The sequence below is a fragment of the Rhodococcus sp. MS16 genome (genome assembly GCF_013277795.1).
Taxonomy (GTDB): domain Bacteria; phylum Actinomycetota; class Actinomycetes; order Mycobacteriales; family Mycobacteriaceae; genus Rhodococcus_F; species Rhodococcus_F globerula.
Genome location: NZ_VBTM01000005.1, coordinates 803,037 through 918,379, shown reverse-complemented (window position 1 = coordinate 918,379; position 115,343 = coordinate 803,037). Strand labels below are relative to the sequence as shown.

Here is a 115,343-nt window from a genome sequence, read left to right as displayed (position 1 = left end):
ACCCTACCCTCCCGGGAGGGGAGAGTGTAAATCTGCTCGTCAGGGGCCAGGCTGCCGTGCGAGTATCGAACGATGAGCAAGGGAACCGTCTCGATCTGGAACGGCGAGCAAGGTTGGGGCGTGATCGAATCCGCTGATACCCCTGGCGGCTGCTGGGCCTTCTTCTCCCATATCTGGGCCGATGCGATGCCTGAACTGAAGCCCGGCCATTCGCGGATGATCCGTGGCGGATACAGGGAACTTTTTGTCGGTGAAACCGTCGACTTCACCTGGGAGATCACGCAGCAGGACGGCTACTCCTACCGCGCGATCAGCGTCACGCCGCAGCGGGAGCATCCTCAGTGGACGATCGAGGACACACCTGGCTGAGCGTTACTTCTCGCAGGCGGTTACTTCTCGCAGGCCACGCCGTCGCCGTCGCCGTCGAGGTGGGCACCGTAGCCGGGGTCACCGATACGTACGGGAGCTGCGCCCGCAGCTTTGGCCGCCGCGCAGTTCTTGAACGGCGCGGTCACCGCCGCTGCCGGAGCCGAGGTGACAATCGGCTTGGACGTGACAAGTGGCGGGGATGTGGCGGGCTGCACCGGAGCAGTTCCCGTGCAGTCCTGGAGGATTCCGGCGATGGTGTCGTGTTCGGCCTGGGTCACCCACAATCTGTACGCGGCTTTTACCTCGACCTGCGCAGCGACGTACTGGCAGCGGTATCCCCGGTTGGGCGGCAGCCACGACGAGGCGTCGGAATCGGATTTTTGTTGGTTGGCGGGACCGTCGACGGCTCGCAGGTTGCGTGGGTCGTTGGCGAGGTTGGTGCGCGTCTGCGTGTCGAGTTGTTGAGCGCCCTTCTGCCAGGCGTCGGACAGCGCTACGACGTGGTCGATCTGGACTGCTGACGACGTGTCTTGACCACGGGTGAAGGCAATCGTGGTGTTGGTGTACTGATCCTCGAGCGTTCCGGTCTGCACCGTGCACCGGTTGCCGTCCTTGTACGTGAGGGCAGTCAGGTCGCGGGCCAGGATGTCGTTACGGGTGTCGCAGCCGTTGTGGCCGAACTCGACGTCGACATCGTCGGTCCAGGCCGTGCCGAACAACGCGCGGTCGTATCCGGTTTTGGGGGCGCGTCCCTTGATCGGAATTTGCGCCAACAGTGTGGAAGCGGCGGATACAGCAGCATTGTCGCTCGTGAGCGCCGACGAGCTGGTGGTGACACCGGATCCGATACCTGAACCGAGACTGCCGGTTTCGGCGGCTGACGAGCTGGAACACCCTCCGAGGATCAGTGCGGCAACAAAGCCGATCGAAACAGCAGCTGCGCTGCGCCTGCTGATTGCCGTGCGTGACATGTGTCGAGAGCTCATTTCTGTTTAGAGACGAACTACAAGTATGTCATTCGCGACATTTCGGTCTGAAGCGGACGAAGTGGACCGAAACAGACCGAGCGAACGCACCTTTCGTCGCCTTGGATGCGCCGAGAGGTACGTTCGCTCTGAAACAGGGAGTCGGGCGGAGCGCCGAAGCAACACAAAGGCCCGGAAGTCGGTATCGACTTCCGGGCCTGTGGAACGAGTTGCTCAGATCTCGATCTTGGGAGTCTGCTCACCCAGCTTGTGGCGAGCCGGTGCCAGGTTCGCGCGCGTGCGTTCGAGGACGAGGTACACGAAGAGTGTGGACATTCCGGGCGTCTCGATCACGCGGATGAGATGGTACTGGGTGGTCAGGGTGATCAGGATGTCTTCGAGGGTGTCGGTAATTCCCAGGTTACTCATCGTGCGGAGCTTTGCGCGCACAACTTCGGAGTTTCCGGCACCGGCGTATTCGAGGCTGAAGGACGGGTTTCCGGCCATGCCGAGAACCATGCCGCTGTCGGCGTCGACGACGGCTGCACCTGTGGCGCCGTCGATACGCATCAGTTCGCCGAGGACCTTGTCGATGTTGCTCATTGCTTCTCCTTTGTAGGGCGTGGGATAGGGCGCAGGGGAGCGCTGCGACTCGAGTTGATGCTTCGGCGGCGAAGTCATCGGTACATTCTTCGGCGGGGATTGAGGGCGGGTGGGATCCAGCGCGCGAGGGGTTTGTCCTGCTTGTGAGTTTTGCGAAATAGGTCCGTAATGCGCAGATAGAGACACATTTATTGTTTCGTCCTCACCGATACGATCGGCGGTCAGCCACTCGCCGGCGGAACCGGAAAGGGGTGGCGGAACCACTGTCGGTGGGTCGAGCGGGGGCGGCTGAAGTTGCGGATAAACCGGGGACGTCAGTGGCCGTTTGTACGGGATAGGTTGGCCCTCCGAATCGGATACGTTCGAGAACCACACGGCATACCCTGGGTCTTCGCGATCGAGGCTCGCCTCACGATCGTCGTCTTCTTCTCGGGATCCGCGCTTACGAAAGAGTCCCACAAGCCTCTACCCCTTTTGAGACGAATCTCTTCTACGGTACATCCCGCTCGAATCGAGTAGGAGACTGCGGAAACCCGCCCCTAGTTACCTTGCAGCTACGTAAGAATATCACGGTGTCGCGATCGGGGCCGGGGCTCTGCGGCTCGGCTGCCCAGTCAGCTCTGGCATTCTGAAGAGATGAAGAAAACGATTGTCGGGTTCATCGGAGCCTGTTCATTGATAGCGCTGGTGGCCTGCGGTTCCGACGGCGGGACGCCGACCGAAGTGGGGACTCTGACGTCCACTGCGCCGGCGACCGATACAGATGGCGTTACCGCTACCGAGGGCACCGCGGTAGCGGGGCTTCCGCGCACGTACGAGCAAGCCTGCAACGACGTCCTCAAGTTTCTCGACGGATATCAGCAGGCGATCGACGAATCAGGCGACGACATCGGACTGACCCGTGAGTCGCTGGCGAACGACATGCTGACGTCGATCCAGGCTTACCCGGAATGGTCGACTCTGTCCGCCGACGAGCAGGCCGAGGTAACGCGCGGATTCGACGCAGCGGTCGCCGGAAGCTGCTGAAGGCAACCTTCACACGACCGTCAGAACAGTGACTCCTGAATTGCGACGCCCGGAGAGTCGAAGTTGCCCACCGTGACGGTACGTCCGACCAGTGCCGAGATGTCTGCGACAAAGTGAGGGGATTCCGGGTCGGTATCGGTACGGAACAGTGCCACCGGCCCGGTCAGGCCTTCGAGGTATAGAGAGTGCTCACCCGATTCGAAGGAATGGGGATACATCAGCGCCGGGGTGGCGTCGAAAACGATCTGCGAGCAGGCCGGTGGTGTCCAGACCTCGGGCTGTTCGAAAATCTCGATGCCCTCGATCCCGGATCCGATGTAGGACAACTCTTCTCGGTTCGAGACAATGAACTGTTGCAACTCGTTGCGCAACGCAGCGGTGTCGATTCTGTTTGTCAGTGCCTCGAGTTTGCGGGATGTGCGGATCGCCTGGCTCAGGTGAAACTGCCTCGACACGTCAGCTTCGAGAGTTCGAATGTTGTAACCGTCCGTCGAACCGGCGACGTACAGGGCGGCTGCGGCGCCTTGCTCCGCGACGCGCGGGTACTTACGGAACTGCGACGCCGTCCCCACCTTCATCCGGCCACCGGCGAAGATGTCGATATACAGCCATTGCGGCTGGGTGAGATAGGTGCGCACATTCGGGTGAATGTGCGCACCGTTCACGTGAGCCTGGTGAACGCTTGTGAATCCTTCGCGATTTCTGCACCGGTCACATTGGCGTCCGCTGGTCACCTTCGCGCCCCGATCGCACGGGAGGTAACCGGGTCCGTCGGCCGTCATGTCGCGCCACCCGAGGCACCGCCGTCCCCGGCGCTCGTCCACAGAAAACCGGAATACCGACGTGTGCGTGAAGAACGTGGTGTCGCCGGTTGTGTCGTCGACGAGGCGGATACGAGGAGCTGCCGGATCCGACCATTCGATACCGCGCACGAGCAAGGTCATGATGGAAGTGCCGGTTCCTTTTTTCGGATGTACGAGGAACCACTGATGTTAGTGCGTCGGATATCAGTGCGTCAGCTGCCGGGCAACCCAGGGTAGTAGGTGCCTGCCGACCAACCGCCGTCTACGGCCAGCTCGGCTCCTGACATGTAACTTGCGTCGTCGCTGGCAGCGAAGGCCGTTACCCGGGCCACCTCGTCGGGGAGCCCGATTCGCCGCAGCGGAACCTGACCGTACGGCTTCTGCAGGTCGTCGCCCGTGCGGCCCATCGGGTTGCCCAGCTGGGTATCGACGCCACCGGGATGTACCGAGCAGACGCGGATGCCCGACGGTCCGAGTTCGAGTGCCTGAGTTTTGGTGAGTCCACGGACCGCCCATTTGCTGGCGGTGTAGGCGCTCAGGCCGTTCACTCCGCGCAAGCCGTCGACGGACGAAATGTTGACGATCACGCCACGCGCGGCTTTCTTCATCACGGGAACAACAGTCTTCGCGCCCAGCATTGCGCCGATGACGTTGACGGAGAACAACTTTTCGACGGCAGCGACGTCGATGTCCTCGACAGCGGCAAAGGCAAGCATGCCCGCATTGTTGATCAGGACGTCCACAGTGCCGAACTGGGAAGTCGTGTCTTCGACGAGGCTCACCCAATCGGATTCGCTGCTGACATCAAGATGGTGGAAGACGCCGCCGATATCGGCAGCGACCGCGGCGCCTTTCTCGTCGAGCACGTCGCCGATGACAACCGTCGCGCCTTCCGCTGCGAGGAGTCGGGCGGTTGCTTCTCCCATTCCCTGAGAACCGCCGGTGACGATGGCTACCTTGCCTACAAATCTGTTCATGCACCGATTCTGTGGCGGTAGCGCCGGGTCCGTATCGGGCAGTCCCGCTGGCCGGAAATGTCCCGATGACGTGCGACTGACCTCGGGCCTGCTTGTGATCGCCTAGGCTCGTGGCATGGCTATTGTCTGGACAGTTCCGCGTGGTATCAGCCCCACCCTGCTCGTAGCACCGTTGATCAAGGAGTTTCTCGCCGAGGGCGAAGGCACCCTCGACTCGAGGCTGAGCGCGGTCGGCATTGTGTGTGCCTCGCTCGAGAAGCAGGTCGGTCGCACGTTCACGTCGATCAGTTCGGCGTCGGCAGCCATCTTCTCGGGCGCCGCAGCATCGTCGAGTGTGCCCGATGCGCTCAGGCTCGCGGTGATGCGGACGCTGTCCACCGAGGTGCTCGTCCGTAAGCCGGCTCCGCAACCGTTCTCCGAGAAGGTCGGAAAGCGCTTGGGAGAGTATGTGTTCGCGTTGCGTGACCCGCGTAACAACCAGGTGTTCCATGTCGGCCACGGCACCGGAAACCAGGTATTCGCTTCGGTTTTCGAGGCACTCGGTGAACTCGACAACCTCGAAGGAGCCTCCGGGGCAGCGGATACACCCGGAGTGACCGCTGCAAAAATCTCACGCATTCGTGAGATCTACGACGCCGGTTCGGCAGTCGAGCACTACGTTCTCATCCGCAGCGTATCCGGTGCGGATGCAAGCGGCACGGCAGACGCCGTGGTCAGCGGCATCGTGGAGACGCTGCGGATCAGTGAGGCGGGTGAGAACCTGACCAACCTTGCGGGTGAGGTCACTGACAAGGATCTGCGGGCAACCCGCGTCGAGGAAATCGCCCTCCGCTATTCCGCAGATCCGGCACCGGAATTGCCGACACCCAGTGTGGTGCTGCATGTTCCGGGTTCTGCTCGCGCCGGCGCCACCGCAGAAGAGATCTACGAACTCGCCCGCCAGGAATGGGCGGCCGGCGCCGCAGTGCGTGCCGAAGCCGGGATTCCTGTACTCGTCTTCGCGGACAGCATCATTCGTGGCGCTTTCCGCGCGCAGTCGTGGGAGGTGTCCACTCGTAACGCCGACGGCAGCATGCTGTGGCGCTTCACCGGCGACGTCGACGAGGAGCTGGCGGCCAAGTACGTCGGCACCGAAATCACACCGCACAACGTCGGACTCAAGAAGTGGCCGGTCAGCGGTTGGGTTACCCGACTGACCACCGCTCGCCCCGGTGCGGCGATGCCGGGTCCGCGTAAGAAGTAAGGTCCGCGTAAGAAGTAAGACGAGGTTGGGCTCCGGAGTTTTCGGAGCCCAACTTCGTCTATTTCAGTAGTCCACTGCCGAGGTAGTCGTTTTCCTCGCATCCGGGCGGAATGAGATAGACGGCCGAACCGATCGGCGTTGTCCACTCGTTGAGTGCGTCGAAGTCACTCAGTCGCTGCTGAACGGGCAGATACTGCGCCGCGATGTCCCGCTGGAACGCCGCGAAGATCAGCCCGGAGTTGGACGTTTCCTCGCCTTCCGGTGGGTCGTCGTAGTTGTAGGCACGACGGAAGAACTGCTCTCCCTCGTGCATTCGATGCGAGCGTGCGATGTGTGATCCCGGCGGAATGACCGGGATACCGAACCTGTCGGTAGCGGTGAAATCAGCCTCGTCGAACTCGTCGGTGCCGGTCAACGGAGCGCCGTTCGACAACGTGCGACCCATCGTGAGTTCACGCGCCGGTCGATCCAGTTCGTCCCACGTATCCATTTCCATGCGAATTCTCCGAAGCACCAACGACGTTCCCCCGGCTAACCACGGCTGATCGGCGCCGTCGCTCCATACGAGGGAGTCGAAATCCGTGGTTCCCGGCGCCGGGTTGACGGTACCGTCGACCTGGCCCATGAGGTTACGCATAGTTGTTCCCTCGGGCGCGGTTCCCCGTGCGCTGCGAAACCCTTTCTGCGTCCACCGAATTGAGGTCAGTGAGCGAGCGTTCTTGGTCAGTACCCGTACCGCATGCGCGACGGTGACGGGATCGTCGCTGCAGATCTGAAGGAGAAGATCCGTTGCGCCCCAGCGATCTTCGAGTCGGTCGATCGGGTAGCTCGGTAGCGGAGCGCACCACGCTGGTGCCCGATCCTGTAACCCCAGAGCGGTGAACAGTCCGGGCCCGTAGCCGACGGTGATCGTCAGCCTCGACGGATCAACCGCCAGTTCCTTCTCGGTATCGGCCAGAGCGGGCATTCCCGCAGTGAGGCGAGCAGCGTCGGCTGTCCACATCTTCATGATTCCGATGACGGCGGCCCGGTCGACTCCTGGTCGCAGATCGAAGCCGACAAAGGTGGCGTGTGCTTGCGGCGGGGTGCTGACGCCTCCCTGATGAACGCCATGGAACGGAACGACGGCTTTACCCGGAGACGGTTCATCGGCCTGCGCCAGAGTCGCCGCACCCCACGTTGTTCCCGCGACCGCAAGCGCGGCGGCGCCACCTCCGAGGAGACGCCGCCGGCTCAGTCGCAGGTTGCTGTTCTCAGCCACCGTGATTGGGGTCGTAGTTCTCCTGGTTACCGGAGAAGTCGCGGATCTGGGCTGTGAAGGTGGAACTGGAACCGTCGTCGTAGATCAGGGTGACGTCGGTTTCGGCGCCGGGGAGGAGCGGGCCGGCGAGTTCCATGAACATCAGATGATCGCCGCCTGGCGCAAGGCTGGCGGAACTGTTCGCGGGAACCCGAAAACCACCGTCCTTGGGGCGCATGGTCATTGTCCCGGCGTCTCCGGTCACAACTTCGTGCAGCTCGACGCGAGCGGACGCCGGACTGGTGGCCGAGACGACGCGTACGTCTTTGTCGCTGGAATTAACGAGCTCGGCAAAGGCCGCGCTCATGCCGCCCGGCGCGGCCTTGACCCATTGATCCTCGATCGTGATGGATTGTGCCGCTTCGGTTTCCTTGCCGGACTCCGATGAACAACCGGTCAGCGTCAGGGCTGCTGCCAACGCGGCGGCGGTGAACAGTGTGGTGCGAACAGACATGTGTATCTCCGTAGTTCGAGTATCAGGTGGTTGCGCGGCGTCGGAGTGCCGCGACAGAAAGGTCGATCAGGAGGAATGCGATCAGGCTGAGGCCGAGCAGCGGAACTAACCAGCCGATCAGGGCGGTGCAGGCGATCAGTGCAACAACGCTGATCGGAGCGAGTTTTCGGATGCCACCGCGTGTGGGTGCTCGGCCTACAGCCCACTCGGATCCTCGGATGGGTCGTCGACGCCACCACATGATGTAGCCGCGAATGACGATGCTCGCCAACGCAACGGCGAGTGCGGCGAGCGCGATCTGATTGGCGAGACCGAAGAGAAGTCCCATGTGCAGCTGGATTCCCCAGGCCGAGAGTTTTGCCGCGATAGGCCAATCCGCGAACCACAGCTCGTCGGTGACCTTCTGTGTTGCTCCGTCGATTGCAATGGTGTTGTTGCTCATAACCCAGGGCTGACGCGTCTGGGCGACGGTGAAAGCGGTGTGTGCATCAGCTGGGATCGACACCTCGACGGGGCCGGTGATGCCGCGATACCTGGCGATGCCGAGGACCGCGTCGACCCGTCCGACGTTCGTGTCCGTCAGAGTGCCGGTGGCGATCGGGGCCATGTCGTGACCGTCGTGTCCGCCGGACGGCTGCGCGGGAGCGCCGCCAAGTGTCTTGACCACCGAAGGGGTGGTCCAACTCAGTGCGGTTCTCATGTTGCTGACGTTCTCACCGGCGTATGTCGACCACGTGAGCCCGGTTGCCGAGAGAAACACCAGTGCTACTGCGATCCAGATGCCGACAACTCCGTGCCAGTTCAGGGTTCGGTTACGCCCGGCGGACGTTCGATCCAGGGTGAGCAGACGGGCGTTGCGAGAGGTTCGGTACCGGCGGAACCACAGGTAGACACCGCCGAGGGCAACCACCCACATCCACGACGCGGCCAGCTCGCTGTACAGGCGTCCCGGTTCGCCGAGATGAAGGTTGCGGTGGAGCTGGGAAATCCAGGTTCGGACCGGCAGCGAGCCGCTACTGCCGTACACGGTCAACTCGCCGACCGGTTGAGCGAGCACCGGGTCGACGAATACCGCGAGTCTCTCGGACTCGCCGAGAGACGGATCGGTGAACAGAACTCGGGTGGTTTCTCTGGCGGCAGGAGACGGGCGGACCGCTGAGACCGTCAAGTCCGGGCGGTACTGCTGAGCGGAGCGGATCTGATCGTTCAGTGATGCGAGCTGTCCGGTGCTGTCGGTTTGTAGGTAGTCGCTGTAGACAAATTTCTCGATGGTGGGTGCCACCGCGTAGAGGCCACCGCTCAACGCCGCGATGAGGATGAACGGTCCGATGAGAATTCCGGCGTAGAAATGCAGGCGCAGGATCAGGGGTCTGGCGCCGCCGGCCTTCTTCTTCGGAGGGGAACTGTCGTTGGAAGCGTGCGGCTGCGCGCGCTCCATTTCGGGTGCGGACATGCGTGTACTCGATCCCGCTGTGCGCCTTTCTTAACCGTCGGCGGTTGGTAAAGGCGCACAGCAATGGGGCGCACGGGATTTCGTGCGCAGAAAGGAAAGGGAAAGGGAAAGGGAGTTACACGAATGCCGGCGGGCCGCGCGTGCCCAGACCGGAGGTGAGAAGTTGCCGGAGAACAACTTTGGCGCGGTAGCGAGTGCGGACGGTGAGGGGTGAGTGCTGCGGCGCCCAGGGCCGCAGCAGGACTGCAACGATTGTTGCCACCGTGGACGCCGCAACGACGTAGCCGCGTTCGGCGCCGCGGATCGCCGCCGCGCAGACTCCGACCGCAGCGATATGAGCCGCGAGCATCGGGAGCGACGGAACAACGCCGTGCTGGTGGTCTGAGGCAATGGTCAGTGTTGTGTGGCCGATTGCCTGCCCGGCAGCAAGCATGAGAGCCAAGGCCGCGGTGGGCGAGCGACGAGTATCGATGGACGCAACGACGGCGCCGACGCTCGCGCAGGCGAGGAGCAACAAGACCACCGCACTTTGCGACGGCGCCATGCCTCCGCCGCCGAGTGCGTGGGCGGCGAGGGATACCGCTCCGGACGTGCCGCCGACAAATCCGCCGCGCAACTGCGCGACATCAGCGAGGCGGGAGGTCATAGGTGCAAAGGATACAGGCACCTACTACCACGGTTAGTAGGTGCGCCGAAGTTGGACATTTGTTCGGTTGAGTGCCCGTCTTCTTTGCCCACACATTGCGGCAGGGGATTTCGGATGCGTTCTGGCGCAATACGTACCGGACAACTGGTATTCCGGTTGATTTGCTGGCGGATCGGGAGTTTTGAGGACCAAAGTCATCGAACTGTGTTGTGTAACAAATCGGCCCGCATTTGCGGTATCACCGACGGGCCGATGCGGCCCCGCAGTGATAGCGTCCCGACATGTGATGTCCGAATTGATTCGACCTTGACCTAGGAAAACGGTGCACAGCGATAACAACGGTTCGAATGGTGGATTCAAACAGAACGGTTCCGGAACAGCCGACACGGATGATCTGCTGAGCGGCTCTGACGATACCTACGCGAATTCGGTTCGAACCGTTACCTTTACGCCGCAGTTCGATCTACCGCAGAGCGACGAGGTTCCGGTCAAACCGCTTCCGAGTCAACGGATGCGGCAAGTGCGACGCGACGAGCCGGCCGATTTCCGAACCTCGACGCCACAAGCGATGACCTCCGTCGACGACCTGGACATCATCAAGCGCGCCAAACGTCCGCCCGAACACGGTTTCGGTGCTCTGCTGTTCAAGCTTTCGGGTGGGCGGATCAACACCGGGCAGTCGGCGGTGGAACTCGAACATCAGGCGCTGGTCCGTCGTGCTAATCGGACGGTGCGCGGCGTGTACAAGATCGCCTTCATCTCGCTCAAGGGTGGGGTTGGGAAGACGACGGCGGCAAAGACCGTCGGCTCCACGTTTGCGTCGATCCGTGGTGATCGGATTGTTGCGATCGACGCCAATCCTGATCTCGGTACCCTCGCCGATCGAGAACATCGCGAGCATCACTTGACGGTTCGTGATCTGTTGGCAGACAGTAATATTCGTACGTACAGTGATGTGCGGTACTACACGTCGCAAGGTGACAGCCGGTTGGAAATCCTTGCCAGCGAAGCGGATCCGGAAACATCGGAGTCGTTCAACGAGCAGGACTACCTCGACACGCTACGCATCCTCGAAGTGCACTACAACATTCTCATCACCGACTGTGGCACCGGCATCATGCACTCGGCGATGTACGGAATCCTCGACGAGGCTGACGCCTTGGTAGTAGTCAGTCCGACGGCTCAGGACGGAGCGCGCAGCGCAGCCGCCACGTTGAGCTGGCTGACCAAACACGGTTACGGCGACCTCGTGAGCCGGTCGGTGGTTGCGATCAACGCAACGCGGCCTGGATCGTCGTCGCTCGATCTGGACCAGCTCGAGGAAGTGTTTTCCCAGCGCGGAGTTCGGGCGGTCTGCACCCTCCCGTACGACGACCATCTCGGGGAGGGCGGGCCCATAGATCTGAAGTTGTTGAACAAACGCACTGCGCGTGCCTATCTCGAGTTGGTCGCCGCTATCGCCGACGGCTTCCCGGATTCGCAGGGGCGCCACGCGTCACGGTGACGGAGAACTTCACGGATGCCTCAATATCGCTCCGTATCCGTCTGCGAGAGTAAGGCGTTCGTCTACCTGAATCAGTTCGGCCCCGGTTCGGATCGCTAGATAGGGTAGTAGTCGATTCGCGGGTGCAAAGTGTGAATTACTGGATACTTCCTTGTCATCGGGATCGGTGAAGAGCAGAGTCTCGACCTTGCCCTGTTCCAGCGCATCGAGCACACGGGCAGTGCCGTCGACCGACAGTTCGGTGTCGCGGCCCTGACCGGCCATGAAGCGCTCGGTTTCGGTGTCCATACGCCTCAACCGCTCGGTATCGATGAGTTCGCGTATCGCCTTGGCTACTTCGGTCGGAGAAGAACCTGCTGCACGTGATCCGCGTTCGATCTCCACAGTGCGCAGTGACGCCGGAAGATACTGCGCGAATGCTGTGCGCGACTGAACTTCGCCGATGATCAGCACCAATTGCACCTTGTGTTCGCGGGCCAGTTCGGCGGTGCGAGTTGCGGCTTGGGTCAAGTTCTTTCGCACGTTCTCCTGCGCCAGGGACTGAGTGTCGATATAGCGGTCGGGGCCACCCACTCGAGCTTTGTGTACCGGGAACCCGTCTCCGTCCACGGATTCGCCGTAGACATCTCGCCCGCGCGCATCGCGCACACACAGATCCGCGCCGGTGTGATCGACCTTGGCGAGGACAAACGGCTCGGTGTCGTGTCCGTGTGCAACGAGCGGAATCAGGTAGGGCAATGAACCAACCGTCACGACGGTCGACGCCGTGGGTTCGAGCATTATGTCGTCGACCAGAACGGCATCGGGCGTGATCACCAGTGCGCGTCCGGCCCGGCCGGAAATTCCGTGATGATTGTCCTTCACGCTGTCGAACTGTTCGATCAATGCATCTGGTGCTCCCTGTTTCGACAATTGATTGTGCATCGAACGCCACTCCAACTCGAAGCGCTCACGTGAGTTTTCACGATTGCGGACGTCCTCGAAGTACACCGAGGCAAACGGTCCTTCGCTCGAACCGACCTTCTTCAGTCGCGCAGCATGCATGGCGACTCCTCTCTGTAGTAGTCGTCGAATCTTGTTGCTCGTCTCTTCGCACGCGTACCCGCTCGAGGTTGATTCGACACGAGAGCTGGGTATCCAATGCGATTGGCCGCAGATTCACACGAGAGATTCCAGTGAAGGGAGCAGGTCATGTCGGCCCGGCGCCGTAACGCAGCGATGGATACCGAGAAACGGTGGTCGGATCCGGAGGAGTTCCGCAGGGCGGCGACCTTCACAGGTGTGGTGATCGGGCTCGCGCTTGCGGTTCTGTGTTCGCTGCTGCTGTTCGACCGGTCGTCAGGGCTCGGCACCCTGGCCTTCGCGCCGGCCGCTGTCTTCCTGATCGGTGGGCTGATTGCCTTTGTCCAGACGTATCGGGTGTGGAAACGGGGTGGGGTGTGGCCCATTTGGCAGGGGGCAGGGTGGGGCCTGATGGTGTTGATGCTGATCAGTTCCGGTTTCGGTGCGGGTGCTTATGGCCCGCCGCAATAAACTCCCCATTGGACTCGCACATTTGTTCGATTCTTGCTAGTGTTGCTCCCCGTGGGGATGGTGCAGTGGGAAGCCTGCATCACCCCCACGCCAGAACCCGGTGCCTGGCGCTGACTGCCTTCAGCGTCAGGCACCGCCTTTGGGTTGGCTGGCTTTGGGCGGGTGCGGCACTCGTCAGGAACTAGGTTGCGGCAGAGTGCAATCCGTAACCTTGGGGTTGACGCCGAAGTAGTTCAGGGGCCCCGCCACTACGGTCACGGCGATGGTGCCCACGCCGGCGCAGTTGGATGGAGAGTTGCTGTAGTAGCCTCGCTGGCCGGCCGCGATGGCACCGACAACAAGCCAGATCAAAACGATCAAAGTCACGATCCGTCGCATGGAACCGCTCGATTCCTCAGCTGTGTGGCGCGGGGACTATCGAAATACCCGGTCAGGAGGGGTATGAAACGCAAGTGAGCGGGGTATTCGAAGGTAGAGTGCCGTCACTTCGCGTGTATGTGTGTCGGGCTTGTCGTCGAAAGAGACTGCCATGATTATTCTCGGAATTATCCTGCTGCTGATCGGATTTCTCTTGAATATTCCGATCTTGTGGACGATCGGTGTTGTCCTCTTGGTGATCGGGCTGATCTTGTTCGTGCTGGGCTCGACGGGGCGCGCGGTCGGTGGCCGACGGCACTGGTACTGAGCTGATTTGATCTGATTTGCGCGACTTGATCGATCTTAGCTGGGATATTCGCCAGATCGAGGACAGGCCCCACACCCTGTGGGAGTGCAGGACCTGCCTCCGATTGGTCTTGCCAACATCTCCATGAGCGTCAACGAGTCCCAGCACGCCGGAGCATGCGTCGAAAACAATACGGCGCATCGGACGTGTTTGCCAACGATTTACGGAGAAAATATTTCTGAGTTCATACTTTGGGATTTTGGTCCCTAAAGTGAGGATTGCACCTTACGGGCGCAAGGTTTATCCCCCGATCGCAGTGGAGACTCTACGGCCGAAGCCGGATTTCGACCGGTCGGACGGGAGCCGGTTCGATGGATCTACTGCTCAAAGGGAAGACCGCGATTGTCACCGGTGCCGGCAAGGGCATCGGTCTCGCGATCACCCAGGCATTGGTCGAAGAAGGAGCCCATGTGATCGCGGGTTCACGAACTCGCACGGCAGAAATCGAGAAACTCGAGACCGGCGACGGTGTCACGTTCCTTGCCGTCGACTTGGCGAGTGCGGACGGTCCGCCGGCATTGGCTGCCGCAGCCGCAGAGCGCGGCAGTATCGACATCCTGATCAACAACGTGGGCGCCGTGACGCCGCGGACAGAGGGATTTCTCAGCGTCACGGACGGCGACTGGGATGCGTCGCTGCGCGTGACGTTCATGTCCGCGGTGAGGATGATCCGGGCTGCCCTGCCGTCGATGGCGGTCGGCGGTGGGAGCATCGTGACGGTCAGTTCGGTGAATGCGTTCCTTCCGGACCCAGCGGTGATCGACTACAGCGCGGCAAAAGCCGCTTTGAGTAACCTGTGCAAATCGTTGTCGAAAGAGTTGGCTCCACAAGGTATTCGGGTGAACACCGTGAGCCCAGGACCTGTGCGGACGGCGTTGTGGCTCGGGTCGGGCGGGGTAGCGTCGACGCTCGCCGGGGTCTCCGGACTCAGCGCCCAAGACATTGTGGACAGTGCAGCCGCAGGCTCGGAGACGGGCAGATTCACGTACCCGGAAGAAGTCGCGGATCTGGTGGTGTTTCTTGCCGGAGGCCGCGCTGCAAACATCACAGGCGCGGATTTTGTCATAGACGGAGGCTTGATCAAGACGCTCTGAGTTCGAGCTACTTCGTGGCCGTCAGATAGCCCGAACGTTTCGACAAATCGGCAAGTTCCGGTGGAAGTTCCGGGATCGGTTGGCCGTACTCGTTTGCCAGTTCAAGGGTGTCGCGGCACTGAACCGACCAACCGCGGTCGGTCAACCACTGTTTGGGGTCGGCGCGCTGGTCGTCGTAGAACAATGCGGACAAGTCCAAGCCGCCGAATGGGTCTTTCTTGAAGTACTTTGCTCTGATGTCGGCGAATCGTTTGCCGTCCATTCCGGATGGGAAGTAGTTCAAGGCAAGTCGACTTCCGGGCGAGGAGAGTTCGTCGATTCTTTCGAACAGTGCGTCATGTGCGCTGCCGGGAAGATAGGCCAAAAGTCCCTCTGCCGACCATGCCGATGGCTTGGCGCGATCGAATCCTGACGCTTCGAGAGCGGCGGGCCAGTTTTCTCGCAGATCGACAGCCACCGTGTGACGGTCCGCTTTCGGTTCCGCTCTGTGTTCGGTGAGCACCTGATCTTTGAATTCCAGTACCCGCGGCTGATCGACTTCGAAAACCGCAGTGCCGGTGGGCCAGTTCAGTCGATAGGCCCGTGCATCCAATCCTGCTGCCAGGATGACTGATTGGGCGACTCCTGATCTGGCGGCGTCGAGAAAGAATTCGTCGAAGAATTTACTTCTGATGCCCATGCCAATGCCCATGAATCCGGACAGTGGGAGGTCTTCCAGCGATGACGGGTTGTCCAGTAGCGCGGTGAAGTGTGGTTCGCCCGCGGCCGCGACAAACCACGGCGCGTAGGAATCTTCGATCAGGGCGTGGGGGCGACGTGATTCTATGGCGCGAAATGCGGCCACTCCCAGCGCAGTCAGGCCGACACTGCTGACAATGTCCCAGGTATCGCCGTCGCTGCGCACGTTTTTGATCCTACGCTCGTGGTGGTTCCCAATTCGAGTGTCGGTATTTCTGTTGCAGTTCAAGGGGTTCGGTCTGCTTTGAGATTGCCAGGTGATTGGCAGACTCAGTGGAGGCGGCCGTCAGGGTTCGCGCTTTGACTAGGGAGTGTGGTCCGGGCGCAGTAGACGTAGGCCTAGCGCACAACAATCAGCAAGGAAGGCGATGACGAAGTTGCAACGCCCTGATGCACTCGATGGTCTGGAGGTTGCCGCACGACACGGTGGCGCCGCGTCGAAGGCGAGGCTGTATTGCGCTGTCCGGCCGTTGGCGGTGCGACGTGCTCGCGTCGAACTCGAGCCTCACGCAGCAGAATTAGTAGCCGACGCCGTGTGCCGTTCCGTCGTGAATTCGGTGCCGGGCCGGGCAGCGTCAGATGGTTCGCTCGTGCGTCTGGTGTACTCGACAACTCGTCGATTGATCGACCGAACGGACTCGAAATCCAGGATAGGACTGCCCGCCGATATCGAGGCTCTCCCAGAGCGGCTGCGGGAGGTGTTGATCATGAGGTTGATCGTTGGCCTCGATGTCGACGACACCGCAGTTGTGCTCGGGCGAACACACGCTCAGGTTCTGGTGGAACAACATCGGGCGCTGGCGACGCTGAGCGCCGTTGCCGCGGCCGCAGCGAGTTGAGTTGGATCAGCGAGCCGCGAGCATTCGACGCAGATCCTTACGGCTGGTTTTGCCGACGCCGGTCTCCGGGAATTCTTCGAGTACCTGCACCCGGTCGGGGATCTTCCAACTCGCCAGGCCGCGCTCGCGAACAAAGGCTCGTATCTGGGCTGTTTTCGGCGGACTCGACGGGTCGGCGGCAAGGAGGAAGGCACACGTGCGTTCGCCGAGGTATTCGTCGGGAATGGCAACAACGATCGCGTCGCGTACCGCGGGATGCGCCAGGAGGTGTTCTTCCAGTTCTTCGGCAGATACCTTCTCGCCGCCGCGGTTGATTCGGTCGACCGCACGCCCGCAGACGGTGATGTTGCCGTTCGCATCAACTCGAACCACGTCGCCGGTGCGGTACCACCCGTCGTCGGTGAAGGAACGGGCATTGGCTGCGGGATTGTCGTAGTAGCCGCGAATTGTGTACGGGCCCTTGGTGAGCAGCTGACCTTCGGTGCCCGCGGGTACGTCGTTGTCGTTGTCGTCGACCACCCGGATCTGGTCGAAGGGGGACATGGGGCGGCCCTGCGTGGTGAGGACTACGTCGAGAGGATCTTCGTCGCGGGTGTAACACACCAGACCCTCGGCCATCCCGAACACTTGCTGGAGTCGTGCGCCCAATGCGGGGCCGATGCGGGCTGCCAACTCGTCGGGGCAGCGAGCGCCGCCGACCAGTACGGATGTCAGTGTCGAGAGGTCGTGTGAGTGGCCACGTTCGGCTGTTTCGGTCCACAACCGGGCGAGCGGCGGAACGAGTCCCGTCATGGTCACTCCGGCGCGCTCGATCATCGCGAAGGCCGTGGTGGGACTTGGGGACGGGGTCAACGCCACTGTTCCACCGGCGGCGAGAGCTCCCAGGATTCCCGGCGAGCTCATCGGGAAGTTATGGGCTACCGGCAATGTCGCCAGATAGACCGTCGATGTTGTGACACCACAGATTTCATTGCTGCGCAGCACGCTGTAGAGGTAGTCGTCGTGGGTGCGGGGGATCAGTTTGGGGATGCCGGTGCTGCCGCCGGACAGCTGCAGAAACGCCACGGATCCCGGGTCTGCGGCGGCAAATTCGCGCGGTACGGCGCTCACCGCGTCGAAGTTCACGGTGCCGGCCGGGGCGTCCGATCCGGGATCTGGCAGGCACACAACGGTATTCAAGCTCGGGGTCGATGAAGCGACCTCGAGTGCCAGAGCGCCGTGGTCGAACCCGTCGATGTGGTGCGAGGTGATGACGGCGACGGCGCGTGAGGCGCCGGCCAGTGCTGTCAATTCCGAGGAACGATGCGCGGGGAGGCAGAACACGGGTACTGCGCCGATCCGGAAAAGCGCGAAGACCACGGCGACGAACTCGGCCTGGTTGGGCAGTTGGACCATCACCGGATGCTGTGCGGTGATGCCGAGGTCCGCGAGTCCGGCAGCGAGGGCGTCCACGCGGGCGTCGAGCTCGGCGTACGTCCATGTCTGCTCGGCGTCGACGACTGCGACGGAGTGGGCATGGGCGGCCACGCTCTCGCGCAGAACCTGGTCGAAAGTCTTTCCGGCCCAGATTCCTTCACTGCGGTATCGGGCGGCGTCGTCTGCAGGCCACGGGGTGAAGGAGAGCTGAGGTGGTGACACTTCGGAAAGCATGTCTTCCTTCACTGGTGGTGGCCCGGCGGCGTGAACAATTTCGATAAGGATAGCCTAGGCTCATGGATGTGAAGGGTGTGACTGGGCGATCTGTCGTGATTACCGGTGCCGGCGGCGGTATCGGCGCGGCAACGGCGGCACTGTTCGAAGAGGCCGGAGCCACGGTCGCTCGGTGGGACCTTGCAGCTCCGACGGTACCCGTTGGCGGATTCGCGCTCGCGGTCGACGTGACGGATCGTCAGTCCGTCGAGCAGGCGTTTGCCGCGACAACCGATGCAATCGGAACGGTGTCGGTGCTGGTGCACACTGCGGGCGTGTTGCGGGCGGGTTCTGCGCTGACCGAGGACAACAACGACTGGGATGCGTGCATGGCCGTCAACGCGACGGGAACCATGAACGTCGCCCGCGAAGCGGCTCGCCGCTTTGTCGCTGCCGGTGCTGGCGTGATCACGGCAGTGGGGTCGAACGCGGCATCGACACCGCGCACGAACATGGCTGCCTACGGTGCGTCGAAGGCTGCGGCAACCGCCTACATGCGGAGCCTGGGTCTCGAGATCGCTCCGCACGGAATCCGCTGCAACATTATTTCTCCGGGATCGACGGACACTCCCATGCTTCGCGGAATGTGGGACGGTACAGACCAATCCGCCGGGGTGATTGCCGGTGACGCCGACGCCTATCGCCTCGGGATTCCGCTCGGCCGACTCGCGCAACCGGGTGACATCGCCGCCACGGCGTTGTTCCTCAGCTCGGACGCGGCCAGGCACATCACGATGCACGACCTCCGCGTCGACGGCGGCGCCACGCTCGACATGTGAAGTCCTCATACACAACCGATCGAACCGAATAGGAGCGCCCGATGGCCATTCCCCCCATTGCCGGCTACGTTCTGCCCCGCCGTGACGAGGTATCCGCGGACCGCGTCGACTGGCAACTCGACCCGTCGCGCTGCGCGCTCTTGATCCACGACATGCAGCGTTACTTCATCGATGCCTACAACGCCGGTGAGGAGCCCATCTCCACCGCGACCGCAAACATGGTGGCGATTCGTGACGCGTGTGTTCGGGCCGGGATTCCGGTTGTCTACACGATGCAGCCGGGTGATCAGCATCCGTCCAGGCGAGGCATCCTGGCCGATTTCTGGGGCGAAGGTATGACAACCGGCCGCGATACGGAGGTGATCGACGCGCTCACGCCCGGAGAGTCCGACATCGAGGTGACGAAGTGGCGATACTCGGCATTCCAGCGCACGGATTTGCGTCAGCTCCTCGCCCGTGTCGGCCGCGATCAGTTGATCGTGACCGGCGTGTACGCGCACATGGGCTGCATGCTCAGCGCGGCCGAGGCGTTCATGAGTGACGTCGAGCCGTTCATGGTCTCGGATGCCACAGCAGACTTCTCGCGCGACGAGCATCTGATGGGATTGGAATACGTCGCAAAGCGTTGTGGCCGGGTGTTCACCGCGGCCGACGTACTGGGCGCGATCAGCGTGGACGAATCCGTCGCAGAACTCAGTGGAGTGTAAGACCGTGAACCGCATCATGCTTTCCGGGAAGATTCACCGTGCCACCGTCACGCAGGCGGATCTGCACTACGTCGGATCCGTGACCATCGACCAGGACCTGATGGAAGCTGCCGATCTGCTCGAAGGTGAGCAGGTGCACATCGTCGACATCGACAACGGTGCACGGCTCGAGACCTACGCCATCACCGGCGAACGAGGTTCCGGGGTGATCGGCATCAACGGCGCTGCGGCACATCTGATCTCGCCCGGGCACTTGGTGATCATCATGTCGTACCGCCACGTCGACGACCGTGAGGCGAAGTCGCTGGTACCGCGGGTCGTCCATGTCGATACGAAGAACATGATTGTGGAACTGGGCTCGGACCCGGCGCAGCCGGTGCCTGGAGCCCGGGACCAGCTCGCCTCACGCTGACCCCGGTAGCGGGTCAGGCGTGCTCGCGCCTGCGGTTTTCGAGCGACTCCACAGCTTTGTCGCGCAGCGTCCGAACTCGGGCGAGGGGGCCGTCGCCGACCTGCACCCGCCAGTAGCCCGATGCGTCGAGGAGATCCTTCGTCACGCCGAGTTGTTTTGCCGTCGCGCGCAATTCGCGCACGATGGATGCTTCACCCGCGATCCACATCCAGCCGGCGCCCGTGCTCGGGCCAAGAGTGCGGGCAGCATCCGCCAACAGGCGGGCGTCCGAGATGCCGTCGCGGCGGTGCACCCACGTGACGCCGGGGAGTTCGCGCTGTTCCTCGGCGGGACCGTCGACGAGCACGGCAACGTACAGCGGCACCGAACCGTCGTGTTCCTCGACGTAACGTGCGATCGCCGGTAGCGCAGTCTCGTCGCCGGCAAGCAGCCACCAGTCGGCGCCGATGGGCGGAATGGTCGACACCTTCGGGCCGGCCAGGTGCAGGGTGTCGCCGGGCTGTGCGTTGCGCGCCCAGTTACCGGCAATTCCGTGGCCGTGCAGTACGAAGTCGAGATCCAGTTCGCCGGCCTCGGCGTCGAAGCGGCGCACCGTGTAGGAGCGGGCAACCGGTGCCGGGCGCTTCGGCCAGTGCAGATGACCGTCATGCTGCTCGGGCAGCACCGGTGCTGCGGATCCCTCTTCGGGGAGGAAGATCTTCACGTAGTCGTCGGCACCCTCGGTGCGGAACTCGGCGACGGAGAATTCACCGGACTGGAAGGTTCCCAGTTGCTCGCCTCCGACCGTGATTCGGCGCATGCGCGGTGTGACCTCGACAGTTCGGAGGACCGTCAGCTCTCGCAGGACGATCGGCAGGTCGAGCCGTCGGGACGGGGTGGTAACCGGCATGAGCGAATTCCTCTCGCGAATGGACCTATCTATACCCAGGGTGTCAGACGGCGCCAACTCGCTCTCCAGTAGGGTAGGTAACCCTAACCCCTGGTGCGTTCGAGAGAGCGATCAGGGCTTGCAGGACTGCGAGGAGATCCAGTGGTGTCGAAGAAGCGTCTGGCGTTGACGGCTGCGCAGGCAGGGATGTGGTTCGCGCAACAACTCGACCCGCAGAACCCCACTTTTGTCACCGGTCAATGCATCGAGATTGTCGGCCCGCTCGACCCGTCCGTCCTCGCGCGCGCAGTGGATCGTGTGGTCGCGGAAACCCCGTCGCTCATGGCGAGGTTCGCCGTGGACTCCGGCGAGGTGTATCAGGAACTCGGCGCCTGGGAGTACCCCGGAACCGATGTTGTCGCACGTGAGAGCTTTGAGATCGCACTCACGGAGATGCGTGAACAGCTCCGGATACCCCTCGATCCGAGCGCCGGTCCGGGATGCGCGGTCACTATTTTTACGCTCGGACCGTCGCACCACGCGTTGTTCTTCCGCGTCCACCACACGTTGATCGACGTCTACGGGTACAGCTTGCTCGGCCGCAGGATCGCCGCCGTTCACAATGCCGTGGCGCAGGGCAAGGAACCGCCGACCAGTCGCTTCGACCCACTCGAGGTGATCCTCGACCAGGACGCCGCTCGCGCCGATTCCGACGCTCAGAGCCTCGATCGGGACTTCTGGTCGGCCGAACTGCTCGGAGCCAAGGAATCGGTAAGCCTGTCCCGGATCGGGGGCCCGCCCGCGTCGTCGGTCGCACAGACGCTTCTGTCCCACACCACACTGATCTCCGCAGCATCGGCAGAGCGCATCACTGCCGCCGGACGCGTTGTCGAGGGAAGTTGGGCCGACGTCGTCACGGCCGCAGTGGCGGCGTACCTGGCACGCTCGAATGGCAGCCTCGACGTGACGCTCGGATTCCCGTCGATGAACCGTATGGGCACCGTTGCCGCAAAAGTTCTGACCACCGCCGTCAACGTCCTGCCACTGCGCGTTGCGGTCGACCCGAATTCGAGTCTCATCGACCTGGCTGCGGGCGTCCGCGCTGCGGTCAAGCGCACGACCCCGCACGCCGCGTATCGCTCCGAGGCAATCCACCGGGACCTGCGACTGCCCGCGAGCAGCGCCGGCCCCGTCGGCCCGACGGTCAACATCAAGCCGTTCGGCGACACCCTGCGTTTCGACGGGGCCGGCGCGACAGTCCACTCATTGGCCCGTGGACCCGTGCACGACATCGCCTTCATCGTGCGTCGTCTCGACGAGAGCGGCGAGCTCGAAATCCAGATCGACGCCGACGCTGACCGCTACACGGGTGCGGAGCTCGCGCGCCATGCTTCGGCTCTCACCAGATTGCTCGAATCCGTCACCGCCGAGGGGACTGGCGCTGCGATTGCTCAGGTGTCGCTCCTCGAACCGGAAGCCCTGCAGGTCCTCGCCGAATGGGGCGGACGAGCAGCAGCTTTCGACGACTATTGCCCTGACGTCCTGGACCTGTTCGATGCCCAGGTAGACGAGCGCGGTGACGATCTTGCTCTGGTTGCCGGCGCTGAACGGCTGAGCTATGCCGAATTGGCTGCGCGCGTCGACGCTTTGGCAGCCGAGCTGTCCTTTCGGGGCGCCGGCCCGGAGTCGCTGGTCGCGCTGGCTCTGCCACGATCCGCGTCGGCCGTGGTTGCGCTCCTCGCGGTGCTGCGCTGCGGCGGTGCGTACATTCCGCTCGACCCGCAGTTCCCCTCGTCACGACTCGAGTACATGCTTGACGACGCTCGGCCGGCGATCCTGCTGACCACCGCGGGCTTCACCGATCGGATTTCGGTCCCACAAGGTACTGCCGTCGCAACAATCGCCGGTGGCGAGATCAGTTGGTCGGCAGCAGCATCCAGCGCGGCGAGCGGGGCGCGTGTCGCGCCGGCCAACACCGCCTACGTCATCTATACCTCCGGTTCCACGGGAAACCCCAAGGGAGTGATGCTGGACCGCCGCGCCCTGGCACGGTTTGTCCGCTCGGCCACGGATCTCACGAGTATCGGCGCGCACACGCGGTTGCTCGCCCTGACTACTCTGTCCTTCGACATTGCGGTCCTCGAACTGTTTGTCCCGCTCACCGCGGGCGGATCGGTGATCCTCGCCGACGAGAATCAGGCCAAGGAACCGGCAGTCATTGCGGCACTGGTGAGTTCGGAGTCCGTCACGGCGGTGCAAGCGACTCCCTCGCAGTGGGGGACGGTGCTCGAACACGGCGTAACCGATCTGGCTGCAGTCGACGTCCTGGTGGGCGGTGAAGCCTTGCCCACCCGGACGGCGCAGCAGTTGAGTGAGCTGGCCCGTTCGGTGCAGAACATGTACGGACCCACCGAGGCCACGGTGTGGTGCACCAGCACCCCGGTTTTGCCGAACATCGAATGGACAGGCTCGATCGGCCGACCGTTCGCGGGCACCGCCGCAGTGGTGCTGGATCGCTACCTGCAACCGGTCAATGTTGGCTCGATCGGCGAACTGTACGTTGCGGGAACACAACTCGCGCGCGGCTACCGCGGTCGACCTGACCTGACGGCAACCCGATTTGTGGCCGACCCGTTCGGACGCGGCCGGATGTACCGAACCGGCGACCTGGTGCGGTGGACCGAATCCGGTCAGCTCGAATACCTCGGCCGAGGCGACGATCAGGTGAAGGTGCGTGGGCACCGTATCGAACTCGGCGAGATCGAGACCGTGGCAGGGGAGTTCGACACAGTCGGTGCCTGCGTCGCGGTCGCTCGAAGCGACGGCAGTGGCACCGTTCATCTGGTCGGCTACGTCACGGCCGTGGAGAGCGCTCACGTCGATCTTCCGGCACTGCGAGCATTCATAGCCGATCGTCTACCCGCGTACATGATGCCGTCGGCGATTGTCGTCATGGACGAGTTCCCGCTTACCCCCAACCTCAAGATCGACCGGAAGGCATTGCCGGCGCCGGACTTCGGGGATGCGGACACGGGGCGTTCAGCCGAGACGGCTGCGGAGATCGCACTGTCCGGCATGTTTGCCGACCTGCTGGGGCTCACCGTGGTGGGCGTCGATGCGGACTTCTTCACACTCGGCGGCACGTCGCTCTCCGCGACGAGACTCGTGGCCCGTCTCAAATCCGGACTCGGAGTGGAACTGTCGCTGCGTGACGTCTTCGATACACCGACGGTGGCCGGACTGGCGCTACGGGTGGAATCCGCTGCGCCGGCTCGTCCCGCCATTGTGGCGCACGAGCGGACCGACATTGTGCCGCTGTCGTCGGCGCAGCAGTCGTTGTGGTTCGTTCACCAGACCCAGGGTCCATCCGCTACCTACAACATTCCGTTTGCGCTGCACCTGAACGGCGCAGTGGACGCGACAGCGCTGAAAAATGCGGTTGCGGCAGTTGTCGCCCGGCATCGGGTACTGCGCACGGTTGTCGTCGACATCGACGGTGTGGGGTTCGGTCGGGTACTCGATGCGGAGCCGGAGTTCACCGACAGTGAGGTCTCCGAGGCGGACGTGCAGTCCGCGCTGCTGACCGCGGCCTGTGTGCCGTTCGATCTCGAACACGACATTCCGGTACGGGCTCACCTGGTGCGGTCCGGCACCGACACCGCAGTCCTGCTGTTGGTCATTCACCACATCGCGGGTGACGAGTGGTCGGCCGGACCGATGCTCACCGATCTTGCAGCGGTCTACAACGGGGAGCAGCTGCCGGCCGAGCAGCCTCGAATTCAATACTCGGACTTCGCGATCTGGCAGCGCGAGTGCGCAGAAGATCCTGACCTGAGCGCGTCCACCGACCGGCAGCTCGCGTACTGGCGAGACCTGTTCTCCGGTGCCCCCGAAGAATTGCAGCTGCCGTACGACCGTGCTCGCCCAGCAGTTCCGACGTGGCGCGGCGGCGAGGTCTGGACCCACACCGGCGCAGGCGTGGTGCACGGACTGCGATCGGTGACCGAGAAGTCGGGCTCCACGATGTTCATGCTGGCGCAAGCGGCGGTCGCAGTTCTGCTGTCGAAACTCGGTGCCGGTGAGGACATCACGCTCGGTGCCCCGATTGCAGGCCGGGTGGACGGCAGCCTCGAAGATACCGTCGGATTCTTTGTCACTACGGTGGCGCAGCGGGTCGATCTGACCGGGCGCCCCTCGCTGGCCGAGGTGCTCTCACGCGTGCGACGCGGCGCCCTGGACGGGTTTGCGCACCAGGACGTCGCGTTCGAGCAGGTAGTCGACGCGGTGGGCGTGACACGATCTCTCGCCCGGCATCCCTTGTTCCAGACGATGGTTCAGCATCGCACGCCGCACTCCGTACCCAGCTTCACCGGACTGGCGGTCAGCCCGTCGTACGTTTCCACGGGCACCGCGAAGTTCGACCTGACCTTCGAGTTCGTGGAACTTGCCGACGGACTCGACGTGCGGATCGAGTACGCGGAGGATCTTTTCGATCGGGCGACGGCAGAGACCATCGCGGTTCGCTTGCGCACGGTCCTCGAGCATTTTGCCACGGATACGGGCGCCGGCCTGCAGAGCGTGGACGTGCTGTTGCCGGCCGAACGAAATGCCCAGTCGGTCGAAGGTCACACAACCCGTCTGTTGCCCGAACTGCTGGACGACGCTGAACATGAGTTCGCCGATCACGTGGCCTTGATCTGTGGACCGGACGAGTACACGTACCGGGAGCTGGCTGATCGCTCGAACAGGTTGGCGCGGTTACTGATCCAACGTGGCATCGGCACCGACGTCGTGGTTGCCATCGCCGTCGGACGGAGCATCGAGTGTGTAGTTGCGCTCCGCGCCGTGATTGCCGCCGGCGCGGCGTACCTGCCGATCGATCCGTCGTATCCGCGTGCGCGCATCGAGTACATGCTCGCCGACGCCGATCCGGCGCTCGTGATCGTCGACGCCGATACCGCGCAGTGGATTCGGCCGGACTCGGAGGATGCGACCGTCGCAGAACTCGAGGCCGCCGCTGGCGGGCTTCGCGGCGAACGGGTCGGCAGAGTCGTGTCGCCTGCCGCTGCAGCGTACGTCGTCTATACCTCCGGCTCCACCGGTCAGCCCAAGGGTGTGATGGGAACTGCAGGCGCACTGGCTAATCGCTTGGTCTGGCAGCGTGATCTCGTGCGCGCCGACGGTTGGGCGGATGTTCGGTTGGCAAAGAGTTCGATGAGCTTCATCGACGGCTCCACCGAACTGCTGGCGGGGCTCCTGGCCGGTGCCCGGTTGGTTCTCGCAGATGACGCGGAGTCTCGTGATGCCGGCGCACTCGCAGATCTCATCGACCGGCACGGCGTGCGTCAGCTCACCGCGGTGCCGAGCCTGGCTGCGGCGCTGGCACAGTTCCGAGAAGAATCGGCACACCGGGTCTCGAGTTGGTTCCTCAGTGGTGAACCGCTCACTCGCGCGGTGATCGACTTGTTCGACGAGAAGAACACACGGGTGATCAACTCGTACGGATCCTCGGAGGTTGCCGGTGATGTGACCTTCTGGACGGCAACATCTTCCGCCAACCGAGTGCTGATCGGCGCTCCCGTTCCCGGAGTGGGTGCGCGGATACTCGACGCATACCTGCGCCCGGTGCCGGACGGGGTGACGGGTGAACTGTATGTCGAGGGCATCCAGGTTGCCCGCGGTTACCTCGGCCGACCGGAGTTGACCGCAACTCGGTTTGTCGCGGATCCGATGGGCAGCGGTGGACGGTTGTTCCGCACCGGAGATCTGGTGCGTCGCACTCGGTCCGGCGAACTCGACTTCGTTTCTCGCGCCGACGCTCAGATGAGTCTGCACGGATTCCGGATCGAACCCGGCGAGGTGGAGGCGGCGTTGGCTTCCCATCCATCCGTCGAACGAGCACTGGTTGTTGTGCGCGCGAGCGCGGCTGGGTCGGATCAGCTTGTCGGGTACGCGGTTCGGGCACCAGGCGCCGCCGTGCCGGACGATTCCCAGTTGCGGGCGCATCTTCGGGACCTGCTGCCCGACTACATGATTCCCGCGGTATTCGTCGTTCTCGACGGCCTTCCCGTGCTACCCAACGGCAAGGTAGACCGCGACGCGCTCCCCGCGCCGGTACGCAGCGAGGGACGGCGCGAGGCGGCAACCGAACTGGAGCGGATCTACTGCGAGCTCCTTGCCGAACTCCTCGGCATCACCACCGTCGGCCCCGACGAGGACTTTTTTGCTCTCGGCGGCAACTCGTTGCTCGCCACTCGATTGGCGTCGGCGATCCGCGCCCGCACCGGTCACGACGTGACGATCCGCGAGGTGTTCGACCTCCGTACCCCCGCCGAACTGGCTCGGGCAGCACAGATCGGGAAGGTCAGGCGGCCTGAACTGGTTCGCCGGGATCACGGGGCAATCGTGCCGATGTCTGCCGCGCAGGGACGCCTGTGGTTCCTGTTCCAGCTCGAGGGCCCCAGCTCCACCTACAACATCCCGTACACCATGCATCTGCGGGGTTCAGTGGATCTGGATGCGTTGCGCGGTGCGCTGGCGCACGTTCTGAGCCAACACGAAACACTGCGCACGGTATTCACCGCCGAGTCCGGTGACGGCGAGGCTGGGCACATCGGGTACCAGGTGGTTCGTCCGATCAGCGAGTGCGAACTGCCGTTGGGCGTTCTCGACGTGCTTCCAGCCGAACTGGAGTCGACACTCGCGCGGGAAGCCGCCTACACCTTCGACATCGCGCACGAACTGCCCGTGCGCGCTGTTCTCCTGCGCACCGGCACCGACGACGCGCACCTGATGGTGCTGGTGCATCACATCGCAGCCGACGAATGGTCTGCGCGTCCATTGGTGTCCGATCTGACTCGGGCGTACTCACACCTCGTGTCCGGCGCAGCGGCGATGCCCGAACCACTGCCGGTGCAGTACCGCGACTTCAGCGCGTGGCAACCCGAAGTCCTCGGCGAGGCAAGCGACCCTGAATCCGTGCTGGCCGGTCAGCTCGAGTATTGGACCGGTGTGCTTGCCGGGCAGCCCGAAGAGCTTGCGCTACCCCGTGATCGGGCGCGCCCTGCAGTGTCGACGTACCGGGGATCAGCGGTTGCGTTCGAACTCGAGCCGGAAGTGCGGGCTTCTTTGGCGGCGATCGCCGCGGCCGGTGGGGCAACGATGTTCATGCTCACCCACGCCGCAGTTGCAGTCCTGTTGGCCGAACTCGGTGCCGGGGACGACATCGTTGTCGGTTCACCGGTTGCCGGTCGCTCCGATACCGCGCTCGAAAGGGTGGTGGGCTTTTTTGTCAACACCCTGGTGCTGCGCACCGATTTGTCGGGAGACCCGACCTTCGCGCAGTTCCTGGAGCGAGTTCGCGCCATTGACCTCGATGCCTATGCGCATCAGGATGTTCCGTTCGAGCAGTTGGTCGAGGCGATGGCCCCGGCCCGTTCCCTGTCCCGCCAGCCGCTGTTCCAGATCCTGGTGCAGTACCGCGATGCCGTGGATCGGATCGAGATGGCGGGACTCGACGCGAGTCCGGTATTCCTCGAAACCGGGACGGCCAAATTCGACTTGACGTTCGACCTCGCGGAAACTGCCGACGGCGGGATCCGTGGTCGCATCGAGTACGCCACTGATCTCTTCGATCGGGGCACGGTTGACGCATTTGCCGGGCGATTGGTTCAGGTGCTGCGGCAGTGTGCGGCAAACCCGGAACTGCGGTTGTCCCAGCTTGATTCGATGACACGGACAGACCGGGCGGCGATCGAGTCTGCCGAGTCGGGCCGTATTGTGCCGCTTGACAGTTCGCTGACCTTGCCGGGCATGTTCGCTCGCCAGGTCGCGCTCACACCGGGCGCCGTCGCCATGATCGTCGACGAGAGCGGGGAGTCGCTGACCTACACCGAATTGGATCGGCGAACCGAGCGTCTCGCCGCGACACTTCGTGGTGTGGTCCCGGTCGGTGGCGTTGTCGCCGTCGCGGTACGACGCAGTGCCGCACTGGTAGTCACGCTGCTGGCCATCCACCGCGCCGGTGCCGCCTATCTTCCGCTCGACGACAGCTACCCCGTGGATCGACTCGAGTACATGCTCGCGGACGCACGGCCGTCGTTGTTGGTGGTGGGCCCGGGTAGCGAACCGCTGGACTGCCCCGCTCCGATGCTGGAGGTAGACGAGGGCGGCACTGCAACAACACAATCGGACACGGCTACGGCCGTGGACACGGTTGTACATCCCGACAGCGCCGCGTACCTGCTCTACACGTCCGGATCAACCGGGCGGCCGAAGGGTGTTCTGGTCAGCCATCGTGCCGTGGTCAACCGGCTGTCGTGGATGCAAGACGAGTACCACCTCGGCAGCGACGACCGTGTGTTGCAGAAGACGCCGGCCGGGTTCGACGTGTCCGTGTGGGAGTTCTTCTGGCCCTTGATCACCGGAGCAACATTGGTGGTGGCTGCGCCGGACGGGCATCGCGATCCGCGCTACCTGCGCGACGTCGTCAAGCGACGTTCTGTCACCACAGCACACTTCGTGCCGTCGATGCTGGCTGCTTTCCTCGATCACGTGGCTGTGGAAACGGATCCTCGCCCGAAGTTGTCTCGGGTGCTGTGCAGCGGCGAAGCGCTCACGCCTGATCATCGGGATCGGTTCCACGCGTTGGTCGATGCGGAATTGCACAACTTGTACGGACCCACCGAGGCAGCGGTGGACGTGACGGCGTCGCACATCGTTCCCGCTGTCGACACGAACTGGGTGACAATCGGGCGTCCACTGTGGAATACCCGTGTACTTGTTCTGGACGCCCGGTTGCGGCGCGTTGCACCGGGAGTTGCGGGGGAGTTGTACCTCGGCGGTGTGCAGTTGGCGCGTGGCTACCACGACCGGGCGTCATTGACGTCGGAGCGATTTGTTGCCGATCCGTTCGGAGAGTTCGGCGAAAGGCTGTACCGCACCGGCGATCTGGTGCGGTGGCGCGAGTACGGCGACGCGGGCCTCGCCCTCGAATACCTCGGCCGTACGGACGGTCAGGTCAAGCTGCGTGGACTTCGTGTCGAACTGGGCGAAATCGAGAACGTGCTCACGTCGCATCCGACGCTGGCTCAATGCGCTGTTGTTGCGCGAGGCGGTCAGATCCACGCGTATGTCGTCCCGGTTCCGGATGCGACGATTGTCCCGGCCGAACTTGCCGCTTTTGCGTCGACGCTGCTGCCGGACTACATGGTTCCGACGGCCATGGTTGTGCTCGACACGCTGCCGCTGACGCCGAACGGGAAGCTGGATCGTCGGGCTCTCCCGGAGCCGGTTGCTCCCGACGAGTCGCAGCGGCGAGCGCCGGAGGGTCCTGAAGAGACCGCGATGTGCGAATTGTTCGCCGAGGCTCTGCGCGTCGACGCAGTGGGTGCCGACGACGATTTCTTCATGCTCGGCGGCGACAGCATCATCTCGATTCAGGTGGTGAATGCTGCCGGGCGGCGCGGAATTACGTTCGGTCCGAAGGAAATATTCCAATGGCGCACACCCGCGGCGCTGGCCAAGGTCGTGGATTTCGGCGCGCCAGGCGACGCTGAGACCGCCCACAGCGGGCCGGTGGACCCGAGCGACGTGACGGGTTCGTTGGCATTGACACCGTTGGTGCACCGCGCCCGCGAATCCGGAGTCTCGCCCGCAGGGCTTGGTACCGCGCTGTCTGTCTCGACTCCCGTAGGAACTAGGGCGAGCGACGTCGAGCAAGCCATGTCGGCACTACTGCAAGCGCACGATGCGTTGCGGTTACGACTGACGCGGGTTGCGTCGGTTTTGTGGTCCCTCGAGACGGACGCTGATGTGGCTGCAGTCGTGCAGCATGTCGATTGCAGCGACCTCGGCGATTCCGATCTTGCCGTGCGTGCCGCGGCGGAGGCCACGGCGCTGATTGCCGAACTCGACCTGGAAAACGGCCGGACCGTGATGGCACGCTGGCTCGATGCCGGTGAATCCCGCAGTGGAACCCTGGTTGTTGCCGTGCATGCGTTGGCGGCAGATCCGGCGTCGGTGGCGAAGCTGCGAGCGGATCTCGAAACGATATGGCGTGAGGGCGGCGGCGTGATGTCGCTTCGTCGTCCCGCCGCGACCGCGCACGGGTTTGCGGAGCGATTCAGCGAGTTGGCGCAGGATCCGGCGTTGATGGGTGAACTGACGCACTGGTCGCAGGTTCTGGCACCGGGAGCTGAGTTGCGCCCCGGAGCGCCCGCGATTCTCACGGGTGGCCCGAGGGGGACATATCGGGCGACGCTGGAGGCGCGACTGGAAGGCGATGTGGAAACGGCTGCGCTGGCTGCCCTCATCTACGGGTTGGCGAGGTGGCGAGCCGCGCCGGCCGAGTTGACCGTCGAACTCGAGCGTGACGCTCGCATTGCCGGTTCGGACGAACCGGATCCGTCGGCGACTGTAGGCCCCTTTGCTGTCGGGGTGCCGGTTCGGCTACCGGCATTGCCCGTCTCGGTCACCTCAGAAGATGCGTTGGCGGCAGCGGCGGCCGCTCTGAGCGTCGTACCAGGCGGTATAGGCACGGGCTACGGCAAGTTGCGGTATCTCAATGCGCAAACCGCGCCCGTCTTTGCGATGTGGGGACGGCCGGAAGTGAGTCTCCGGGTGATCCGAGATGTCGAAAGTCCGGGTGTGGGAGATTCCGGCGACGAGCGCCGCGTCGACCCGCGCGTTCTCGATGTGACGGCTTACGTCACCGGCGACGGGCGACTGGTGGAAATCCGGTTCGACTTCGACGCGACTCTCTTCGGTGAAGACGATGCGCTAGCGGTTGCCGCAGCGTTCGGGCAGGTCGAATTGAGTGCCGTTCCATAGTTTGGATAGGCTAACCAGCAGTTGTCCACGCTGGTGAGCCAACAGTGGATCTTGAAGTCTTGGAGAAAAATACAGTGCAGTCGGAATTCCCGGTGACAGCGGCCCAACGCAGCATCTATTTCGGGCACCAGTTGGACTCGGTGGGTCACCTCTACAACACCGGTATCTACACCGAGACACATGGTGAGGTCGATATCGATCGAGTGGTCGAGGCTTGCCGCTCTGTGCTGGATCAGGCCGAGACACTGCATGTGAACTTCGACGTGGATGCTCGCGGCGCTCTGGTGCAGATTGCGCGCGAGAGCCGCGACTTGGACTTGCCCGTCATCGACTTCCGCGCCGAGGCCGACCCGCGAGAGGCATCACTGCGGTGGATGCGCGAGCGGATGGAATCGCCGGTGGACCTGGCGACCGACCTGCTGTTCACCTTTGCCGTGCACCTCATCGACGGTGACACGATGCGGCTGTACCAGCAGTACCACCACATCATCAACGACGGCTACGGCATCGCGCTGGTTCTGAACAAGATCATGCGTGCATACGTCGAGGGCACCGCACCGGATTTGAGCGCAGAATGGGCGCTGGCAAGGTTCGTCGAGACCGATGTCGAATACACCTCCGGCACCACGATCGACGACGATCGCGACTACTGGATTGCCGAGTTGGGCGATCTTCCGACGTCGCCACGGTTGATCACCGTCGACCACCCACCGGCGCCCGGCGTCACGAGTGTGACTCTCACGCTCGACCTCGAACGCCGTCAGCGACTCGAGGAGTACGGCAAGGTACACGGACTGCGCTTGTCCTGGTTGGTGATTGCGCTGCTCGGCGGCTATGTCGCGCGAGCGACCGGCACCACCGACGTAGTGCTGAGCCTGCCAACCACGGCCCGCGGAACGCGTGAATTGCGGGCCGTGCCCGGCATGGTGGCCAGCGTGCTTCCGATGCGTATCGACGTCGGAGAGCAGGCCCGACTCGCGGATATCGCAACGAGCGCCGAGCAGAAGATGTGGAAACTGCTCAAGCACGGCCGTTACCGGGGCGAGGCGATCGGCCGCGAGTTGGCTGCCAGGAACCCGGATTGGCGGCCGCCGGGCATCGGCATCAACATCATGCCCAACTCGACCTCCCGTTTCACCATCGGTCGAGAGTCCAACGTGGAGATGCTTGCGTCCGGGCCGGTCGGTGAACTCGAGTTCATCGTGTTGCTGCACAAGTCGGGCCAACCGATCGAGATCGGGCTTCGCAGTCACCCGGACAATGCGCAGCGCTGCAACGAGATTGCCGACAGTCTCGGAGATTTCATCGACTCGTTCCTCGAGGCAGTCGACGAGTCCGTGTGGTCGTACGACGTCGACGGACTGGACGTCGCGGCTGCGGATCGTCCTCACGACGAGGACGGCGCGGGACCACTGACGTTGCTGCCGAGTCTCGCTGCCCGCCGTGACAACGGACAGCCTGTTGCCGGCACCCTGCGTGAGCACCGTATTACCGCTCCTGCGAATCTGACCCGGGAGCAGTTGGTCGACACGGTCGAGGCGATTGTCACTCATCACCACGGGTTGCGAGCGACTCTTACTGCGCCCGTGCCGGTGTTGTGGATGCTTGCGATAGCCGAACCCGATGCGGTGAAGGTGGATTCGCTGATTGGTGATGATGTTGTTCCGGACCCCGCAACCGGTCGAGGGCTGTGTGTCTCCTGCTCGGCCGATGGCGATCTGATCCTCACTGCCGCAGCAGGTTTGATCGACGACGTGTCCTGGAAGGTCGTCACGGAGGACTTTGCCACCGCGCTCCGGGCGGTGTCCAGGGGGCGCAAGGTTGTGCTGCCGCCCGTGCCCACGTCACTGAAGGCGCACGCCCGACGGTTTGCCGAGGAAGCGATATCGCCGAGCCGTCTGGCCGAGTTGGTCACCTGGACGTCGGTGCTGGCGCCGGGTGCAAATCTTGTGATGGCAACCGACACCGCGGGTGCACCGGCAGCCCGGACGGAGCTGCTGACGCCCGCTGAATTTGACACTGCAACAACGCGAGTGCCGGGCCTGGTCAAGGGTGAACCGGCAGATGTGTGGGCCGCGGCCACCGCGCTCGCAGTGTCCCGTTGGACGAAGCGCGTCGACGGTGCCGGCGAACTCACCGTCGACGTGTGGCGCGACGGTCGTCAACCGTGGGGAGCCGGCGACGATGTCGACCTGAGCCGTACCGTCGGGCCGCTCGGTTACACGTCTCCGATTCGGTTGGTGCTGACCGACGATGCGCACAGCGCTCTACGGTCGGCCAAGGAACGAGCAAGGGCCGCAGGAGGTTCCGGTTGGCCGCTACTGCGCTACGCCAACGTTCAGGCCGGACCTGCATTGGCCGCCTTGCCGAAGCCTCAGGTACTGGTGCGCACGGGCGGTGACCGTATCGGTCGGTACGCCCTCGACATCGCTGTGCATGCCGACAAGTCCGGTGGTGCCACGGTTGAGTTTGCATCCGACTTCGGTGTCGACGACGCGGAATTGGCAACCCTGGCGGGCTTGTGGCGAGATGCGCTGCGCGAGTTGGTGGCGCTGGTGGAAGGTGGTGCGACGTCCGGGCTCACCCCGTCCGATCTGCGTCACATCGCACTCACCCAGAGCGAGATCGAACTCGTCGAATCCGTCAGCGACGTGGTGATCGAAGACATCTGGCCGCTCTCGCCGTTGCAGCGGGGATTGTTCTTCCAGTCGGTGTTCGATTCCGGCCAGGACATCTACACGGCACAGTTCTCACTGGACTTCGGCCATCGCATCGACGTGGCCAGGATGCGCGGCGCTGCAGCCTCGCTTCTGGACGAGAACCCCACGGTCCGAGCTGGATTCACCAACGACGGTCTGGGAGACCCGGTCCAGTTCATCGGAACCGGACTCGAAGTTCCTTTTGTCGAAGCCGACCTGTCGATGCTCTCGCCCGCCGAGCAGAAGACCGGTGCCGAGGAGTTGGCAGCCGCCGACCGCGCACGTCCGTTCGACCTCACCGCACCACCGTTGTGGCGCATGCTGCTCATCCACCTGGGCGACGGCATCGACCGTCTGGTGATCAACCGTGAGTTCATCCTGTGGGACGGCTGGTCGGGCGCACTGTTTGTCGACCAATTGCTGGCCCGTTACGCCGGTGATGCCGTACCAGCCGCCGGCGCTCAGTTCACCGACTATCTGACGTGGCTCGACTCCCGCGACCCAGGCGTTGCAGCGCAGGCGTGGCGACGGAACTTCGAGGGATTCGAGAACCCGACGCTGATCGCAGCCGGCGCCAAGGGCGGCGCCCCGGTGGTGCCTACCCGTATCGAGTCCTACGTGGACGCGGAACTGACTGCGGCACTGCGTGAGCAGGCCAGGCGCAGCGGAGTCACGCTGAACGCGTTGATGAATGCGGTCATGGGACTACTGCTGTCTGCGGAATCGGGCCGCACCGACGTGGTGTTCGGTTCGACAGTGGCGGGTAGGCCGACCGAGATTGCCGGACTCGAGAGTGTGCTCGGCATGTTCCTCAACACGGTGCCCGTGCGAGTGACGTTGGTTCCAGGGGAAACCGTCTCGCAGCTGCTTCGGCGGATGCAGGACGAGTACGTCGAGCGGATGGAATGCGAGTACCTCGGGCTCGGCGAAATTCAGCGTGCCACCGGCCATACCGAACTGTTCGACACCTTGTTCGTGTTGCAGAACTTCAAGAACGCGACCGAGATGGCGGCGCAGTCGGCCCGCCACGACATCGTTGCCGAGGACAGCCTCGACCATACGCATTACCCGCTGGCCGTGGTGGTCTCGCCCGGTGAGCAACTGCACGTCAAGATCGACTACCGTCACGACATCGTGGATGCCACCCGCGCTCACGCCTTGCACGATCGCTTCATCACCTTGCTCGAAACGGTTGCACACGATGGTGACCGGTTGGTCGCAGCCGTTCCTGCCCTCACCCCGACCGAATTGGGGCGTGCGGCGTTGTCCTGGGACGCGCCGCTACCCGCTGTCGAAGACGTCACGATCGCCGAGATGCTCATCGAGCGGGCCGCAACCATTCCGGACGAGGTTGCACTGGTATTCGGTGACGAGCGGGTCACTTATCAGGAACTGGCCGGCCGAGTCGAAGCACTTGCCCGCCAACTGATCATTCGCGGCGGCGGTCCGGAATCGGTAGTAGCGCTTGGCCTCCCGCGCACCGTCGATATGGTGGTTGCACTGTTTGCGGTGCTCCGCGCCGGTGCGGCGTACCTGCCGCTCGAACTCGACCAGCCGGACGATCGCCTCGCGACGGTGATCGAAGACGCCGAGCCGGTCCTGTTCGTGACCAATGCAGCTGCGGCGGCGCGATTGAGCCTCCCCGCTGATCGGTCGATTCTCCTTGGTGGAAGCAATGATTGGGATACCAGCCCGCTGACTGCGGCGGAGCTCGGTGCGTTTGCGCCGGGTCGCGTCGGGCGCCTTGATCACCCCGCCTACGTCATCTACACCTCCGGTTCGACCGGCAAGCCCAAGGGCGTTCTCACCCCGTACCGCGGCCTGACCAACATGCAGCGCAACCATCAGGACAAGATCTTCGAACCGGTTGTGGCTGCCGAGGGTGGGCGTCGACTTCGGGTGGCGCACACCGTCTCCTTCGCCTTCGACATGTCGTGGGAGGAGCTGCTCTGGCTCGTAGAAGGCCACGAGGTGCACATCTGCGACGAGGACCTGCGCCGCGACGCGAATGCCCTGGTCGACTACTGCGACCGGCAGCAGATCGACGTGGTCAACGTGACACCAACCTACGCAACGGCATTGCTGGCCGAGGGCCTGCTCGACCGCGAACCGATCGACGGCAACCGCACCGGGCATCGTCCGCCGCTGGTGCTGCTCGGCGGCGAAGCGGTCCCGGACTCGGTCTGGAACCGCTTGCGCGAGAGCGAGGGAACGCTCGGGTACAACCTGTACGGGCCGACCGAGTACACGATCAACACCCTCGGCGCCGGCACTGACGACAGCGTCACACCCACCGTCGGAACTCCGATTCGTGCGACCAGGGGCTACATCCTCGACGCGTGGCTTCGTCCCGTCGTCGACGGAGTTGCCGGCGAGTTGTACATCGCCGGTGTCGGATTGGCGCGCGGCTACCTGGGGCGCACCGACCTCACCGCCGACCGGTTTGTTGCCGATCCGTTCGGCGGCGACCGCATGTACCGCACCGGCGACTTCGTCCGGTTGCGGCGCGACGGAAACCTCGACTACCTCGGTCGCATCGACGACCAGGTCAAGATTCGTGGTTACCGCGTCGAACTGCACGAGATCGAATCGGCCGTCGAATCACATCCTCTGGCGGCGTCCGCAGCGGTTGTTGCGGTGGAAGACCCGTTGGTCCCCGGTATGAAACGTCTTGCCGGTTACATGGTGACGACGGATGATTCGGACCCGGACATCGCCGCCACTGTGCTCGCGTACCTGCGAGCAAAGCTGCCCGACTACATGGTGCCAAGCACTCTGCAGATCATCGACGCAATCCCCATGACGGTGAACGGCAAACTCGACGCCAAGGCGCTCCCGATGCCGGAGATTCGCACCGGGGCGTCGTCGCGACCGCCGAAGAACGCAACAGAGCAGGCGCTGTGCGACGTCTTCGCAGACCTGCTGGAACTCGATTCGGTTGGTGCCGAGGACGACTTCTTCGAACTTGGTGGGCATTCGATGATCGCGATGCGGGTGGTTTCGCGGGTGCGTGCGGAGTTCGACGTGCAGTTGACGATTCGGGATCTGTTCGAGGCTCGCACGCCGGCGCTGATTGCCGAACTGCTGCCCAGCGCGGCAAGTGCACAACCGTCGATCGTCGTGGGCAACCGGCCCGAGTTCGTGCCGCTGTCTGCAGCGCAGGAACGACTCTGGATGCTCGCGCAGCTTCAGGACGACAGCCTCAGTTACCACTACGCGCACGTGGCCCGGTTGGACGGCGCGCTGGACGAGGCCGCGTTGGCAGCGGCTCTGCAGGACGTGGTGGGGCGTCACGAAAGTTTGCGCACCGTCATCGGAATCGTCGATGGAAATCCGTTCCAGCAGATCGTGGACGTCTCGGATGCGACCCGTCTCGAGATTGTCGGCGCCGATGCGGAGACGGCGCAGGGCTTGGTGATCGAGCGGCTGACGGCCAACTTCGATCTCCGCACCGATGTACCGCTGCGCGTCACGCTGGTGCGGATCACGCCCACCGAATACATCATTGTGTTGGTGCTCCATCACATCGCGACCGACGAATGGTCGGACGCACCGTTGCTCGGTGACCTCACCCGCGCCTACCTGTCCCGGACACAGGGACAGGCTCCGGCATGGGAACCCCTGCCCGTGCAGTACGCGGATTACTCACTGTGGCAACACGATCTACTGTCGGGTGATCTGTCGGATCGCCAGCTCGGATTCTGGCGCGAGAGCCTTGCCGGACTGCCGGACGAGATAGTCCTGCCGACCAACCGACTGCGCCCCGCTCAGCCCACTGGCACTGCAGGCAACGTCCAGATCACCCTGGGCTCCGAAGTCGTGCAGAAACTGCGTGGCATAGCCGACGATCACCGCGGCACGATGTTCATGGTCCTGCACGCGGCTACAGCAGCGGTGCTCTCGCGACTGGGCGGTGGCAACGATATTGCGGTTGGTAGCCCGGTATCCGGTCGCTCGGACAGCGCGCTCGACAACCTGGTCGGGTTTTTTGTCAACACCGTTGTGCTGCGCACCGACCTGTCGGGAGATCCGACGTTCGGCGAGCTGGTGGACCGCACCCGCGACGCCGACCTCAGCGCGATGGACCACCAGGACATCCCGTTCCAGCGGGTGGTCGAGGAGTTGGCACCGCCACGCGTCGAAGGCCGTAATCCGCTGTTCCAGGTGATGGTGAGCTATCTCCAACGCGCCGGAGTTCTTCCGGACTTCCTCGGTGTGCCCACTCGTTGGGAGCAATTGACCAACGTGCGTGCGAAGTTCGATCTCAACGTCACCTTTGTCGACGCGCCGGATACCGGTGAAGTGACCGTCATCGCCGAGTACGCCGAAGACCTTTTCGATCGTGAGCGGGTGGCGATGATCCTGGCCGTCCTGTCGCGATTTGTCGATCAGGTTGCGGCCGCGCCGTCCTCGCGGGTCGGGGCTGTCGAATTGGTGGACGCCGGTGAGCGGGCGCACCGACTCGCGGTGGGCGTCGGACCACGCGCCGCGGTCGAATCCGTGACGATCGGTGACCTTCTCTCGCGGCAGGCGGCGCTGTCGCCGACAGCCACGGCTCTGTCGGCCTTCGGCGAGCAGATCGACTACGCCCAGCTCGAGGCACGCTCGAACCGCTTGGCCCGCTTGCTGATCGAAGACGGTGCCGGTCCCGGCGACGTGGTGGCCGTTGCGGTACCGCGTTCGGCAGATCTCATCGTGGCAATCCACGCGGTCGTGAAATCCGGTGCGGCGTACCTGCCGATCGACACGGGGTTGCCGCCGTCGCGGATCGAGTACATGCTCGATGACGCTTGGCCGGTGCGCGTCCTCGCAACCAGTGCCGTAACCCTGCCAGGTGGTGTTGCCCGGACCGATGTCGACGCACCGGTAGTGCAGGCTCGGTTGCAGGCGCTCAGTGGTGACGCGGTGACCGAGCGTCGTAGCGCCCTGACTGCGGCTCACCCGGTGTATCTCATCTACACCTCCGGTTCCACCGGAAACCCCAAGGGCGTGTTGGTGTCCCACCAGTCCGTGGTCAACCGGTTGGCCTGGGTGCAAGCGGAATCACCCGTGGTGCCAACGGACCGCGTCGTTCTCAAGACACCGACCACCTTCGATGTCTCCGTCTGGGAGTTGTTCTGGCCCAGTGTGAACGGTGCAACCACCGTGATCGCAGGACCGGACACCCACCGGGATCCGGTGGCGCTGGTGCAGTTGCTGCGCGAGAACGACGTGACCATCGCGCACTTCGTTCCGGCCATGCTCGAAGAGGCACTCACCGAGCAGATATCCGCCGTGACATCGTTGCGTCGTGTCGTGTGCAGCGGTGAGGCGCTGCAGAATCGAACCGTCGCACGATTTGCTGCTGCGCTACCAGGCGTGCGACTCGACAATCTGTACGGGCCGACAGAGGCCGCCGTCGAGGTCACCCTGGCAGCAGACCTTGCTCGTGATTTGGAAGTCGACCCCGCCGGATCCTCCTCGATCGGTGGCCCGGGATCGAACGTGGAACTCTACGTTCTGGATTCGAGCCTGCAGCCGACTCCTGCCGGTGTGGCAGGCGAGCTGTACATCGGCGGAGTGCAGGTGGCGTACGGCTACCTGGGCCGGTCCGCGCTCACCGCGGATCGTTTTGTGGCCGATCCGTACGGCGATGCTGGTTCACGGCTGTACCGGACCGGTGACTTGGTTCGTTGGACCGAGAACGGAACCATCGAATTCCTCGGCCGCTTGGACGATCAGGTCAAGATCCGCGGTTTGCGCATCGAACTCGGTGAGGTCGAGACGATCCTCGAGGGACATCCCGACGTGACTCGGGCGGTCGCCGCGGTGCATCGAAACCCCGAGGGAGAGGCCGTACTGGTCGGCTACGTCATGACGGCGGTCGGCGTCGTGGTTGACGCGACGACGTTGCGTAATGCTCTGAGCGGCTCGGTTCCTGATTACCTGATCCCGGCAATCGTGATTCCGGTCGACGAATTTCCGGTCAGCTTCAACGGAAAGCTGGATCGAAAGGCGCTGCCGCGGCCCAGTTTCGAGAGCGCTGTCTCCTCGCGGGAACCGCGGACGGACTTCGAACGCCAGGTGTGCGAGGTGTTCGCGTCGGCGCTCGGCCTGGAAACGGTGGGAATCGACGACGACTTCTTCTCTCTCGGCGGCCACTCGTTGACGGCCATTCGTCTGGTCAATGCATTGCGCAGTGAACTGGGTGTCGAGCTTGCCGTGCGAAGTGTCTTCGAGGCACCAACGGTCGCGCAGTTGGCCGTGCTGGCTGCCGACGCCGGAAGCAGCACTTCGTCGACGCTGGGACGTCGGGAGCGTCCGGAACGGGTGCCGGTCTCGTTTGCCCAGCGGCGGATGTGGATCCTCGACCAGCTGGGCGTCGACGGCGGCGCGTACAACGTGCCGATCTCGTGGCGGGTGCCGGCATCGGTGGATGTTGCCGCGCTGGCGGCGGCAGTCCAGGACGTCGTTCTTCGACACGAAGCGCTCCGCACGGTGTTTCACTCTGCGCACGGCGAGCCGTACCAGGTGGTTGTGCCGGAGAATGCCGTTGACGTGCCGGTGCACCGGCACATGGTGTCGGCCGACGACGTCACCGAAGAAGTTGCGCACGCCTCGCGGTACAGCTTCGACCTCGAACGTGAGATTCCCGTGCGAGTGTCGGTGTTCGAATTCGACAACGCAGGGGAGACACATACCGTCGTCCTGCTGCTGATCCATCACATCGCGACGGACGAATGGTCTACCCGCGCATTGCTGGGTGACCTGATGTCGGCCTATGCGCTGCGCCAGCTCGGCCAGAGCCCGGGCTGGGCGCCGTTGCCGGTTCAGTACGCCGACTACACACTGTGGCAGCAGGAGATTCTCGGAGACCGCGAAGATCCGGAGAGTCTTGCCACTGCGCAGGAGACCTACTGGCGCAAGAACCTTGCGGGCTTGCCGGAAGAATTGTCACTGCCCTTCGACCGGACGCGGCCTGCCCGGACCAGCTACGTCGGCGGCGCTGTGTATCTGGCCTGGGAACCCGAAGTGGTTGTGGGACTGCGAGCGTTGGCCCGTGAGCACAACGTGAGCATGTTCATGCTGGCGCAGGCAGCAGTGGCCGTACTTCTGCACAAGTCCGGTGCGGGCGCGGATATTCCGCTGGGAACCCCGGTTTCCGGACGCGGCGATGCACAACTCGAGGATCTGGTCGGGTTCTTCCTCAACACGGTGGTGTTGCGTACCGATCTGTCGGGTAATCCGACGCTCGCAGAGCTCCTGAACCGAATCCGCGACAGTGATCTCGGTGCTTTCGAGCATCAGGACTTGCCGTTCGAGCAGGTAGTCGACTCGGTGCTGGGCGGCGGCGAGCGGTCGCGGTCGATGCATCCGCTGTTCCAGACCATGATCGTGTACTTGACTGAGCCCAACCCGGCCGAAAGCCTGGGCGCGGCAATGACACCGGAGCCGATCGAGGTGACGACAGCAAAGTTCGACCTGTCGTTCGACTTTGTCGAGTACGCGGGTGCCGACACCGTGGTCGGCATGATCGAGTACAGCTCGGAACTCTTCGACCGCAGCACAGTCCAGCGGTTGGCTGACGGGCTGGCGCAGGTGCTGAAGGAGTTCACGGCGCTGTCCGCCGAGCGCAGGTTGTCCGAGATCGTAGCTGTTCCGGCTGCGGATCAGGAACTGATCGAGGCTGCGTGGGGTGTCAATCCGATTGTGGTGCCGACTCTTACGGCGGCGGATCTGTTCGACACGGCGGTGGCTCGCTACACCGACGAGACAGCATTGCTTTTCGGTGACGTGTCCTGGACCTTCGGAGAACTCGGTGCGCGGGTCAACCGATTGGCACGTGTGCTGATCGGGCATGGCGTCGGCCCCGAGACTGTGGTGGCGCTGATGCTGCCGCGCTCGGCGGAGAGCGTCGTAGCGATCCTTGCGGTACTCACTGCCGGTGGCGCCTATGTCGCGTGTGATCCTGACGCTCCGGCAGGGCGGTTGGACGCGATCTTCGAAACCGTCTCGCCGGCAGTGACTCTGACGGTGGGAGCCTTTGTCGACCGGATTCCTGCCTCGCTGGTGCTGGCGATGGACAGCCTGGAGTTCGATGAGCTGCCCTCAACGCCGGTCACCAACGCGGATCGACTCGCACCACTGCAAGAGGATCATCCGGCATACATCGTGTTCACCTCCGGATCGACCGGTGTACCGAAAGCCGTTGTCGCGCCGCATCGTGGCCTGGTGACGCTGTTCCACAGTCATCGCGCGGACCTGTATGTCCCGACGCAGGAACGGGCGCAGCGAGATCGACTGCGAGTAGGACACGCGTGGTCGTTTGCGTTCGACGCGTCGTGGCAGCCTCAGCTGTGGCTGCTCGACGGCCACGCCCTGTGCGTTGTCGACGAGACGACACAGCGGGATCCGCGTCGCATGGTCGAACAAGCGCGAGAGCAGGAGTGGGACTTCGTCGAAGTGACGCCGTCGCACCTGGCTCAGCTGATCGACAACGGTCTGCTGGACGGGACCCGCGTGCCCGCATCACTGGGCTTCGGCGGCGAGGCCGTCTCGCAGCCGCTGTGGAATCTGTTGCGCGAGAAAGACGGAGTTGAGGCGTACAACCTGTACGGACCGAGTGAGAGTACCGTCGACGCGCTGGTTGCGCGGGTGTCGGACAGCACGTCGCCCGTCGCGGGTCGGCCCGTCGGCAATACGCGTGCTCGTATTCTCGACGAGTGGTTGCGCCCCGTTCCGGTTGGCGTCGAAGGCGAGTTGTACCTGTCGGGCGACGGTGTGGTGCGCGGGTACCTCGGCGCACGCGCACGAACCGCGGAAAGGTTTGTGGCAGACCCATTTGCCGCCGACGGAACCCGGATGTATCGCACGGGCGACCGAGCCAAGTGGACGGCGTCGGGGCACATCCAGTATCGCGGTCGCACCGACGACCAGGTGAAGGTTCGTGGTTACCGCATCGAACCCGCGGAGATCGAGGCCGCGCTGCTCGCTACCGAAGGAATCGGTGCCGCACTGGTATTGGTCCGCGATGATATCGGTGCCCGGGCACTCGTGGCATACGTCGTGGCGGACGGGATCGAACCCGACAACGCGGGCTTGCGGCGGTCCTTGAGCGCGGTGTTGCCGGACTACATGATCCCGTCTGCATTTGTGGTTCTCGACGAGATACCGACGTTGCCGAACGGCAAGATCGATCGAGCGGCCCTGCCGCGTCCGGAGATCGCGCCCATCGGGGAGTATCGCGAACCGGTGACTGAGATCGAGAAGATCCTGTGCCGGGTGGTGGCGGAGCATGTCGGGCTCGATCAGGTGGGACTCGGCGACGACATTTTTGCGCTCGGCTGTGACAGCATCGGCGTGATGGCTGTGATGAGCAGGCTGCGTGAGGCGGGCTGCGAGGTGGAGGCCGCCCAGGTCTTTGCCGCCGGTTCGTTGGGCGAACTGGCAGAAGTACTAGCCCCAACTACGAAGGAAGCGGTATGAACTCTCGATGGAATCGCAGGATCGGTGCAGCGCTGGCCGCGGCAACCGTTCTGCTCGGTGTTACGGCGTGCGGGTCCGATTCAGGTACAACCGACGCCGACAAGCCCACCTCGGCGAGCGCCGACGCCGGCCAGTACCCGGTGACGGTGTCCGGCAAGTTCGGTGAGACGACCATCGAGTCCGCCCCGACCCGCGCGATGCCGCTTTCCCCGCAGGACGCAGACATTCTGCTCTCGCTCGGCGTCACGCCGATCGCGATTCCGGTGGATGCACAGAACCGTGCCGCGACCGGCGGCTCCGGAGTGTGGCCGTGGCAGGTAGAGGCATTCGGCGGAAAGACACCCGAAACCCTCGACATGGAAACGGGTGCCGGATCGATCACCGAGCGGCTGGCTGTGCTCGAGCCCGACATCATTGTCTCCACCGGTTTCTGGGGACTCGACCAGGCTGCGTACGACCAGCTGAGCAAGCAGTTCCCGGTGGTCCACTTCGACACCAAGGCCAACGGCGAGCCGTGGCAGGACTCGACTCGTAAAGTTGCTGCCGCACTCGGTATCCCGGCCAAGGCTGAAGAGGTGATCGCGGCTGCCGAAGCGGATCTGGCCAAGGCACGCGCCGATAACCCGACGATCGCGGGCAAGACGTACAACGCGATCATCGGCGACACCGGCGGCCAATTGTCGGTGCTGGCCTCCGACGAACGCGGTATCGGCCAGTTCCTCACCTCGCTCGGATTGGTCCTGAGCCCGTATGCCACGACGCTTCCCGTCGACGCGGACGGTCGCGGCATCCTGTCCTACGAGAATGTCGGAGACATGAACGCGGACGTGCTGTTTGTCGTCTCACCCACCGGAGATCTGGGCTACCTCACCAAGTTCGAGGGCTGGAACGCGTTGCCTGCCGTGCAGGACGGCGCCGTGGTGTCGCTGGCCCGTAACACCGGTCTGCCCAACGCCGTCGGATTCCCGTCGGCGCTCTCGCTCGGCTGGGCTACCGACCAGGTCATGCCGCTCATCTCCGACGCGGTCGCGAAGGGCGCAGCGGGCTAGCGATGAGCGAACGCGGAGTGCTACTCGACCTACGGCCGTTGCGCGAAAGCGCGCCGTTCCGGAGAGTGTTCATTGCCCGTACCATCTCGATCTTCGGTATCGGGATGCTGATGGTCGGTGTGCCGATCCAGATGTACGCGCTCACGGAATCGTCCTTCATGGTCGGTCTCGTGGCAGCCGTCGAAGGCGGTGCGTCCATCGGCGGCATGGTGGTCGGCGGAATACTTGCCGACAAATACGACCGGAAGACCCTGATTCTGTTTGCGCGCACAGTATCCGGATTGACGTTTGTCGGGTTGGCTCTCAACGCGATGCTCGAGAATCCGTCGACGGTGGCAATCTTTGTGCTTGCCGTTGTCAACGGGCTTATCGGTTCGATCAGTATCGCAGCGCTCTTTGCCGTCATCCCCAGTCTGATCCCCAAGGACCAATTGGTGGGTGTCGGCGCGCTCAACGTGCTCAGTGCGCGGGCGGGCGCCGTGATTTCCCCCGCACTCGGCGGATTGTTGATCGCGGCAACGTCGGTGGCCTGGAACTACTGGGTTGCGGCCGCCGGAACCGTGATCACGATCGTGCTGCTCTCGGGCTTGCCGTCCATGATGCCACCGGGGCACGAGCACGACCACGAGTCCGGGCACGGCGAACCGCCGGTGTCCGTGACGGGCTTCATCTTCGGGCACCGCGTGGTAGGCGGCGTCATGGCAGTTGGTGTGATCGCGATGCTCGGCAGCGGTGTCCTCGTTCTGGTTCCCGGGTTCGTCGACGAACGATTCACGGGTGACTCGCGCGCGGTGGGCATGTTGTACGCGGCCGGCGCCATCGGTGCGGTGCTGGCCACCGTCACCAGCGGTTGGCTTGGCCGCCTTGCACATCCGGGCCGAGTGCTGATGGCGGCACTGGTAGCGGCTTTTGCCGTGCAAGCCCTGGTCGGATTGGCCACAGGACTGGTAGTGGCTGTTCTCCTGCTGGTCGTGGTGGGTGCCGTCACCTCCGTTCAGGAAGTGCTCCGGTATTCGATCATCCAGACCCACACGCCGACAGCACTGCTGGGGCGGGTCAACGGATTGTGGGCGGCACAGGAAGTTGCCGGACTCTCGGTCGGTGCATTGATTGCCGGCGCATTCGGAGCAGCCTTCCTGCCGTCGACGGCTGTTGTCGTTTACAGCCTGACCCTCGGCGGTGTCGCATTACTGTCGACGGTGGTGCTCGGGTCACTACGGCGAGTAACCGGCGGGACCCCAGATCTGCAAACACCAGACCTTGAAACAGAACTCGAAAAGGAACACCGATGACCACTGCATTCACCCGCGAGCGCATCATCTCCGATCTTGCCGAGGTCCTCGATCTCCCCGTTGACGAGTTGACCGAAGACGTGAGCCTGATCGACCTTGGCCTGGATTCGGTGCGGCTGATGTCGTTGGTCGAGCGCTGGCGATTCGAGGGAGCGGCAATCGATTTCGTGGATCTGGCATCGGACCCGCAGGTGGGTGCCTGGCTCGAGGTAATGGGTGCCGAATAACAGCGACGCCGACCCCGAGCCGACCACGAGTTCTGTGACCGGCGGCCGCCGGATAGTTCGGCGGGCGGTATATCTCGCCGGAGCGGCCGCCGTCGGTGTGGCAGCGCTGGGCGTGATTGTTTTCTATGTCGGGCCTGAGTCCAACACGTTGATCATCGCGTCGTCGTTTGTTCCGTTGATGCTCGGTGTCGGTCTGTTGGGTCTGTTCGTACTGGCAGCAACGCGATCATGGCGGACTCTCGCCGTTGGGGTTGCAGTTGTGTTGGCGGGGGCGTTCACCCAGGCGCCGCTGTTTGTCTCGAACACGCCGGACACGGTTGCCGGAGAGGGAATCCGGGTGATGCAGGCGAATATCCGCCTGGGGGAGGCCGATCCGGGTGCGTTGGTGGAGCAGGTTCGCTCGCACTCTATCGACGTACTCACCATTCAGGAACTGACGGACTCAGCGGTGCAGCAGCTGGACACGCATGGTCTCGCTGCATTGCTGCCGTACCGGTTCGTCGAGCCGAAGGACGGCGGCGGTGGTACCGGAATCTACAGTCGCTTCCCGCTCACGGAGCAGGAGTCGTTGGGCCGTTTCGCGATGTCCAATCTCGTCGCAACAGCGGATATCGGTGACGGCCGCAGCGTGACGGTGGCCTCGGTGCACCCGATGCCGCCTTATCCGTCCCCTGCCTGGATGTGGGCGTCGGAGATGGGCAAGTTGAACGGATTGCTGCACGAGCAGGCGGCCGACGGCAAGCCGATGATTGTTGGCGGCGACTTCAATTCGACATACTCGCACAGCCGTTTTCGTGCGATCCTGACCAACGGTTTTACCGATGCCGCGGAGCAGACGGGCGCGGGGTTTGTGATGACTTTCCCCGCCGACACGTGGTATCCGGCGTTGATCGGGATCGACCACATCGTGACGAACAGGGCGACAGTGACGCACTTCGAGCGGATCGAGATCGAGGGTTCGGATCACCATGGTCTGGTGGCGACGGTGACACCCCATTTCGACGGAACCTAGGTTATCCTAACTTTCTGTTGGTGTTTTCTATCGAGAGACCTGAGTGATCGGTGAACCGTAACCCTGCCGGTGTGAGTGTGGTTGTGCCGGTGTATCGGTGCTTGCCGTACGTGGAGAATTGCCTTCGTTCGGTGCTCGAGCAGACTCGTCCGATTACGCAGATCGTTCTGGTGGACGATCGCGGTGGCGACGAGTCCATGGCGCGTGCAGAGTCGTACTTGCGTTCACGTGGTGTCGATTTCACGTCCGTGGTCCACGAGCGCAACGAGGGCTTGGGGCGCGCTCGCAATTCCGGCCTGAGTGCTGTGACCGAGGATCTGGTGTGGTTCCTCGACAGTGACGACGAGGCGGCACCCGATTTTGTCGAGCGACTCGAGTCGGCATTGATCACTGCGTCGGCCGACTTCGCCTGCACCAGAACAACTCGCGTCGACGAATCCGGTCGAGCCATCCAGATCGACGAGGCGCCGTTCGACGCGATGGTGGTGTCTGGCAAGGAGTTTGCGCGACGCCTGATTCTCGGGGACGCAAAAGCCTACGCATGCACCAAACTCTTCCGCCGCGAGTTACTCGGGGAGCGCCCATGGGACGAGGGGCAGGGGTACGAGGACATGGCGCCCGTGTTGCGAATGTCGTTGGCTGCCGAGCGAGTTGCCCTGGTTGAGGAGCCGCTGTATCGGTATCTCTACCGTGAGGGCTCGATCAGTACCTCGCTCACCCCGCGTACGCTGGACTTGTTCAAAGTCGAACGCGACATCGACACTGCACTGGGCGACCATTCTCTGAGCACGACGTGGGGCAATGAGATACGCGCCTTCCGCTACCGCGAGGTGCTGACGTCCGTGGCTCACGTGGCCATGCGCGCCCGCCACGCGTCGCCGACACGGCCCGAACTCTACGACGAAGCGATTACCCGTGTGCGTCGGTCGATTTCGACGGACGACGTGATTCCGTTGGTACGCACCGGTCACCGCCGCGAGGCTGTGTTCGCGGTGATGGTGAAGTACACCCCAGGCCTGTACTCCGCGATTCTGAGACACCGATGAGGGCACCGATGAGCGCACCGCTGGTCACCGTCCTGATCCCCGCCTACAACGCCGGGCCCTACCTGCGCGAGGCGCTGGATTCGGTTCTTACACAGGATTTCCGTGACTTCGAACTACTCGTGATCGACGACGGGTCCACCGACAACACTGGCGCGGTGCTCGCGTCGGTGTCCGATCCGCGACTGCGGGTGGTGCGCCAAGACAACACCGGACTGGTCGGTGCTCTGAACCGAGGTCTCGCGGAAGCGCGGGGGCAGTTCCTCGCGCGGATGGACGCCGACGACAGGATGGGTGTCGGCCGGTTGTCCGCCCAATTGGCAGTGTTGACGGCTGATCCGTCGATAGTGTCGTGCGGTACCGATTACGAACTGTTCGGGGCAATGTTGGGTAGGGTTCGGATGCCGCGTTCGGATGCGGCCTGCCGGCAGAGGTTGCTGCTCGGCAGTTGCCACTGCGGCGCATCGGTCATGATCCGCAAGCCCATCCTGGACCGCAGTGGTCTCGAGTTCCGGACGGAGTTCGCTCACGCGGAGGACTACCGGATGTTCGCGGAACTCTCGGAGTTCGGTCGTCTCGCAAACGTGGCGATGATCGGATACGAGTACCGGATCTACCCCCACCAGGTCAGTGCCGTGCACGGGTCGCAGCAGCGGATTGCGCACCAGCGGATCGCTCGCGAGTACGCGGAGTCGATTGGCGTCCGGCCGCTTTCGGACGAGGCGCTGACTGCGCTGCTGTGGCCGCAGGTACCGCCGGGGCCGTTGCCCGTGGCGGCGGTGCGGGCGTTGGCGGACATCGCGCGCCCGGCTGCCTCTGTGGTGATACGACGCCCGGGCGTCGAGACCGTCCGGTTCACCGGACGAAAAATAGTCGAGACGCTCGCGAAAGTGCGAGCAGCGCACTAGGTTCTTGCAGAATCCAGCACGTCTGGTTCCGGAATATCGAGGTCCTGAATGTTGAGGTGACGGGGGTCGGATTTCGCGACCCCCGGGGTGGCCGAGAAGTCGACGACCGCACGGCGCAGTGGCACCGCGATCACCGCTATGGCGACCAACTGAGCGCTCAGCGTTGCCAGTCCGGCCCCGATCAGGCCTAGCCGGGGAATCAAGACCAGTGCCAGCGACACCGTGGTGACGACGATGACGCACTGGACCGCCAACATGAGCCGGAGTCGTCGCAAGATCTGGGAGAGAAGGAAATAGACCACGACAACAGCTCCGGCTATCGAATCGAGCGCCATCACGAGGACGAGTGTTGTTGCCGCGTGGAAGTAGTCGGGACTGATCACGTACAAAACCAGTGGTCCACCGATCGCCAGCCCCGCAGCAGATACCGCGGTCACCACCGCGAGCATTCGCAACAACCGCCTCAGCAGGGCTTTACGGTCGGCATCGGGCGACGAGGCTTCGACGATGAACGACGAACCGACTCCGCTACGGAGTAATCCCACTGCCGAGCACATGGTCCAGGCCACGTTGAAATAGGCGTTCTGTTCGGCGCCCAACTGCGACACCACGATCAGTGGCAGCACAAGGGGCGTCACCGTGAGCACAAGCGTCATCGTGAAGAAGACGCCCTGGAATGCCCACAGTTCTCGCACCGGTGGCAGGTCTGGCGCGATTGCCTTCCGGCCACGCACACCGGTACGCAGAATGTGAACCAGCGCAACCGCGGTGACGCCGAACGCCAGCACACCCCACGATCCGGTGAGGGCCAGAGTAGATCCCGTGCCCGCCAGTGCGACGATCGGAACGATCTTGAGTACCGACAGTGCAATGTTCTTGGCCGCAACACTCTTCGCCAGCCGCAGACCCGTCAGGATCGGGTCGGTCAGAGCGTAGATCGCCAGTGTCATCACCAACATCGGGAAGGCGACGCGCTCGGTCGTGTTGGTGAAGAGGCGTTCGTTGGTCGGATTGACCAGCAGGAAACCGCAACCGAGAAGAACGGCCACGGCGGCTGTCAGTGCCAGCCCGCCCAGGACCAGACGCGTCGAGGCGCGTCCGGCGACGGGAAGGAAACGTTGGTATGCACCGCCGAGCGACAGGCAAGACACCGAAGCGAGCATGGTTGCCGTGCTGATGACCGCCGACGCGCGACCGACTTCTGCCGTGCTGAAGAAGCGTTCTGCCACTGCCCAATACACGAGGCCGAGTGCACCTGTTGCCACGGACGAGAGCATCAGCGCCGCGGCATTGGACTCGAGTCCAGCGCTCAGGCGACGGGTCGGCAAGCGGCTCATCGGAGAGAATCCGAGTTCACGGCAAAAGCGTCGATCAGCGCCGTCGAGGTCGTGTCGACCTTGCGGGCGAACAGTGCCCGTGACGCACGCAGTGTCGGTTCGTCGTCGATTCCGAGTACCCGCGGGCTCAGCGCAGTGCGATCAGACCAGTCGATGTGATGAAGCGCATGTACCGGGTCGGCGATGAACGTGTCGACGTCGGCGCACTGCTCCACGTCCTGAACGATCCGACGCGCGTGCGGCGCGGCTTTGAGGATCGAATGGAAAACTATCTCGTCGGAACACAGTGTGTGCCGATGGAAGTCGAGCCATCGCGGATGTTCCGCGATGAATCCGGTGACCTGATCCACTGCGCCGGCGGTCAGTGCCCACCACGTTGATCCCTGGTACAGCTCGATAGTCGGATCCACCTTCCGCGGAATGCGCCCGGACAGTCGCGCGCGAAGCGGGGACCTGTCGTCCGGAAAGTGTCGACGGTCCACCAGATGGGCGCGCTGCGCACCGGGGCCGGTCAGTCGCCAGTCAACTCGGATGAACTCGGTGGAACTCTGCCAGGCCGCCAGCACTTCCTCGATCGGCGCGATCATCAGATCGGAACCCGATAGCAAGGCGTACCGCTGATACTCGTTGCGGGAGGATCGCGCGTGCTCGATCAATCGAAGAATCACGTGCACGACGCTCAGCCCGCCCCAGTTCACGGAGCGACGGTCGCGCAGATAGGTCACCCCGTCACTTTCCGGCACTACGGCCTCGAACGATGCGAGATCGGCTTTGGCGTCGATGTGGACATAGACGTCGATAGACGGGTGGCGCAGTGAATCAACGAGTGCGGCAAAGACTTCTGGCTGGTGATGCGCGATGACCAGAACTGCGGCCCGGAAGCTCACTTCAGCGCCTCGCGCACGAGTGCGGCAGTGTGCGCGACATACGGCGGCCGGAGCATGCCGACATGATCGCCGGACACACGCTCCACCGAAACAACGTCGGGTGCAACTCGAGTCCACCACGCGGGGTCATCCGGGTTGTCTTCTGCCATGACAACCGATACTGCGCCGTCCCACGGCTGCAAACGGTGCATAAGCGCGACGCGTCGACCCAGATCGTGGAATAGATCCCACTGCGTCTGCGCCGGGTACTGCCACAGTCCCGCCGTGAGTAACATGGCGCGAGTCTTCCACAGCGTGCGACGATCGGTGGGAGCAGGTTCGGGCGAAGGGATCGACTGTTCACCCGAATCCGGCTCACTGCGAGACAGATCGAGAATTCCCGAACCCAGTGGTCCACTCAGGATCGTGTCGAGGCAGATCACCGCGTTGACGGTTTCGCCCTCGGCTTCGAGTAGACGCGCGACATCCATTGCGATCACACCACCGAGTGAGTGACCGACAAAGGTGTACGGGCCGTGCGGTTGTACCTGGCGGATCTCGCGCAGGTAGCGCTTCGCTGCTGAGCGCACCGTCCAATCGGGGAATCCGCGGCCTTCGAGTCCGTGGGCCTGGAGACCGTGCACCGTCCATTGAGGTCCGAGTTCCCTCGCCAGTGGCAGCAACGCCAGCGCGGTGGAACCTGCTCCGGCAAAGGCGAATAACGGGTCTCCGGTGCCGCCGGTCTGCAACGGCACCAGCACACGGGTGCGCAGCGTCGTACCTGTGGCGGCCTGCTCGAGATGTGCGGAAAACTGGTGCAGGGTGGGGAAGTTGGCCAAGGTTGCCGACGACAGTTCGGCGCCGAACTTCTGGCCGGCACGGGTGAGCATCTGCTGAGTCTGCAGGGAATCGCCCCCGAGAGAGACGAAGTCGTCGTCCCGGCCGATCTGCTCGATCCCGAGGATCTCGGACCACAGTGCTGCCAGTTCGGACTCGACACCCAAGGCGGGGGGAATTACGGCGGGCCTGGGGGAGGGCGCTGGAAGAGCGCCGCGGTCCACCTTGCCGCGTTCGTTGCGCGGTAGCGCCGGAAGCAGCATCAGATTGGCAGGAATCATCCAGTCAGGCAGAGTCTTTCGAAGATCTCGTCGCAAGTCTGCCGCAGACGGCGCGCGGGTAGCGGGATCTACGGCAACGTATCCGACCAGCACGGTGCCTGAGTCTGTTTGCCGAGCCAGCACAACGGCATCTTCGACAGCAGGCAGGCGTCGCAGTGCCGACTCCACTTCCGACGGCTCAACCAAATAGCCGCGCACCTTGACAGCGTCGTCGCTCCGGCCGACCAGGTGCAGCAGTCCGTGCTGGTCGAATCGGCCCAGATCGCCCATCCGGAACGATCGTGTGCCGTCTGCTGCCCGGCCGAACTTCGTGATCTCTGCCGTAGCGGTGCCGTCTCGCTCGACAAAATAACCTTCGGAAAGATAGGGCGATTCGACGACGATTTCGCCGACCTCACCCGGCGCCACATCGGCGCCGTCTGGGCCGAGCAACCGCACCACTTTGTTGGCGGCCACAACGCCGACGGGAAGTACCCGGTCGGGAACGTCGCGGCCAGGGGGGAATTCGTTGAACGCGAGATTGCCGGTCTCGGAGGAACCCGACAGATTGCAGTACGACGCAGTCGGACTGAGCAAGGTGCGGAGCCTGGTCACGTCGTCGCCGTGCACTGCCTCACCGCACGTGGTGACCAAGCGGAGACCGGTCAGTGTGGCGGTGCCGGCGCACACCTTCATGACTGCGCGCAGTAGTGAGGGGGTGGCGTGCAGCGTGGTCAGCATGTGGCTCGAAATCCACTGCGGGACTTCCTCGATACCTACTTCGCGGGGATCGAGAAAATGCAGTTCGCCACCGTTGAGTAGTGCGCTGAACACGACGTCGAGTCCGCCGCCGAAGCTGATCGGCAACGCCATTCCCAGCCGATCGCCCGAACCGATGCCGAGCGTGGCGTGAAAATCCGCCGCCTGGTTGAGCCACAGTCGGTGGCCCTGGCGGACTGCCTTCGGTGTACCGGTGGAACCGGATGTGAAAAGTAGTACTGCGCAGTCGCTCTCGCTGACAGCGGGCAGTGGCTGTTCGGGATGTCGGGGCAATGCAGCCAACTCGGCCGGGGAAATGCGAGCAGCACCCGAGCGCGTGAGAATGTTGTGGCGCCGATCCTCGGGCAGTTGCGAGTCGAGCAGCACCAGCGGATGTCCCGAGAGAAGCACGGAGACAAGCGCGACGACGCAGTCGAGGCTGCAGGTGGTGTCGAGCGCAACGGGGCGTCGATCGCTACCGAGATGACCCACCAAGGCCCGGGCGTGGGCATCTGCAAGCGAGTGGAGCTCCCGATAGCTCAGACTGCTACCGCGGCAGACCACCGCGATGTTGTCAGGCACTGCGGTTGCAACGGATTCGAACCGTTCCCGCACCGAGGACCACGGCACCGGGAACGGTTCGTGTCCACTAGGAGCGAGGAAAGACTCGAATGTCGAAATATCAGACACCGGCAGTTGCTCCGAACGCAGCTGTCACGCCGAGCCTGGGGAAAAGCAGTTCGGCAGTGATTTCGGCCTCGCGGATGAGTGGCCACCCGGACAGGATCCAGATGTCGATGCCCACCCTTTCGCTCATCTCGAGCATGCGCGCGGCCACGTTGTCGGCACTGCCCACGAGGTAATTGCCGGTGCCCTTACCGGCGACGTCGAATGGTGGTTCGGCGCCGGACCACGTGGTCAGTCCGGCAGCCATGTTCGGGGCAAACTCGAGTTCCGATCGGGTGGGCAGGCGGCCGGCTCGCAGAGCGTCGATCCGGGCCTGCACCTGTGCGTCGTCGGAGGTGAGTTCCGCCAACGGCGGGAACCCGAAGCTGGTCAGATTGCGGTCTGCGGTGCTGAGCACCGATTCCGGTGAGGTCTGGGACAGCTGCCATTCGAACCGCTCCCAGGCCTCCTCTTCCGTTTCCCGGACGATGACGCTGGCCAATACTCCGAACTTCAGTTCGCGGCCCTTGTCGGATGCTGCTGCCCTGACCTTCGTGAACAGCGTCGACATCGCTTCAGCCGGGCTCATGAACATGAGGTAGGCGTCGAGAACCTCTGCCGCGTGCGAGATTCCGGCAGGGGAGGCCCCGGTACCCCAGACCGGAACCCCGTCAGGCTGACGGGGTCCGGCGATGGCCGGCTTGTATCGCGGACCGAGCTCGAAGTGCTCACCCGAGAACGCCTGCGCCTCATCGAGATAGAGCCGCTTGAACAGCGGCCAGTACTCCTCGGACACGCCGTAGCGTTCGTCCTTGGAGTGAAATCGTCCGTACCGCGCCAACACCGGATCGGCTCCGTTGACCTGGTTGTAGATCAACCGGCCGCCGGAGTACTGATCGAAGACCTGTGCCTCCTCGGCAAGCAGCGCCGGTGGTTTGACTCCGGGATACTCGGGTACGACAAAGCGCAGCCGTTCGGTATCTGCGACAAGCGAAATCGGCTCGCGGGCCGTTGTCAACGCGCCGTAGTAGCCGAGTCGGTCGAGAGTGCGCGCCTGCTCACGCAGAGCGGAAAACGACGGCTCGAACCGGTGCCGCGGATCCCACGGCACCTCTCCGTCGTTTGCTCCGATGTACCAGAGGATCTCGGGAACGGACATCTTTCCTAGCGCTCGTCGCAGAATTCGGTGATCGGCAGGCCGACGTGGCGCGCCTCGGTGGGAACGTAGCCGAGCAGCTTGTCGCCCGGTTCCAGTTCGGTGACGTTGTTGACGCTGCCACCGGGCCCGAGCAGGCGCACGTGCCAGTCGTCCTGCGCAATGACGTTGACGTTCTTGCCGTTCGGGGCAACTGCGGTGATCGAGATCAGCGGGCGCTTCTCGATCTTGACGCGGCCGATGCGTACTTCGCGAACACTGCCGTCGGAACGGACCGCGAGGATCGGCTGGCCGGCCTGAAGTTCGCTCACGTAGCGCGTGCGGTTGTCCGGAGCGAGGACGTAGGAGTGCACCGCGCCGGCGTTCCAGCGGAAGGGACGCGTCGGCATGTACGGCAGCGGGTGGGTCTCGCTGCAGGAGAGGAACATTCCGGTGGAGAACGAACCGATCAGGCAGCCTTCGTCCTTCTCGAGCAACGAGCAGGTGTCGATGCAGGCACGATCGCCCATGCCGATGTGCTCGACCTTCGTGACGACAAGCTCGGAGAGCTCCATCGACTCGATCTGGTGATCGACGATGCGCGCGATGCGGACGACGTCGTCGGCGCTACGAGGCGCGAGCAGGAGTCCGTCGGAGCCGTGCTCGAGGACCAGCTTCACGATTTCGGCGTCTTCGACGTCGGTAACCGTGGTGACCGTGCGTCCGCCGGAGTTCTCGGCTGCGGCGATGACGATCTCGAGGGGGATCTTGGTCGGGTCGGTGAACGTGAGAAGCGTCCACGGCACCTCACGGACAACCTCGCACGCCAGCTGCAGGGTCGGTGCGTCGGAAACGACAACGTGGACGCCGCGGTCAGGGGTGTGGCCGATGTTGGGGGACAACGCGTCCGCGCGGTCGGCGACCACGACGAGGTCAACTCCGTCGTACGGGAAGTCCTCTGCCAGTGGAGCGTCGACGCTCAGGATGCGGCGCACGGTGGGGGGAAGGCCGTCGAAGGTCTCGATCTTGTCCGAGAGGATGCCGTCGATGCGATGGTGCAATGCGGCTTGCACAATTGCCGGCAGCAAGCTCTGCTCGACCGAACGGACGTCGAGCCAGGCGAAGTGGCCTTCGCGGCTGATCGGTGTCCGTCGACTGTCCGTGCCGGCCCCCGTCGCCGGGAGGATCTGGTCGGTGACGATAGTGCTGTCCATAGTTGGACACGTTCCCTTCGTTGGTTGAACAAGCGCGCGTGCGTGCGAGGTGGTGAAAACTGAAGATCAGGCAATCTCGAGTTCGGACCGGGATGCCGATTCCTGTGGGGAGTGCATCATCCGGGCCAGTGCAGAGGCCACCGCGTACGGATTGCGTGCCTCGAATACATTACGGCCGAAGCTCAACCCGGCAACACCTGAGCTCAGTATCTCGGCGCCGAGCGCGAGTGCGTGCGCGTCGACGTCTTCGAGGGGCGGGCCGCCCGCGACGCAGATGGGCAGCGGGCAGGACTCGGCAACCTCACGCATGGATTCGGGGGTGCCGCTGTAGTCGAGCTTGACCAGGTCTGCACCGAGATCGGTAGCGATAGCCGCCAGGTGCTTCAGTTCCGCCGCGTCCGACGGGAGATCACCACGTAGGGGACCGCGCGCATACATCATGGCCAGCAAGGGAACTCCGAGTGTTTCGCATTCGTGGGAGACCTTGCCGAAATCCTGGAGTTGCTCGCGTTCGGTGGACGATCCGATATTGACGTGCACGCTGACCGCGTCGGCACCGATGCGTAGCGCGTCCTCGACGCCGCCGACAAGAACCTTCGAGTCGAGGTCCATGCTTCGGGTCGTTCCCGCTGAGAGATGGACTATCAATCCCATGCGCGCGAAGTGGGCAGGGTCGACGTGTTTGGCGCGGCCGCGATGGAGAACTACGGCATTGGTTCCGGCCTGCGCAAGAGTGTGGACCAACGAGTTCGCGTGGTCGGCCATGCCGAGTGGACCGACGGTGACCGAATGATCCAGCGGGACGACGAGAGTGCGCCCGGTAGCGTAGTCGCTGATCCGGGAGAGTCGGATGGACTTACCGCCCGAGGACTGCGACTTCGCATAGTTGGGTGATGTGAACACCGAGGTTCTCCAATCGGGCATCGAACGTGCGGCTGACGTTCTCGAGTGCCTCCGCAATATTAGGGTAGGCTACACAAATGGATTCCATCGGGGTAGAGGCAGTACTGCGATCTACACCACAAACACCGTCGGTAGCACCGCAAATGCGTCATATGCGCCGCGACGCCGACGTGATGTCGAGTGCGGAAATGCACTCGTATCTCCGCAGGGTCGCATTGCCCGACGATAGCCTGACGAGTCCCGTCGACGCGTCCTTGTTGCGACGTATCGCCGACGCTCAGTTGTCCCGAATCCCGTTCGAGAATCTCGACATTCACCGCAAACGCCCGGTCGAGGTCTCGGTAGCTGCGATCGAGGAGAAGCTGCTCCGGCGTGAGCGAGGTGGAATCTGCTACGAACTCAACGGCCTGCTCGCCCGCGCTCTCCGCACCGTCGGATTCGACGCACAGTTGGTCGGCGCAGCCGTCGTCACTCCGAACGGGCCGGGGCTTCCACTAGGCCACGTCGCAATCGTTGTCGGCTTCGCAGGCGAGACGTGGTTAGTCGACGTCGGGTTCGGTGGCGACGCGATAGTGCACCAGGTCGACGCCGGCGCAGTCGCCGGATGGGACGTGCGCTTTCCTTCCGGCGCGTCGTACCTGACGGACGCGACCACGAGGCCACTCGCAGATTTCGCGGCAATGGCGTGGTGGCACAGCACCTCCCCGCTGGCCCGCTTCACCGGCGGAATCGTGTGCTCCCTGACCGAGGGCAGTGTGCGAAAGACACTCTCCTGCAGGCCTGACGAGCAGTACCAGCTAGCCGTTACGGACGGGGCGCTACGCAGCGCCCGCGACCTGGACGGCGACGAAGCACTTGCCGTACTGGCCGCGGAGTTCGGCATCCGGTTGCCCGAACTTCCGCGACCGGCTCGATTCTGAAATACCTGATCCGGTAACTGCTGTTATGCCGGATACTGCTGTTATGCCGGATACTGCCAGGGACTGGGGAATGGCAGGCCCAGGTAGACCTCGCCCAGTGCGGACTGCTCGTGCTCCGACTCCACCCACCTGGTCAGGCGAGCGCGTCGCAGCTGCCAATCCAATGGATCTGCGGACAGCGAGTGCAGTGTTTCGGTAAGCATTGCGGAGAAGTGCTGTGCCTTCCAGATACGTGGAAGGCAGGTGCTCGAGTATGCGTCGAGGTGCTCACTGCCGCCGGTCAGGTAAAACGCACCGAGTGCATAGGACAGCGTGACTGCGTCGGACACTGCAAGATTGAGACCCTTTGCGCCGGTGGGGGGAACAATGTGGGCGGCGTCGCCGAGTAGGAAAAGCCTTCCGTGTTGCATGGTTTCGCACACGTACGAGCGCAACGGGGCCAGTGATTTGTCGAAGATCTCGCCGCGCTCGAGTACCGGGAAATCGTCACTGGCGCTGCGGAGTGTCAGCTCGTCCCAGATGCGTTCGTCAGACCAGTCGCCCAGGTCGGTGTCCGCGGGAACCTGCAGGTACTGGCGGGTGATGTTCGGCCCGCGCATGCTGTGCACCGAGATGCCGTTCTCATGCGCGCAGTACATGCCCTCGGGGGTGGTGGGGGTGGTGTGTGCCAGGATGCCCAGCCACGCAACGGGATAGGTCCTCTCGAAATCTCGGACCGAGTCTGCGGGAAGGTGTGCGCGGCTCACCCCGTGAAATCCGTCGCAGCCGGCGACGAAGTCCGCGGTGATCTCGAGCGGTCCCTCTGGTGTCTGGACCTGCAGGCGGGCGCCGTCGGTGGTGGTGTCGATCGAACGTACCGAGGCCTCGAAGAGTAGAGGCTCGCCGCCCCCGACCCGGTCCGTAACGAGGTCGGCAACCAGCTTCTGCTGCGGATAGACGGTGGCGTGGCCGCCGACGAGCCTGGTGAAGTCGAGATGATGTGTGGTTCGGTCGAACCGAACATAGAACCCGTTGTGCACCATGCCTTCGCGAGTGATTCCGTCACCCACGCCGATTTCGTGCATGAGATCGACGGTGGGTTGCTCGAGGATTCCCGCTCGGGTTCGTGTCTCGATGTATGTGCGGTCGTGACGTTCGAGGACGATGGAGGAAATACCCTGTCGGTGAAGCAGAGCGGCGAGAGTCAGTCCGGCGGGTCCGGCACCGATGATCGCAACCTGAGTGTGCACGTGTAAGTTCCTTTGTTTGTCTTCGAGCGTATTCGTTGTTGCAATACCGGATCACCCGCACCTCGGCCACTGGATATTATGTGACTGTCGACACACAAGGCCTTTAGGGCTTTGCTAAGGCTTGCCTATCTTCTACTCTAAGGCATGCAGTTCGACGAACTGCATGACCTCCCGAATCCAGTTCTTGGAGAGGGACATTGTCTGGGTGTGAGCCAGTGGCCAACACATTCTCCAGGCATCGGACTGTCAATATGAGTGGAGACGATCGTCGTGAGTACTTCGATACCGACAGGTGGCCCGGCTGCTGACATCACCGGAGCGACACCGTCCGAACCGGCATCCGGTAAGGGCGGGAACCGTCCGACCGTCTCCGTCATCGTCCCGGCCATGAACGAGGCAAAAAATTTGCCGTTCGTTGCGTCGCGGATGCCTACGGATATCGATCAGATCGTCTTCGTCGACGGACATTCCACTGACGACACCGTAGCTGTGGCCCGTGAATTGTGGCCGGATGCAACATTTGTCGTGCAGACCCGTTCCGGTAAGGGCAACGCCCTGGCCTGTGGATTCGAGGCATCGACCGGCGACATCATCGTCACCATCGACGCCGACGGTTCGACCGACCCCGCTGAGATTCCCTTCTTCGTCGAGGCACTGGTCGGCGGGGCCGACCTCGCCAAGGGAAGCCGATTTGTCGGCCGCGGTGGAAGTTCCGACATCACCGGATTGCGCAACGTCGGTAACAAGGGCCTCAACGGCTTGGTCAACCTCATCTTCCGAACAAAGTTCTCCGATCTCTGCTACGGCTACAACGCCTTCTGGCGCAAGCACATCCCGCTGCTCGAACTGGCGCCGGTCGAGTACCAGCGCGCGCAGTGGGGCGACGGTTTCGAGATCGAAACCGTCATCAACGTCCGTCTTGCGACGAGCGGCCTCAACATCGTCGAGGTCGGCAGCTTCGAGGGTCCCCGGATCCACGGACGCAGCAACCTCAACGCCTACAGCGACGGCATGCGAGTGCTGCGCACCATCGGTCAGGAATGGCAGCACTGGCGCGAGACCAAGACCATCCAGAAGAAGACCGCACAGGCTGACGTTCGCGAACTGACGCTGTGACCGCCCACTCCGGCGACACCGTCGTATCGCCGGAGGCGGCAGTCGCAGGTGACCCCAGCGCTGAGGGGCCCAGTACTGGGGGTTCCAGCACGAACGGACACAGCCTCGAGCGAAACAGTCTGGCGCTCACTGTCTCAGCGCTCTTGACCGGTGTTGTGGGTCTTGTCTACTGGGCGATTCTCGGACGCCTTTACCCGGCGCGTGAGGTAGGTGCTGCCGCGGCGGTGATCACCACGGCAACCATGCTCTCGGCTTTCGGCAACTTCGGTATCGGTGGACTCTTCGAACGCTTCCTCCCGCTTGCCGGGCAGCGCTCCAAGTCGCTTGTCGGGGCGGGGTTTGCCGTCGGTGCGGTGGGCGGCCTTCTCCTGGGCGGCGGATTCCTGCTGCTTGGCCCGACGTCGGAGATGTTCCTCCATCCGTTCGAGTACTGGCTTTTCCCAGTGGTTGTGGTTGTGTTCTCCACGTTTGCCATGCTCGACCACACCGCGGTGGCGTTCCGCGAAGCCGGTTGGGCCGCAGGGAAGAACGTCGCGCACGCGATTGTGAAGCTGGTGCTTGCCGCAGCATTGGCGTTTACCGCTTCACACCTCGCCATCATCTGGACGTGGACGGTCCCGGCGCTGATCGCCGCACTTGTCCTCGGTGTGATGGTTGCCCGGCGGCTGCGCACTCCCGACTACCAGAGCGCGGCGTCGCAGTTGCCACCTCGGCGGGAGATCGGGAACTACCTCGCCGGTTCCTACGGCATCTACGTGGTCAGTGCGCTTGCGCCACTGCTACTCCCCTTGATCGTCGTATCGCGAATGGGTGCCGACGCCAACGCATACTTTGCAATCTCCTGGTCCCTGGTCACTGCCGTACTGGTCTTGATGACCATGCTCATGGGGCCGTATGTTGCCGCATCGGCCGGCAGTGATCCAGCGCGTCTGTACGGTCTGACACTTCGGTTCTTTGCAATACTCGGTGCTGTCGCGTTGAGCGGTGTTCTGCTGTTTGCCGTAATCGCGCCCGTGATGTTGGAGATTGTCGGTAAGCCATACGCGGAGCAGGGAACTCCGCTGCTCCGCCTTGCTGCACTTGCGCTGATTCCCGCGACAATAGTGGCCGCGTACACTGCGGTAGCCCGAGTGCGTCGCCGCTTACGCCTGGCGGTGGCAGTGCAGATCTGCAATGCGGCACTGATTCTCGGACTCAGTCTGGCATTGATCGACGAGCACGGACTTGTCGCGTTGGGCTGGGCGTACATCGTGGCTGAGTCTGTGTCTGCCGTGATCCTTGTTGTGCCACTTACCCGTGCTGTTCTTGTTATGCGGAGTGAATCTCAGTCTGTGAACTGAATGGCATCCGGTGACGGATCGTAGTAACCGGATTTCTGCATCTTCTCCAACTCGTCGAAGTCTGCCGCATACACAGTGACCCAGTCCACCTGTACGGCAACGTTGTCCGGGCGCTGCTCCGAGAAGTCGGAGCACGGTGTCATGCCCCAGTCCTCACGACGTTCACACGCTCCGGCCTCGGCTTGCAGGCCGAGCCACATGGGGACGTCCGGAACCATTGTCTCCGAATGTGCTTCGGCCCAGACTTTGCCGTCGAGCAGGTAGCGGACGATGCCAGGTCCCCACTCGACCCCGACGGTGTGCCACTCGGAGAAATCTCCCCCCGTGGATACACCCTTTTTGTCGTTGGTGCCTTTGTCGTCGACCCAGTGCAGGAAGGCGGACATCTCGTCGCGCGTGCCGCTGACGCTTTCCGCGAAATCGATCTCCGGTGGCCACTTCTCGTTCTGTGGCCAGAGTAGCATGTGGTACGAGATGTCGTCGCTGTTGTCGGCGCGCATTCGGATCTCCCAGCGCCCGTACTGCTGGGTGACCGGATAATTCGACACCCCGCCGGTGATCCATCCCGAATCGGTTCGTTGCGAATTCAGGTTGAGCAGACCGTCGTCGACCTGAACCATCGACGCATCCCACGTGCTGTTCGGATTGCCGCCTGGCTGGCCGCTGTAGGTACCCCAGTCGGAACCGAGATCACAATCGTCGAAATCATCGCTGAAGATCTGCTTCCAACCCTGCAGGTCACCGCGAGGAAGTGACACGCCACCAGGTGCGGATTCCGGCGCGCACGGGTTTTCGACCGGCGAATCGGTCGCGATCGTGCACGAAGTACAGGACGCGATGAGGGCGAGTGCCGCGATAGTTCCGGCAGCGCGCCGCCGTCGACGGCTCATACAGCCATTGCGATCAGTCGCACGAAAGTCAGAGTCGCAGCGGTGATCACACAGACGGCAAGCGCAAGGCTGATCAGTTGGGCGGCGTGTCCGCGGCCGATGCTGCCGGTGGCAGGAACCTCGCGTTCACGCAGGATCACACCGGCGACCAGGAGAACGCCGGCGGCCAGGAAGAAGAAGATCGCAACACTCATGGGGACTCGAATTCGATAGCGGGTGCGTCGACACGGCGCAGGATCGTGATGCTCGGCTTTTCGATCATCGGGACGTAGAGGCCGCTGTCGATGATAGCGGCCAGTTCGGCGTCGAGATACTCCTGCGTCATGCCCTGCTGCAGCAACGCCATTCCGATGCCCTGGCTCGTGACGTACACGTACATGGGGTTACGTGTCAGAGCGCAACCGCTGAGGTCGTTGGCGCAGTCGTAGCTGTCGACGAACATCATTCGCGGCCCGAGCGGGTCCAGCGTCCGTCGCACACCGTTCGTGTGAGACGCGTGGCTCCACGTCATGATCGTCGTAGACGGCGGAACCGCCGCGATGAACTGGTCCGATACCGTGACCTGATCGGTTGTCGACGCTTCGAATGCGGTGTTCAGTCCGCGGTTTGTGGTCAAGAGCAATCCCAGCGAGACCAATGCCAAGGTTGCAGCGGCCGCCCGAACCCCGTAGGACGGTCGTGTCTTGCGCGGCCGCGTGTGATTTGCCGACGAGACCGGGTTGAGTGCTTTACGGATCTGGTTGCCGGCATGCGCGAGGGCGACGGCGGCAAAGGGAGCCAGGACCGGGGAGGCGAGAACGAAGCAACGGATGATCATCTCGCCGCCGTAGCTTTGCAGTAGGACAAGCGAGAACGGCGCTGCGGCAACGGCTCCTGCCACGAGCCAGGTTCGTCGGTGGCGTGAGAGCACCCAACCTGCAAAGGCCACCACCGCGAGTATCCCGGACGCACCCATACGCAGGTACTGCATCTGCTGGTACGTCGGATCTCCGGTGATGCGCTCGCCCACACCGCGGCCCACGGAATTGCCGACCTGCCCAATCTCGCTGAAGATCGACTGGAGGTGGCCGATCCAGAAGTCGGTGGCGCCGTAGCTGAACCATGCCGCGAACACCAGACCCGCTGCCAGCCACATGGTCCGGTAGCGCGTTGCTCCGAACAGTGAGAATGATGCGAGGACCACGATGACCAGGATCGGGGTGATCTGGTGACTGACGGTGGTGGCGACGATGAGGAGCAGCAATACCGCGCCCACCGCGAGTGTGCGGAGTGAATCGAAACCGGGAACGAACCCGGGGGTGCGCCGAGGCGCCGAGACGATGAATCGACCGATCCCGGAACCGATTACCGGAAGCGGTGAGCGTCGAAGCTGCCACAACAGCGTCGCGAGGATGGTGGTGTAGAAGATCGTCGCGACGGCCTGCGGGGCGAAGTAATCCTGCTGGTACCAGTTGAAGAGTTGGTAGATGACCACAGCCAGCCAGGCGAGCCGAACGCGGCCGGTGATGGCAATCGCGATGGCGTACAGCGGAAACGCCAGTAGCGCGCCCATGTACAGCGGCGCCCACAGAAGTAGCACGGTCGCGTCGGGAACATCGGCGACCGTGATCAGATGTGCCCCGGCGGAGAAGAATCCGGCCCAACTGAATCGCGCGTCGATCGAGTTGGGAAGGGTGCCGCTCTGGGCAAGAATGTTGATGAATCCGCGATGCACAAACGCGACCGGCACGGTGGTCTCGCCGGTGGCTACCGGAACGAGCATCGTGGTGTAGAGGATCAGCATGACGGTGTTTGCGGCCATCAACACGTGGTCGATCACGCGTCGACGCAGCGTGTACGCGATTGTGCCGCAGAGCGTTACCAGTCCGAGCACGTAGATCGGCCCGATTTCGGTGACGATGCCGAAGTGGCCCGCCGCCGCGACATCCAACCTTGCGGCCGCGACCACGAACAGGATCAGGGCGATCAGCAGCGCACCGAAACCGTAGGCTCGGCTCCGGTCGACATAGCGCAGGCGCTGGCGTTCGCCGTTCGGCAGTCGGAAGTCAGACGGCACAGTGCGCGAGGCGCCGGCGCAGAGTGCGAGTGCGAGGAGCACCAAGATGAACTGAGTGCGCAGCGGACTCCACCACGAGGCCACCATCGTCAGTTGACTGGCCAGGATGGTGACGGCCAACGACACCGACACGATCAGGGCAGCCGAGAGCGCGCGGCCTGGAATGCGCAGCGCAACAACGACGGGCAGTCCGGGAACCAGGGTCATACCGGCAAGCGCGATCAGCAGGCGGATCGGCGCGGGCACGAAGTCGGCGATGTCGGTTGCCACGGCGAGGTTGAGCACGAACATGGCAACCGCAACTGCCACGCCGATTCTCAGGCAGATACGGGGATTCCACCCGTAGTGGGGGATCGATGCCACGGACTTACCTGGCCGGAGATCGATGATGTCTGTGTCGGTGTCTATTTCGGTGCTCACCGCCCGGCACCGACCCGGCGCGCGTTCAGGTGGCTACGAACGAACAGGACCGGTCCTGCAAGGTAACCCAGGGCTTCGAGGATTCGCAGGTGCAGCGGCCAGTCGGACGGGAAGTCGATGTTCTTCGTGGACGTCGGCGAGATCAGCATGTGGATTCCCCGTGGGATACGCGTGAGGATCGGCCGCGGTGATCCGGACAAGACGAACTTGGTCAACGACGCGGCCATACCGGTGCCGTAGCCGTAACTTTGCACCCGAAGTTCCGGCATGTTGTCACGGTGGTAGTGCCGCACAACGGCGTTCGGATTGTAGGCAATAGACCAACCGTCGAGGAGTGCTGCGCGGAAAGCGTCGAGGTCCTCACCGCCGTGGGTGGGGGTGCCGGTGCCGAGGCGCTCGTCGAATCCGCCGATCGAGTGCAGGGCAGTCGATCGGAACGCCATGTTGTTGCCCGATCCGCACTCGCCCGCTGTGTAGGGGAAGAACGGACCGTGGGGACCGTACTCACCGAGGGTGTCGTCTGTGCCGAGCGCAGTCTCTTCGAGAAGGTTCATCGCCCAGAGCGTTGCTACCTCGCCCTTGTCGAAGACCTTTGCTTCCTCGAACCAGGCTTGCTCCCTGGTGTTGGATTCTGTACCGAGCACTCGGCCGGTCACGACTCCGACTGAACTGGTGTTGTCGGCGTGGAAGCTGGTGACAATGCCCGAGATCCACCCGGGATCGGGGACTGCGTCGTCGTCGGTGAAGGCGACGATGCGGCCCCTGGCGCTCTGATGTCCTTTGTTTCGGGCCGCCGAGACACCGGGGATGGGCTGTTCCAGGATCGACAGGCGGGGGTCGTCGATGTCGGCCAGAATCCGCGCGGCCTCACTTCGGTGGGGACGGTTGTCCACTACCAGCAGTTCGATATTGCGATGATCCTGCGCCAGCACGGTACGCACGGTGTTGAGCAACGAATCGCGACCGACAGTGGGAATCACAACGGTGATCAACTCGTCGGCGGCGACGGGTGCTTCGGCCGGTTTTTCCACTGGCGCTTGTACTTCCGAACTAGTGGTGCGACGGCCTTGGCGAATGGCCGCGGCCGCAGTGGCTGATGCGGTGACAAACAATCCGAGGATCATGACAAGAATCCGGGACACCGCGCTGATGCCGTTGCCCGTTACCGCGCCGCGGAGATAGCGGAGAACCCCGGTGGTCAGAGTACGAATGACAAAACTTCGTTCGGCTGCGAGCCCGGCCTTGCCGCCCACCATGTCGGACAGCACAGCCTTGGAGCGGCCCTCGTGGCGGCAGCGACTGATGAAGTAGCGCAGGGTACTACGGGTGCGGGGAACAAAGTGGTCGACGGCAAACTCCTCGATCCGCACAACCTTGGATCCCGGGAATTGCTGTCGTAGTTCAATTCCCATGAGGGTTTCCTCGCAGCCGGCCGGGACTGTTCCGACGCGGCCCAGACGGTCGGAGAAACCGCCGATCTTCTGCAATTCGGCACGGCGGACAGCCATGGCGGCGCCGATCGGGTTGCGGATCTCGGCGCCGTCGGCGGCAAGCCCGCGGTAGTCGCAGCCCACGACCCAGCCGAACTCGTCCGGGAACCACGATGGCGGGGCTCCTGCTTCCCATTTGGCGTGTACTGCACCGCCGACGGCGATAACGGACGCGTCGGTGAAGGCGCTGCGAACGCTGTCCAGGGCCCCGGGTCGGAGCACCGCGTCGTCGTCGACGAACGCGACCAACTCAGTCCGCGCTGCCGCGACACCGGTGTTGCGGGCGCCGGACAGGCCGCGGGTCGCCGCGTTCGGAATCACGGTGATGCCACTCGGGAAGGCGGAAATCAGATCTGCGCGGAGTGCGTCGTTGTGGTCCACGATCACAATCAGTTCGTCCGAGTCCGGGCGAAGCTGCGTCTGGGCGCTGCGGATGCCGGTGGACAGCTGATCCAGACGGTCGTGGGTGTAGCAGCAGATCAATACGGTGATCCCGGGGACCAGGTGGGTCTGCGCTGTCAAGACGTACTCCGACGGGGTCTAGGCGGGGTGCAACACCACCCCTGGAAGGGCAGCCTTACCTATGTTATCGGACGTCCATGGGCTCGGGGCACATCGGGTCAGTTAACAGAAGACAAATAGGCAATCGGATCGGTGGCAGCGCACTCCAGGGCCGACGTCACCAGGGCCTGCGGAAACACGTTTCCGTGGAACGACGCCGTCGTCGCGAGCGCACCTTCCACGATTGCCCACGTGAGCGTTATGCCCTCTGGGCCGACAGGGTCGTTGTGCGCCGAGTAGAACGGTGACGCGTCGGTGAGCCACGGAACCTGACCTTGTCGCGGCACCGGGCCGATGCTCGAAAACAGCAGCTGGGCCCGGGGATCTCGAGGGCGACTGATCGGATATGCGCCGGAATTGTTGATTCGCAAGCCGATTCGGGTCCGCATCATGTTCAGGGCGAGATTCGCAACGGGCCGGCCCGTTGCCACCGCCTCGGACGTGGCCTCGTGGATGCGGCCGGGCGTCGGGTTCGCCCCCAGATCGAATTCGAGTCCGGAGACGAAGTTTCCCAACGGAACTCGACCTGCCGCAAGGTAGCGTCTGGCATCGAGGGTCACAGTTGCAACGGGATTGATGGTGAGCCCGGCGTCGGCCAGCGCGCGGTGCAGCACCGAAGCGGTCAGGGCATACATCGACACCGACGGAAGGTTCTGGTCTCGCCACGCGCGCAACGACCGAACGGTGTCGGGATCAGTGGTGACCACGGCAGCAGTGCGGGCGGGCGTCCACGGTTCCACCGGCCCGGACTGTGCGGGACGCGGCGTCCGATCGAGTGACCGACGCAGCGCCCAGCCGCGCCGTGGATCCGAACCGTAGGTGCGCAGCGCGGCAGTGGTGATCCCCGAGCGCGAGGCACGCGAGGGTTGCCACACTCGAGGATCGGCGGGGTCGATCATGCCGAGGATGACCTCGTTCATCATGAGCGTCAGAGCGACCTCACCGAGACCGTGGTTGTGGTCGGTGCGGAGATAGTTCCCGGCCACTGTGACGGTTGTGGGGCGGTCCTCTCGTGAGACGTTCGACGCCGTATCGAGCAGGTCCATCGGGGAGGTCGGCGGATCGAGCCGAACTACTTCGGGGGCACACGATTCGGGATCGAATGTCCACCGATTGCCGTGCGCTGACGGTCTGAGTCCGAGGCGTGTGTGTGGCCCTGCTTCGGCCATCGTGCGAAGTCGAGCGGCAATGGTGGCGTCGTCAGGGAGATGTACGGGGCCGATGACGGACGTGATCCGCGTCCGGCTGTGCATCACGTCCAGGTGGCTGACTCGAAGAGATGCTTTGGGGGATGGCGGCATTTTTCAGACGAGCGTCGAGGGTGCTGTATCGGAAGACGGTGCTGTATCGGACGACGGTGCTGTATCGGACGACGCTGTATCAAGTTTCCGGAAGAAGTCGACGGTGCGGGCGATCCCCTCCGACAGTGACGTCAACGGGGTCCATCCCAATTCCGTGCGTGCCAGTGCGGCGTCGAGCGCGGACCGGCGAACATCCCCGAGTCGCGCGGGCATCCACGTGGGTTCTGCCGCGACGCCGGTAGCGTGCGCAAGCAATGCGTGTAGTTCGCGGTCGGACGTCTCCACTCCGGTTCCGATATTGAAGCGTTGTCCCGAGCCCGCGGTGCCCGATGCTGCGATCAGCGCCGTCACCACGTCCTCGACGAAGACGTAGTCCCGCGTATTTCCACCGTCGCCGAACAGGAAAGTGTTTCCGCCGGAAAGCATTTCGCGCGCGAAGATTGCGACGACGCCAGCCTCGCCGTGTGGATCCTGGCGGGGTCCGTACACGTTGGCCGGGGCGATGTGTGAGCAATCCAGACCGTGGAGTTGCCGGAAGCAGTTGAGGTAGTTCTCGGCGCTGATCTTGCTGCATGCGTAGGGCGAGAGCGGGTTGACCGGAGCGTGCTCGGAGACGGGCAGGTGTTCCGGTGATCCGTAGATGGAACCGCCGGACGACATGAACACGATCTTGCGAGCTTGTGCCGCGATCGCCGCAGATCCGATTTTCACAGTGCCGAGGATATTGGCGTCGGCGTCGTTGATCGGGTCGGCGACGCTGTGCCGCACGTCGATTTGCGCTGCGAGATGGAAAACCACTTCGGGAGCGAACGTCTCGAACAGCGGACCGATCTTGTCGTCCCGAATGTCGAGAACTTCGAGGTCGACATCTGCGGTCGCGAGCGCCGCGTCGAGGTTGTCTACCCGGCCGCGGCTCAGGTCGTCTATGACGAGCACTTGGTGACCGTCCTTGCGCAGGCGATCCACAAGCGTCGAGCCGATGAATCCAGCTCCTCCGGTAACCGCGGTGCGCACAGGTTTGCCTTCCCTTACTTTCGATGACTTTTGGGAGTCTAGGCAATCGGGTCCGAAAACGGGAATCTACGCCCATTGGGCTGGTCGAGGCACAGCTTTGTGCCTCGACCAGCTGTCAGGAAATTGTTACGCGCCGTCCCACGCGTGCACTGTCACCCAGTCGACGAGGAAATTGCCGCCGCCAAGAGCCGGGTAGAGGCTGGACTCGAGCTGGAGCTGCCACCGCATCGCGGTATCGGGGATTCCCCGCGTGGACTCGAGCAAGACCTTGTCGTCGAGCATGAATCGAACAACCGACGGGGTCCACTCGATCGTGACAACACGCCAATCCGCGTAGGTAGAGGTGTCGACATCGGAGAGTGCCTGGGAGTTCGCGTCCGCGCCGTCCTCGGCGTAGTGATGGAAACCGTAGATGGGTCCCGTCAGCGGGCCCTCCGGGAAGTTGATCTCGCCTTCTTCCGGCCATCCTTCGGAGTCCGGCCACAGCAGCATCGCCAACCGGTAACCGGTGATCGCCGGATGACTGACCTTGATGCGCGCCGAGTAGCGCCCGTACACCTGGGCCTGGCTGCTGCCGTTGATGACGGGGGACATGTTGGCTCCGGCACGGCGGCCGTCGACGTCGTGGAGGTAGTAGTCGAGTACGCCGTCGTGTGCGCTCACTACTTCGTCTGCGCGGTAAGGGTTCTTGTTGTACGTGTCGAGGTAGCACTCGGGGTACGTCCGCCAGCGTGTGTTCTCGGTTCCGGTGTAGACGATCTTGCCGGGGTTGTTGCACTCGTCGTTTGCGAAGCTACCGATCGGAGCATCGGTCGTGAAGTCGTCGACAAAGATTTCACGCCAACCGGGCAACGCTGCGCGCGGCGCTGCTTGCGTCCCGCTGACGCCACCACCGGACGAGCCGGCCGATCCGGTGAGTTGCGCTTGAGCGGTCGAGGGCAAGAGGATTCCGAGCACAGTCGCGGCGACGAGCGCCGCTGCGGCAGTGCTGCGGCGGCGAGACCGCTGGGTGGGCAAACGCATCTGACTTCTCCAAAGGGTTGAATGAGCGGCACGACGCACGGGTCGAACGACCAGTTTGCCGATCGCAGACCGTGGGTACTTTACTTACTCTTGGTCAGGAATGGGCACCTACCTCGAGCGCCTGCATGTTCTGGGAAATACCGAGACAGCCCCGGCTGCACTCAGAAGACTCTCAGAAACGTTGCGTAGGTTGGGTTTCGGCTCGTTGACGCCTCTGGGATGTTGACGTGACGGATGCTGCGGATATCTCGCAGCGAAAGAATACGAAAGCCGCCGCTACCTCATGGGTAGCGGCGGCTTTCGCACTGTGCCGGTGTCGGTTCAGTGAGCCGCTGCGGGTTCCGCGGGTACGTAGTCGGGAACGTCGCGGGCCGGGTTACGGAACTTCGGCAGGAATGCTGCCAGGAAAAGCGCGATGAGGGCCGATCCCGCGGCCAGGGCCATGATGACGCGGAACGCGTTCTCGGTCGGCAGCGTGGTGTCGCCGAGAGTCATTGTCATCTGAGCCAGGACGACGCCGGCGATTGCGCTGGCAAACGATGTGCCGAGTGCGCGCATCAGGGTGTTCAAGCTGTTGGCCGCTCCGGTTTCCGAGGCGGGAACCGCACCCATGATGAGGGCTGGCATCGCGCCGTAAGCCATGCCCGTTCCTGCGCCGATGATGAGGGCGATCATGACGAGTTGCCAGATGGAGTGCAGCGCGAAGATGCCGATGAGATATCCGATCGCAACGACGACTGCACCGATCATGAGTGTGATCTTGGGGCCGTGGGTGTTGGTGATCTTGGAGGAGACCGGCGCGATGAGCATCATGATGATGCCGGATGGGGCCATGACCAGACCGGCGATGAGCATCGACCCGCCGAGTCCGAAGCCGGTGGCTTCCGGCAGTTGGACAACCTGGGGGAACACCATGCTGGAGGCGAACATCGCGAATCCGAAGACGACGGAAGCGAGATTGGTCAGTAGTACTTGGCGACGCGCTGACACGCGAAGGTTGACCAGTGGCTTCGGGTTGCGCAGTTCCCACCAGGCGAAGATGGCGAATGCGATGACGGCGGCAGCGAGCATCGAGACTGTGAGTCCGCTCGCCCATCCCCAGGAATTGCCCTTGGAAATCGCCAGAAGCAGGGTGATGAGTGCGACCGAGAGTGTGAGGGCTCCGACGAAGTCGAATTTGCCGCCGGTGCGGACCGTCGATTCAGGCACGATGACCAGGATCAGACCCGTCACGATGGCGCCGAGGACTGCCGATGCCCAGAACAGAACGTGCCAGTTGGCGTATTCGGCGATCATAGCTGCGATCGGAAGTCCCAGTGCGCCACCGACTCCCATGGCTGCGCTCATCATCGCGACGGCGCCGGCCAGTTTCTTGGGCGGAAGCACGTCACGCATGATGCTGATACCTAGAGGGATGACACCGGCGGCGAGTCCCTGGAGGACGCGCCCAAAGACGAGTGGGACAACGCTCGAACTCATGGCACCCACAATCGAGCCGACCACCAGAAGTGCCAAGCTGATCAGGAGTAGGCGGCGTTTGCCGAACATGTCGCCCAACCGGCCCATCGTCGGGACGGCAACGGCTGAAGCGAGGAGGGTGGCGGTCACTACCCAGGCTGTGTCCGAGGCGGACGCGTTCAGGTATTCCGGAAGGTGCGGAATGATCGGGATGACCAGCGTTTGCATCAGCGAGACCACGATGCCGGCAAACGCCAGAATTGCTACTACGGCAGTAGTTGACGGCGGTGCGGCTTTACTGGGTTCAGAAGTGGATATCGACATTGGAAAGCTCCATCAGAGAAAAGTAAAGAAGTCTTGAATTAAGTCAACTGATTGAATAAAGTTAAAGCAGCTGACTGACTTCGCGCAAGCGCTGCGAGGTCGATGGTGATCAACGTCTCGGTGCGCACATAGTGCCGAGCACCTGACTTTGGCGGTAGATGTGGCAGCAAGAACTGAAGATGCGATCAGCGATTCGGGTACCCCAGCGGGCTCTCTTCGTTCCGTTGCGACTCGGGAGCGGATACTCGAAGTCGCGGAGCGGTTGTTTGCCGAGCACGGGATCTTTGCCGTCTCGAATCGTCAGGTGAGCGAGGCTGCTGGGCAGGGCAACAACGCCGCCGTCGGATATCACTTCGGCACAAAAATCGATCTACTCCGTGCAATCGTGAACAAACATGCCGCGCCGATCGAGCAGAAGCGCAAGGAGTTGCTGGCCGACGTCAAAGGTTCGACAGATCTCCGTGACTGGATCACGTGTCTGGTTCGAGCGTCCACTGATCATTACAACGAATTGACCGGACCCGCGTGGTATGCGCGGTTCAGTGTTCAGCTGATGGCCGATCCCACGCTGCGGGCCGTTGTCTACGAAGATGTTTCGTCATCGGAGCTCTTGCAAAAGATGCTCGGCGCGCTCGCCGCTTGTCTGCCCGACATGCCGGACGACGTTCGGCGCGCCCGCGGTGAAATGGCGCGGTATGTGATGCTGCACATGTGTGCCGAACGTGAAAGGCTCCTTGCCGGCGACGAATCGGTAGAGGTCTCGAACTGGGATGACTTCACGACAGATATCGTCGACGCGCTCGTCGGGCTCTGGAGTGCGCCGGTGACGCGCTGAAAGTTGTTGTCCCGGATCCGGTTGATCAATGCCCCTGGCTGAGAATCGCTTTCGCCAGAGGTGGCCGTTGTGATCGTTCGTGTCTACGCGTGAAATGTGCCCGAAATATCCCTTGAATCGAATGTTTGTTCGAGTATACTTGTGTCAAGGGTGGGGAGGCCTTGATGACGACGGTTTGTGATTCAACTTTGGTGGGGGATGTTGTTGCCGGTTCGGCTGTGGGTGTGCGCGGCAGGTTGTGGCGGTTACGCCCAGCCGAGGTTCGGGACGTTGCAGTCTGTGTATCTGCGGAAATTCTTCGGTTGGAAGCGATTCGGGTTGCCGCAGTGGATGAGTTGGCGCTCAATCCGGACGAGCAGGTGCTCTGCTACCGCGGTGTGGGGCGCTGGTTGGCGGCGAACACGATGCTGCAGAACGCGGCGGGTAACAAGATCGCCGCTCTCGGTGCCGCGCTGCGAGGGTTTCCGGACATTAATGCTCAATTCGAGGCGGGTGACCTCTCGTTCGATCATGCGGCGATAATCGTGGCATTCTGCGAATCGCCACCAAAAGGTATGCCTGAGAACGCGTTACCGTCCTGCATGGCAACCCTTCTCGCTGCCGCGTCGGGTGTCGAGGCGACCACCATCAAACTGCGGTATGCGATTGCGGTTCTCGAGCGGATATTCGAATCCGACGACACCCCACCCGGTGAGGACGACGACCTCAATGTCTTGCGGATTTCGCCGACGTTGAACGGTCGGGTCGCGATCAAGGGCGATTTCGACGCGTTGACCGGCGAAATGTTGTTGTCGGCGCTCTCGGGTCTGTCGATGCCGAAACCGGCTGCCGACGGAACCCCGGATCAGCGATCGACAGCCAAACGAACCGCCGACGCCTTCACCGAACTGATCCGTCGGTACCTCGACAATGCCATGACCGGTGTTGACGGTGGTCAGCGTCCGCATGTGAATGTGCATATCACCGCGAAAGACCTTGCCGAGCATCGGGAATGCGCCACCACGCGCAGCGATACCGCATCAGGTAGCGATGCCAATTTCGGCGATGCCGAGTTCTACGGCAGTGCATTCGATGACGACGAGCCTGATTTCGAAGATCTTGACGTCGGATACATGCCCTGGATGGGACCACTCAGCGTTAGCCTCACCCGGATGCTCGCCTGCGATTGCATGCTCTCGACCGTGTCGATGGACGGCAATGGCGCACCGTTGGATGCGACTCCACATAAGCGTCTCGTCACAGCAGAACAACGAACGGCGCTGATCGCCCGGGACAAAGGTTGCGCCTTCCCGAACTGCGATGCGGTACCCGCCTGGTGCGACGCCCACCACATAAATCCGTGGTCAACCGGAGGCTTGACGGTGATGGACAACCTCGCCCTCCTCTGCCGGAATCATCACCGATTGATCCACAGCACCAGTGGGTTCCGCGGCATCTGGGAAATCAAAATGGGCGATGATCACAAACCATGGTTCATCCCACCAGTTGCGATCGACCCGAAACAACGACCCCGCCGCTCCACCACCCGCCAAGGCCCGGTCCACCGAGACTGAATCCGGCTGCGCCGGAACTAAATACCGCGCCTAAGCTTCGCATCACCAGTCAAGACGATGCGAAGCCCCCACGCATGTGCCAAGAATCCACTCACGAGTTTAGGGCTGTATGAGCATGGCTACCCCTAAAGCTCAGGATGCCCTACGCGTAGGAGGAGTTTGTGACCGCCGACGGATCCCAACCGCCTCGCCAACCGAGTTCAGCCGATTTTGATGCGCTGTATCGCGGCGACTTCGATGCCTTTGCGCGCAATACGGAGTTGCCTGACGCTGCACAGCGCAACGAACTCGACTTCGACCGAGTGCCATGGGATATCGGCGAAGCTCAACCGGTGGTTCGGAAACTCGAAGCTGACGGCCAGTTAGCGAGCGAAGTCCTTGATATTGGTTGTGGTCTAGGTGAAAACGCTCTGTTTCTTGCCGACCGTGGGTACCAGGTGTGTGCACTCGACGCCTCACCTACGGCGATTGGGATCGCACGCGAACGCGCCGGTCTGCGGGGACTCGAGAAGGCAGTGGATTTTGCTGTTGCCGACGCCATGACACTTGATGGGTACGAGAATCGGTTCACCACTGTTCTCGACAGCGCGCTGTACCACTGCTTCCCGGAAGATCAGCGCCAACCGTATGTCGAGGCAGTACTACGAGCCTGCCGACCCCAAGCCCGGCTTCACCTGGTGTGCTTCTCGGACGAGGTTCCAGAGGAATTTCCTGGTCCTTATCGAATCAGTGAGGACAATCTGCGTCGAACGCTGACCGACGCCGGTTGGATCGTCCGGCACCTCGAACGTGCCACTTACACCACGGCGTTCACCCGCGGAGAGTTTGCGCGCCAAGCTAACTCGCCCTTGGCTGCTATCGTCGAAGGGCTGGGCTTCGATTCCCGCGACAGGCTTCTGGCTCCGGCGTGGCTGGCGACAGCAGAACATCCCTGAAAACTTATTCGTCGGCAAGAAATGGTCCGAGGGGGCCGAGATCGATGTTGAGGTCTTCGGGCGTCAGATCAAAATGCTCGCGGAACTCTCCCATCTTCTCCTCGAGCAACATCAGTGTGGTACCGATGCGTTCGACCTGCGCGTCGGACAGGCCGCCGACATCTTCCGGTGACACTGCTTGTGTTGCAAGCAAATCCGACCGCACCGCGTCGTAGGGGCGGTCGGGGTGTGGTGTGAATTTGCGGCGCCGGTAGATCACGGCAAGGAAGGCCGTACCGGACGGTTGTCTGAGTGGCGTTGACGCATTGCCTCGCGTTTGACCCACACCCATCTACAGAAGAAATCGCCGTAAAGCACTCAAATCGCAACGTGGAAACTGCTATTGACGTCGATGAATCTGCCGTCTAAATTAATCGAATCAAATTCGATTAATGCATGGAGGTGCGGTAGGTGGAGGCCGAACTACTTTTTGTCGGAGGCACGATACGCACGGGGGATTCGGTCCAGACGGTCAGCGACGCGCTCGCTGTGGTCGGCGGTCGCGTGGTTGGACTGGGGGAGCAGGCTCGTGCATTGAAGTCGACGCGAACCGAAGTCATCGATTTGGAGGGTGGGGCACTACTGCCCTCGTTCGGCGACGGCCATGTTCACCCGTTGATGGGTGGCCTGGAAATGCGTGGTGCCAAGATTCGCGACTGCAACAGCATCGATGAGGTCTTGCAGGAGGTGCGTCGCTGGGCGGATGAGAACCCCGACGCCGAGTGCATCTTCGGTGAGGGCGTGTCGCCTACCCTCGCTCCGGGCGGTCGGTTCGATGCTCGCTGGCTCGACAGCGTGGTCGAGGACAGACCCGTCGTCCTGCGCACGATGGACTATCACACCGCGTGGGTCAACAGCGCTGCACTGCGAAGCGCCGGGTTGACGCGCGATACGCCGGATCCGGTCGGCGGAGAGATCGTGCGAACGTCGGACGGTGAGTTGCTCGGGACCCTACGTGAATGGGGAGCGATCAACCCGGTACTGGCATTATTGCCCGCCGTAACCCTCGATGCGGGAGTTGATTCGCTTGCGGCAGCATCGAAAATGCTTGCCGCAGCAGGTATCACCTGGGTGCAGGACGCGTGGACCGAACCAGGCGATGTCGAGATCTGGCTGGCCACCGCTGAAAGTGGGCGCCTGTCCACCCGGGTAAATCTTGCATTCCGAGCGACACCTGAGAGTTGGCAGGGCGACCTGCCGGCGTTTGTCGAAGCCCGGCAGAAGGTCGCAGAACGGGGTGGCGACGCAGTCAAGGCAGGAACGGTGAAGTTCTTTGCCGACGGTGTCATCGAGGCCGGAACGGCAGCGCTCCTCGCGCCGTACACGGATTGCCCGCATTCCCACGGAATCAGCAATTGGACAACCGATGAACTCGGTCGAGCTGCCGCTGAAGTGGACCGGTTAGGTTTTCAGATTCATATCCATGCCATCGGCGATGCAGGTGTACGCATGGCCCTCGATGCAATCGAATACGTCGATCGATGCAACGGCCCGCGTGATCGACGCGCCACTATCGCGCATCTCCAATTGGTTGATGGCAACGACCTGGACCGATTCACGTCATTGGGAGTGATCGCCAACTTTCAGCCGCTATGGGCCCAGCTCGACCCGCTGATGACGGAGCTGACCATTCCGCGGATCGGCGCCGACCGTGGTGACCGCCAATATCGCATCGGAACCCTCGCTGAGCGCGGCGCGCGGGTGGCATTCGGCAGCGATTGGCCCATCACCGCCTTCGAACCGATCAAGGGAATTGCCACTGCGATTCACCGCCAGACGCCGGCTGGTATCCCGAGTGAAGGATGGCTACCTCGCGAACGCGTCGGCCTCGATTGGGCCCTGGCAACATACTCGGCGGGCGTCGCCTATCAGGGATTCGAAGAGGACATGTGGGGTTGCCTTCGGCAGGGAATGCGAGCCGACATGATCCAGCTTCCCGTCGATCCCGGCCAACTTGGCTCCGCCAAGGAGCTCAGCGACTTGGTTGTCTCCCGAACGTGGTTGGGAGGTAGGCAAGTTCACTGAGCGCTGCTTGTCATGGCGCATGCCTGGATCTGCCACAGCTGCTCACGAGTAGGACGCTGGGCGCGCCGATGTCTCGTGCACTTCCTCGAGGAGACGTCGAAAGCCTGACAGCAGAGCCATCCAACCGAGTTCGAAGGCTTGCTCGGCTCTGGCTGGACCCCGCGGCGCCGCAGCAAGCGCCAGAGTCAGAGCGTCGTCGGGTGTTGTCGAGTCCGGTTCGATCATGACTTCCGGTGCCGCTGCATCCAGTGCGGCGCCGAGGAGAAAGTTCTCGGCAGCGGTGATGACCGCCAAGATGTGGTCGTCCGGGAATCCGGCTTTCCTGAGGCCTTCTGCGGGAGCGTAGTAGACCGATAGCGACGTGGGATCACGCACCGTCTCCGTAGCGAGGAGGCGGATCGAGGTGGGGTGTCTACTGAACGCGGATCGATACGATCGAGCCCATGCAGTAAACGCGTCGTCCCAGGTTAGGCGCTCGAATGCCGACCCGTCGATTTCCCGTACGACGCGGTTTCGAACGAGTTCCACCACGGCCGCGCGACCCTTTGCATGGTGATAGATGGATGACACCTGCACATTCAGGTGTTTTGCAAGATCAGGCATTTTGAAGTCGCCGTCACGATCGACGAGCGCGAGCGCTGCCTCCGCAATTCGTTCGCGGTCCAGACGTGCGATGCGCGGTCTTCCCATCGTCCCCCCACCTCTCAAATCGAAGTTCATTCGATTATGCCCTTGTGGCGCCGGTCACAACGATCTACCATAATCGAAACTGATTCGATTAATTCTGGTTGCACCCATATCTGCCTGTTTCGGATAGTCGCCCCCTCGCCCTGACTGGAGAAGTTGCTCATGAAGAAAACTGCACCCGAACCCGCTCTGAAGCTGGAAGGAGGCGTCCTCGGCACCGCCGGCATCGTCTTCTTTGTCGTGGCGGCGGCGGCGCCATTACTGGTGATGGCAGGGGTTGCGCCTCTGGCCTTGAACATTGCCGGCATCGGGGCCCCCGGCGGATACATTTTGGCCGGGCTCGCACTAGGAGTGTTTGCAATCGGCTTCACTGCGATGAGCAAGTACATCCACAATGCAGGCGCCTTCTACGCCTATATCTCCGTCGGGCTCGGCCCTCGGTGGGGCCTGGCCGCAGCGGTGCTTGCGCTGGTGTCGTACAACGCGCTCGAGATCGGAATCTTCGGGGCCCTAGGCTATTTCGCGCAGTCAACCATGGCGGACTTGGTTGGGCTGGATCTGCCGTGGGGAGTGTGGTCCTTAATCGGGGTTGCCTTGGTCTGGTTCCTCGGATCTCGATCGGTACATCTCGGCGCTCGGTTCCTGATCCTGTTGCTGACCGCGGAGACGGGGATTCTGGTGCTGCTCGCAGCCGCCGTTCTTTTTCAAGGCGGCGCCGTGGGAATTGATCTCGACTCCTTTGCGCCGTCTAACGTGTTCAGCCCCGGTCTCGGTGGGGTGCTGACCCTGGCCTTTGCTGCGTTCATCGGATTCGAAGCGACTGCCCTGTACCGGGAAGAAGCAAAAGATCCCGCTCGGACGGTTCCGCGGGCGACCTACATCGCGGTGGCATTCCTGGGTCTCTTCTACGCATTCATGGTGTGGATCATCATCCAGGCGTATGGACCGGATCAGGCTCTCGAGCTAGCAGCTAACGATCCCGCCGGTATGTACTTCAACGCCATCGAGCACTACGTCGGAGGTTGGGCGAGCACCCTCATGGAGCTGTTGATCATCACGAGCATTCTCGCCAGCCTGCTCGCGTTCCACAACGCAATCACCCGCTACGTCTTTGCGCTTTCGCGCGAACGTGTATTGCCCCAGTTCCTGGGCAAACTACACCCGGTCTACAAGTCCCCCTATGTGGCCAGTGCGGTACAGAGTCTCCTGGCGATGGTGGTAATCGTCGTGTTCGTAGTCGTCGGTGCCGACCCTTACCTCGAGCTCCTGCTGTGGGTGAACTCGCCCGGTATCGTCGGCATCGTCGTGCTTCAGGTCATGGCGGCCGCGGCAGTTATCGCATTCTTCTGGAACGATCGTCGCGGGCATTCGGTCTGGAGGGTGCTCGTAGCTCCCGTATCCGCTCTTCTGATGTTGACTTATGCAACGTATTTGATTGTGGACCAGATGGAATTGATTACTGCCGCTGGAACCGCAGTGAACGTGGTGCTCGTCGCCGTCACGCCTGTGAGCCTGGCTGTCGGTTGGCTTCTCGGTATCCGGCTTTCACGACGCGACCCGGCGCAACTCTCGAGGTTGGGTACCACTGACGTCGACGCCGAACCGTCGACGGAGTCTGACGGCGTGAGCAATTCTTCCACCTCGCCTGGTCAAGTAACGTAGAGCCGTCCGAGCAATTGTCTCCGAGCAATTGTCTCCGAGTAATTGTCAAGGGCGGCAAAGTCTCTGCCGAGTTCCCCAGGAAGCAGTGTTCGGCCAGCGCGAGCAGAAGGAGCGTACGAACCATGATCCTCCCGAAGGTCCGGGATCCGCGCTTCGTGACGATCCGTCGTGGTGGGACCCTCACAGATTCCGATCACCACCTCCTCGCTCTCTGGGCGGCATCGTGCGCCGAGCACGTCCTTCACCTTTTCGAGTCGGTTCAGCCGCAGGATCCGCGGCCGCGTGAAGCGATCGAGGGTGCGCGAGCCTGGGTGCGGGGTGAGGTCACGATGATGCAAGCTCGCGCTGCGGGCGGTCATGCAATGGGCGCGGCTCGGGACCTGCGTGGGCCGGCGCGGCATGCTGCGTACGCTGCCGGACAGGCCGGAGCCGTCGCACATGTCGCCGCGCACGAACTTGGTGCTGCCGCCTACGCGATCAAGGCCGCACGTGCTGTTGCGACGGAAGACGAGGAGGCTGCGGGCCGACTCGAGTGCCAGTGGCAGCGCGACCAGCTCCCGGTATCGATTCGTGAGTTGGTACTTGATGACCAGCGGCTACGGAATGACATCTGCTGGTCGGTGTTCGGCTGATGAGGTACCGGCCTTGCGTTCCGCGCTTCCTCGTGTCACCCTCGATAACTATGACTACACGAAAGGCCGACACCGCAACCATCGCGTGAGCGCCGCGCCGATGTACTCGGTGTCGCGACACCGAGCATCATTCACCAGCAACGTCGATGCTGTGCGGAACGAGTGGCTGGAACACGGTCTCTGCGCACGCCCCTCCGACCGCGACACTGCAGAATGGGCTGTCGCGCAACTGTATCGGCGATCAGGATTTCCGGAGCCGGAGTTCCTCTGGGTTCCTTCGCCCCCAGCTGGATCAGATCTGATTGTGGCCGAAGGCTTGTCGATGTCGTTGGACAGCAACCGACTTCGTTGCGCTTCCGCCCGCATTGCGAGCATGTTTTCGGACTTACGCAGCCGTATGGATGCGCACATCGAGCGTCGAAGATCAGACTTGCCGAACGAACGCTGGGGGATCGACACTGCACGTACTCAGTCTCCCGAGGATGCGGTTCGGCTGGGAATCAGCCCCGATCGGATCATGAGAGCAGCTGTCTGGGACTCGTTGCACACCACACTATTCGACGGGGTTGCGGCTGCGATACGGACGATGTCGACTCCCGTCCCGGGAAGCGTGACGTGGTACGGACAGCAGGAAGCTCATCGAATCGCCTACTACGACGCGTACCGTCGATGTGGTCTTGCTTCTTTCCGTTCCGACGATGACGAACTACTCGACATTCACACCGCTCTGGCTGGTGCAACCGGATGGTGGTGGGCGTTCGACACCATATGCGTCATGTCGGAAAGGCCCACCGTCCTGCATACCGAACCCACACCGGGCCGAGTGCACAACGAACGTCGGTTGCATCATTCGGATTCTCCAGCAATTGAATTCGGCGACGGACACCGCGTCTACGTTCAGCATGGGACGATTGTTCCCAGCTGGGTAGTTCTCGATCCGACGGCCGAACGCATTGCGGACGAACGGAATATCGAAGTCCGCCGCTGTGCGATCGAGCGCATCGGATGGGACACCTACATCGATACGGCTGGACTCGCACTGGTCGACCGAGTCGATGATCCCGGCAATGCCGGGCACACGCTACAACTCTATGCATCGCCCGACGGCTGGGGACGTGGTGGTCGAATTCTGCTTGCAGTCAACGGCTCTCCTGAACGCGACGGACGTCGTCGTCGTTACGGGCTCTACGTCCCTGGATGGTTCTCATCAGCCCTGGACGCTGCAGGATGGACCTACGGCATAGCCGGCGTCGACTACGCCCGACTCGTTCGTCGGACCTGACCCAACCCCTGAACTTCAATTCCGAACGTCAATCCATGAACTCCCAGGTGGCTCATATGAATTCGACCATGACTTTGTCCGCGCTCACTGCCCTCACGGGCCTCGATGTCTTCGACTATCTCGACCGAGAAGTATCCATACCCGTCGTCGACGGCTTGCAGGCACAAGGTGATCTCATCGTGGTCCCGTATTCGCTTGTCTCCGATATCGTCACGCCCGCAGCGTGGACGAGGTCGGTGAACGTACCACTCTCCGGAGTGGAGTTGCTACGCAGTGCGGCGGGCGGGAATCCGCACAGCCTGGTCGCCGACGAAGGTGTGTGCACGTGGTCGTCGCCGGTGAGAGATTCCCGGGGTCTTGCTCTGGGCATCCTCGACGCCCACGGGACTGCTTATCTCATCCACCCAGAGCATGGCGCCACTGGAATCGCGCCAGGCCGCTATGTCATCGGACGGCAGCGAGAGCGGGGCGCCGGACGGGCGATCAACGGGATGCAACTCGTCGCAGATTGACGCCCTGGACCACGTCCGAGCAAGCTGAGGTCAGTGATATTCGAGGATGCCCGTGAACACTCGATGGTGGAGAAGGGAATTGCGGCCATGAAACTGACGACCATCACTAATGTCTCCCTCGACGGCGTTATGCAGGGGCTCGGCGGGGCGGATGAAGACCGCAGAGGCGGATTCGAGCGTGGCGGATGGGCGCTGCCACTGTTCGGCAAAGACATCGAGGGTACGACGTTCGTCAATGACGTCTACCAGCGCGCCGACGCCTTCCTGTTCGGACGGCGAACCTATGAGATCTTCGCCGGGTACTGGGGAGTGATGGAAGATTCGGGTAACCCCATTGCAACGGCATTGAACACGCGGCCCAAGTACGTGGCATCGACCACGCTCACCGAACCGGGTTGGGCGAATACGACCGTACTCTCCGGCGACCTTGCGACGGCTATCCGCGAGCTGAAAGCCAAGCCTGGGGGTGAGTTGCAGGTACACGGCAGCGGCAACCTCGTTCGCTGGCTGTTCGACAACCGGCTCGTCGACGAGATCACCCTGCTCATCTATCCCATGATCATCGGCCAGGGCACGCGGCTATTCCCCGAGTCGGGACCGGATATCGCACTGGACCTGGTCGACTCGCAAGTCACGTCAAAGGGCGTGACAATTCAGGTTTACCGGGCCACCGGGCGACCGGAGTATGCCACCGCTATCGCCGACTGAAGCACGCTCCATTGGTGTTGAAGCGTCAGTTGCCGTCGTGAAACATGCGGGCGCGGAGAACATCAACGCCATCGCCGTCAAGATCGTCGAGCACCGATGCCCTCCCGACCATTGCGAGGGCCAGCGCCTCCGCTCGCCCGTGGACTTCTGGTCCGGTGCCGCGTTCCCAGGGGAGATCGGAAGCAGTGAACCGGAGGCCCTTGGTGAATCGACGCGGCTGTGCAAAGGGATCGGGTCGATCGAGTACAAGTCGTAGACGCTCCGGATCGATCGTTCGAGGTAACCCGAGCGGTCGCCTGATGTCCTGCTGGTGCACAACATGGTCGGAAAGGGTGAGGCGTGGGGCATATCTTGCGAACCAACTCGTGGTCGCGGAAGCTGCGAGACGATCGACGAGGATGTCTGTCGGCACGTCATTCTGCGCGGTGACGTAGCGTTCGTTGACACGGTTAGCGGATAGATTGTGCAGCGCTGCAAGGAAATAGCGAGGCATCGTAACGGAATCCATCGACACATGTATCGCAACGTCGCGCACCGACCAGTGTCCGCAGAGTGACGGCGTTGACCATTGATCAGGGCTCAGGGTCTCGAGTAGTGTGACCAGCTCCCGACGTTCAGCGAGGATGTGAGCCTTTACGTTCATCTCCGCACGGTAGCTCGATCTCTAGGATTATGGCGACGAAGACATGTTTCTGGCGCGGGACATGCGTGTGGGCTTCGCATCGGCTAGCTGGTGATGCGAAGCTCTCACACGGTATGCAGTTCCGGCAGAGCCGGATTCAGTCTCGATGCACTGGGCCTTGGCGGGTGGTGGAGCGGCGGCGTCGTTGTTTTGGGTCAATCGCAGCTGGTGGGATGAACCACGGTTTGTGATCGGTGCCCATTTTGATTTCCCAGATTCCGCGGAACCCACTGGTGCTGTGGATCAATCGGTGGTGATTTCGGCAGAGGAGGGTGAGGTTGTCCATCACCGTCGGACCGCCCACTGACCAGGGTTTTATATGGTGGGCATCGCACCAAGCGGGTACGGCATCGCAGTTGGGGAAGGCGCAGCCTTTGTCCCGGGCGATCAGCGCCGTGCGTTGTTCCGGTGTGACGAGGCGTTTGTGCGGCGTCGCATCGAGCGGTGCCCCGTTGCCGTCCATCAGGACGGTGGAGAGCATGCAGTCGCAGGCGAGCATCCGGGTCAGGCTCACACTGAGTGGTCCCATCCAGGGCATGTATCCCACATCGAGATCCTCGACATCAGGCTCGTCGTCATCGAACGCACTGCCATAGAACTCACCATCATCCGATGCGCCTTCGCTGCGCATGGTGGCGCATTCGCGATGCTCGGCAAGGTCTTTCGCGGTGATGTGCACGTTCACATGCGGACGCTGACCACCGTCAACCCCGGTGACGGCGTTGTCGAGGTACCGGCGGATCAACTCCGTGAACGCGTCGGCGGTTCGTTTGGCAGCTGATCGTTGATCCGGGGTTCCGTCCGCGGCTGGTTTCGGCATCGACAAACCCGAGAGAGCCGATAACAGCATTTCGCCTGTCAACGCGTCGAAATCGCCCTTGATCGCGACCCGTCCGTTGAGCGTCGGCGAAATCCGCAAGACGTTGAGGTCGTCGTCCTCACCGGGCGGGGTGTCGTCGGATTCGAATATCCGCTCCAGAACTGCAATCGCATAGCGGAGTTTGATGGTGGTCGCCTCCACGCCGGATGCGGCAGCAAGTAGAGTCTTCATACAGGACGGTAACGCCCTGTCCGGCATACCTTTTGGTGGAGATTCACAGAACGCGACGATTATTGCCGCATGATCGAGCGAGAGATCACCGGCCTCGAACTGCGCAGCAATATCCGGGAACGCCCGCAACGCGGCACCGAGGGCAGCGATCTTGTTACCGGCCGCGTTCTGCAGCATCGTGTTCGCCGCCAACCACCGCCCCACACCGCGGTAGCAGAGCACCTGCTCGTCCGGATTGAGCGCCAACTCATCCACTGCGGCAACCCGAATCGCCTCCAGTCGAAGAATTTCCGCAGAAACGGAAACAGCAACGTCGCGAACCTCGGCCGGTCGCAATCGCCACAACCTGCCACGCACACCCGTCGCGGAACCGGCTACAACATCCTCCACCGAAACAAAATCGTTCACCGTAGTCATCAAGGCCTCCCCACCCTTGACCCAATTATACTCGAACGTCTATTCGAATCAATAGGCATATCGGGCACATTCGATTTGCATCGAGTGCGGCTCGGGGAACTCGAGTAAGTCTGCAGGGGAATAGGTTTGAGATTCGGTCAGATCAGGATGTCGGTTGCTCGGTGGTTTTGGTTTACGCCTTCGAAAAAGGCCACGGTGCCAGTCGAGTTATTGATTCGAAGCGGAGCGATAGCTTGGTAGGCGTCCGATGTATACCAGTGTTGGGCCGCAGCGGACGTGGGGAATCGGAGGATGATGAGATCGCCTGACCACTGTCCCTCGCGGACGTCAGGCAAGCCTCCGTGGATGATGAAGCGGCCCTCGAACGGTGTGAGGGTGCTGTCGATGCGTTGGAGGTATTCGGTGATGTCGTCTCCCATGGCGACGTTGTTGAGGATGCCAACTACGTAGCTTTCAGTCATGTCTGGTTCCTGCCTCTCGGAGGAGCGCGTGTATAACTAATCGTTTGTCTCTCAGTAACGTTCAGCTGGGTTCGCTCTGGAATCGAGTGTTGCAGGAGCAACGGCGCCGCGTCGATTACCTCAGGGGTAATGTGCTGTCCTACGTATGAGTGTGTCGCCGTGTTCGTCAGTGATGCGTCAGGTCCTGCAATCCGGCGACACGAAGCAGATCAAGCTTGGCTGCGTCGGCGGATCCGGGCGCGACTGTGTAGACGACGATCCGCAGGTCGCCGCTACCGGGCGCGCTGAGAACATCGCAGTCAACGGTGATGTCGCCAACAGTGCGGGTATGCACTGTCTTTCGGCTGGACCGGTGCAGGGCTACGTGTGCTTGCTCCCAATGCGCTGCAAACTCGTCGGATTCGGAAAGGAGGCGGTCGACGAGGTCCCTGAGCGGTGCGTCGTCGGGATAGCGCCCCACTGCGGATCTCAAGTCCGCGACCAGATCCGCTCTGAATTCGTCTTCTCCGACGGCGGTATGAGTGACACGTGTGTTCTCCTCGGTGAAAACCCGCCAGACAAGATTGTGCTGAAACCCGGCCAACAGTGAGGGATCGCCGAGCAGTGCTGCCCAGAGCGGATTCCACAACAGGAGGTCATGCGCGGCGCTGAAGACGCCGACCGGCACGTCGCCGAGACGGTCCACGATCCGCTGGACGCTCGGACCCACGTGGCGCGGCAATGAGGCAGGCGTCGGAGTAGCGACTCCGGCGACTCGATACAGGTGGTCGCGCTCTTCGTCGGTCAGGCGCAATGCCCGCGCGAGCGCGCCGAGCAGTTGCGCCGAGGGATTGGTTGCCCGGCCTTGCTCGAGGCGCACGATGTAGTCGACGCTGACTCCGGCGAGCATCGCGAGCTCTTCCCGGCGAAGCCCTCGGGCACGCCGACCTGTACCTGGTGGCAGACCGACGTGCTCAGGCTGCACACGGTCACGCCAGGCGCGCAGCACACTTGCGAACTCGTCCATGCCCTCATCCTGCTCGCTGTGGGCGCGCAGTGGGTAGTACTGCTGGTCCCACCGTCGATCGGTGCCTGGTGCGCGCACCGAAGTTGAGCGAGCGTTGTGGACATGACTACGACACTTATTTCAGGAGCCAACCGCAGCCTCGGACTGGAGACCGCGCGACGGCTCATCGACGCCGGCCACACCGTCTATGCCGGGATGCGGGACCTGGCTTCAGCTGCCGAGGTGCAGAACCTCGGCGCTCACCCCGTCCAACTCGACGTCACGGATCAGCGCAGCATCGATGCGGCGCTCGCGCAGCTGCCCGAGCTCGACGTTCTGGTAAACAACGCTGGCGTCCTCGGCAGGTCTTTCAGCGTCGACGACCTCGACGTCGACGCCATGCAGGAAGTATTCGACACGAATGTCCTTGGTGTCGTGCGTCTTACGCAGGCCGCGCTTCCGTTGTTGCGACGCTCGTCGAATCCGGTGATCGTCAATGTCGCATCCGGAGTCGGCTTCGCCCGCTCGCTGGCCACCCCCGGTACCGATGAGCACTTTGTGCGGGCCGTGCCGTACGCGAGCTCGAAGGCGGCTGTGATCGCTTTGACTCTCCAATACGCGAAGAACCTGCCGGAATTTCGGATCAATGCCAGCGATCCGGGCTACACCAGTACCGACTTCAACGGCCACCGTGGACACCAGACCATCACCGAAGGCACTGATGCGACGGTGATGTTGGCCCAACTAGGCACCGGTGGACCCACCGGAAAGTTCTTCAACCGCAACGGCGATATCGACTACTGAACTATGCCGTTGAGCGCCCTACGGTCAGCTCGGGAACACGGCACTCCAGTCGTTCTCGATGCTCGCTATGGTCCAACCCCGGGCATCCGCGAGATCGAATGCCTGCTCGGCGCCCTCCCGATATGCGAACTCGCGACGTGAATCATCGTGCTGTACAAGTATTTGCAACGATGGGAGGTCCGCTCGCTCCGAGAACTGCAACATCGGGATATCGCCGTTGCTGTTCCCCGCGGCGAGGAGCGGCCGTCTCCCGATACGGCTCCAGATTCGGACCGGCTTCTCGGGGCCGTCGACCAATACGTCCAATGCGGGTTTATGGACGAGCGTGCCGCCGCGGCCGTCGGCCTTCCATACCAGCGACGCGCTGCTACCGATGACTCGCTGACGGGGCACCCCGTACACGTCCAGGCTGATCGGCCGCATGAAGTCACGCCCACCACCGGAGACGATGTAGTTGTGGAACTCGTTCGTCTCGAGGTACCGGAGCAACTCGATCATCGGCACGTAGCCACACGTCAGATAGGTACGTCCTAGGGTGGGATGGTCTGTCGTGCGCAAGAATTGGTCAGCCAGCTTCTCGAATTCTTCCACGGTGATGTCGGTGTACGCCATCAGCACCCCTTTGGCGAACACCTTCACCCCACTGTTGTCGCCGTGGTAGTGACCGGTGATGACACTGCTGAACCAGCCGTAGTCGCGGGTGACGGCGGCGAGCCACGGTTGGCGGGTGCCCAGAGCGGGATCCACCTCAGTCATGACCACGAGGCGGCGCAGGATGAAGTCGAGCTGAATGGGCATCGGTTTCTCACACCACAGCGTTCCGTCGTTGTCGAACACCGCGATTCGCTCTTCGGCGGGGACGGCCCCCGGACCTCCGGGATCCGTCACCCGCCCGACGAACTCCAGGATTGCTTGCTTACTCGGACCCTCGTGCCAGCTGGGGAGCGGATCACCGATCTGTCCGCCGGTGTCCAGATCGGATCGAACGTGTTCGGGCATAACCTGATTCCTCCTCGATGTTGCCACCACACGATGGTCCTGCTATTCGCGGGAAAGCATGGCCGCGGCTTCGCGTTCGAGGTCGACGTAGGGTTCTCCACTGACGTCTACGACGATCCGGTTCAGGGAGCCGCCGGTGAACGCCCACGGTGCGGTGCCCGGGTAGTCGTCGGTGACGGGTTCCCCGATGGCGCGGCCGGCACTGAGACCTTCGCCTGCGATGCTGAACTTGCCTGGCTGAGTTCGGATTCGGCCCTCGCCGACCTTCCGGTCACCGTAGAACAGGCCGAGGGTGCCGTGGGCCGTGCCAGGCGGATCGTCACCGTCCTTGTCGAATGTGGCGGCCAGGATCAGGTTCTCGCCGGTCGGCAGATCCTCGGTGGCGACGATCCGCTGCTGTTCGCTGCCGAGGAAGTTGTAGACGTAGTGCAGGCGGTTGTCCTTGACATAGAGGGAGTGGCCGCCGAAGCGGCTGCCGTGCGAGAAGAGCACCCCGGATGCCCCTGGGGTCGGGAGATCGACCAACGCGCCGATCGAGTAGGAGCGATTGCGAATGTTGACGGCAACGGACTCGGGGACCTCGGCGCCACCCGCCCGGTAGATGTAGCGGTTACGCGGAGCCGCAAGCTGCGGGCGAGGGGTGGTGAGGATCTCGACAGCCGAGCGGTCGTCGAGCGGAAATGCCTGGTTGGCGCCGGCTTCGTGGAACCACAGGCCCACCAGTTCGGCGAGCCTCCCGGGCTCCTCGGCGGCGAGGTCGTGCAGCTCGGATCTGTCGATCTGGGTGTGGTAGAGCTCCCAAGTGTCCTCGGGGAACCGGCCCCAGCCACTGATCGCCGGGTGGGTGGTGACGGCCTTCCAGCCGTCGTGCCAGATGCCTCGGGTGCCGAGCATCGAGTAGAACTGAGTGTGTTTGGCTGTCGGGATGGTGGCAGCGTCGAAGCTGTAGCGCATGCTCACGCCCTGCAACGGATGCTGGGTGTAACCCTTCACTGCGTCGGGCAGTTCGAGTCCGAGGCAGTCCAACACGGTCGGAACCAGATCGATGGCGTGGTGGTACTGATCACGGGTTTCCCCTCGGGCGGCAATCCCGGCCGGCCACGAGATGATGCACGGGTCGCAGGTTCCGCCGTTGAACGAGTATCGCTTCCACATCTTGAACGGGGCATTGAAGCCCATCGCCCACCCGTTCGGGTAGTGGTTGTAGGTCTTGGTACTGCCGAGTTCGTCCAGCATGGAGAGGTTTTCAGCAAGATCGTCCGGCACGCCATTGGCGATTTTGTTCTCGTTTACCGAGCCGTTCGGACCTCCCTCGCCACTGGCGCCGTTGTCGGAGACCAGCATGATGATGGTGTTGTCGAGTTGCTCGACCTGTTCGAGGTAGTCCAGTAGTCGGCCGATCTGGTTGTCGCAGTGGGACAAGAAACCCGCATATACCTCTGCCATCCGGGCGAACAGTCGCTTCTCGTCGGCGGAGAGGGTATCCCAGGGGCGGGTGAAATCCAGTGGTGGGAATGGCTGTCCGTCCGGACCGGTGCGCGAGTCGGGAGTGCCGATCGGATTGAGGGGCGGTAGCTCGGTGTCGGCGGGGACAAGGCCCATTTCCTTCTGCCTGGCCAGGATCTGCTCGCGCATCGCCTCGTAGCCGTCGTCGAACCGGCCCCGATAGCGGTCGGCCCACTCACGCGGTACTTGGTGCGGGGCGTGCGCACACCCCGGGGCGTAGTAGAGGAAAACCGGCCGTTCGGGAGCGATTGCCTTGACGTCGTCGAAGTACTGAATAGCTTTGTCGGTGATGTCGACGCTGAAGTGGTAGCCCTCCTCCGGTGTGGCCGGTTGCTGGACGGGGTGGTTGTCGTGGATCAGGTCGGGATACCACTGGTTGGTCTCGGCGCCGAGGAAGCCGTAGAAGCGGTCGAAGCCGCGGCCGATCGGCCAATTATGTTTGGTGGAAGCGAGATTCATCTCATCCTCAGCGCACAGGTGCCACTTGCCTACCATTGCAGTGCTGAAACCCTGCTCGACGAGGACCTCGGCGAGGGTGGCGCACTGCGGTGGAATGTGCCCGTTTGCGCTCGGAAATCCGATGGCCGCTTCACTGATGCAGGCCATCCCGTTGGTTGTGTGATTACGGCCCGTCAGTAGGCAGGACCGAGTCGGCGAGCACAGGGCTGTGGTGTGCCACTGCCCGTAGCGCAGTCCGCGTGCTGCGATCTTGTCGATGTTCGGCGTCTCAATCGGGCCTCCGTAACAGCCGAGCGCGCCGAATCCGACGTCGTCGAGGACGATGTACAGCACGTTCGGTGAGCCTGGCGGTGCTTTAGGTTGCTCGTACGGGCCCCAGTCCGGGACGGAGTCTCGTATATCGAGGTTGACCACGCCCCTGAATGCCTTGGCCATTGTCTGCTCCTCATGTCGGGTTCCCCCACCTATCCACTACACCACCATCACCCCGACGTGAACAGGGCTTGTAATCTCCCGTTACTTGAACAGCCTGCCCGCCGTGAGTCGCGTGGAGCGAGACGGATCTTCGTCAGCCGCGATTCATGCTGGGCTGCATGCGAATTGGTCAAGCCACTAGGGATGCTGGTTTCGCTTTCTCGGCTGACGATGAAACCTGCGCCGCGCAGGCTTCCCAGTCGCGCGTGAAGTTCGCGATTGGACCATGCTTCTGTGGACTGGCCGAAGTGTTCGATATCCGGGCGCATGCAATAACCCTGATTCGGGCCGGGGCCAGAGCCACGAACTCGAGGTGGGTCATCTTCCGTTTCTATTCGTCTGTGCGCCAGTAGGTTTGCGATGCACCCGCAACGCCAGGCTTGCGTAAGAGTCGACGGAAGCCCTCCCGGGCAGCAGTTCCGAACACCGTTCGCGGGAATGGGGGTTCGGGGTGCGCAGTCCTGATCTGGGACGCCAGCGGGCGTGCCGTCCAGTTCGCGGGCCACGGTGCGGCTGTGAATTCTGTAGGTTCGTCGAGATTCTGGACCGTGCTGCCTCGGGTACCAAAGGATGTGCGAACTGAGGAGTAATTACCGGCAACGTCGACGTGGAGCGAGCCGTCGACGACAGACAGCACCCATGTGTCGATTTCCTCGAGCAGTGTGGCGGACCCGCTGTCACACCCGTCGCAGGCACAGTCGGGAATCGATGCCAAGCACACCGCCGGATCGCCTGCGCTGATCGAGATGTTGAACGGATGGTTGGAGTCCACCGGAGTGTGCGTCGTCAAAATCAGTGGGACGGCGCCGTCGGCGGTAGGTTCGAGAACGGTGTCGGCTCCGCCGGAATCGAAAGGGCGAAGCGCCCACCGCACAGGTGATGCTTCTCGCGCCCAGCCCCGGTCGAGGAGAACCGTTGTCCACGCCTGCACTCTCGCGACCACGATCAGGTACTTCTCCGGGTTGGTGGAACGCTCGTAGTCTGCCTCGGCCCGATCGGGACCATCCTTGTACGGGTTCGGCCACTCAGGAGTGTGTGCGCCGGTGAGGGCGAATTGCTCGTCGACATCGTCGAGTAGTTCGCAGATCTCTCGCGAGAGCACCGAAGTGCTCTCGCCCCAGCCGGTTTCGTGCAGGCTGCGGACGCCGTCGTTGCATCGCTCCCACCATGACCTTGCCGGATCTGTAGCCATCGCATGGACATTACCCGTCGACAGGCTTTTCACGCGCCCGCTCAGCGCGGTGCCAGTCATTGTGGCGACGCTATCTTTGACAGCCGAGAATTTTGATCAGTTGCCGGCTCGGGCAAGCAGGTCGCGCGCGGGAGAACTTCCGTCGAGTAGCCGGGTCGTGCGCTGCTTGATCTTCCACTCGCCCTCCGTCTTGACGAGATCGAACCGGTTCGCCGCGACACGCCACACGCGGAAGGAATCCTCGCCTTCGTTGCGCCGTAGCAATTGGGAATGGCCCGTCGCAGTAGCCTCGTCTCCGTCGACGACGATGTTGAGCGGGGCGAGAATATGGCCGCAACCGGTGTTGATGTAGTCCTGGTGTGGTGTGGTGCGGACCATCTCGGCGATCTCGGCGCGACCGTTCAGGGTACGAATATCGATGTCGTACACCGCATCCTCAGTCCACATCGCACCGACCTTGTCCGCCTCTCCGGCGTCGACGGCGGGACCGTATGCCGTGACGAGTTTCTGGATCGCAATCTCGTCTTCGAGTATTTGCACTCGTTCGAGGAGTGAGTGGACCAGCGCGGTCATATCGGTCATCGGGTCTCCTTGGTGTGGTTAGTGTTGCGGCCGACCTCGGGTAGTACATGCACGCGTGTCAGCGAATTCGATGTTGCGGTCCGGACAGTAGCAAGGCAGCGCTCGACTGTGTGGTCGATGTCGGAGACCGGGACGGGGTCGGAGTCGATGGCCTATCTCGACGAGTATTTGTCTTTCTACGTCCCGGTGAATGGACAAGGTATTACCGAGCCGCCGCGTTCGGTGTACGTCGGAGCTATCCACTTGGTAGGGAACATCATTGAGAACCATCAGTGGTCCTGCCTGCGGATAGAGCTGGGCGCCTGATCAATGTGATCGATCAGGCGCCCAGATTGTTGCGGCACAACCCGCCGTTCTTACGCGGAGCTAGTCCCCACCGAGGACTGCGAGCCTGCGGCAATTCCGTGTCGGAGGCGAGTGATCTCGTTGCGTGCTTCGACAACTTCGGGACTGTCGAGGCCCTTGGTGACAGCGAGGTCCCCACACAGGTCCAATGCAGCGCGAACGATATGACGTCGTTGGCGTCGCTCGGGGCGGGTCTGTGCGGCTCTGACGTAAGCGCGCTGTTGTCGCCACCCACCGGCAGCAGTAACTTCGTCGTCGGTCAACACTCCGGATTCGATTTCCGGAGCGAGAACATCACGGACGAAATGGGACTCGCGTGGGTGCGCCCAGACAAATGCGATCCACAATGCCGTCAAGGCGAAGATGATGTCGCCGACCATGACGACCAACACGATGGATGAGTTGCCGCCGGCGAGTGCCAGCATCGAGTCCCATACGCCGTGAATCAGAATCGGGGCCACGATCAACGCCAGCCCGCGTCTGATTCTGCGAGGTTGTGCCGGGGTGCCGATCAGATAAATGACTCCGGCACAGAACAGTGCGGTGAAGAGAGGATGCGAAACGATGTCGGAGTATGCGCGAAGCGCAATGGAACCGATCAGCCCGTCGGTCTGGTGCGCGCCGAAACCTTGCGTCGCACCGACAACCGAGTACAAGAAGTCCTCGCTGGTTTGAAATCCCAGGCCGATGAACGCGCCGAGTAGCAGTCCGTCGGTTGCGGTGCGGACCAGTCGCGGCGCAAGAGCGAGGAGGACAACAATGCCGATGCCTTTCGCGGTTTCCTCCACGAACGGCGCCGAGAGTCCGGCATGCCAATCCTCCGCCCAAACCTGTCCGAACAGCTTCGAGTAGAGCGAACCGAGTGCGGAGTTACCGGAGATCGCGATGGTGAACGTCGCCGCGGAGGCTCCCCAGACGAAGCCGGTGAGTACCAATCCCACGGGTTGGCGTTCGTACCGGTCGATGTGCCGGAACCACCATGTCCACACCGCAGCACTGATGACGGAGACGACGCCGGCGACAAGGAGTGCTTGCCCGAAGTATCCCGAATAGGGCGCGAACATCTGCCAGGCTTTGACCACGCCGACGCCGCACATCCACAGGTATATCCAGAACACGACGTTGCGCGGCTGGATAAACCGGAACTTCTCGCCCCACGCCGTCGCCTCTAGTGCTTGGGAGCGTGTCTCGAGCAGGTCGGCGCTCACTTGGTATCTCCCTCAGTGGTGCCGAATGACGCGATCATATCGGCGATTTCTTGACTGTGACTTGCAATCTGGTCGGGCGGACCGACCACTTGCACCCGAATTCCCTTGTCACCGACGACAAAAGTCGCCATCGAACCCGCGGCGCGGGGCGTATCGAAGCGAATCTGGACGCCGGTCAAGCCACCATCGGTGGTGACTGGCTGCGGTGGGCTGGAGATGGCGAGTACAGAGCTTCCGTTTGTCGCAAGACTTACGGCGTCGACCTGTGAGAGAAGTTCGTCGGCGGTGCCGGTGAAGTCGTCAGCGTCGACGACGAAACTCACGCTGCCACCGGTCAATTCCACCCTCGGCACGGAACCGGACGCACTGCGTTGGTCGATGAGGAAGCCGCTATTGATATTCCAGCCCGCGGGCACAGTGAACGACACCGACTCGGTCACAGCCAGGCGGTCGCCGGCAACTGTCGGATCTTCCGACGACACAGCGGAATCGATGGCCGGAACGATCACAACCCACAGCAGCCACACGGCCAGAATTGCGACTGCGTGCGGAAACACGCGTGTGTCGAACCCGAGGAAGCGGTGATCGGCTGGTGGCCGTCGTCGATGCGTTCTGTGTTCGTGTTTCGACGGGATACTCCCGATAATGCTCGAAATTCCTCGTTCCCATTGTGCCGAATGTGTATTGACTATCCCAGAAATGGGACGAATGGCGGGAACGGAGTGCGTGCCGTCACCTACCGCCCACCGAGAACGGCGGCACAGCGGGCAGTCCGGGTTATGCGATCGCGCATCTTGCGTGAGTCGACGTGCTCCTTGACGACGTGGTCCTTGACACAGCGTCAGTTACGGCGTTTGACTGAGATGCGCGCTCGTGTTGAATCGCCCGACAGTGTTCTGGGAGGTCGCCGCATGTATGGCATAGGTTTAACGAGTTCGGGACATCGATGCGGAGTGCGAGCCCGCCGCAAGGGCGTCTCGGTGCTGGCACTGGTCGGAGCCTGCCTCGTTTCTCTGGCAGTTCCCCAGACTGCCAGCAGCGAACCGGCCGCAGGAACCGTCGACACCGGGTTCGCGATCCCGTTTTCCGGGGCCCCTGGCTACGAGCACCTGGCACCGCCGCAGATGACCAGCCCGGATCAGCTCAACCAGCCACTCGGTCAGCAAGCGGCGGACGAGATTGCCGCCCAGATCGGGCTCGACAGCGAGGATGCGTTGTCGGAGCAGCAGTATCGCGACCTCGTCACGGGCGGTGGGGTCGGCGGCAGTCGCGAGGCCGCCGAGATTATCGACGAATGCGCCCGGATCCTCACCAATACGAACGGGCGTCCGCTCTATTCCACCGTCGACGGCAACGTCACGTCGTCGGTTCTGGCCAGCTACGGGCTGTACGTGAATTCCATTGGGCTGCTGGAGAGTCCGGCCAACGCGGACGCGCCGACGAGGCAGGTGAACTCCTTGATCGCTCCAGGCGGATTTGTGGGCACATGGATGAGGAACAACGGCGCAACACAAACCCTGGTTGCGCTCTATCAGTCGGCGTACACAGTGCAAGCGGTCTATGGCTTTGCATCGCAACAGATGTCGGGCACAGCGCAACTGGTGACCAACACCAAGGGAGGTGCGAGTTCAGCGGTCGGTATGTCGATGGCGCCGCCGCTCTGGATAGTGAACTTTGCGCTGCTCTACATATTGAAGCCCTCCCTGGCGGCTGCGATGCCTGCCCAGTGGGCTCCCATTCCTTCGGCGGTTGCCGACGCGATAACGTCGAGCCCTACCGGCCAGGTTTCTTTCAGCGACTATGCGTCCTATTTCGAGTGAACGCCAACTTTTTTCCGACGTTCCGAGTCGCCCTCAGGATTCGACAGTTACCTTGACGACGTTGTCGTCGCCGTTGAATCGGACCGCCGGCCAGTATCCGTCCATGAAGTGTGAACCGCACGTATCTGCCAGATCAAGGACGACTTCGTTGTCGGGAAATACCTCCACTGCGTCGAGTGCCAGGTCTCGTAGTGCGTCGTCGAGTTCTTCCGTGGAAGGAGGGTCCTCGCTGAACTCGTAGACGACCGCTTCGACGGCTTGCCGATGGAAGGGTTGGAGTTGATCGAAGACGTGGTGCAAGCGGGGGAGCATGCCGCGTACGGCGTCGGAGTCGACGGAGTGGGCGATGAATCCAACGTCCCGCCCGTCGATGTTGCGGGTCAGGCTGAAGTAGTCGTCGTCCAATCGCACGCCGTCGGACAAGATGTGATGCCCGCGGACAAAAGTGCCGAGCGTTTCGTCAACGATTGCGGAGCCGGAGTGTGTCGTCACGAGATCAGCTTAAAGTGCCCGTGTCGCAGTGAGGCCGATCGATTCGGTACCCGAGCCCGCCGGTATTGGCGCGGGTGGAATCGACGCCGCCGGCACCTTAATTCAAACTTGGTGGACTCGGGGTTTTCCCGGATGAAACGCAGGTGGTGAACCTCTACGCTACCGCCATGGACTTGATCGTCTGGATTATCGCGACGCCGATTCTTGCCGCAGCACTCGCGGTCGCCATGCGACGAACGCTGGGGGCGAAAGTCGGGTGGCCGCGAACACTGGTGGTCTCGGTGATAGCGCTCTCGGTTGGTGTTTCGCTGGCGAGCTACGTCGCAACGCTCGACGGAATTGCGAGCCCGGACGGTCAACTACTGGTGAGCGAGGGAATTGCGCTCACCTTCTTCGGAGTCGCCGCGCTCTGGGTTTTCGCGGCGTGCCTGGCCGCGTTGGTCTTCCTTGAAGTTGTCATTCCTTCGGGGTCCGTACCCGGTGTGCCAGAAGCACTGCGGCGCAGCCGAAAATCGTGGCGCCGAACAAAGCGGTACGCCCAGATCGTGGGTATCTTCATGCGAGCGGGAGGTGGGTCGGCTCTCCGCGCCGGACCGTCCGCACCTCAGTTCGGGGACGCGCTGGTGGAGATCGTCAACCGATGCGGAGTCACTTTCGTCAAGTTGGGACAGATCCTCGGCACACGAGACGACCTCGTGCCACCCGAGCTCGCTCGCGCTCTCTCGACGCTCCAAAGTTCGGCTCGGCCGGCTGATCCTGACCGCATTGCAGAGCTGCTGGCATCGGAACTTGGCGACGTCCCCGAAGCGGTGTTCGCGTGGTTCGAAGTGGAACCATTCGCCGCTGCCTCTGTCGCACAGGTACATTCCGCGCGCACCACTGAAGGCGTCGATGTCGTGGTGAAGGTTCAACGCCCCGATGCGAGCGCACAAGTGAGCGTGGATTGCGATATCTTCCTTCGCGTTTCATCCCTCGCGGAGACCCGTTTTCCCTGGGCACGCGATATCGGCGTTCACCGACTCGCCGGCGGGCTCGTCACGTCGCTGCTCGAAGAGCTCGACTACCGTACCGAGGCAGCGAATACCAGCGCGATTGCTTCCACCATGTCGAACCGCCCGGATATCGTCGTTCCGCACGTCTACCTCGACCTCAGTAGCGGAAGGGTGCTCGTGATGGAACGTCTTCACGGCACACCACTTTCCGACGGTGAGGCCGCGCTCACCGGCCTCGATCGCGACACCCGCAGCAGCATTGCCAACGAACTTCTTGCGTCACTGCTCGACGGGATCTTTGTCCACGGGGTGTTCCACGCGGACCTGCACCCCGGAAACATCATGATCCTCGATGACGGCCGGGTCGGGCTCCTCGACTTCGGCGCAGTGGGCGTGCTGGACGGGGAGACACGGATACTGTTCGCCGTACTCCTGAACGCTGCCCTGGCCGGAGACCCGGTGGCGACCGTCGACGCGATGTTGATGGCATTCGACGTACCCGTCGATGTGGAACGCGGAGCGCTGCGACACCAGGTGGGCCGCGAGATCACCCTGCTCAGTGTTCAACCCAATGTTTCCATGGCATCGTTCGCGCGAATGTTCACCGTGCTTCGAGATCATCGAATAGGAGTGCCGGGAGACGTCGCCGCCGCATTCCGTTCACTCGCGTCATTGGAGCGCGCCCTCCGGCTCCTGGATCCGCACATCGACCTCGTCGCTGCTGTTCGCGCCGAAGTTCCCCGACTGTTGACCCAGGTCGCCAGTCCGACTGCGGCCGCGCAGGCGATCCTGTCGACGACGGCGGTCACAACCGCGGTAGCCAGGCGTCTTCCTGGTCAGCTCGACCAGATCGCAACCTCCCTCGCGTCGGGAAGTTTCACTCTCCGCACCCGTTCTGTCGCACATCCCGACGACAGGCGATGGCTCCGACGGTCGGCGAACAACGCCCTGGGAATGGCGGCTGGAGTTACCGCGCTGATTGTCGCGGCGATCCTGCTGTTCGTACCTGGCGGACCACAACTCACACCTCAGCTGTCGGGCTACGCACTCGTGAGTGCGGTACTGGGCTTCGTAGGAGTCGTTCTGTGCATGCGGACCGTGTTCCGTTTGTTCACACTCGACGGCAGGCGGTGAAACCTCACCTCCCGGGTTAACGTTGCCCAATTTCCCCGCAGGGCGAATGTGTTGCGGCGGAGTCAGTCCGGTGCCTTGTCGTCGGGATCGGTCCGTGTCGTGCGTTTCCGTTCGGCGGCATTGCCCGGCACCGCCGCCGCCTCGCGCTCGGCGGCGATACGTTCTTCGAGACCGTCCACCAATTCGGACAGTTCACGGTCACGTTTGGTGGGCGTGATTACCTCGCCGGATGAATGTTCGTCAGCGGGATTATGCGACTGTGACTCGTTGTCGGGATTGGTCGTCGTCTCGTCATCGAACTGTGCGCTCAACGTCATCGCCTCCTTGATCTCTGCCCGCGACTCTACGACTCCTACGACGCGTGAGCATCGGTGCTGGTCGGTGCTAGCGCGAAGGGATCGGGTAATGCCGCCGACCGAACTCTTCGACACATCCGAGCGGTTGTTCCGCTGCAGAATGGGTACGTTCGCGCACGAGACGTATACACCTTCGAGGCAGTCTCACTGATCGGAATGGAAAAGTTGTATCAAGAGTCACATTGTTACCGTTTTCGAGCGATATCGACCCAAGAGGAGCATGAATGCGGACAACGGTGAGACCAACTAGGCCGCTGGCAGGCTACGCCGAACGTCGATACGAACGGTCCCGACCGGTTTGGCTCATACTGACCGTGCTGATCACGGTCGAGGTGATCAGCGCATTCGAGACTTCGATGATGTACGCGGCGCTGCCGACTTTCGCCGAGATCTTCGACGCCGACGCTTCGGCTGTGGGATGGTCCGTCACCGCGTTCCTGCTGGTCGCGGCATCCTCTGCTGCAGTATGCGGCAGGCTCGGAGATATGTACGGGCGCGAACGCGTGCTGATGGTCGTACTGGCATTCGCCACAGTCGGCTCGATTGTGAGCATGGCGGTCGGAACGCTCGAGGGCATCATTATCGGGCGTGCCATCCAAGGCGTCGCGGGGGCGATTCTGCCGCTGTGCATCGGTTTGGCCCGCGAGCATCTGCCCGTGGAGAAGGTTGCGATGGCTGTTGCGCTGATCGCCGGATCTGCCATTGCCGCCGGTGCGGCGTCGCTGGTCGTTGCGGGTGTGATCATCGACCTCGGCGATTGGCGGTACATCTTTGTCGTCACTGCCGCCTACGCCGTCGTCTGCATCATCCTGGTTGAAGTTGTATTACCGTGGCGCCGTCGGACTTACCATCGACAGCCTGTTGATTTCGCTGGAGCCGTGGCGCTAGCCGTCGCAGTGGCGTCAATCTTGTTGGGGCTCACGCAAGGAAAGTCGTGGGGCTGGGACGATCTTCGGGTACTCAGCCTCTTGCTCGTCGGCGCCGTCATCTTTGCCTGGTGGGTGAGGTGGGAGTTGAACTGCGCGTCCCCAATTGTCAACTTGCGCTTGCTTGCTGAACGCAACATCGCTTTGACCATGCTCAGCACGATCGCTCTCGGGCTCGGTCCCATCGGTGTGGTCACCATGCTCATTCCGATCATCATGCAATCTCCGAAAACCTCACCGTTCGGGCTCGGGCTTTCACCTACCACCGCCGGTCTCCTGTCGTTCATCGGCGCGATGGTCGGCATGTTGTTCACACCGCTCGCCGGAAAATTGGCAGCGTCGGTCGGCGCCCGCACCGCGTTGCTGATCGGAACCGCGTTGTTCCTCGGGGCATGTTCCGGTTTTCTCGTGTTCCACGGTTCAGTAGTCGGAATGACAATGCTGATCGTGGTCGTCTCGATCGCAACGGCCTTTGCGTACACGGCGTTGTCGAATCTCCTCGTGGAATTCGTTCCCGAACACAGCACCAGCGAGACCGTCGGTAGTCAGTCGGTTGTGCGAACTGCAGCGATGGCCGTCGGAACGTCGATTACGACAGTTCTGCTCGCATCTCTCGTGGTTCCCGGAACGTCGACACCGACAGTTGCTGCGCTCGGTGCTGTCTGCGCGATGCTCGTGGCTATGTGTGTCGTCACGATCATTCTTGCTCTCGGGATCAGGTACGAAAAGCGCTGACATGCAGGTCATGATTCGGCTGTGACGGCCGCAACGCACTAACAATCCGCGCAAAAAATCCCGCTGACTGGGCATCCGGACCATCTTGCGCTGCGCCTGCCCTAGCGTTCTACCTCGATAAACCACGTGAAGGGATTTGTTCAATGGCTAAGAATCAGGCACCCCCCGCGACACGGGCCGACGACATCACAGTCGACCTGCTGGTAATCGGGTCCGGTACCGGCATGGCTGCCGCCCTCACCGCAAACGAGCTCGGCTTGTCCACGCTGATCGTGGAGAAGACGCAGTACGTGGGCGGTTCGACGGCGCGGTCCGGTGGGGCGTTCTGGATGCCTGCCAACCCGGTACTTGCAGCTGCCAATGCGGGCGACACCGTTGAGCGCGCGAAGACGTATGTGCGTGCGGTGGTCGGTGATACGGCACCAGCCGAACGTGGCGAGGCATTTGTCGACCATGGTGGCGCCACGATCGACATGCTCTCCCGCACGACGCCCATGAAGTTCTTCTGGGCCAAGGAATACTCCGACTACCACCCCGAACTGCCGGGCGGTAGCGCTGCAGGCCGCACCTGCGAGTGCCAGCCGTTCGACGCTTCGGTGCTGGGAGAGGAACGCGGCCGCCTGCGCCCCGGTTTGATGGAAGCCGGGCTGCCGATGCCGGTGACCGGTGCGGACTACAAGTGGATGAACCTGATGGCGAAGAAGCCCACCAAGGCTTTCCCGCGCATTATCCGCCGCTTGTCGCAGGGCGTTTTCGGTAAGTACGTCCTCAAGCGTGAATACATTGCGGGCGGTCAGGCGCTGGCCGCCGGCCTGTTTGCCGGTGTGGTTCAGGCAGGCATTCCGGTGTGGACGGAAACGTCGTTGGTTCGGCTGATCACCGAAGGTGACCGCGTAACCGGTGCAGTAGTCGTGCAAGACGGACGTGAGGTGACTGTGACGGCCCGGCGCGGTGTCGTGCTGGCCGCCGGCGGCTTCGATCACAACATGGAGTGGCGCCACAAGTACCAGTCGGAGAGCCTCGGTGAGCACGAGAGCCTCGGCGCCGAGGGCAACACCGGCGAGGCTATCGAGGTCGCGCAGGAACTGGGCGCAGACATCGGCTTGATGGACCAGTCGTGGTGGTTCCCGGCGGTCGCGAGCATCAAGGGACGCCCACCGATGGTGATGCTCGCCGAGCGTGCGCTGCCTGGCTCGTTCATCGTCGACCACACCGGTCGACGCTTCGTCAACGAGGCCACCGACTACATGACGTTCGGTCAGTGTGTGCTCGACCGGGAGAAGGCGGGCGACCCCGCAGAATCCATGTGGATCGTCTTCGACCAGGAGTACCGCAACAGCTACGTGTTCGCCGGCGGCATCTTCCCGCGCCAGCCCCTTCCGCCGTCGTTCTTCGAGGAGGGTATCGCGCATCAGGCGAGCAGCCCGACCGAACTCGCCCGTAAGGCCGGTCTGCCCGAAGATGCGTTCGCTGAGGCGTTCCAGAAGTTCAACGATGCCGCAGCAGCCGGTAGTGACGGCGAATTCGGCCGCGGCGGAAGCGCATACGACCGGTACTACGGCGACCCGACAGTGTCCCCGAACCCGAACCTGAGGCCGCTCGACAAGAACGCTCTCTACGCGGTGAAGATGACATTGAGTGACCTCGGCACGTGCGGCGGCGTGCGCGCCGACGACCACGCTCGAGTCCTCCGCGAGGACGGCAGCTCCATCGACGGGCTGTACGCGATCGGCAACACCGCTGCGAATGCGTTCGGCCACTCCTACCCGGGCGCGGGCGCGACGATCGGCCAGGGACTGGTTTACGGCTACATCGCAGCGCATCACGCAGCGAAGCGGTAGTTCAGCCAAGCAATAGCACCACCGAACGGGAGATCAGCGCACGTTTCCGACGCCGGAACGTGCCCTGGTCTCCCGTTCGGCATGCAAGGCTCCGAGCACCGTCATCTTCTCGATGATTTGATTCGATTGTTGCTTGGCAGACGCCCGATTGGGTACGTATGTGGTGGTCCAGTGCACTCACCGATCTCGGCGGCACCGACAATGCTCGAATTCGCCAGGCAATCCGGTGACGACCGAATCGGAAAGCGTCTGTACCCCTGCCATACATACATACGGATCGGAAGGGCAACCTTTGCCCTCCGCTCCGGTCGAGGAGATGAATCACATGTCATCATCTACCCACGCACCGATGCACACTCACCCTGACATCATTGCACTGCGCGAGCGCTACGATCAGGCCGCCGAACAACCAACCGCCCAAGTTGTCGAAGGGCTGATGTTGTTGTCCGGACTGTACGCAGCGGCGTCCGCGTGGATCATCGGTTTCACCGCTCAAACCAACCTCAGTGTCACTAACTTGATCTGTGGTGCTGCGATCGGGTTGCTTGCGGTGGCTTTCGGATCCGCTTACGGCCGCACCCACGGCATGACATTCGTTGCACCGTTACTCGGGATTTGGCTGATCGTCTCGCCTTGGATCGTTGCGGGTGTCGATACCAGCACTTCCATGATCTGGTCCAATGTGGTTGTGGGAGCGCTTGTCTGCGTTCTAGGTCTCGCCACAGCTGCACTGGGAATGGGGCGCGGTCCTGCGCGACGCGAACCGAAACCGCAGTGACTACCGAGACGGTTGTTCCAGGGCGAAAGTCACGAAGTGCGGTGTCGTCGATTGGTTGAACGACGAACACGGGTTCGGGTCTATTTCGCACACCCACCACAGGCTCGGAATGTCCGTATCACTGACGTTGCCGGCTCGGGTAATGGTCGTCACCCGAGTCGGGAGCGCAGGATCGAAGGGAGTACGGGTGTAGGTCGTCCAGGTGTCGGAAGTGATCTCTCTGGGCGTTGAGGCAAGCGACACGTCGAAATGCCAAGGGGCCGTTGCTGTTGATCGGGCAAGCACGTCTACCGATGTGGTGGCCGGATGTGATGTTCAGGCAGGCGTCGCGAGTGCCCATCTGACCTTCTCGCCGGCCTTGGCGTCGGGCATCGAGCTGTTCAGTCGGGCATAAGCTGTCCATAGCGATGAACGACCGTACGTTGCACCCCGGAAGTCGGATATTATTGGTGCACCGTTTGATTGGTGGGTAATTTGGTCTCGCGGTCGCTGGTTATGTGCCGTCGACATCGACGGACGTGGGAGTAGGCATGAATCCAGACCCTTTCTCAATTTTCCACGCCCCTCTGAACCCGACAACTTCATGCGGTGGTTGCCTGTTTCCGAGATGATTCGGTGATGATCGCGGGATCGCACAGGATGAACACAATTTGTGAAAATCGTGTGGGCAAGCCTATGGAAGGTGCATCAGCTGCCTCGCAAGAGTGAAGAGTCGGCGACCGAGCCTGATGACGGGGATCCCCAGAGGAATCAGAATCACCGTCACGCACAGTACGGCACCGACAAGCCACACCACGGTCGCAAGGATTCCGAGCACTGTGCCGAGCACAGCCATGACGATCCCTAGCAGCGCGTCGAACAAACCACGGAGCACACGCATGATGACCTCCTGTCTCCAGTCTCCGCTTTTCCGGACCTGGACGCACTGTCGCCGCAGGTTCTTTTGTCAGCCAACTGGATTGGACACGATCTCGCCGCGAAGTCACCCCAATCGCGTATGTAAGCGCGCACCTTCGAGTGGTCGGGCCGTCGTCATTCGCTCGTGTCGCGAGCTTCTCACCTATGGCCCACCGTTCTCGGTTCATTGCTTCGATCTACGGTGTTGACGCGCAACGGAATGCCGCGTTGACTGGGCATTGCTCTATGGCCGGGAGGCCAACATGATCATCGTCTTCATGTACGTTCCGGCGGAGGCGCCTGGCGAAACCCGTTCGACCGACGATCATCGAGAAGAAGGAACCGCCATGAGCATCGTGAAGAGAATCAGGCACAAGGCAGAAACCGCCGAGGGGGTCATCAAGAAGACCGTCGGCAAGAGCTTGGGAAACGAAAAGATGGAGGCCGAGGGGAGGTCTGAACAGGCCAAAGGCCAGGCAAAACAGACCGGCGACAAGCTCAAACAGGCGGGACGAAAGTTCAGGGACGCCTTCAAACATTGACCCACCCCTCTTTCGAAGTTTGCTACCGGCGTACATCAGTGGTGCGAAGGTGAGGCGAATGGTGCGAATACCTGTGAGTGGGCGAAAAGCATGAGTGGACAGCAGAATACGAGCAGCCGAATCGCTACCAGTGCAACACGAGACGCACCTCCTCGTTCAGCGGTGCGGTCTCGCGACAAACGCGACATGTGCAACGGAGAGATACACATCCGTTGCGGCGCGGACTGAGCGCAAAAACGAAAGTCACTCTCATCGTCCTGCTTGTCCTTGCGCTCCTCCTCGGGCCAGTGCTGCTCGTCGTCCTCTTGCTGGCACTCATTGTTACGGGGTTGGTCGCGGCGGTTCGCGCCGCTGGAAAAGGGTGATGTTCGAGATCCATGGGCGGAAGTGATCGCCGGTGCCAACACCCCCGCAGCACAGCGATACCGGACATCAATTTTGTCGTGGGTGCAAGGCCTCGTTCATGTTCTCCACCCCGCGCGCATGCGTCGACAGATCCGCCCGTGCGGTACGCACCGTAGTACCGCGACTTCGCGATCCTGGCCCCGTGAAGTCCTCATCCGACCTCGATACGTCGCGGTCGAGACCCTCCTGAGACGCTTCGAACTCCTCCCTGTCCAACTGGGCGCGGAGCAAGGAGTCGGATTTCGGGGTATTTCGCATAGGAGCATTGTTCCAGACGCCACTGGAAAATTTCTGTAGCGACGAGGGTAGACATTTGGTTCAAGTCGTTGTAAGTTTTCTCTTGCAAGGAAGAAAGAACCAAGAAGTGCGGGAGAAATGAACTACCCGCAAGCGGTACCGCAGGGCAGGGTCGCGTCGAGGCCGTTGGTTGTGTTGTCAGTGTGTACGACCTCGGCAGCCCCTTGAGAGCGGCTACCGGACAGCATGTTTGGGTCCGGGAGCTCGAAAGAGTGCAGTTGTGTAATGGAAGTTCAACCCCGACCCCCGGCGGCCTCTACGGCGCCGGGGGTCCCGTCCGTTAACAGAAAGAGGCCACTCATTCCGGCTGAGCTCCCTGACAGTGCGCTGTCCGACAAGTTCGACGACGAGGACTATCCGGCCTACAGCATGGGCCAGGCCGCAGATATCCTCGGTGTCAGGCAAGCTTTCCTACGCAGTCTCGACGCCGCTAAGCTCCTCGCTCCGCAACGGTCCGAGGGAGGGCATCGCCGTTACTCTCGCTACCAACTCCGGATCGCTGCGCGCGCTCACGAGCTTGTCGCCAATGGCACTGCTCTGGACTCGGCGTGCCGCATCATCATCCTCGAAGATCAACTTGCCGAAGCGCGTCGTATCAATGCCGAACTCCAGCAAGCCCGGCACACCGAGAACGACACCGGCACCGCGCCCGAATAACACCGCGCCGGACTGCCGCCGGTCAGCTCGCGGCGATGTCCCAGATCTGGCCGTGCCGTCGTTGCCGGTCGCTCACGTGGATGTGTTCACGCCCACTCTGCTACAGCTTTTGTGTCGTCGAGGTCGGGAGCGTTGCGCTGCCGTCGATTCGTCCTTCGTCCCCGTCCTCTGACGTTCATCCACGCATTCCGTCACGTTGGTGCAGGGTTTCAGGAATTGTGGGATGGGTAACAGTGGGGAAGGTGGGTTGAATAATAGGAGTGACATGGATCCAGTTGTTTGGACGGAATCCGACGAACGCGAGTCCTGGTGGCGTGAAGTTCTGGGAATCGACAGATGCGGGCAGGAGTAAGCGATCGCGGGCATGGTCCAGCGTTCGCCGCGTGGCACACGACATTTAGGGGGAGACCGCTCGTGAACCGTCGCGTCGGCATCCCAGTCGAAAGAGATAAGTGCAGTTGACGGCATTATTCGAGAAAAACCCGATTGTCCGCTCTGGTTCTCACGCAGCAGTGTGACGCGCATCGACGCAGCTGAAAACGGGTACCGAAACAGGTAATTCAACCGGTACGGGTAGGTACCCCCTTGCCTCGCTGAATCAGCAACGAAACCAAACAGCGGGTTTTAATCGGCGTCTTCGCTTGACTTCCGAACTCGGGGCACTCGCCGAGCCTTCCGAGGGTGCAGTCTTTGGAGCAGAACGCGTTGCTCGCCGCGAGTAGCATCTATGTCGCGGCGTCGCTGCCCGGTGTCATCCGAATTGAATTGGCACGCATCAGATTTGGATTCTGTTATGAACGAGCCCAGCTGATGGAGCTTTCGTTATCGGATTGGTATCACGGTGAGCTGGAGCAGTGGTAAAGGCCTCCCGGCATTGCGTATTCCGATCGCACGGATTTGCCTAGAAATCGTGCTCAGTTCGAGGTCGTGAGCGATCGTTGAGTCGCGATATCGACCGGTCGGGTCGAAATCACCAAGTCAGGTATGCGCCTGGGTAATTCAGCCGTCGCACGCAGCTTCTGGACGCGGCATCGTATGAAGTGCTTCAGTCCGCAACGCAAGGATCTGCATGTTTCACCCCGTGATTCCCGACAACTTGGGTAGGCACCCGCCCCGTTGAACAAGCGTCGAAAAGCTATCGGTTCGGTGACGTAGCTTCGACGCCCCCCGACGAGGGTTCGCGGTATCGCAAAGCGTCCACAGGATGGGCGCACCACTGGGCGAGGCCTGCGCCAATTCGGCGCATCTTTACAAGTTCATTCCAACGGGGTTGGTGCTGAAAGCCACGCGGCTCAGCACGCACTGAGTGCCGCCTGCATGCACCTGCTCCGACCACATCAGTCAAGGAAAATATGAGTAAGCACAACAAACGCAAGACCTCCACCACAATTCGTTTCATCGCCGTAACTGCAGGAGTGGGCTCTCTCGTGGGCGCCGGGGCAGTCGTGAATTCCGGTATGGCCGGTGCACAAAGCTGGTCGGCGAGCTGTAACTGGGAGTGGCCGGTAAATGGCTCACTCTCGCAGGGCTACCACGGCGGGCACGACGGCGTCGACTTTGCCGTTAACGTCGGCACGGTGCTCCATGCGCCTACGTCGGGCACGATCTCTGTTGCCGGACCGAACGATCCGGGTGGATACGGCACGTACATCCAGTTGGAAGCAGATTCGGGCGAGCAGATCCAGATGGGTCACCTCTCCGAAACGTGGGTCGGTGTCGGACAGCGCGTTGCGGTCGGCGACCAGATCGGCGCAACGGGCAACACCGGTAGCTCCACCGGTCCACACTTGCATCTCCGCATTCACAGTGGCGGGGCCGTCGATCCCATGTCCTTCCTGAGTTCGGTCGGCGCGTGTGACACCGGTCTGAGCAGTGCGCCTGCACCTGCACCCGAACCTGAACTTGCGCCTGCACCCGCACCAGAACCGGAACCGGAACTCGCGGCCGCGCCTGCACCGGAACTCGCGGCCGCGCCTGCACCGGAACTCGCGCCTGCACCGGAACCCGTGCCCGCCGCGGATCCGGCTCCGGTTGTCGAGTCTGAGGTATCCGAACCAGCACCGGTAGAAAGCATTCCGGAGGTAGAGGCTCCCGTATCGGGCGAATCGGTGGTTGTTGCAGCCGGCGATACTTTGTTCGAGATCGGTGCAGAGCGAGGCCTCACCTGGCAGGCGGTCTGGGACATGAACCCCCAGATCGTTGATCCTGACCAGATCTTCGTTGGTGACGTAATCAACCTGTAAGTTCATCGCGTCCATCTGGTTCAGCAGCGAGGCGAATTCAGAGTTCCAGTCGATGCGCGTGAGTGCTGCAGCCGGGCCGTACATTACGGCCCGGCTGCTGTCGTGCTCGGCGGCGAAACGTAGTTCAGATATTGCTGAAATCGGAGATCACTTGATCAAATGCACCCGTGCGCCCGGGTGTCACGACTTTTTCGAAAATCGTCAGTACGCACTCGTCGAGAGCATCCACTACCGCGAGCGATTTTCGGGTGACGGTGTTTCTGCGGGACCAGCGTCCACGTTCCATGCGCGCCAAAGGGATTCCGTCACGCAGCGCCGTTGCCTTTCGGCCTGATGTGTGTGCGAAGAGATACGTCCGGTCTGCGATCGCGACTTCACATCGTTTGTTTCTCCGGCGCATCGCCTTTGGCTTCTGATCGAGGAATGTGCCGATCGTGCCGTCGGGCAAGCGGAGTACAGCAGGATGGCCTTTGCGGGGCGTCAGCGTGTCGCGATCGATCCCGTCGACAGGGGTCGGAAACAACTCGCCACGCAGGATCCCCGCGGGGTCGAATATCGTTATTGTCGAGTCTTCTTCGGCAACTTTGACGAACCACCCGGTTTCTGTGGGCCTGTAATTCCAATTCATGCGGGGGATTATTCCTTCTCCCTTCAGGCCTGCCCCGGGTTGGTGACGTTGCCGAAACCGTACGTCGTTTGACGGGCGTTGTGGCAGCGTGTGACTGTGCCTACTTATCACGACTATTTATGGCTTCAGCCGTACCTGGACAAGCGATTCGCCTTCGGATACTGCGCTGCTGTCATCCCCGGTCGCTCTCCGGCAGAGGTATTGAGTCTTCTTGGTGCCGCGAGTTCGCACTCGGACTCGGACGTGCACTTGGAGGCAGTTGGCGTTGCCGAGGTCGGCGAGGTGGAGCTAGACCTCGCGGATCAGGCCGTCGCAAGCGGACTCGGCAGTCTGCATGTGATCGCGGTTGCAGCGATAGACGGCGATGACACGTTGTTGATCCAGCTCAACGGCGGGTCCTTCGCTGTCACCGAAGCGCTGATGCGGCCGCTGCTACCCGATCGCGAGGTGGTAGCGCACTCTCTCAGCGTCAATGCCGACAGTCAGTTCATCTGGTGGTCGAACTGCGAACGTGTGGCCGCGTTCGAACTGTTTGGATCCGGCCCGGTGATCGGGGACGAGCGAGTCGTGGATCTGATCTGGGAAGTCGGTGGAATCGGAATCGACGACGATGCGCTCAACGAACCGGGCGAGCATGCCATGGAAGGCGCTTTTGCTTTGGCCGAGCGGATCACCGGTGTGGCTGTAACCGCCGAATTGTTTGAGGCAGGACCATTTACGGTCGCAGTTGTACCCGGCGAGGGGCGGACCCTCCAGGTGGATCGTCCCGCTCCCCCGATACAGAACCCACCCTCGCAGTGGCGCGAGGTAGCGCGACGCTACAAGGCTGCGGAGCGGATTCCGCTGCACGGAATGATGTTCAAGGAGCGGCCTCCTGGCGGTCGCCCCAGCGCGGAACTCGAATTCTGGTTCAAACCTCGCACCTGTATCCGTCTGGCTGACGACGAAGGAGTGCTCTTTCTGCAGAACCGGCAGAAGCAAACATGGTTCCGCACCGACGGTGTGCTCGAAGTACGAAGCGGTGGTTACAGTCTCGATATTCACATCACGCAACTTCTCCAGATACACAGGACTTGGCCGGACGCTCGATTCGCCGACCTTCTTCCGCCGGATACGGCCGGCCGGGCAGTAGAGGTCAATGGGCGGCGCGCGTGGGAGTTCGAGATGCCGCCGGACTGGGCCGGTCTTGATTCCACTGTTGCGTTCGACGAGGAAACCGGAATTCCGTTGCGGTGGAAAAATAAAACGTGCACCCATGAGATATCGGAGCTGGAAACCGGGATCGACATGGGCGACGGCTTTTTCACCGGTCCGTGACAGCATATGTTGGGGAGCATGGAGGGCGAGGGACGTATACCGTGTCTGGCGAGCAATCAACAACTGAACCGGTGCCGACCTGGTTTCGGTCGGCACCGGTGCGGAATCGGAAAACCGATCCGATTGTCGCCCTGTGTTATTGGGATATCAGCTTGTCGCGGACTCGCGCCCTTGGATGGCCGAGACCACCAGGTTGCTCTTGGGTAGACTCGTCCCGGAATGTACGGCGTCGGCCCACTCGGTTGTCGTCGTGACCGCTGCGAAGTTCGATTGCAAAAGAACCATGAGTGTCTCGTGCAGTGACTGGGCCGACACCTGCCCCGCCTCGTTTGCCAGATGGATCGATCCGCTGGCGTCGGAAAGAATCTCTGCGGAGAACCCGAGAGCCTCAGCCTCCACGGCGGTGCCGAGGTCGCAGTTGTTGGTCATGTAACCGACGATCGTGATGGTGTCGATGTCTTTCGCGCGCAGCCATTCCGCTACATCGGTGCCGGCGAATACGCTCGCGTACTGCTTGTGCACTCGCTTGGTCGCCGGGTCGATCTGCCCCTCGAGTTCCGGGTGAAGTGACCATCCGGGTGTCCCTTCGACAAAGACCGGGGCGCCTTCGGGCATCTGGTGCTGAACGACGACGACGGGAACGTCGTTGGCACCGGCAACCTTGACCGCGCTGAGGATGTTGGCCAGCGATTCTTCACGCGGCGGGTACTGGATCTGCAGAGGCCCGTCGAAGTACTCCTGCTGGACGTCGACGACAATAAGGGCACGGCGGGGTGTAGGCACGGTTCATCACTCCTGAAGGCGGGTCGATTTCAGTTCCGGATCGGTTATCCGTGGTGTTCGTCTTCCATTCTTCGGTAGGTTCGTATGCACCGTGAGTGGCACGGGTGCATACTTTCGATGATTTTGCGCCAACGTTGGGAGATCCATGCGAATCGCGGTGTACGCGTTTGACGATGTCACGATGTTTCACCTTGCTGCACCGCTGATGGTGTTCGGTGAGGTGGGTCGTCTCGGACTTGCACCTGGCTGGGAAACTCGGCTTTGGTCCGACCGAGCGGGCGCGGTTCGCACTGCCGAAGGCTACTCGATCGGAGAGGTAGCCGGACCGCGGACGCTCGACTGGGCTGACATCGTGATCATTCCCTCATGGCCGCTACCACTTTCGCCGATCAGCAAGCTCTTGCGAGCCGAACTTTCCCGAGCGCACTCCCGCGGCAAGCCGATCGTAGGGCTGTGCCTCGGCGCTTTTGCTCTCGCTGACGCCGGACTCCTCGACGGTCGCTCGGCTGTCACGCACTGGGACATGATGCCCACGCTTGCCGAACGCCACCCCAGCATCCGCTTGGACGAATCGGTGCTTTACATCGATCATGGCGACGTGATGACGTCCGCTGGGACGGTGTCCTCGGTCGATGCATGCCTGCATCTTGTGCGGAAACACCTCGGATCCGCAGCGGCCACCCGCGTGGCGCGAAACCTTGTTGTTGCACCGCATCGAGAGGGTGGCCAGGCTCAGTACATCGAGCGACCACTTGCGGAATCCGCTGGCGACACAGCTGTTGCAGACGTGCTGGAATGGGCGCTCGGTCGGCTTGGTGAGCCGCTATCCGTCGACCGCCTCGCGGGTCAGGCGCGGATGAGTCGGCGAAACTTCATCCGTCAGTTTCGTCTTGCCACAGGGACTACGCCGGCACGGTGGGTTCAAGAACAACGACTGGGTGAGGCTCGAGTTCTCCTGGAGACGACAGACTGGAGTATCGATGCCATTGCAGGCGCGTGTGGGTTCGGGAGCGCTGTCACCTTCCGGCAGAACTTCGTATCCGCGTTCGCAACCACTCCTTCCTCGTACCGGAAGCAGTTCGCCGACCACTCTGGCAATGGTCGTGTCGACGCAGTCTCAACGTCGGCTAGGCGAAATGAGTAACTGTCGCGGTCAATTACGACAGCCGTCACGGACAGGCTGGAACTGCGCCGGTAAAACAGTTTCAGTTCCTGGTAGGCGCTGTCGGCACATCGCTCGGATGTGAACTAGACCACTCTGCGTTTACATTCAGGCACGGTGGGGCGGTTACGGTTTGGTCCGCCGACGAGATGTTCACACCTGAGGTCGGCGGACCATCTGAGTTGCGCACTGGCCTACGTTCCCTGCAGTCCGCTCGCTCGAATGTCTGAACGCTTTCGGCCTATATGCGGGACCAAGGTCTTCAACTCGGGTTGGTTGTGGCACACTTCCAGCTATGTGGTGGATTGTCGGAATTGTCGCAGTTTGGATCGTCCTGGGAGCATTAGTGGGGCTCTGGATAGGTCGGTCGATCAGCCACACCGATCGCGAGGAATCGGCCGCCGAACTGCGCCGTACAGCGAATCACGACAAGCAACCGAATCGTTGCGGGGACTAGAGGGGGCAGGTGAGTGCGAACGACGGCGGTCGTCAGGTAAGTGGCTTACCGCCGGTAACTCCGATGACTTCACCTGTGGTGTAGCTGGATTCGCCGGACGCGAGGAACACGTAGGCCGGTGCGAGTTCGGCCGGCTGGCCGGCTCGCCCGAGCGGTACGTCGTCCCCGAATGTCTCGAACTTCTCCTTGGGCATCGTCGCCGGAATCAACGGGGTCCAGATCGGCCCTGGAGCAACGGCATTGACTCTGATCCCTTTCTTGGCGACGTCGCCGGCTAGTCCTTTCGTGAAGTCGATGATGCCGGCTTTGGTGGTGGCGTAGTCAAGGAGCTCAGGCGAGGGAGCGGCGCCTTGGATGGATGATGTATTGACGATCGTTGATCCTGGCTTCATCACGGCAATCGCATTTTTGCAAAGCCAGAAGAGTGCGTAGAGGTTCGTTTTCATCACGCGATCGAATTGTTCGGTGGTGATGTCGGCGATCCCGCCGAGCTGCACCATCTGAAAGGCCGCATTGTTCACCAGGATATCGAGGCCGCCGAGTTCGCGGACGGCAGTCTCCACAAGTGCAGCGCAGTGCTCTTCGGATCGGAGATCGCCTGGGACTCCCACCGCTTTCCGGCCCGCCCGCTCGACCCAGTGGGCTGTTTCCCGCGCATCTGCTTCTTCCTCGTCGAGATAACTCAGCACCACATCTGCACCTTCACGAGCGAAGGCGATCGCTACTGCTCGCCCGATTCCGGAATCTGAGCCCGTAATGATCGCGCGGCGCCCCTCGAGACGTCCGGTACCGCGGTAGGTGTGTTCGCCGTGGTCGGGGGTAGTGACCACCTCAGCCGTGAGGCCGGGGTGCGTTATCTCCGGCTGCCGGTCGCGTATCGGCGCGGGATATTGAGTGGTGGGATCCTGCATTGCGTACTGGTCAGGCATGTTGAACCTCCGCGTGCTTTCCGGTTAATCAGGCTCTGGATCGAGAGCCCTGCCTTTCGTCGATGTCGTCGGATGGTCGTTCGCCCGTCATGCATTGACGGCGAGGTCGTGTTCGGTGTCGGTGAGATCGCGGACGGTGCCGTTGGCCGCAGAATCTGTGAGCGTAGTGAGAAATGAGTGGGCCCACCTGTGGACGTCGTGGGACATGACTTGACGGTGCAGGGCGGACATGCGGCGTCGTCCTGATTCTGCATCTTGGTGGAGCGCCGTCATGATCATATTCTTCACACCGTCGAGATCATGAGGGTTTACCAAGTAGGATTGTCGCAATTCCATTGCAGCGCCGGTGAACTCACTCAAAACGAGTGCACCGCCAAGGTCGCCGCGGCAGGCTACGTACTCCTTGGCAACCAAGTTCATTCCGTCGCGTTTCGGCGTGACAAGCATGACGTCGGCAGCCACGAACAGGGCGATCAGCTCGTCTCGTGAGACCGGTTGATACAGATAGTGCACGATCGGGTGACCGATCTGAGCATGGTCACCGTTGATATGCCCCACGTGTTCCTCGATGACACCGCGGAGATCGATGTAGTGCTGCACGCGTTCGCGACTGGGGGTGGCCAGTTGCACCATGACCGTGTGCTCGGCATCGAGACGTCCTTCGTCGAGTAATTCTTTGATCGCTTCGAGTCGAAGGTCGATGCCTTTGGTGTAGTCCAGCCGGTCCACACCGAGAAGGATTTTGTCGGGGTTTCCGAGTTCCCGCCGGAGCTCGATGGCGCGAGCAACAATCGTGTCTTCCTTGGCTGCGGCTTCGAGTTCGTGTGAATCCACGGAGATGGGGAAGGCGCCTATATTGACGATTCGATCGTCTGTGTGGACCTGTCCCAGAACGCTCCCTACTTCCGTTCGGGTGGTCTCCAATTCGAGAAGTCGGTGTGCGAGAAAAAGGAAGTTGTTGGCGCCGCCGGGTAGATGAAAACCGATGAGGTCGGCACCGAGCATGCCTTCGATAATTTCTCGGCGCCACGGCAGCTGCATGAACAGTTCGACTGGTGGAAAGGGGATGTGCAGGAAGAACCCGATCTCGAGATCGGGGCGCAATTCGCGCAGTATCTTCGGTACGAGTTGCAGCTGATAATCCTGTATCCAGACCGTCGCTCCGGGAGCGGCGCATCGTGCAGCTTCCTCGGCAAATCTGCGGTTGACTGCAGAGTACGAACCCCACCAGTTTCGATCGTAGGTAGGCGGTACCAACACGTCGTGATACAGAGGCCAAAGGGTGTCATTCGAGAAACCTTCGTAGTATTCCGCAACCTCCTGCGACGACAACGAGACTGGGTACAGCGCCAAGCCGTCTTCCGTGAAGTGCTCGACGTGTTCGTCCGGCACTCCGGGCCAGCCCACCCACGCACCACTTTTTGCTCGCAAAATCGGTTCCAAAGCCGTCACCAAACCGCCAGGACTTCGTCTCCATGATGTGGTGCCGTCGGGACGGCGTTCCAAATCGACAGGTAGGCGGTTGGCGACCACGACGAAGTCCGCGT

Annotated in this window: 91 protein-coding genes (1 of these 91 only partly in view); 44 read left to right on the top strand and 47 right to left on the bottom strand. The window is 62.4% G+C overall.

The genetic code is table 11. From position 1 onward, the window contains the following. Positions 1-72 precede the first annotated feature (72 nt). Positions 73-369 carry a hypothetical protein gene (locus tag FEZ60_RS16960; RefSeq protein WP_051730275.1) on the top strand — a complete coding sequence of 99 codons (297 nt, stop codon included), beginning with the start codon at positions 73-75 and terminating at the stop codon, positions 367-369. 20 nt (positions 370-389) lie between these two features. Here FEZ60_RS16960 and FEZ60_RS16955 read toward each other — a convergent pair whose 3' ends face one another. Further along, positions 390-1,340: a DUF1524 domain-containing protein gene (locus tag FEZ60_RS16955; RefSeq protein ID WP_033231668.1), complete on the bottom strand. Its 951-nt coding sequence runs from the start codon at positions 1,338-1,340 to the stop codon at positions 390-392. Between the two features lie 228 nt (positions 1,341-1,568). Then, the gene (locus tag FEZ60_RS32265; RefSeq protein WP_202026122.1) at positions 1,569-1,937 is read right to left on the bottom strand and encodes a hypothetical protein; all 369 of its coding nucleotides are present in this window, start codon (positions 1,935-1,937) and stop codon (positions 1,569-1,571) included. A gap of 636 nt (positions 1,938-2,573) precedes the next feature. On the opposite strand from FEZ60_RS32265, the gene FEZ60_RS16945 reads away from it, so the two are divergent. Then, positions 2,574-2,963: a hypothetical protein gene (locus tag FEZ60_RS16945; RefSeq protein WP_141485027.1), complete on the top strand. Its 390-nt coding sequence runs from the start codon at positions 2,574-2,576 to the stop codon at positions 2,961-2,963. A 20-nt stretch (positions 2,964-2,983) separates the two neighbouring features. Here FEZ60_RS16945 and FEZ60_RS16940 read toward each other — a convergent pair whose 3' ends face one another. Both FEZ60_RS16940 and FEZ60_RS16935 read right to left on the bottom strand, forming a co-directional pair. Beyond that, on the bottom strand, positions 2,984-3,907 hold the full coding sequence (locus FEZ60_RS16940) for a DUF2797 domain-containing protein (RefSeq protein WP_092803060.1): 924 nt from the start codon (positions 3,905-3,907) through the stop codon (positions 2,984-2,986). A 71-nt stretch (positions 3,908-3,978) separates the two neighbouring features. Continuing rightward, positions 3,979-4,743 carry a glucose 1-dehydrogenase gene (locus FEZ60_RS16935; protein ID WP_033231664.1) on the bottom strand — a complete coding sequence of 255 codons (765 nt, stop codon included), beginning with the start codon at positions 4,741-4,743 and terminating at the stop codon, positions 3,979-3,981. A gap of 115 nt (positions 4,744-4,858) precedes the next feature. Between FEZ60_RS16935 and FEZ60_RS16930 the strand changes: the two genes are divergently transcribed. Then, positions 4,859-5,986 (top strand): GIY-YIG nuclease family protein, encoded by a 1,128-nt coding sequence (locus FEZ60_RS16930; RefSeq protein ID WP_095886984.1) that lies wholly within the window; start codon positions 4,859-4,861, stop codon positions 5,984-5,986. 58 nt (positions 5,987-6,044) lie between these two features. On the opposite strand, the gene FEZ60_RS16925 is transcribed toward FEZ60_RS16930, so the two are convergent. From FEZ60_RS16925 to FEZ60_RS16910, 4 genes are all read right to left on the bottom strand, one after another. Continuing rightward, positions 6,045-7,247 carry a Dyp-type peroxidase gene (locus FEZ60_RS16925; RefSeq protein WP_045064553.1) on the bottom strand — a complete coding sequence of 401 codons (1,203 nt, stop codon included), beginning with the start codon at positions 7,245-7,247 and terminating at the stop codon, positions 6,045-6,047. Then, positions 7,240-7,740, bottom strand: coding sequence for a copper chaperone PCu(A)C (locus tag FEZ60_RS16920; protein WP_033231661.1), 501 nt, complete (start codon positions 7,738-7,740; stop codon positions 7,240-7,242). The genes FEZ60_RS16925 and FEZ60_RS16920 overlap by 8 nt, the downstream gene beginning before the upstream one ends. A gap of 22 nt (positions 7,741-7,762) precedes the next feature. Beyond that, a complete protein-coding gene (locus tag FEZ60_RS16915; protein ID WP_172936556.1) occupies positions 7,763-9,193 on the bottom strand; it encodes a PepSY domain-containing protein in 1,431 nt (476 codons plus the stop codon). A gap of 115 nt (positions 9,194-9,308) precedes the next feature. Continuing rightward, entirely contained in the window at positions 9,309-9,839 is a 531-nt protein-coding gene (locus FEZ60_RS16910; protein ID WP_033231659.1) for a hypothetical protein, read from the bottom strand. 322 nt (positions 9,840-10,161) lie between these two features. On the opposite strand from FEZ60_RS16910, the gene FEZ60_RS16905 reads away from it, so the two are divergent. Beyond that, a complete protein-coding gene (locus FEZ60_RS16905; RefSeq protein WP_033231658.1) occupies positions 10,162-11,343 on the top strand; it encodes a MinD/ParA family protein in 1,182 nt (393 codons plus the stop codon). 9 nt (positions 11,344-11,352) lie between these two features. Here FEZ60_RS16905 and FEZ60_RS16900 read toward each other — a convergent pair whose 3' ends face one another. Beyond that, positions 11,353-12,387: a hypothetical protein gene (locus FEZ60_RS16900; protein WP_033231657.1), complete on the bottom strand. Its 1,035-nt coding sequence runs from the start codon at positions 12,385-12,387 to the stop codon at positions 11,353-11,355. A gap of 147 nt (positions 12,388-12,534) precedes the next feature. On the opposite strand from FEZ60_RS16900, the gene FEZ60_RS16895 reads away from it, so the two are divergent. Further along, positions 12,535-12,876 (top strand): hypothetical protein, encoded by a 342-nt coding sequence (locus tag FEZ60_RS16895; protein WP_052683353.1) that lies wholly within the window; start codon positions 12,535-12,537, stop codon positions 12,874-12,876. Between the two features lie 174 nt (positions 12,877-13,050). On the opposite strand, the gene FEZ60_RS16890 is transcribed toward FEZ60_RS16895, so the two are convergent. Next, the gene (locus tag FEZ60_RS16890; protein WP_033231655.1) at positions 13,051-13,254 is read right to left on the bottom strand and encodes a hypothetical protein; all 204 of its coding nucleotides are present in this window, start codon (positions 13,252-13,254) and stop codon (positions 13,051-13,053) included. Between the two features lie 151 nt (positions 13,255-13,405). Here FEZ60_RS16890 and FEZ60_RS16885 point away from each other — a divergent pair, with 151 nt between their 5' ends. After that, positions 13,406-13,561 carry a DUF6131 family protein gene (locus tag FEZ60_RS16885; RefSeq protein WP_092803415.1) on the top strand — a complete coding sequence of 52 codons (156 nt, stop codon included), beginning with the start codon at positions 13,406-13,408 and terminating at the stop codon, positions 13,559-13,561. A 350-nt stretch (positions 13,562-13,911) separates the two neighbouring features. Then, positions 13,912-14,694, top strand: coding sequence for an SDR family oxidoreductase (locus FEZ60_RS16880; RefSeq protein ID WP_033231653.1), 783 nt, complete (start codon positions 13,912-13,914; stop codon positions 14,692-14,694). Positions 14,695-14,701: 7 nt separating this feature from the next. Here the strand turns inward: FEZ60_RS16880 and FEZ60_RS16875 are convergent, their stop codons facing one another. Then, a complete protein-coding gene (locus FEZ60_RS16875; RefSeq protein ID WP_033231652.1) occupies positions 14,702-15,598 on the bottom strand; it encodes a class I SAM-dependent methyltransferase in 897 nt (298 codons plus the stop codon). A 202-nt stretch (positions 15,599-15,800) separates the two neighbouring features. Here FEZ60_RS16875 and FEZ60_RS16870 point away from each other — a divergent pair, with 202 nt between their 5' ends. Further along, on the top strand, positions 15,801-16,271 hold the full coding sequence (locus tag FEZ60_RS16870; RefSeq protein WP_172936555.1) for a sigma factor-like helix-turn-helix DNA-binding protein: 471 nt from the start codon (positions 15,801-15,803) through the stop codon (positions 16,269-16,271). Between the two features lie 6 nt (positions 16,272-16,277). On the opposite strand, the gene FEZ60_RS16865 is transcribed toward FEZ60_RS16870, so the two are convergent. Next, a complete protein-coding gene (locus tag FEZ60_RS16865) occupies positions 16,278-17,909 on the bottom strand; it encodes an AMP-binding protein (RefSeq protein WP_346343371.1) in 1,632 nt (543 codons plus the stop codon). 74 nt (positions 17,910-17,983) lie between these two features. On the opposite strand from FEZ60_RS16865, the gene FEZ60_RS16860 reads away from it, so the two are divergent. Genes FEZ60_RS16860 through panD form a run of 3 tightly spaced genes read left to right on the top strand, consistent with a single transcriptional unit; the run spans position 17,984 to position 19,858 of the window. After that, on the top strand, positions 17,984-18,739 hold the full coding sequence (locus FEZ60_RS16860; RefSeq protein ID WP_095886982.1) for an SDR family oxidoreductase: 756 nt from the start codon (positions 17,984-17,986) through the stop codon (positions 18,737-18,739). A 41-nt stretch (positions 18,740-18,780) separates the two neighbouring features. Next, positions 18,781-19,446 (top strand): isochorismatase family protein, encoded by a 666-nt coding sequence (locus FEZ60_RS16855; protein ID WP_092803024.1) that lies wholly within the window; start codon positions 18,781-18,783, stop codon positions 19,444-19,446. 4 nt (positions 19,447-19,450) lie between these two features. Beyond that, positions 19,451-19,858 carry an aspartate 1-decarboxylase gene (gene panD / locus FEZ60_RS16850; protein ID WP_033231649.1) on the top strand — a complete coding sequence of 136 codons (408 nt, stop codon included), beginning with the start codon at positions 19,451-19,453 and terminating at the stop codon, positions 19,856-19,858. A gap of 13 nt (positions 19,859-19,871) precedes the next feature. Here the strand turns inward: panD and FEZ60_RS16845 are convergent, their stop codons facing one another. Then, positions 19,872-20,747 (bottom strand): siderophore-interacting protein, encoded by an 876-nt coding sequence (locus FEZ60_RS16845; RefSeq protein ID WP_172936553.1) that lies wholly within the window; start codon positions 20,745-20,747, stop codon positions 19,872-19,874. A gap of 144 nt (positions 20,748-20,891) precedes the next feature. Between FEZ60_RS16845 and FEZ60_RS16840 the strand changes: the two genes are divergently transcribed. The 8 genes from FEZ60_RS16840 to FEZ60_RS16805 all read left to right on the top strand — a co-directional run bounded on the left by FEZ60_RS16840 (position 20,892) and on the right by FEZ60_RS16805 (position 49,251). Further along, positions 20,892-31,556 (top strand): non-ribosomal peptide synthetase, encoded by a 10,665-nt coding sequence (locus FEZ60_RS16840; protein ID WP_172936552.1) that lies wholly within the window; start codon positions 20,892-20,894, stop codon positions 31,554-31,556. Between the two features lie 44 nt (positions 31,557-31,600). Beyond that, positions 31,601-43,720, top strand: coding sequence for an amino acid adenylation domain-containing protein (locus FEZ60_RS16835; protein ID WP_346343370.1), 12,120 nt, complete (start codon positions 31,601-31,603; stop codon positions 43,718-43,720). Continuing rightward, positions 43,717-44,769: an ABC transporter substrate-binding protein gene (locus tag FEZ60_RS16830; protein WP_172936550.1), complete on the top strand. Its 1,053-nt coding sequence runs from the start codon at positions 43,717-43,719 to the stop codon at positions 44,767-44,769. Before FEZ60_RS16835 ends, FEZ60_RS16830 begins: the two co-directional genes overlap by 4 nt. Positions 44,770-44,771: 2 nt before the next feature. Beyond that, positions 44,772-46,061 carry an enterobactin transporter EntS gene (gene entS / locus FEZ60_RS16825; RefSeq protein WP_172936549.1) on the top strand — a complete coding sequence of 430 codons (1,290 nt, stop codon included), beginning with the start codon at positions 44,772-44,774 and terminating at the stop codon, positions 46,059-46,061. Next, a complete protein-coding gene (locus FEZ60_RS16820) occupies positions 46,058-46,288 on the top strand; it encodes a phosphopantetheine-binding protein (RefSeq protein ID WP_033231646.1) in 231 nt (76 codons plus the stop codon). Before entS ends, FEZ60_RS16820 begins: the two co-directional genes overlap by 4 nt. Continuing rightward, entirely contained in the window at positions 46,278-47,300 is a 1,023-nt protein-coding gene (locus tag FEZ60_RS16815) for an endonuclease/exonuclease/phosphatase family protein (protein WP_346343369.1), read from the top strand. Before FEZ60_RS16820 ends, FEZ60_RS16815 begins: the two co-directional genes overlap by 11 nt. Before the next feature lie 71 nt (positions 47,301-47,371). Beyond that, positions 47,372-48,346, top strand: coding sequence for a glycosyltransferase family 2 protein (locus FEZ60_RS16810; RefSeq protein ID WP_346343368.1), 975 nt, complete (start codon positions 47,372-47,374; stop codon positions 48,344-48,346). A gap of 8 nt (positions 48,347-48,354) precedes the next feature. Next, positions 48,355-49,251 (top strand): glycosyltransferase family A protein, encoded by an 897-nt coding sequence (locus FEZ60_RS16805; protein ID WP_172936547.1) that lies wholly within the window; start codon positions 48,355-48,357, stop codon positions 49,249-49,251. Here FEZ60_RS16805 and FEZ60_RS16800 read toward each other — a convergent pair. The 6 genes from FEZ60_RS16800 to FEZ60_RS16775 form a co-directional block, all read right to left on the bottom strand. Further along, positions 49,248-50,588 (bottom strand): polysaccharide biosynthesis protein, encoded by a 1,341-nt coding sequence (locus FEZ60_RS16800; protein ID WP_172936546.1) that lies wholly within the window; start codon positions 50,586-50,588, stop codon positions 49,248-49,250. The two genes, FEZ60_RS16805 and FEZ60_RS16800, sit on opposite strands and share 4 nt — an antisense overlap. Then, positions 50,585-51,475, bottom strand: coding sequence for a beta-1,6-N-acetylglucosaminyltransferase (locus FEZ60_RS16795; RefSeq protein WP_172936545.1), 891 nt, complete (start codon positions 51,473-51,475; stop codon positions 50,585-50,587). The genes FEZ60_RS16800 and FEZ60_RS16795 overlap by 4 nt, the downstream gene beginning before the upstream one ends. After that, positions 51,472-54,000 (bottom strand): non-ribosomal peptide synthetase, encoded by a 2,529-nt coding sequence (locus FEZ60_RS16790; protein WP_172936544.1) that lies wholly within the window; start codon positions 53,998-54,000, stop codon positions 51,472-51,474. Before FEZ60_RS16790 ends, FEZ60_RS16795 begins: the two co-directional genes overlap by 4 nt. Then, positions 53,993-55,135, bottom strand: coding sequence for an LLM class flavin-dependent oxidoreductase (locus FEZ60_RS16785; protein WP_116103552.1), 1,143 nt, complete (start codon positions 55,133-55,135; stop codon positions 53,993-53,995). Before FEZ60_RS16785 ends, FEZ60_RS16790 begins: the two co-directional genes overlap by 8 nt. Before the next feature lie 5 nt (positions 55,136-55,140). Next, entirely contained in the window at positions 55,141-56,325 is a 1,185-nt protein-coding gene (locus FEZ60_RS16780; RefSeq protein ID WP_033231641.1) for a 3-dehydroquinate synthase II family protein, read from the bottom strand. Between the two features lie 66 nt (positions 56,326-56,391). Further along, entirely contained in the window at positions 56,392-57,228 is an 837-nt protein-coding gene (locus tag FEZ60_RS16775) for a 2-amino-3,7-dideoxy-D-threo-hept-6-ulosonate synthase (protein WP_033231827.1), read from the bottom strand. 77 nt (positions 57,229-57,305) lie between these two features. Between FEZ60_RS16775 and FEZ60_RS16770 the strand changes: the two genes are divergently transcribed. Continuing rightward, positions 57,306-58,148 carry an arylamine N-acetyltransferase gene (locus FEZ60_RS16770; protein ID WP_172936543.1) on the top strand — a complete coding sequence of 281 codons (843 nt, stop codon included), beginning with the start codon at positions 57,306-57,308 and terminating at the stop codon, positions 58,146-58,148. 41 nt (positions 58,149-58,189) lie between these two features. Here FEZ60_RS16770 and FEZ60_RS16765 read toward each other — a convergent pair whose 3' ends face one another. Continuing rightward, positions 58,190-59,377 (bottom strand): 4-hydroxybenzoate 3-monooxygenase, encoded by a 1,188-nt coding sequence (locus tag FEZ60_RS16765; protein WP_172936542.1) that lies wholly within the window; start codon positions 59,375-59,377, stop codon positions 58,190-58,192. A gap of 309 nt (positions 59,378-59,686) precedes the next feature. On the opposite strand from FEZ60_RS16765, the gene FEZ60_RS16760 reads away from it, so the two are divergent. Both FEZ60_RS16760 and FEZ60_RS16755 read left to right on the top strand, forming a co-directional pair. Then, positions 59,687-60,493 (top strand): glycosyltransferase family 2 protein, encoded by an 807-nt coding sequence (locus tag FEZ60_RS16760; protein ID WP_230590013.1) that lies wholly within the window; start codon positions 59,687-59,689, stop codon positions 60,491-60,493. Next, positions 60,490-61,833 (top strand): lipopolysaccharide biosynthesis protein, encoded by a 1,344-nt coding sequence (locus FEZ60_RS16755; protein ID WP_346343367.1) that lies wholly within the window; start codon positions 60,490-60,492, stop codon positions 61,831-61,833. Before FEZ60_RS16760 ends, FEZ60_RS16755 begins: the two co-directional genes overlap by 4 nt. On the opposite strand, the gene FEZ60_RS16750 is transcribed toward FEZ60_RS16755, so the two are convergent. The 8 genes from FEZ60_RS16750 to FEZ60_RS16715 form a co-directional block, all read right to left on the bottom strand. After that, complete coding sequence (locus FEZ60_RS16750) at positions 61,818-62,723, bottom strand: glycoside hydrolase family 16 protein (RefSeq protein WP_172936541.1); 906 nt, start codon at positions 62,721-62,723, stop codon at positions 61,818-61,820. The two genes, FEZ60_RS16755 and FEZ60_RS16750, sit on opposite strands and share 16 nt — an antisense overlap. Next, on the bottom strand, positions 62,720-62,917 hold the full coding sequence (locus tag FEZ60_RS16745; RefSeq protein ID WP_033231638.1) for a hypothetical protein: 198 nt from the start codon (positions 62,915-62,917) through the stop codon (positions 62,720-62,722). Before FEZ60_RS16745 ends, FEZ60_RS16750 begins: the two co-directional genes overlap by 4 nt. Beyond that, entirely contained in the window at positions 62,914-65,199 is a 2,286-nt protein-coding gene (locus tag FEZ60_RS16740; RefSeq protein ID WP_202026119.1) for a hypothetical protein, read from the bottom strand. The genes FEZ60_RS16745 and FEZ60_RS16740 overlap by 4 nt, the downstream gene beginning before the upstream one ends. Then, positions 65,196-67,211, bottom strand: coding sequence for a glycosyltransferase family 2 protein (locus FEZ60_RS16735; RefSeq protein ID WP_242484621.1), 2,016 nt, complete (start codon positions 67,209-67,211; stop codon positions 65,196-65,198). Before FEZ60_RS16735 ends, FEZ60_RS16740 begins: the two co-directional genes overlap by 4 nt. Before the next feature lie 98 nt (positions 67,212-67,309). Continuing rightward, positions 67,310-68,506: a hypothetical protein gene (locus FEZ60_RS16730; protein WP_207185754.1), complete on the bottom strand. Its 1,197-nt coding sequence runs from the start codon at positions 68,504-68,506 to the stop codon at positions 67,310-67,312. 48 nt (positions 68,507-68,554) lie between these two features. Then, entirely contained in the window at positions 68,555-69,565 is a 1,011-nt protein-coding gene (locus FEZ60_RS16725) for an NAD-dependent epimerase/dehydratase family protein (RefSeq protein WP_172936539.1), read from the bottom strand. Between the two features lie 126 nt (positions 69,566-69,691). Beyond that, positions 69,692-70,588, bottom strand: a complete 897-nt coding sequence (locus tag FEZ60_RS16720; RefSeq protein WP_080711608.1) for a glycoside hydrolase family 16 protein — start codon at positions 70,586-70,588, stop codon at positions 69,692-69,694. A 321-nt stretch (positions 70,589-70,909) separates the two neighbouring features. Then, positions 70,910-72,370, bottom strand: a complete 1,461-nt coding sequence (locus FEZ60_RS16715; protein ID WP_172936538.1) for an MFS transporter — start codon at positions 72,368-72,370, stop codon at positions 70,910-70,912. A 160-nt stretch (positions 72,371-72,530) separates the two neighbouring features. On the opposite strand from FEZ60_RS16715, the gene FEZ60_RS16710 reads away from it, so the two are divergent. From FEZ60_RS16710 to FEZ60_RS16700, 3 genes are all read left to right on the top strand, one after another. Continuing rightward, positions 72,531-73,205 (top strand): TetR/AcrR family transcriptional regulator, encoded by a 675-nt coding sequence (locus FEZ60_RS16710; protein WP_095887978.1) that lies wholly within the window; start codon positions 72,531-72,533, stop codon positions 73,203-73,205. A 164-nt stretch (positions 73,206-73,369) separates the two neighbouring features. After that, positions 73,370-74,758 carry an HNH endonuclease signature motif containing protein gene (locus tag FEZ60_RS16705; protein ID WP_045064503.1) on the top strand — a complete coding sequence of 463 codons (1,389 nt, stop codon included), beginning with the start codon at positions 73,370-73,372 and terminating at the stop codon, positions 74,756-74,758. A gap of 161 nt (positions 74,759-74,919) precedes the next feature. Continuing rightward, positions 74,920-75,693 carry a class I SAM-dependent methyltransferase gene (locus FEZ60_RS16700; protein ID WP_106939701.1) on the top strand — a complete coding sequence of 258 codons (774 nt, stop codon included), beginning with the start codon at positions 74,920-74,922 and terminating at the stop codon, positions 75,691-75,693. 4 nt (positions 75,694-75,697) lie between these two features. Here FEZ60_RS16700 and FEZ60_RS16695 read toward each other — a convergent pair whose 3' ends face one another. Next, positions 75,698-76,024, bottom strand: a complete 327-nt coding sequence (locus FEZ60_RS16695; RefSeq protein WP_084702425.1) for a gas vesicle protein K — start codon at positions 76,022-76,024, stop codon at positions 75,698-75,700. Positions 76,025-76,143: 119 nt separating this feature from the next. Here FEZ60_RS16695 and FEZ60_RS16690 point away from each other — a divergent pair, with 119 nt between their 5' ends. Then, entirely contained in the window at positions 76,144-77,757 is a 1,614-nt protein-coding gene (locus FEZ60_RS16690; RefSeq protein WP_172936537.1) for an amidohydrolase family protein, read from the top strand. A 42-nt stretch (positions 77,758-77,799) separates the two neighbouring features. Here FEZ60_RS16690 and FEZ60_RS16685 read toward each other — a convergent pair whose 3' ends face one another. Continuing rightward, entirely contained in the window at positions 77,800-78,447 is a 648-nt protein-coding gene (locus tag FEZ60_RS16685; RefSeq protein ID WP_045064498.1) for a TetR/AcrR family transcriptional regulator C-terminal domain-containing protein, read from the bottom strand. Positions 78,448-78,606: 159 nt separating this feature from the next. Here FEZ60_RS16685 and FEZ60_RS16680 point away from each other — a divergent pair, with 159 nt between their 5' ends. From FEZ60_RS16680 to FEZ60_RS16660, 5 genes are all read left to right on the top strand, one after another. Continuing rightward, on the top strand, positions 78,607-80,106 hold the full coding sequence (locus tag FEZ60_RS16680; RefSeq protein WP_045064494.1) for an APC family permease: 1,500 nt from the start codon (positions 78,607-78,609) through the stop codon (positions 80,104-80,106). Positions 80,107-80,228: 122 nt separating this feature from the next. Continuing rightward, the gene (locus tag FEZ60_RS16675) at positions 80,229-80,738 is read left to right on the top strand and encodes a putative immunity protein (protein ID WP_033231629.1); all 510 of its coding nucleotides are present in this window, start codon (positions 80,229-80,231) and stop codon (positions 80,736-80,738) included. Between the two features lie 85 nt (positions 80,739-80,823). Then, complete coding sequence (locus tag FEZ60_RS16670) at positions 80,824-82,020, top strand: DUF6745 domain-containing protein (protein ID WP_172936536.1); 1,197 nt, start codon at positions 80,824-80,826, stop codon at positions 82,018-82,020. A gap of 56 nt (positions 82,021-82,076) precedes the next feature. Then, positions 82,077-82,532, top strand: coding sequence for a hypothetical protein (locus FEZ60_RS16665; RefSeq protein WP_141485565.1), 456 nt, complete (start codon positions 82,077-82,079; stop codon positions 82,530-82,532). 33 nt (positions 82,533-82,565) lie between these two features. Further along, positions 82,566-83,240, top strand: coding sequence for a dihydrofolate reductase family protein (locus FEZ60_RS16660; RefSeq protein ID WP_245006103.1), 675 nt, complete (start codon positions 82,566-82,568; stop codon positions 83,238-83,240). A 25-nt stretch (positions 83,241-83,265) separates the two neighbouring features. On the opposite strand, the gene FEZ60_RS16655 is transcribed toward FEZ60_RS16660, so the two are convergent. The 4 genes from FEZ60_RS16655 to FEZ60_RS16640 all read right to left on the bottom strand — a co-directional run bounded on the left by FEZ60_RS16655 (position 83,266) and on the right by FEZ60_RS16640 (position 86,857). Next, positions 83,266-83,883 carry a maleylpyruvate isomerase family mycothiol-dependent enzyme gene (locus FEZ60_RS16655; RefSeq protein ID WP_033231627.1) on the bottom strand — a complete coding sequence of 206 codons (618 nt, stop codon included), beginning with the start codon at positions 83,881-83,883 and terminating at the stop codon, positions 83,266-83,268. Positions 83,884-84,019: 136 nt separating this feature from the next. Beyond that, positions 84,020-85,390, bottom strand: coding sequence for an HNH endonuclease signature motif containing protein (locus FEZ60_RS16650; RefSeq protein WP_141485003.1), 1,371 nt, complete (start codon positions 85,388-85,390; stop codon positions 84,020-84,022). Between the two features lie 137 nt (positions 85,391-85,527). Then, positions 85,528-85,851, bottom strand: coding sequence for a DUF1330 domain-containing protein (locus tag FEZ60_RS16645; RefSeq protein ID WP_033231625.1), 324 nt, complete (start codon positions 85,849-85,851; stop codon positions 85,528-85,530). A 166-nt stretch (positions 85,852-86,017) separates the two neighbouring features. Beyond that, positions 86,018-86,857: a helix-turn-helix transcriptional regulator gene (locus tag FEZ60_RS16640; RefSeq protein ID WP_045064449.1), complete on the bottom strand. Its 840-nt coding sequence runs from the start codon at positions 86,855-86,857 to the stop codon at positions 86,018-86,020. Positions 86,858-86,959: 102 nt separating this feature from the next. Between FEZ60_RS16640 and FEZ60_RS16635 the strand changes: the two genes are divergently transcribed. Further along, positions 86,960-87,640, top strand: a complete 681-nt coding sequence (locus FEZ60_RS16635) for an SDR family NAD(P)-dependent oxidoreductase (RefSeq protein ID WP_045066654.1) — start codon at positions 86,960-86,962, stop codon at positions 87,638-87,640. Between the two features lie 24 nt (positions 87,641-87,664). Here FEZ60_RS16635 and FEZ60_RS16630 read toward each other — a convergent pair whose 3' ends face one another. The 4 genes from FEZ60_RS16630 to FEZ60_RS16615 all read right to left on the bottom strand — a co-directional run bounded on the left by FEZ60_RS16630 (position 87,665) and on the right by FEZ60_RS16615 (position 92,852). Beyond that, complete coding sequence (locus FEZ60_RS16630) at positions 87,665-88,639, bottom strand: HAD family hydrolase (protein WP_045064448.1); 975 nt, start codon at positions 88,637-88,639, stop codon at positions 87,665-87,667. A 42-nt stretch (positions 88,640-88,681) separates the two neighbouring features. Then, positions 88,682-91,039, bottom strand: a complete 2,358-nt coding sequence (locus FEZ60_RS16625; RefSeq protein ID WP_172936535.1) for an arylsulfatase — start codon at positions 91,037-91,039, stop codon at positions 88,682-88,684. Between the two features lie 370 nt (positions 91,040-91,409). Then, a complete protein-coding gene (locus FEZ60_RS16620) occupies positions 91,410-92,330 on the bottom strand; it encodes a DUF6226 family protein (RefSeq protein ID WP_242484620.1) in 921 nt (306 codons plus the stop codon). Between the two features lie 36 nt (positions 92,331-92,366). After that, positions 92,367-92,852 carry a nuclear transport factor 2 family protein gene (locus FEZ60_RS16615; RefSeq protein ID WP_172936534.1) on the bottom strand — a complete coding sequence of 162 codons (486 nt, stop codon included), beginning with the start codon at positions 92,850-92,852 and terminating at the stop codon, positions 92,367-92,369. Between the two features lie 117 nt (positions 92,853-92,969). Between FEZ60_RS16615 and FEZ60_RS16610 the strand changes: the two genes are divergently transcribed. Beyond that, the gene (locus FEZ60_RS16610) at positions 92,970-93,158 is read left to right on the top strand and encodes a hypothetical protein (RefSeq protein WP_172936533.1); all 189 of its coding nucleotides are present in this window, start codon (positions 92,970-92,972) and stop codon (positions 93,156-93,158) included. A 50-nt stretch (positions 93,159-93,208) separates the two neighbouring features. Here FEZ60_RS16610 and FEZ60_RS16605 read toward each other — a convergent pair whose 3' ends face one another. Continuing rightward, entirely contained in the window at positions 93,209-94,405 is a 1,197-nt protein-coding gene (locus tag FEZ60_RS16605; RefSeq protein ID WP_172936532.1) for a PrsW family glutamic-type intramembrane protease, read from the bottom strand. Further along, positions 94,402-94,962, bottom strand: a complete 561-nt coding sequence (locus tag FEZ60_RS16600; RefSeq protein WP_239654614.1) for a hypothetical protein — start codon at positions 94,960-94,962, stop codon at positions 94,402-94,404. The genes FEZ60_RS16605 and FEZ60_RS16600 overlap by 4 nt, the downstream gene beginning before the upstream one ends. Positions 94,963-95,316: 354 nt before the next feature. Between FEZ60_RS16600 and FEZ60_RS16595 the strand changes: the two genes are divergently transcribed. Next, complete coding sequence (locus FEZ60_RS16595) at positions 95,317-96,225, top strand: hypothetical protein (RefSeq protein ID WP_172936531.1); 909 nt, start codon at positions 95,317-95,319, stop codon at positions 96,223-96,225. 33 nt (positions 96,226-96,258) lie between these two features. On the opposite strand, the gene FEZ60_RS16590 is transcribed toward FEZ60_RS16595, so the two are convergent. Beyond that, positions 96,259-96,717, bottom strand: a complete 459-nt coding sequence (locus FEZ60_RS16590; RefSeq protein WP_172936530.1) for a hypothetical protein — start codon at positions 96,715-96,717, stop codon at positions 96,259-96,261. A gap of 167 nt (positions 96,718-96,884) precedes the next feature. On the opposite strand from FEZ60_RS16590, the gene FEZ60_RS16585 reads away from it, so the two are divergent. Continuing rightward, positions 96,885-98,843: an AarF/UbiB family protein gene (locus FEZ60_RS16585; RefSeq protein WP_242484619.1), complete on the top strand. Its 1,959-nt coding sequence runs from the start codon at positions 96,885-96,887 to the stop codon at positions 98,841-98,843. Between the two features lie 62 nt (positions 98,844-98,905). Here the strand turns inward: FEZ60_RS16585 and FEZ60_RS16580 are convergent, their stop codons facing one another. After that, positions 98,906-99,160 (bottom strand): hypothetical protein, encoded by a 255-nt coding sequence (locus tag FEZ60_RS16580; protein ID WP_106939700.1) that lies wholly within the window; start codon positions 99,158-99,160, stop codon positions 98,906-98,908. 263 nt (positions 99,161-99,423) lie between these two features. On the opposite strand from FEZ60_RS16580, the gene FEZ60_RS16575 reads away from it, so the two are divergent. From FEZ60_RS16575 to FEZ60_RS16560, 4 genes are all read left to right on the top strand, one after another. Further along, positions 99,424-100,860 carry an MFS transporter gene (locus FEZ60_RS16575; RefSeq protein ID WP_106939699.1) on the top strand — a complete coding sequence of 479 codons (1,437 nt, stop codon included), beginning with the start codon at positions 99,424-99,426 and terminating at the stop codon, positions 100,858-100,860. Positions 100,861-101,003: 143 nt separating this feature from the next. Further along, positions 101,004-102,701: a 3-ketosteroid-delta-1-dehydrogenase gene (locus FEZ60_RS16570; RefSeq protein WP_033231617.1), complete on the top strand. Its 1,698-nt coding sequence runs from the start codon at positions 101,004-101,006 to the stop codon at positions 102,699-102,701. A 325-nt stretch (positions 102,702-103,026) separates the two neighbouring features. Then, complete coding sequence (locus tag FEZ60_RS16565) at positions 103,027-103,479, top strand: SPW repeat protein (RefSeq protein ID WP_172936529.1); 453 nt, start codon at positions 103,027-103,029, stop codon at positions 103,477-103,479. Between the two features lie 202 nt (positions 103,480-103,681). Beyond that, positions 103,682-103,873, top strand: coding sequence for a hypothetical protein (locus FEZ60_RS16560; protein WP_116103504.1), 192 nt, complete (start codon positions 103,682-103,684; stop codon positions 103,871-103,873). A 279-nt stretch (positions 103,874-104,152) separates the two neighbouring features. On the opposite strand, the gene FEZ60_RS16555 is transcribed toward FEZ60_RS16560, so the two are convergent. Beyond that, complete coding sequence (locus FEZ60_RS16555) at positions 104,153-104,359, bottom strand: hypothetical protein (protein WP_033231614.1); 207 nt, start codon at positions 104,357-104,359, stop codon at positions 104,153-104,155. A 364-nt stretch (positions 104,360-104,723) separates the two neighbouring features. Between FEZ60_RS16555 and FEZ60_RS16550 the strand changes: the two genes are divergently transcribed. The 3 genes from FEZ60_RS16550 to FEZ60_RS16540 all read left to right on the top strand — a co-directional run bounded on the left by FEZ60_RS16550 (position 104,724) and on the right by FEZ60_RS16540 (position 108,520). Further along, a complete protein-coding gene (locus tag FEZ60_RS16550) occupies positions 104,724-104,918 on the top strand; it encodes a CsbD family protein (protein WP_033231811.1) in 195 nt (64 codons plus the stop codon). A gap of 1,071 nt (positions 104,919-105,989) precedes the next feature. Continuing rightward, entirely contained in the window at positions 105,990-106,277 is a 288-nt protein-coding gene (locus FEZ60_RS16545; protein ID WP_033231810.1) for a MerR family transcriptional regulator, read from the top strand. A 1,352-nt stretch (positions 106,278-107,629) separates the two neighbouring features. Beyond that, positions 107,630-108,520, top strand: coding sequence for a M23 family metallopeptidase (locus FEZ60_RS16540; protein WP_202026118.1), 891 nt, complete (start codon positions 107,630-107,632; stop codon positions 108,518-108,520). 124 nt (positions 108,521-108,644) lie between these two features. Here the strand turns inward: FEZ60_RS16540 and FEZ60_RS16535 are convergent, their stop codons facing one another. Beyond that, positions 108,645-109,148, bottom strand: a complete 504-nt coding sequence (locus tag FEZ60_RS16535; protein WP_045064432.1) for a hypothetical protein — start codon at positions 109,146-109,148, stop codon at positions 108,645-108,647. Between the two features lie 96 nt (positions 109,149-109,244). Between FEZ60_RS16535 and FEZ60_RS16530 the strand changes: the two genes are divergently transcribed. Continuing rightward, positions 109,245-110,465 carry a DUF6461 domain-containing protein gene (locus FEZ60_RS16530; RefSeq protein WP_172936528.1) on the top strand — a complete coding sequence of 407 codons (1,221 nt, stop codon included), beginning with the start codon at positions 109,245-109,247 and terminating at the stop codon, positions 110,463-110,465. Between the two features lie 147 nt (positions 110,466-110,612). On the opposite strand, the gene FEZ60_RS16525 is transcribed toward FEZ60_RS16530, so the two are convergent. Continuing rightward, positions 110,613-111,248 (bottom strand): cysteine hydrolase family protein, encoded by a 636-nt coding sequence (locus FEZ60_RS16525; protein WP_045064427.1) that lies wholly within the window; start codon positions 111,246-111,248, stop codon positions 110,613-110,615. Between the two features lie 145 nt (positions 111,249-111,393). On the opposite strand from FEZ60_RS16525, the gene FEZ60_RS16520 reads away from it, so the two are divergent. After that, positions 111,394-112,392, top strand: coding sequence for a helix-turn-helix domain-containing protein (locus FEZ60_RS16520; RefSeq protein ID WP_045064426.1), 999 nt, complete (start codon positions 111,394-111,396; stop codon positions 112,390-112,392). A gap of 507 nt (positions 112,393-112,899) precedes the next feature. Here FEZ60_RS16520 and FEZ60_RS16515 read toward each other — a convergent pair. After that, positions 112,900-113,796 carry a glucose 1-dehydrogenase gene (locus tag FEZ60_RS16515; RefSeq protein WP_045064425.1) on the bottom strand — a complete coding sequence of 299 codons (897 nt, stop codon included), beginning with the start codon at positions 113,794-113,796 and terminating at the stop codon, positions 112,900-112,902. Positions 113,797-113,883: 87 nt separating this feature from the next. Beyond that, positions 113,884-115,343, bottom strand: partial view of a trehalose-6-phosphate synthase gene (locus FEZ60_RS16510; protein ID WP_045064424.1) — the 3' portion only. It continues 31 nt past the right edge of the window; 1,460 of the gene's 1,491 nt are visible here — the last part of the coding sequence; its start codon lies beyond the right edge, outside the window — the gene reads right to left on this strand; its stop codon occupies positions 113,884-113,886.

Bases quoted from the DNA above. Each gene is read 5' to 3' on its own strand.
- FEZ60_RS16655 (WP_033231627.1), bottom strand. From the start codon at position 83,883: ATGAACGTAAAGGCTCACATCCTCGCTGAACGTCGGGAGCTGGTCACA.
- FEZ60_RS16830 (WP_172936550.1), top strand. From the start codon at position 43,717: ATGAACTCTCGATGGAATCGCAGGATCGGTGCAGCGCTGGCCGCGGCA.
- FEZ60_RS16955 (WP_033231668.1), bottom strand. From the start codon at position 1,340: ATGTCACGCACGGCAATCAGCAGGCGCAGCGCAGCTGCTGTTTCGATC.
- FEZ60_RS16555 (WP_033231614.1), bottom strand. From the start codon at position 104,359: ATGCGTGTGCTCCGTGGTTTGTTCGACGCGCTGCTAGGGATCGTCATG.
- FEZ60_RS16580 (WP_106939700.1), bottom strand. From the start codon at position 99,160: ATGACGTTGAGCGCACAGTTCGATGACGAGACGACGACCAATCCCGAC.
- FEZ60_RS16785 (WP_116103552.1), bottom strand. From the start codon at position 55,135: ATGTCCGTTCCCGAGATCCTCTGGTACATCGGAGCAAACGACGGAGAG.
- FEZ60_RS16625 (WP_172936535.1), bottom strand. From the start codon at position 91,039: ATGGCCAAGGCATTCAGGGGCGTGGTCAACCTCGATATACGAGACTCC.
- FEZ60_RS16565 (WP_172936529.1), top strand. From the start codon at position 103,027: ATGTCATCATCTACCCACGCACCGATGCACACTCACCCTGACATCATT.
- FEZ60_RS16585 (WP_242484619.1), top strand. From the start codon at position 96,885: ATGGACTTGATCGTCTGGATTATCGCGACGCCGATTCTTGCCGCAGCA.
- FEZ60_RS16720 (WP_080711608.1), bottom strand. From the start codon at position 70,588: ATGCGTTTGCCCACCCAGCGGTCTCGCCGCCGCAGCACTGCCGCAGCG.
- FEZ60_RS16570 (WP_033231617.1), top strand. From the start codon at position 101,004: ATGGCTAAGAATCAGGCACCCCCCGCGACACGGGCCGACGACATCACA.
- FEZ60_RS16550 (WP_033231811.1), top strand. From the start codon at position 104,724: ATGAGCATCGTGAAGAGAATCAGGCACAAGGCAGAAACCGCCGAGGGG.
- FEZ60_RS16800 (WP_172936546.1), bottom strand. From the start codon at position 50,588: ATGAGCCGCTTGCCGACCCGTCGCCTGAGCGCTGGACTCGAGTCCAAT.
- FEZ60_RS16705 (WP_045064503.1), top strand. From the start codon at position 73,370: ATGACGACGGTTTGTGATTCAACTTTGGTGGGGGATGTTGTTGCCGGT.
- FEZ60_RS16945 (WP_141485027.1), top strand. From the start codon at position 2,574: ATGAAGAAAACGATTGTCGGGTTCATCGGAGCCTGTTCATTGATAGCG.
- FEZ60_RS16575 (WP_106939699.1), top strand. From the start codon at position 99,424: ATGCGGACAACGGTGAGACCAACTAGGCCGCTGGCAGGCTACGCCGAA.
- FEZ60_RS16900 (WP_033231657.1), bottom strand. From the start codon at position 12,387: ATGCATGCTGCGCGACTGAAGAAGGTCGGTTCGAGCGAAGGACCGTTT.
- FEZ60_RS16940 (WP_092803060.1), bottom strand. From the start codon at position 3,907: ATGACCTTGCTCGTGCGCGGTATCGAATGGTCGGATCCGGCAGCTCCT.
- entS (WP_172936549.1), top strand. From the start codon at position 44,772: ATGAGCGAACGCGGAGTGCTACTCGACCTACGGCCGTTGCGCGAAAGC.
- FEZ60_RS16845 (WP_172936553.1), bottom strand. From the start codon at position 20,747: ATGCCGGTTACCACCCCGTCCCGACGGCTCGACCTGCCGATCGTCCTG.
- FEZ60_RS16920 (WP_033231661.1), bottom strand. From the start codon at position 7,740: ATGTCTGTTCGCACCACACTGTTCACCGCCGCCGCGTTGGCAGCAGCC.
- FEZ60_RS16595 (WP_172936531.1), top strand. From the start codon at position 95,317: ATGTATGGCATAGGTTTAACGAGTTCGGGACATCGATGCGGAGTGCGA.
- FEZ60_RS16860 (WP_095886982.1), top strand. From the start codon at position 17,984: ATGGATGTGAAGGGTGTGACTGGGCGATCTGTCGTGATTACCGGTGCC.
- FEZ60_RS16780 (WP_033231641.1), bottom strand. From the start codon at position 56,325: ATGGACAGCACTATCGTCACCGACCAGATCCTCCCGGCGACGGGGGCC.
- FEZ60_RS16675 (WP_033231629.1), top strand. From the start codon at position 80,229: ATGATCCTCCCGAAGGTCCGGGATCCGCGCTTCGTGACGATCCGTCGT.
- FEZ60_RS16640 (WP_045064449.1), bottom strand. From the start codon at position 86,857: ATGGACGAGTTCGCAAGTGTGCTGCGCGCCTGGCGTGACCGTGTGCAG.
- FEZ60_RS16880 (WP_033231653.1), top strand. From the start codon at position 13,912: ATGGATCTACTGCTCAAAGGGAAGACCGCGATTGTCACCGGTGCCGGC.
- FEZ60_RS16805 (WP_172936547.1), top strand. From the start codon at position 48,355: ATGAGCGCACCGCTGGTCACCGTCCTGATCCCCGCCTACAACGCCGGG.
- FEZ60_RS16930 (WP_095886984.1), top strand. From the start codon at position 4,859: ATGGCTATTGTCTGGACAGTTCCGCGTGGTATCAGCCCCACCCTGCTC.
- FEZ60_RS16650 (WP_141485003.1), bottom strand. From the start codon at position 85,390: ATGACTACGGTGAACGATTTTGTTTCGGTGGAGGATGTTGTAGCCGGT.
- FEZ60_RS16715 (WP_172936538.1), bottom strand. From the start codon at position 72,370: ATGTCGATATCCACTTCTGAACCCAGTAAAGCCGCACCGCCGTCAACT.
- FEZ60_RS16770 (WP_172936543.1), top strand. From the start codon at position 57,306: ATGGATTCCATCGGGGTAGAGGCAGTACTGCGATCTACACCACAAACA.
- FEZ60_RS16515 (WP_045064425.1), bottom strand. From the start codon at position 113,796: ATGCCTGACCAGTACGCAATGCAGGATCCCACCACTCAATATCCCGCG.
- FEZ60_RS16535 (WP_045064432.1), bottom strand. From the start codon at position 109,148: ATGAATTGGAATTACAGGCCCACAGAAACCGGGTGGTTCGTCAAAGTT.
- FEZ60_RS16630 (WP_045064448.1), bottom strand. From the start codon at position 88,639: ATGCCCGAACACGTTCGATCCGATCTGGACACCGGCGGACAGATCGGT.
- FEZ60_RS16895 (WP_052683353.1), top strand. From the start codon at position 12,535: ATGTCGGCCCGGCGCCGTAACGCAGCGATGGATACCGAGAAACGGTGG.
- FEZ60_RS16745 (WP_033231638.1), bottom strand. From the start codon at position 62,917: ATGAGTGTTGCGATCTTCTTCTTCCTGGCCGCCGGCGTTCTCCTGGTC.
- FEZ60_RS16615 (WP_172936534.1), bottom strand. From the start codon at position 92,852: ATGACCGATATGACCGCGCTGGTCCACTCACTCCTCGAACGAGTGCAA.
- FEZ60_RS32265 (WP_202026122.1), bottom strand. From the start codon at position 1,937: ATGAGCAACATCGACAAGGTCCTCGGCGAACTGATGCGTATCGACGGC.
- FEZ60_RS16635 (WP_045066654.1), top strand. From the start codon at position 86,960: ATGACTACGACACTTATTTCAGGAGCCAACCGCAGCCTCGGACTGGAG.
- FEZ60_RS16520 (WP_045064426.1), top strand. From the start codon at position 111,394: ATGCGAATCGCGGTGTACGCGTTTGACGATGTCACGATGTTTCACCTT.
- FEZ60_RS16855 (WP_092803024.1), top strand. From the start codon at position 18,781: ATGGCCATTCCCCCCATTGCCGGCTACGTTCTGCCCCGCCGTGACGAG.
- FEZ60_RS16820 (WP_033231646.1), top strand. From the start codon at position 46,058: ATGACCACTGCATTCACCCGCGAGCGCATCATCTCCGATCTTGCCGAG.
- FEZ60_RS16620 (WP_242484620.1), bottom strand. From the start codon at position 92,330: ATGACTGGCACCGCGCTGAGCGGGCGCGTGAAAAGCCTGTCGACGGGT.
- FEZ60_RS16870 (WP_172936555.1), top strand. From the start codon at position 15,801: ATGACGAAGTTGCAACGCCCTGATGCACTCGATGGTCTGGAGGTTGCC.
- FEZ60_RS16685 (WP_045064498.1), bottom strand. From the start codon at position 78,447: ATGGGAAGACCGCGCATCGCACGTCTGGACCGCGAACGAATTGCGGAG.
- FEZ60_RS16610 (WP_172936533.1), top strand. From the start codon at position 92,970: ATGTCGGAGACCGGGACGGGGTCGGAGTCGATGGCCTATCTCGACGAG.
- FEZ60_RS16935 (WP_033231664.1), bottom strand. From the start codon at position 4,743: ATGAACAGATTTGTAGGCAAGGTAGCCATCGTCACCGGCGGTTCTCAG.
- FEZ60_RS16545 (WP_033231810.1), top strand. From the start codon at position 105,990: ATGGGCCAGGCCGCAGATATCCTCGGTGTCAGGCAAGCTTTCCTACGC.
- FEZ60_RS16680 (WP_045064494.1), top strand. From the start codon at position 78,607: ATGAAGAAAACTGCACCCGAACCCGCTCTGAAGCTGGAAGGAGGCGTC.
- FEZ60_RS16645 (WP_033231625.1), bottom strand. From the start codon at position 85,851: ATGACTGAAAGCTACGTAGTTGGCATCCTCAACAACGTCGCCATGGGA.
- FEZ60_RS16695 (WP_084702425.1), bottom strand. From the start codon at position 76,024: ATGGGTGTGGGTCAAACGCGAGGCAATGCGTCAACGCCACTCAGACAA.
- FEZ60_RS16915 (WP_172936556.1), bottom strand. From the start codon at position 9,193: ATGTCCGCACCCGAAATGGAGCGCGCGCAGCCGCACGCTTCCAACGAC.
- FEZ60_RS16750 (WP_172936541.1), bottom strand. From the start codon at position 62,723: ATGAGCCGTCGACGGCGGCGCGCTGCCGGAACTATCGCGGCACTCGCC.
- FEZ60_RS16885 (WP_092803415.1), top strand. From the start codon at position 13,406: ATGATTATTCTCGGAATTATCCTGCTGCTGATCGGATTTCTCTTGAAT.
- FEZ60_RS16890 (WP_033231655.1), bottom strand. From the start codon at position 13,254: ATGCGACGGATCGTGACTTTGATCGTTTTGATCTGGCTTGTTGTCGGT.
- FEZ60_RS16665 (WP_141485565.1), top strand. From the start codon at position 82,077: ATGAATTCGACCATGACTTTGTCCGCGCTCACTGCCCTCACGGGCCTC.
- FEZ60_RS16540 (WP_202026118.1), top strand. From the start codon at position 107,630: ATGAGTAAGCACAACAAACGCAAGACCTCCACCACAATTCGTTTCATC.
- FEZ60_RS16960 (WP_051730275.1), top strand. From the start codon at position 73: ATGAGCAAGGGAACCGTCTCGATCTGGAACGGCGAGCAAGGTTGGGGC.
- FEZ60_RS16910 (WP_033231659.1), bottom strand. From the start codon at position 9,839: ATGACCTCCCGCCTCGCTGATGTCGCGCAGTTGCGCGGCGGATTTGTC.